This window comes from Acinetobacter sp. WCHA29 (assembly GCF_002165335.1).
Lineage (GTDB): Bacteria > Pseudomonadota > Gammaproteobacteria > Pseudomonadales > Moraxellaceae > Acinetobacter.
In genome coordinates this window covers 1-91970 of sequence record NZ_NHRQ01000012.1, presented here as the reverse complement: position 1 = coordinate 91970, position 91970 = coordinate 1, and the positions used below count along the sequence as shown (strand labels likewise).

The following is a 91970-nucleotide window of genomic DNA, read 5'->3' as shown; positions in this document are numbered from 1 at the left end:
CTCGATCGGTCACTTTACCTAGGCAAAAAGGTTCCATTTTTGCCCATTGGGCATCAGTAAGTATGTATCTATCCATAGTACTATTATAAATTAATCAGTTGCCTTTGTTAATTCTCAACAAACCCTAATATAATCAGTTATTTCAGCGTCATTTGCTGATACTTCTAAACCCATTAAAAGTCGCCACTCGACATCACGTAAAATTCCGAAATACATCATGGCAGAGAAATGAGGGTTAGAGCAGTATATTTCATTGAGGTCGTGTGCCTGACCTAAAGCAAATGCAATCGTATTCTGTATATTTAAAGCACATTGGTCATAAAAATATTGCGCTAATTGTATGTCTTTTTGAGTTTGCTCTGTGAACATGCGCATAAAGGCAATATTTTCAGGTTGAATAATATGTTGATAAAAGCGTTGTAATGTTTGTACAAGGTATGTTCTTAAATTATTTTGTTCTGAAGTGTATGGAAAGCAAACACCTTTAAAAAACACTTCACGACGATAATCACAAATCGCAGTAAAAAGACCTTCTTTGTTGCCAAAATATTTATAAATAGAAGCTTTTGAGCCACCTGCATGATTGACAATATCATCCAAGGAAACCGCATCATAACCTTTTTCAAGAAATAAATCGGTTGCACATAGTAATAAGGCAAGGCGACGTTCTTGACCACGACGAGTTTGAGGTTGTTCGCAACTTGGGTAACAAATATCAGTCATTATATTCAATGAGTGTTGAGGCAATATTTTATTATAGCAAAAACCATATGTTTTGTATGGCTATGACATTAGATCATGTATCTAAACATCTCAATGTAAAAAAGCGAGTAATGTGATCATTACTCGCTTTGATGGACTGTTTATGATTTATGCTGAACGCACTTCATCGTCTTCATCATCGTCTGTTGAATCCATGCCAAGCTCTTTAAGTTTGCGAGTCAGCGTGTTACGGCCCCAACCTAAAAGCTCTGCTGCATGGCGTTTGCGACCACGTGTTTGTTGTAGGGCTGCATTAATCAAAGTGCGCTCAAACATTGGTGTTGCGATATCTAAAATTTTCATTTCACCATTTTTTAACTTTTGAATCGCCCATTGAGCTAGTAGCTCATCCCAATGATGTACAGCAATTCTTTCAACTAAAGCTGGGCTTGTAACTGATGCATCATTCGTCGACTTCTGTATAGCAACTTGTTTTAGCTCGGCAGGTAGATCTTCTGGATAGACTTCACGTCCAGTAATCATGACTGTTAACCAACGACAAGTATTTTCTAATTGACGAACGTTACCTGGCCAAGGGAGTTGCTGCATATAGTCAGTTGTTTCTGTACGTAAGATTTTAGGACTAACACCTAATTCTTTACCTGCACGCGCCAAGAAATGTTGCGCAAGCATAGGAATATCTTCACTACGATGAGCAAGTTTCGGAATATGAATGCGAATCACATTAAGGCGATGGTACAAGTCCTCACGGAAACGACCTTCATTCACTAACTTCTCTAAGTCTTGGTGGGTTGCGGCTACAATTCGGACATCAACTTTAACTGGAATATGTCCACCAACACGGTAGAACTCACCATCTGCAAGCACACGGAGTAAGCGTGTTTGTGTTTCAAAAGGCATATCACCAATTTCATCAAGAAATAATGTACCGCCGTTGGCTTGCTCAAAGCGACCTTGATGCTGAGTATTTGCACCTGTAAATGCACCTTTTTCATGCCCAAATAACTCAGTTTCGATCAAGTCTTTTGGAATGGCAGCCATATTGAGTGCAATAAATGGTTTGGCACGGCGTGGTGAATGCTTATGCAATGCATGCGCGACAAGTTCTTTACCTGTACCTGATTCACCATTTATAAGAACCGTGATATGGGATTGTGATAAACGCCCAATCGCACGAAACACCTCCTGCATTGCAGGTGATTCACCAATAATTTCGGTTGATTGTAAAGGTGTCGTTGCTTTGGTTGCTTCTTGTTGTTGCAATTTATTGATATGTAAAATAGCACGATTCACTAATGCTAAAGCTTCATCGATATCAAATGGTTTTGGTAAATACTCAAATGCACCAGTTTGGTAACTTGAGACGGCAGATTCTAAATCAGAATGTGCTGTCATGATGATGACAGGTAGATCTGGATGCGTGTTTTTAACTTTAGACAGGAAAGTTAAGCCATCAATTCCAGGCATACGAATATCTGTCAAAATGACATCGGGTGCAGCATCATGCAAACGTTCTAGCGCTGTTTGTGCTTCTTCAAAGTTGGTGACGTCAAAACCTTCTTCTTTAAAAGTTTTTTCGAGTACCCAACGCATGGCACGATCGTCATCAATTACCCAAATTTTATTTCGTGACACGGTCTGACTCCCAAGGTAAATATAAGCTAAATATGGTTTTTCCTGGAACGGATTGACACTCGATCATTCCGTTGTGTTGATGCATGATGTTTTGCGCGATACTGAGGCCAAGCCCTGTTCCCTTTGCCCGCCCAGTCACAAGAGGGTAAAATACAGACTCTAATATGCTTTCTGGAACACCTGGTCCATTGTCTTCAATATCAATTCTTATCGATGAGCGATTCAGAACACCGTTAATTGTGACTAAGCGTTGAATGCGCGTTCTTAAAATTAGCTCTGGTTCTGAATCGACAAAAAAATCTTTATTTTCAGTCATTGCTTGCACAGCATTTACGCTGATATTGAGCATGACTTGAATCAGTTGATCACGGTCAGCCATCACATCAGGTAAAGACAGGTCGTAATCACGAGTAATCTTAATTTTTTTCTTCGTTTGGTTCACAATAAGTGAACGAACGCGCTCTAAAGGTTCATGTACATTAACCAGTTCGTAGCTTGGTAATTGACGTGAACCAAGCATGGTATCTGCGAGATTGGTTAGGCGATCGACTTCACTAATAATAATGTCGGTAAACTCACGATAGCTTTCATCATTTAAGCTGCGAGCAAGTAATTGTGTTGCACCACGAATGCCCGCTAGAGGATTCTTAATTTCATGTGCAACGCCGCGAACTAGTTGGCGTGCGACTTGATGTTGTTGTACTAAATTTTCTTCTTTAGAAATTTTCAACATCCGATCAATTGGATTGAGTTCGATTAATAAAAGTGGGTGATAACTTTTACCTGCATTTAGTTGTGAGACCGTATAATCCACATGGATTGGTTTAAAATTCACATTAATTACAGCTTCGCGGCGTGTGTAATGTTGTCCGCTTTTTAATGTATTTAATAAAGCTTCATGTGTATTAAATGAATCGTCATGTGCATGAAGTAGATTGAGCACAGGCTGACCTGATGCGCGAAGTAAACTAACATCGAATAATGCTTCACAAGCCGAATTTAAATAAAAAATATTAAGTTTACTATCGACCAATAATATGGCAGTGGTCAGATTATCTACGAGCAGTCGATAGTCGATAGTGTTATGTTGATCCATTTGTGAATCGTCCTGTTTTAAAATGGCGCAATAAATATCAATATAGATGAATAGCCATTAACTTCTGAGATGTATTTAATGCAAAATGCAAGCCAACTTTGTATTAGCTAATTTTCAATAACTTAATTCATAAATAATGAGTTTATGCTGTATTTTTCACATAGATTGAGTTATTTCAATATTTTATCATGCTTTAAAATGGTGCGTTGTTAGGGTTTGTTTAAAATTTTGGTTGTATTTTGGTGCATTACACAAAGAGATGGCTTTGTAGCTATGCGGCAGCAAAGAAAAGTCATACAATACGCCGATTCAAGTGGAGCGCAGATTCATGAAGACCCCCAAAGTCGGTTTTGTATCTTTAGGTTGTCCTAAGGCATTGGTAGATTCTGAACGAATTTTAACTCAGTTAAAGACTGAAGGTTATCAAGTTGCATCAGATTACGACGGTGCAGATTTGGTTGTTGTTAACACCTGTGGTTTTATTGAATCTGCAGTGCAAGAGTCTTTAGATGCCATTGGCGAAGCCATGAGCGAAAACGGTCGTGTGATCGTTACTGGTTGCTTAGGTAAAGATGAAGATAAAATTCGTCAAATGCACCCAAATGTGCTTAAAGTTACAGGGGCGGCAGCTTATCAAGATGTAATGGAAGCTGTACATGAATATGTACCAGCTCCTCCAAAACATAACCCATTTATTGATCTAGTCCCAGAACAAGGTGTGCGTCTAACACCAAAACATTATGCTTATTTAAAAATATCAGAAGGCTGTAACCATCGTTGTACCTTCTGCATTATCCCAAGTATGCGTGGTGATTTAGTTTCTCGTCCTGTGGGTAGTGTGTTAGATGAAGCAGCAGCATTAAAACGTGCTGGTGTAAAAGAAGTATTGGTTATTTCTCAAGATACTTCTGCTTATGGTGTCGATACCAAATACAAGTTGGACTTTTGGAATGGTCAACCTGTAAAAACTAAGTTCTATGATATGTGTGAAGCACTTGGTCAGCTTGGTATTTGGGTGCGTTTACATTATGTTTATCCGTACCCACATGTCGATGCAGTTATTGACCTAATGGCACAAGGGAAAATCCTGCCATATTTAGATATTCCTTTTCAGCATGCCAGTCCGCGCATTTTAAAATTGATGAAGCGACCAGCCCATAGCGAAAATACATTAGAGCGTCTGAAATTGTGGCGTGAAAAATGCCCTGAATTGGTGATTCGTTCTACCTTCGTGGTTGGTTTCCCTGGTGAAACAGAAGAAGACTTCCAAATATTACTTGATTGGTTAAAAGAAGCTCAGTTGGATCGCGTAGGTTGCTTTACTTATTCACCTGTGGAAGGTGCAACGGCAAATGATCTTCCTGATCACGTACCTGAAGAAATTAAGCAAGAACGTTATGAACGTTTTATGGAAGTCCAACAAGAAATTTCTGCTGCAAAACTACAAAAGCGTATCGGTCAAAAGATGACTGTGCTTGTAGATAGCTTGGAAGATGAATTTCCAGTAGCGGTAGCGCGTTCTTACGCGGATGCACCTGAAATTGACGGTAATGTTTTTGTAGAAGATATTGATAAAAGTGTGATTAAAGCAGGTGATCTGCTTGAAGTCGAAATTACTGATGCGGATGAATATGATTTATTTGCAAAGTTAATTCAGATTAAATCTGCTTAATATTAAATGCGATAAAAGAATTTATGAGATTGGTCGGTTTGGAGTAAAAGTATGTCAGCTTCTAAAAATCCACGTTATGCACGTATTTTGTTAAAGCTTTCTGGTGAAGCTTTAGCGGGTAATAAAGATATGGGTATTGATGCCCAAGTCCTTGATCAAATGTCGCTTTCGATTGCTCACTTGGTTGGTTTGGGAGTACAAGTCGGAATTGTAGTTGGTGGCGGTAACTTATATCGTGGGAGTCAGTTACAAAAAGACGGTTTGGTTGGGCGTGTAACTGGTGACCAAATGGGGATGCTGGCTACAGTTATGAATGGTTTGGCAATGCGTGATGCATTAGTGCGTCGCAACATTAAAACACGTTTAATGTCTGCTCTTCCGATCGGAACAGTTGTTGAATCTTATTCAAGTCGTGATGCGATTCGTCATTTAAGCCAAGGTGAAGTTTGTGTATTTGTAGCAGGAACGGGAAATCCGTTCTTTACAACTGATACAGCAGCTTGTTTGCGTGGTATCGAGATTGAAGCAAACCTTATTTTGAAAGCGACGAAAGTTGATGGTGTCTACAACAAAGATCCAAGCAAATATGACGATGCTGTGAAGTACGATAACTTAACTTTCGATCAAGTACTTGATGAAAAGCTTGGTGTAATGGACTTAACTGCGATTTGCTTGTGTCGTGACCATAACGTTCCATTGCAAGTTTTTGATATGAACAAATCTGGTGCATTGCTTTCTGTAGTAATGGGCGAAAAAGAGGGTACTCACGTTACGAACTAATGTACGTGAGACCGAAAGCTCTTTATACTAATGTTTAATATTTTGTAATACCTAATGAATAAGTAAGGAAGATCATATGATTAACGATCTCAAAAAAGATAGCGAACAGCGCATGCAGAAAACACTTGATTCTTTAGAACAAGGTTTTGCTAAAGTTCGTACTGGACGTGCTCACCCATCAATTTTAAATGGTGTGATGGTTCCTTACTATGGTTCTGACGTTCCTTTGAATCAAGTTGCTAACGTAGGTGTTGAAGATTCTCGTACGCTTATTGTTCAGCCATTTGAACGTACAATGGTTTCTGCAATTGATAAAGCAATTCGTGAAAGTGATTTGGGTTTAAACCCAATTACAGCTGATTCAATTCGTGTACCTTTACCTGCGTTGACTGAAGAAACTCGTCGTGACATGCAAAAAGTTGCTCGTAATGAAGCTGAAAATGCAAAAGTTGCTATTCGAAACATTCGTCGTGATGTTTTAGGTGATATCAAAGCATTATTGAAGGAAAAAGAAATTTCTGAAGATGATGAACGCCGTGCTAGTGAAGATATTCAAAAGATCACAGATAAATATGTTGCAGAAGTAGATAAACGTCTAGCTGCAAAAGAAGCAGAATTAATGAAGGTCTAACTTTATGACCTTGCAAGAAGATCAACTTCTTCCTCAGCATGTTGCCATCATTATGGATGGCAACAATCGCTTTGCCAAAAAGATGCAAATGCAAAAAGGTGATGGGCATCGTGAAGGCAAAAATGTCTTGGATCCGATTGTTGAGCATTGTAAAAGTGTCGGCGTAAAAGCATTAACGGTTTTTGCATTTTCAAGTGAAAACTGGAATCGACCACAGTATGAAGTCGATTTACTCATGAAGTTGTTAGAAGATACGATTCATGAGCAACTTCCTCGTATGGAAAAGTTTAATATTGCTCTACGTTTTATTGGTGACCGATCGCGTCTCTCAGATCATTTAAGTGATTTGATGCAATATGCAGAACAAAAAACAGCCGCCTTTGATTCCATGACCTTAAGTATTGCGATTAGCTATGGTGGTATGTGGGACATGGCGAATGCTGCAAAATGTATTGCTCAAGATGTTCTTGCTGGAAAAGTTCAAACAAATCATATAAATGTTGATTTATTTGATAAATATGTCAGTCTAAATGACCTACCTGCTGTGGATTTATTAATTCGTACAGGGGGGGATTATCGCCTTTCAAATTTCTTATTGTGGCAAGCTGCGTATGCAGAATTGTACTTTACAGAAACTTTATGGCCAGAGTTTAAGGTTGAAGAATTGGATTACGCATTTCGTGTTTTTTCAGGACGTGAACGACGTTTCGGTAAGACGACAGAACAGATTCAACAAGCGAAAATAGAGAATTAATAATGTTAGAGCGGATTATTACCGCATTGGTGTTAGTTGCTGTTGTTTTAAGTTGCATGTTTGCGACGCAATCACATTATCCAATGCTTGTGCTTATGATTTTAGCAGCTGGGGTTGCAGGCTATGAGTGGTTTAAGCTTATGCCTCATAAAGAAGCTATTGTTTCAAAACCTAAGGCTTGGATATATGGTATATGTGTAGCATCGGTTTCAACACTCGCATTATTTTTTGATGATGTTGCATTGTTGCTATGGGCAGCATCTATTCTTACGTGGCTAGGTAGTATTTACTGGGTTAAAAATTTTCCAGAATCAGATAATTGGTACAATGTATCATTATATGTAATTGGTTTTATTCTAATTTCTGCAGCAGTGACTGCGCTTTATGCGGTTTGGCATAGCTCACCTTGGTGGCTGATGTATTTGTTCTTGTTGGTTTGGGGGGCAGATAGTGGTGCATATTTTGTTGGTCGTAAATTGGGTAAAAGAAAACTTGCTCCTACAGTAAGCCCAAATAAATCGGTTGAGGGATTGTATGGTGGTATTGCAACAACAGTTGTGATTATGTTGGTTGTACAACATTTCTATTTAGACTTAACTGTAATACAGCTTATCTTATTCCTGATTCTTTCTATTATTACCGTTTTTGCATCAGTATTAGGTGACTTGTTTGAGTCAATGATCAAACGTCGTGCAGGCATTAAAGACTCAGGGCGTGTACTTCCTGGGCATGGTGGAGTATTAGATCGAATTGATTCACTTCTTGCTGCAGCGCCTATTTTTGCAACTGGTATGTATGTATTGGTAAAACTTATTGGTGTAGATCTATAAATGACACAGGCTGTTTGTATATTGGGTGTTACGGGCTCTATTGGGCAAAGTACCTTAAAAGTATTGGCGCGACACCCAGACCAATACTCTGTTTATGCGGTTTCTGCATATAGTCGTTTAGATGAACTGGTAGAAATATGTAAAAAATACAGCCCTAAAATAGTGGTTGTTCCGAAAATAAAAACTTTAGAACTAGAGCAGCGTTTAAATCAAGAAAACCTAAAAAATATTGAAATTTTAACAGATGAAGCGGGTTTGATAGCCATTGCTGAACATGATGCAGTTGATATTGTTATGGCTGCAATCGTCGGTGCTGCTGGCTTATTACCGACGCTTGCCGCAGTCAAAGCAGGCAAACGTGTGTTACTTGCAAACAAGGAAGCCTTGGTGATGTCAGGTGACATCATGATGCAGGCAGCACGTGATCATAATGCTTTATTGCTTCCTGTCGATTCAGAGCATAATGCGATCTTTCAGTCATTACCACACAATTATTTACAGATTGAGAGAACAGGTGAGCCACAACTTGGTGTGTCTCAGGTTTTATTAACAGCTTCTGGTGGTCCATTTCTTAATCATTCTTTAGAACAATTACATGATGTAACGCCTCAACAGGCTTGTAAGCATCCAAATTGGTCTATGGGACAAAAAATTTCGGTAGATTCAGCGACTTTAATGAATAAAGGTTTGGAATTGATCGAAGCGTGTCATTTGTTTTCAATATCAGAACATTTTGTTACAGTTGTTGTTCATCCACAAAGTATTATTCATTCCATGGTGCAATATGTGGATGGATCAACTTTGGCACAAATGGGTAACCCAGACATGTGTACGCCAATTGCGCACGCTTTGGCATGGCCGCAACGCTTAATGACGGATGTTCCTGCTTTAAATCTGTTTGAAACAGCTCAATTAAATTTTCAGGCTCCTGATATTATTAAGTTCCCAGCTTTAAATCTAGCTCGTCAAGCAATGCGTGCGGGTGGGCTGGCCCCTACAATTTTGAATGCTGCCAATGAAATCGCGGTTGCTGCATTTTTAAAAGGACAAATTCGATTTACTGAAATTACGCAAGTGGTCGAGCATACTTTACAAGCTGTACAAAATGCTAAAGCAGAAAGCATAGACATCATTTTGCAGACTGATATGATCGCAAGAGATATCGCAGAGAAGTACATCGTAGGTATAGGGGGTTAAATCGTATGAGCGCACTATTTATGATTGTTGCAGCGATTTTATTATTAGGCCCTCTGATTGCGATTCATGAGTTTGGTCATTATTGGGTCGCACGTAAATTAGGCGTTAAGGTTTTAGTCTATTCTATTGGCTTTGGACCGACTTTGCTTAAATGGCAATCGAAAAAATCAGGTATACAATACCAGCTTTCAGCATTGCCGTTAGGTGGTTACGTTAAAATGCTTGATGAACGTGAAGGTAATGTTGCAGAGCAAGATTTACCTTATGCGTTTAATCGTCAGTCACCTTGGAAACGTATTGCAATTGTTGCTGCTGGACCGCTGATTAATCTTATTTTTGCTGTTTTATTGTTTTGGATTTTGTTTTTACCAGCTCAAGAACAACTAAATACCCGTATTGGCAAAATCATGCCAAATACACCTGCTGCCCAAGTCGATTTACAGCTTGGCGATAAAGTAGTAATGGTTGATGGTCAAACGACACCAACATGGGAAAAACTAAACTATGCTTTAGTTAATCGTGTTGGAGAGACAGGTCAGGTTTCAATTGTTGTTGATCGTACTGGAACTGAAAAACAGTTTAGTTTACCGATCAAAGATTTTCTAAAAGATCAGAGCCAATCGCCTTTGGATGAGTTAGGGTTTTTACCTTATCGTCCTGTGATTCCAGCGATCGTAAAAGAACTGAGTACTGATGGCGCTGCTATACGTCAAGGTATGAAAGTCGGAGACAAAATTGTTGCGATTAATAACGTTGCAATGAAAGATTGGTTTGATGTCGTTGATGTTGTACAAAATTCACCTGAAAAACTCTTAAATATTGATGTGCTACGTCAAGGCAAACTGGTTCATTTACAAGTGATGCCTCAAGGTCAGCGTGACAATATGGGTAATATGAGTGGTGTTCTTGGAGTAAAAAGTGATGCAGGTAAAATCACAATTCCGAATGAATATAAACAAACCATTCAGTATTCACCTGTAGAAGCTTTCGGGGTTGCTGTTGAAAAAACAATACAATTGTCAGGTATGATTTTTAGTTCGATTACTAAAATGGTACGTGGACTAATTGGATTGGATAACTTATCAGGTCCTATTACGATTGCTAAAGTTGCAGGACAGAGTGCTGAAATGGGGTGGCAAACCTTTATTTCTTTTATGGCATTGATGAGTGTTAGTTTAGGAATTTTAAATTTATTACCAATTCCGATGCTTGATGGCGGTCATTTAGTTTATTACTTTATTGAAGCAATACGTGGTAAACCTGTTTCTGAACAAATACAGATGTTTGGTCTAAAAGTTGGTATGGTACTGCTCGGTAGCATGATGCTTTTGGCTTTATTTAACGACTTCATGCGTTTATAAAAACGCAAACGGAATTTAACTTACTGGAAAATATATGGGCATGCGTCACACACATTTATTAATGCCTTTGGCACTGGTTAGTGCGATGGCAGTGGTACAACAAGCATACGCAGCAGATGAGTTTCTTGCACAAGATATACGAATTGATGGCCTCGTGCGTTTAACACCTGCAAGTATCTATTCTATGTTACCAATAAATAGTGGCGATAGAGTAAGTGATCCAATGATTGCTGAGGCGATCCGTACTTTATATGCTTCAGGTCTATTTGATGACATTAAAGCCTATAAAGAAAAAGACGTATTGGTGTTTAAAGTTGTAGAGCGTCCAATCATTTCAAAATTGGAATTCAAAGGTAATAAACTTATTCCTAAAGAAGCCTTAGAACAAGGCTTAAAAAAGATGGGTATTGCTGAAGGGGAAGTTTTCAAGAAATCTGCATTACAGATTATTGAGACTGAGCTTGAACAACAATATACTCAGCAAGGTCGTTATGATGCAGATGTAACGATTGATACTGTTGCTAGACCAAATAACCGTGTAGAACTAAAGCTTAATTTTAATGAAGGTACTGCTGCAAAAGTATTTGATATTAATATCATTGGTAATACTGTATTTAGTGATAGTGATATTAAGCAAGCTTTTGCAGTTAAAGAAAGCGGTTGGGCTTCGATTGTTACACGTAATGATCGCTATGCACGTGAAAAAATGGCAGCAAGCTTAGAAGCGTTACGAGCTCTATATCTGAATAAAGGTTATATCAACTTTAATATTATCAATTCACAACTCAACATTAGCGAAGATAAAAAGCACATCTTTATTGAGGTTTCAGTTGATGAAGGTAGTCAATTTAAGTTTGGTGAAACCAAATTCTTAGGCGATGCACTCTATAAACCTGAAGAATTAAAAGCACTAAAATTATATAAAGATGGTGAAACTTATTCACAAGAAAAAGTAAATGCCGTTAAGCAGTTGCTACTTCGCAAATATGGTAATGCAGGTTATTACTATGCAGAAGTGAATGTTGTACCTGAAATTAATAATCAAACAGGGATTGTGAATCTAAATTATTATATTAACCCTGGTCAGCAAGTCACTGTTCGTCGTATTAACTTTACTGGAAATAGTAAAACAGCTGATGAAGTATTACGTCGTGAAATGCGCCAAATGGAAGGTGCTTTAGCAAGCAATGAAAAAATTGACTTGTCCAAAGTGCGTCTGGAACGTACAGGTTTCTTTAAAACTGTTGATGTAAAACCTGTTCGTGTACCTAATTCACCAGACCAAGTTGATTTAAATATTAATGTCGAAGAGCAACACTCTGGTACAACGACACTTGCGGTCGGTTATTCTCAAAATGGTGGTATTACTTTCCAAGCAGGTTTAAGCCAAACTAACTTTATGGGTACTGGAAATCGTGTTGCGATTGATTTATCTCGTTCAGAAACACAAGACTATTATAACTTAAGTGTGACGGACCCATATTTTACTATTGATGGCGTGAGTCGTGGTTACAACGTTTATTATCGAAAAACGAAGTTAAGTGAGAACTATAACGTTAATAACTATGTTACTGATAGTGTCGGTGGTAGTTTAAGTTTTGGATACCCAATTGATGAAAATCAGAGTATTAGTGCGTCTTTAGGTATCGATCAAACTAAAGTAAGAACAGGTCCAAGTGTATCTACATACATTCGTGATTATTTGTTGGCAAATGGTGGTAAAGCAACTGCACAGAACACTTATTGTCCTGAAGACCAATTAGATAAAGATTTAGATGGTAACTATACAGGTAAATGTAAACCAGGTGGTGAGATTACTTATAATAGTGCTTTCGAGGGTAGTTTCCTAACTTATACTTTGAATTTAGGTTGGTCTTATAACACCTTGAACAGACCACTTTTTCCGACGTCAGGTATGTCGCACCGTGTTGGTCTAGAAGTAGGCCTTCCAGGTAGTGATGTTGACTATCAAAAAATGACTTATGATGCTCAGGTATTCAAATCATTACCTAAGGGTTTTGTGCTTAGAGGTTATGGTAAATTAGGTTATGGTAATGACCTACCATTCTATAAAAACTTCTATGCGGGTGGTTATGGATCAGTCCGTGGCTATGATAACAGTTCATTAGGTCCTAAATATCCAAGTGTTATTTTCCAGGAAATGGGTAAAGATGACTTATCAAAAGAGGAAGTGGGTGGTAACGCACTGGTTCAATTTGGAACAGAATTGGCGCTTCCTTTACCATTCAAAGGAGATTGGACACGTCAAGTTCGACCTGTACTTTTTGCCGAGGGTGCTCAGGTATTTGATACGCAATGTAATATACCAAAAGGTAATATATTAGTAGGTGCTAGTACGGTTGATATCAAACAATATTGTAATGATAACTACAAGTTCGATTTTGGCAATATGCGTTATAGTGTTGGTGCTGGTTTCACATGGATTACGATGATTGGTCCATTATCATTAAGTTATGCTTATCCGCTTAATGATAAGAGTGGTGATAATACCAAATCTATTCAATTCGAAATTGGTCGTACTTTCTAAGTACGGCCTTTAAGCTCTTAAAATATAAAAGGACGAAATAATGAAAAAATTAACGATGTTGATGTTAGGCTTAGGTTTAACGGTTTCTGCTATGACGAATGCTGCTGGTATAGGTGTTGTTGATCTAGCTCGCGTAGTTGAAAGTAGCACATATCTTAAACAACAAAATGCTGCTCTTGGCCAATCAGTTAAACCAACATCGACACGATTAGAACAATTAGGCAAAGAATTGGAAACTATGCAGCAAAAAGCGCAAACTGATGGTCCTAAGATGAATCAAGCAGATATTCAAAAAATGACTGCGCTGTATCAAGCTAAGTTAAATGAGTTCAATACAACTCAACAGGGTTTACAGACTAAAGTACAGTCTACATTACAGTCAATGAACACTGCATTTGAAGGAAAAGTGAAGCAAGTCGCTGAGCAATTAAGAAAAGAAAATAATTTAGATCTTATTTTGAATAAAAATTCAACAATTGCCTCTGACGCTCAGTATGATTTAACTGATAAAATGATCCAAAAGGTTAACGCACTGAAATAATCAATGAATAGACGTATTTATCGTTTAGAAGAAATAGCTCATCTTGTAAAAGGTGAGCTTTTTGGTGATAAAGATTTTAAAATTTCTAATTTGTCTAGTTTGGAACAGGCACAAAATCATCACATTTGTTTTGTAAATGGTGAAAAATATTTAGCACAAGCTGAGGCAAGCGAAGCAGGTGTTTATATTGTGACAACTGCATTAAAACAACAATTATCATCGAAGCAAAATTTTATCGTTGTAGAAAATCCTTATCTCGCTTTTGCAATTCTTACACATTTATTTGAGAAGAAAGCTTCTCAAAGAGGTATCGAAAGTACTGCTCAAATTCATCCTTCTGCGATCGTGGCTGATAATACTTATATAGGACACTATGCTGTCATTGGTGAGCATTGTGTTATTGGACATAATACAATTATCCAAGCACATGCTTTTATTGATGATGATGTTGAAATTGGTAACGACTGTTTCATTGATGCGCATGTCACAATTACTGGCGGTGCAAAGTTAAAAGATCGGGTTCGTATTCATGCGAATACGGTGATTGGATCAGAAGGTTTTGGTTTTGCACCTTATCAAGGAAAATGGCACCGTATTGCTCAACTCGGTTCGGTAAGAATCGGGAATGATGTCCGTATTGGTTCAAATTGTAGTATTGATCGTGGCGCATTAGATGACACAATTTTAGCAGATGGCGTCATTATTGATAACCTTGTGCAAATTGCCCACAATGTTCAAATTGATCAACATACAGCCATCGCTGCAAACACGGCAATTGCTGGAAGTGTCCGAATTGGCAAAAACTGTATTATCGGTGGTGGCAGTGCAGTTGCAGGGCATTTAAATATTGCGAATAATGTGACGCTTACTGGAATGTCAATGGTCACAAAAAGTATTTCTGAAGCGGGAACCTTTTCTTCGGGAATTGGACTATTTGAAAATAGTCACTGGAAAAGAACTGTTGTACGCCTTAGACAATTAGCAGATGTGCCATTGACCCAAATCACTAAAAGGCTTGATCATATGCAAGCTCAATTAGAGTCCCTTGAATCAACCTTTAAGTTACGTAAATAATTTATTATGACTGAGTCTACATCTCCAGCATTTACAATGCCTGCATTACCCATGGATATTCTTACGATTCGTGAATATTTACCGCATCGTTATCCTTTTTTACTTGTTGATAGAGTTACAGAAATAACTGAGAATAGTATTGTCGGCTATAAAAATGTCTCTATTAATGAAGAGTTCTTGCAAGGGCATTTCCCGACATACCCAATTATGCCGGGTGTGTTGATTATTGAAGCTCTCGCACAGGTCTCAGGAATATTAGGCTTTGTATTGACAAATCAAAAGCCAAAAGAAGGATCATTGTTCTTATTTGCTGGCGCAGAAAAAGTAAGATTTAAGAAACAAGTCGTTGCTGGTGACCAGCTTGTTTTAAAATCAGAACTAGTGATGCAAAAACGTGGCATTTACAAGTACAATTGTAAGGCTAGTGTCGACGGTATTGTCGCTGCAACAGCAGAGATCATTATTTCCCACCAAAAAATTGAGCAGACATGAGTAGTCAAAACCTAATTCACCCAACCGCAATTATTGACCCATCTGCAGAAATTGCATCTGATGTACAAATTGGACCTTATTGTATTGTTGGTCCGAATGTAACGATTGATGCTGGGACTAAATTACGTTCACACGTGGTAATTGGCGGTTTTACGAAAATTGGAAAAAATAATGATATTTTTCAGTTTTCGAGTGTCGGTGAAATTTGCCAAGATTTAAAGTATCAAGGTGAAGAGACATGGCTAGAAATAGGGGATAATAACTTTATTCGTGAACATTGTACTTTGCATAGAGGTACGGTTCAGGATAATGCAATAACAAAAATTGGCAGTCATAACTTATTCATGGTGAATACCCATATTGCGCATGATTGTGTAATTGGTGATCACAATATTTTTGCCAATAACGTGGGCGTTGCAGGTCATGTCCATGTAGGTAATCATGTTATTGTAGGTGGTAATGCGGGTATTCATCAGTTCTGCCGTATTGATTCATACAGCATGATTGGTGGAGCAGCTTTAATTCTTAAGGACGTTCCCGCTTACGTGATGGCATCTGGTAATCCTGCACATGCATATGGTATGAATATTGAAGGCATGCGACGTAAAGGTTGGACTCGAGATACGATTCAAGGTTTAAGAGAAGCATACAAGCTGATTTATAAGGCTGGTTTAACCACTGAGCAAGCGATTGAGCAGATTCGTAGCGACATACTGACGAAGACGCCTGAAGCACAATTGTTTATTGATTCACTCGAAAAGTCTACACGCGGTATTGTCCGTTAAAATTTAGAAAATAAAAAAAGACACCTCGGTGTCTTTTTTTATTTTCTAATTTTCTGCTTCGATGAATTGCTGTCGATATTGCTTGGGTGATACTTCAAAAGTTCGTTTGAATGCTTGGCTAAAGGCTGTTTCTGAAGAATATCCCACTTTATTGGCAATTTGCTGAATGGAATAATTGCTTTTACGCAAGTATTGACTCGCCAGACGCATACGATGTTGCTGCAAATAGGCAAGTGGTGATTCGCCAATCACCTCATGAAATAAGCTGGCAAACTTTGAGCGTGACATACAACATTGTTCAGCAAGGGTTTCAACTGTCCATGCATCTTCAGGATGGTTATGAATTGCAGCAAGGCTATTGCTGAGCTCAGGATGATTTAAAGCGCTTAGCCATCCATGTTGATTTGAGATCTGTTGAATATGATCTCTTATACATTTGATCAATAAAATATTTACAAGATGATCAATAATAATATCTCTGCCAGCCTGAATATTTTGTGTCTCTAATGCTAAAAAGTGCAAACCAATTTGTAACCATTCAGGTGCTGTATTTTCTCCGTGTTGAATATGAATGATTGAAGGTAACGCTTGAATAAAAGGGCGCGCCATGATGGTGTCAATCTGACAACGAACACTTAAAATAAGATTTTTCTCTGACGAATCTGTACCGAATTCAATAGCATCTTCTTTATGTCCATCAAACAATTTTGAAATATCGACTGCATTCACAAGCTTTCTGATGGAGTTATCGGCACCCGTATGTGCTATTCCAGAAGGAATTAGGACAATTTCACCAGCATGAGCAGTTAAACTATTTTGTGAATCAATTTGAATGAAAACTGAACCAACTAAAACAATATAAACAATCAGGGCGGTTTGATCCTGACAGATAAAACTCCATTCTCCCTGAGTTTTCAAGTAGATATATTCGGTGTGATTTAAATGTATATCAGCAAATATTTTACTTAAAGCATCCATATGATTTTAAAACTATGTATTCATTTTAAATTATAGAGAGCTACTGCAATAACTCAATATGTGTTTTTAGGACAAAAACAGGGGTGATGATGCCAAAGACTTTGACATAGGTTTTTTGGACGCTTGCAACTGTCATGAAATTCATAATTCATCAAAATATACATATATACAAAGACATGGATAAGATGATGAATGCACCAGTAAATGTTGAGCAAGAACTTACGCCAGTAAGCATTTCAAAATCGAAAACTGAATTGGATCGTAAACGTTATTTATGGGCAATTAGCCCAGCTTTACCTGCAATTGGAATTGGCATTTTAGCAGGTTATCAATTTGCACCTCGTCCACTGAAAAAAATCTTTGCATTAGGCGGGCCAATTGTTTTGCACATCGTTATTCCAGCAATTGACGCATTGATTGGAAAAGACGCAAATAACCCAACTGATGAAGATATTAAACTACTTGAAAAAGATCCGTATTATTCACGCTTAGTGAAAAGCTTTCTTCCATTACAATATGCAGCTAATTTTTACGCGTGTTATTTATCTAGCCGTAAAGAAACTTCATTTATCGATAAAATCCTATTGGGTATTTCAATGGGTGCGATCAATGGTATCGCAATCAATACTGCACATGAGCTTAGCCATAAACATGATCGTATAGATCATATTCTTTCTCATCTTGCTCTTGTACCAACAGGATATAACCATTTCCGTGTAGAACATCCGTATGGACACCATAAACGCGCTGCGACACCTGAAGATCCAGCATCTTCACAAATGGGTGAAACATTCTATGAGTTTTGGCCACGTACAGTCATTGGTTCTTTCAAATCTGCTATTGAAATTGAAACTAATCGTTTGAAACGTAAAGGTAAAAAATTTTGGTCAACTGAAAATGAATTATTGCAAGGCTGGGGAATGAGTGCTACCTTTCATGGTTCAATGATCGGATTATTCGGTAAAGGTGTCATTCCTTACTTAGCGACTCAAGCTTTTTACGGTATTAGCTTGTTTGAAATCATTAATTATATTGAACATTATGGTTTAAAACGTCAAAAAGATAAGAATGGTAAATATGAACGTACGATGCCAGAGCATAGCTGGAACAATAACAATATTGTGACTAACTTATTCTTATATCAATTACAGCGTCATTCAGATCATCATGCTTATCCAACACGTCCATTCCAAGCACTGCGCCATTTTGATGAAGCACCTGAACTGCCAAGTGGTTATGCAAGTATGCTGTTGCCTGCGTTAATTCCACCACTATGGTCAAAAATGATGGATAAGCGTGTATTTGATCACTACAAAGGTGATTTGAATAAAGCCAATATCTATCCAAAACGTCGTGCAAAACTATTTAAGAAATTTGGTGTCGTGGATCAATCTTTAGTTGAAACTTCAGTTAAAGCTGTAACAACTGAATAACCCAAAAGCTTTCCCAAAGCAGAAGCATTGATCATTCATGGTCAGTGCTTTTTTCTTGTATTAAAAATTTAAAAAACAAAAGTTTTTGCATCATGTTGCTGTATATCTATAAAGAGTACTTAAAAATAATTGTGTAATGACAGCATGAGGCGATGATGACAAAACATTATGATTATATTGCGATTGGTGGTGGTAGTGGTGGAATTGCATCAGTTAACCGTGCTGCGATGTATGGGAAGAAATGCGCCTTGATTGAAAAGGCTGAAATTGGTGGAACCTGCGTCAATCTCGGCTGTGTGCCTAAAAAAGTCATGTGGTATGCAGCACATATTGCTGAATCAATTCAAAAATATGGTCCTGATTATGGCTTTAATAGTAAAGTTGAATCTTTCGATTGGCAGACTTTAATTAACAATAGACAGGCTTATATCAATCGTATTCATCAGTCCTATCAAAATAGCCTAAGCAAAAATAAAGTTGATTTAATCCATGGTGCAGCTCATTTTATTGATAAAAATACTATCGAAGTCAACGGTGAGAAATTCACAGCAGATCATATCCTGATTGCAACGGGGACACAGCCATCATTGCCTGATATCGATGGTGTTGAATATGGCATTGATTCGAATGGTTTCTTTGAACTAACGGCTTTACCTAAAACTACTGCCGTGATTGGTTCGGGTTATATTGCAGTTGAATTGGCTGGGGTACTTAATTCTTTAGGTTCACAAGTTGGATTATTTATCCGTAAAGATCTACCTGTTCGACGTTTTGACTCTTTCTTAAGTGAAACTTTGGTTGAAGTGATGCAAACAGATGGAATTACTATACGTACACAAGCTGTTCCTAAAAAAATCACCAAGAATGCCGATGGCTCTGTCATATTACATTTAGAAAGTGGCGAAAGTCATACTGTCGATTGCTTGATTTGGGCAACAGGCCGTGAGCCAAATACGGCGAGCTTGAATTTAGAAAAGACCCATGTCCAGCTCGATGATCGAGGATATATTCAAGTCGATAAATTCCAGAATACATCCCAAACAGGCATTTATGCGGTGGGAGATATCACAGGGAAAATGGAGCTTACACCTGTCGCAGTTGCAGCAGGTCGTAAATTGTCTGAGCGATTATTCAATCATAAGCCAGATGAGCATTTAGATTACGATAATATTCCAACGGTTGTTTTCAGTCATCCTCCGATTGGAACAGTAGGGATAACTGAGCAAGAAGCGATTGATAAATATGGTCAGCAAGTTGTGAAAGTTTATAATTCATCATTTACTGCGATGTATAGCGCCATTACGCAACATCGTCAGCCGACCAAAATGAAGCTAGTCTGTGTGGGTGAAAATGAAAAAATTGTCGGTATTCACGGTATCGGTTTTGGTATGGATGAGATTCTGCAAGGTTTTGCGGTTGCTTTAAAAATGGGAGCGACTAAAAAAGATTTTGATAATACCGTTGCGATTCATCCAACATCTGCGGAAGAGTTTGTTACGATGCGATAGCGCGCGCTATATGGAAATAAAAAGGACGTAAATAACGTCCTTTTTAAATTTTTTGTTTAAAATGGGTATTTATTTCAATTCACTCGAAGATTTACCCAATTCACGACGAGCAATAATGAGCTGTTGAATCTGTTGCGTACCTTCAAAAATATCAAGGATTTTTGAGTCACGTGCCCATTTTTCTAATAACTCATCTTCACCATAGCCCACGCTTGCAGCTAATTCGACACATTTTAGGGTGATTTCATTACCAACACGTCCAGCTTTGGCTTTGGCAATTGAAGCTTCTTTAGAGTTGGGCTTTTTATTGTCAGCCATCCATGTGGCTTTAATCATAAGTAGGCGAGCAGCTTCCCACTCAGCTTCCATACGGTAGATTTGAGCAGCCAAATTCGAGGTTTGCAAATAAGGCGTTTTGTAGTCAGGATCAAGCTGATCTTTAAAAATTTCTTTAATACGTTCTAATGATGCCTTTGCACAACCGATTGCCATTGCTGCAACAAGTGGACGAGTGTTATCAAAAGTTTCCATAACACCAGCAAAACCTTTAGCAACATCAATTTCTGAATTACCCAATAAATTTGCAGCAGGTACACGACAGTCCGTAAAGCTAATCACCGCCGTATCTGAGGCTTTAATTCCGAGCTTGTGTTCCAGACGTTCAACTTTCATACCTACTGTACCTTTAGGTACAACGAAAGATTTAATCGCAGCACGACCCAGCTTTTTATCTAGAGTTGCCCAAACTACAACTGAGTCAGCACGTTCACCAGAAGTGACAAAGATTTTTTCTCCATTTAAGATGTAATCATCACCATCTTTGGTTGCTGTTGTACGAATAGCCGCTGAGTCTGAACCACAACCAGGTTCAGTAATCGCCATGGCAGCCCAAGTTCCTTTGAAACGTTCAAGTTGTTCATCATTTGCTACTGCCGCTATAGCAGAGTTACCCAAGCCTTGGCGAGGCATACTTAACAATAAACCCGTATCGCCATAGCACATTTCGATAATACCGAGAGCAGTCGACATATTATTGCCGTTTTTGTTACCTGACTCAGTTTCTCCACGTTTGCCAACGGCAGCACCTGCATTTATTCCTTCACCACCTTCATTCATGCCATCAATTAATGATGCCAACATATCCAATTCTTTTGGATAGGTATGTTCGGCTTTGTCATACTTTCTTGAAATTGGGCGCAGTACATTCAAAGCAACTTCATGTGCCTGATCGACCATCATTTTGAATTTTTTAGGATTTTGTAAATTCATTGTAATATCCTCGAATGATCAATTAAGCATGTAAGCCAGAATGTAAGATTGCAGTAGCACGCAAATCACGATACCAACGTTCAACAGGGTGTTCTTTTGTAAAACCATGACCACCAAGGATCTGTACACCATCCGTACCGATTTTCATAGATTTTTCAGCGCACAAAAGTCTTGCAAGGTAAGCTTCACGATGAAATGGTTGACCCGCTTCAGCTAAGCTTGCTGCATTGAGCACCAACATGCGCATTGCATCAATTTCAATAGCCATATCTGCAATCATGAAGGCAACACTTTGGCGATGAGAAATAGGCTCACCGAAAGCTGTACGTTCATTTGCATATTTGATGCAGTATGCTTTGATCGCCTCGCATGTACCTACAGCCATCGCACACCACATCAAGTTACCAAGATCTACAAATGCTGTGTAATCGAAATCAGCATCGCCTAAGCGTAAAGCTGGAGTTCGATTGAACTGTAAGATAGCAGTTTCAGCAGCTTTTAGACCCATCGCTGGATTTGATTTGATGGCAATGCTTTCATCACATTGCACGACAAAAATATCAGGTTGACCGTTATATTCTGCACTGACAAGGAAGACATCAGCAGTATCACCTAAAACGACTAAAGTCTTTTCACCTGTGATATAGAACTGACCATTTTGTTCAGTGGCTTTCGTTTTTAATTGGTATGGATTAAATGCAGGGGTCGCTTCTTGAAATGCAAATGTCGCTGTAATATCTGTGTCTTCAGCAAAGCAAGACAAATACATACTTTGTACTTGTGTTGATCCCCAACGAGTGATGGCATTAATCACGCTAAATGTGCTGAGCAAGCCTGCTGTTAAACTGAAATCACCTTTAGCTAAGCTTTCTGCGATTAGTATATTACTGACAATATTTTGTTCTGCGGCAACACCACCTAAAGCCTCAGGTAATGCATAGTAGTTCAAGCCTAAATCAACCAAATGCTGCCAAAGTTGTTCTGGGAATTGTGCATGGTGATCTGCATCATGTGCTAAATTGTAAAGCACTTCCTGAGCAAATTGTGACATCGCATCTGATGTCATTTGTTGCTCTTCAGTCAATCCTAAATCAAATAGATTTTTATTAACTTGATTTGGTAAACGTTGTTTGTCAATTGATTGCGGTTTAAAAGCTTTCTGAGTTTTTGTTAGAACTTTAAAACCAGTTTTTGAACCTTGGTATAGAGACTTTTCTACAAACTTTCTTAATTTGAGTTGATCGAGCACTTCGCTTCCTGCGATTTTAGTGATCAATGATAGCCCGAGACCTTGAGCCTTATTCATCATATTTGACATGATTTTATCCTAGAGGATGATTGTGAATTTATGCTCGCATGCTAAAGCTAAAAAAACTATGTCTTCTTTGACGTGTCAATATTAGAAGGATAAAGGATTAATTAAGTGAATAAAGATAAATAAGTTTATGTTTTTAAATAATTTAAAAAAATTAAAAAAAATTATAGCAAAAAAAAATTGACCAAACTGACAGAGCAGATTGGTCAATATGACTGAATTAATTTGGTTTATGCAAATTGACGAATCATTTTGCGAACATTTGTCTTAGCTTCAATCACTGTCATGAAGGTATAAGCACCAATGAACTTACGGCTAATAAACATAAATTCTTTAGGAGGTACTGAGAAATAACGAGAAGCCATAGACTGAGCAGCTTGTTGCATTACACGACTATGTAATTGGCTTTTTTTCCAATCATAACGATCTTGTTCATCCATCACACCAGCAGGCATATCAGGATTGTTGCTTGGGTTACTAAAAGCTTCGGTCGCAATTAAAAACACATCCGCCATACCTGGTTTTACACTTTCAGGCATCGAATCAAAAAATTCATAACCTGTCATCGCTTTAACCATAGCAGTTTTGTCATGATCATATCCTGCATGGATAAGATTACGTGCGACAGAAAGTAGATTGTCATCAAATTGGCGAATTGCACCAAAGTCGAGCAATACAATCTTATCCTTTACATCATCACCATTGCCTAAGCGGACAAGGTAATTACCAAAATTAGGATCAGTTTGCATCTCACCCCATTCGAACAGCTCACGTACTGCAATTTCTAGTGAAGCTTCACCAAGTTGATTACGGCGATCTTGAGGTAAAGAAAGCATAACAGGGCTGTTGATAGGTACTCCACGCTCAAATGTCATACACAGAACTTTGTCAGCACAGAACTCATCAACAATTTGTGGAACAATATAACGCGGGTCATCTTTCAAGCGTTCTGCGAAACGTCGAGTTGTCGCTGCCTCAATGTCATAATTCACTTCACGGTGCATCATTCCACGAACTTCATCAAACCACTGATCAAATTCACGAGTTTGTGGCACCATACGTGTGAGTTTAAGCATGTTCTTAAATAGATTCATATCAGAATCAATTGCTTCCGCTACACCAGGGTATTGAATTTTAAGAACCAGTTCTAAACCATCTGATTTACGTGTCGCACGATGAACTTGAGCAAGTGAGGCTGTACCGATTGGTTCGTGATCAATCGTGAGTTCATCTAATTTTGAACCTAACTGTTCTTGCAAATGCGCTTTGATTGCAGGCCAAGCTAGTGCGACAGTTTGATTGTTCAGTGTATTTAATGCTTGTGTAATTTCTTCAGGTAAGAAATGTTCGCCGTATAAAGCCATCATTTGACCAATCTTTACGATTGATCCTTTTAGTTTTCCTATTTCAGAAACTAAATAATGAGCTTGTTCAGCCATGGCTTTTTTACGCTTTTTCTCTTTTTCTTCCTCACTAGAAAACATAGAGGTAGCACTTGCAGTTGCCCAACGAGTTCCAGCAAGTAAAGAAGCTTTTGCAATAGATAAGCGACGATCCACAGACGAGGTTTTTAGATTCTTGAGCTTATCGTTCTGATCTGACATGAAAGAAAAATCCTATGCTGAAATCGGAGGAGGAGGAAAGCCGAGAGTTAAATTGTAGTGGATATTACAGCGTTTGAACGTATTAAAATAGTTCAATCGCTTGAATTATCAGTCTAAATTTGTGATTTAAGTCAACAATATTTAAATAGCCTAAGTAAATTGGAGGTCGCTTAAGTCAGCTATTTATACATATGTACTAAATTTTAAACTGAATTTTAAGGGCTGATTTACGCATTAGAGCTGCTCGGTTTGTATGTATATGCTTAATCAACATACGTTTGACAATACTATGATGAAAACCTAAAGCATGAGCTTTCACGATAAGAATACTGGGTAATGTGAAGAAAAAGTACTTGGTGTCGTCTAAAGTCGCATTCTCGAAAATACCTTCTTCAACCAAAGTATCACGGAGAAATTGCTTTTCAGCTTGAACGGTAGAAGAAGATTCATCATCCCAGTAGCTTTGACGCATCGCCATCAGATTATTATGTTTATAACTCATGAAGTTTTTGCGCCTTTCTCAATTGCATTCAGTCTTTATATAAGGTTTGAAAAATAATTATCAAGAACACTATTCAAAATAGCCTAAGTAAATTGAAAATATTTTTTTTAAAATGCTACACTTATCAAACTTAAGTATCATCGAAATAACCCAAATATCAAATGACACCAGCTTGTAAGTTATTGGAAAAGAATAAAATAGCATTCTCGATTCATGAATATGAACATGATGCTAACGCGAAGAGTTTTGGTTTAGAAGCTGCTGAAAAACTCAATTTACGTGTAGAAGAAGTCTTCAAAACATTAATGGTCACAGATGAAAAAAGTTATTTCATCGCAGTTTTACCAGTGAATTATCAATTAAATTTAAAAAAAGTTGCATCAGCAGTAGGGTGTAAGAAGTTGCAAATGGCCAATCCAAAAGATGCTGAACGTTTAACTGGTTATTTGGTAGGTGGAATTAGTCCTCTAGGGCAGAAAAAACGACTCAAAACTGTAATAGATGAAACAGCGAAATCATTAAATAAGATCTATGTAAGTGGTGGAAAAAGGGGGTTGGACATTGGTCTTAACCCAATTGATCTAGCTAAGTTACTGGAAGCTACATTTTCAGATATTTTAGACTGTTAATATCTTTAAAAGGGCTATAAAACATAAAAGCCCTTTTTTATTTGATTTATAAAAACAATAAAAGAATGAATCATAATTAAAATATTTAATAATTAGAATTATTATCTTTTGTATTTTTCTTGATCTAAATTAATTTTTCAGCATAAAAAACAAAGTATTAAGTTCAAAAGGCTAAGTTATTTTATAATTGCTATTATTAATGATAATTATTATCATTAATAATAGCAATTACGGTGAATAGCATTGTAATAAGGTTTGTTTAGAGCTCAAACATTCGAAAAAAACTAACTCTCTCTTTATAGAGGATACCGACAGATGCAATCACTTGCCAATCGGTTGGCGATACAACATTTCGTCAACGCATATACGCAAGAAACTGGCAAAGGTCACTTGCTTAATAAAACACAGCAAAGTCCGCAACAACAAGCGTTTAGCCAAGGTTTGACGCTGTTATCTATTCCGATTAATTCTATTCATGCTCAATGTGATTTCCCATTATCTTATGTCAGCCGAGTTGGTAGACATCGGTTAGCTAATCTTCCTCAAATCGTAATTTCAGGTCAGCCAAAATCATTTAGTCCAGTTGCAATCGTTGGGTTGTTACTTGAAGAACTAGTTTCTGAATCGTCTTTACCTTTGGATGCTGCTTCTTTACTAGAAAAGTGGATTCAAAGCCGTGATGCACTGCAACAGTTTTTAATACAACGTGAAGCTGATTTTGATGACTTGGTTAAAGCTGGTCAAAGCTTTATTGAAACTGAACAGGCATTGATTTTGGGGCATAGCATGCACCCAGCGCCGAAAAGTAGAACAGGTTTTGTGCATGAGGATTGGCTAAAGTTTTCACCTGAACACAAAGGCAAGACACAACTTCATTATTGGCTAGTGCACCAAGATTTCATTGCGGAAGGTAGTGCGACTGATGAACCTATTTCAGCGCAATTAAAAACGGCATTACAGTGGTATTTATCTGAAAATGATCTCAATCTAGTTAAAACCCATAGCGAATATAAATTACTCCCATTGCATCCTTGGCAAGCTCGTTATTTACAGGGTAAAGCTTGGTTTGAACGATTGAAGCAAACAGGGCAATTGATTGATTTAGGTTTACGTGGCTGGCAATTCTCTCCAACAACATCCATTCGTACATTGGCAAGCTTCAACGCTCCGTGGATGGTGAAGCCATCTCTTTCTGTGATGATTACCAATTCTATTCGAGTGAATTTAGCCAAAGAATGCCATCGTGGTGAACTCACTCATCGTCTATGGCACAGTGAGTTTGGTCAGAATATTCTAAAAAAATTTCCAAGTTTAAAGGCAGTCAATGACCCAGCTTGGATTGCCTTAAAAATTGATGATGAAGTGGTGAATGAAAGTATCTGTATTTTCCGTGATCAGCCATTTCATCCTCAACAGCAAGTCACTTGTATTGCATCCTTGTGTCAGGATCATCCAAGCAAATCTTTAAATCGTTTTAATGCTTTATTTGCAAAAATTGCAAAAGCACATCACGAAACCGATTTCTCAGAAATTGCTTTGGATTGGTTTAATCGTTTCCTTGAAGTCAGTTTGCAACCATTGATGTATGTCTATCATCGCCATGGCATGGCATTTGAATCACATCAGCAGAATGTGCTGTTGGAACTAGAGAATCATTTCCCAAAAACCTTATGGCTACGTGATAACCAAGGTTTTTATTATATCGAAGAGTTTGCAACTGAAATTCTGCAAGCGCTGCCTGAGCTGAAAGAAAATGCGTTTGCCGTCGGGCCTAAAGATTTTGTTGATGAACGTTTTAGTTATTATTTCTTCGGCAATACTTTGTTTGGGATTATTAATGCCATCGGTGCGACAGGCTATATCACTGAAGATGAATTGTTAGCGCATTTAACTGAATTTTTAGAAGAACAATTACAACAATATCCTGATAGCACCTTATTGCAAGGATTACTGTTCAATTCAACTCTGCCTTATAAGGGTAACTTGCTGACACGTTTGCATGAGTTAGACGAATTGATCGCGCCTGTCGAAAATCAGTCTGTTTACGTGCAACTGCCAAATCCACTGCGTATTTCACAGAAGGATGTCAGTTATGCTTGATTTTATTGGAATTGGTCTAGGACCTTTTAATTTAAGTCTTGCTAGTTTGCTACAAAACAAAAGCTCACTCGATTACGTGTTTTTTGAGCAAAAGGCGCAATTCGATTGGCATGCAGGTATGCAACTACCTAATACGGTATTGCAAGTACCGTTTATGGCTGATTTGGTCTCGATGGTTGATCCAACCAGTCCATTTAGCTTTTTGAATTATCTACGTCATCAGCAACGCTTGTATAAGTTTTATTTTCTAGAGCAGCCACATATTCGGCGTTGTGAATACAACCATTATTGCCAATGGGTTGCAGAACAACTTGATTGTATCGAATACCAATCTCGTGTCTTGAGGATTGAACCCCAAACGATAGGTTTTAAAGTAGTCGTTGAATCAAATGGTGTTCAGCAAAGTTATTTATGCCGTCATTTAGTGATTGGAAGTGGTAATGTGCCATATTTGCCTGAATGTTTGGCAAAGATTCAGAAAGTCCGTCCGCAACAATGTCTGCATTCAGCACAGTATATGACGCATGCAGATACAGATTTACATGGCGATGTTGTTGTACTAGGTTCGGGGCAATCCGCAGCTGAAGTGTTTATCGACTTGTTTGACGAACAGCAAGATACCGATAATCACCAGTTTGATTTGCATTGGTTTACTCGTTCTCAAGGTTTCTTCCCAATGGAGTATGCGCCATTAGGTTTGGAACATTTTAGTCCAGATTATGCTCAACATTTTTATGATTTGACTGCGCAGCAGAAGGAACAGCAGTTAAAGCAGCAAGCCTTGTTATACAAGGGGATTAGTGCAAAAACCATTCGGGAAATTTATCAAAGACTTTATCACCGTAGCATTGCAGGTCAAAGCATACAGACACATTTGCATAGTCAATGTGATTTGAAAGATGCGGAAGTATTGGATACACAAAAAATCCGACTGCATTTCGAACATCGTGCTACAGCTCAGTCTTTTCATCTCGACTGTGATTTTCTTGTAGCCGCAACAGGTTATTTCACACCTGATTTTGGTTTTATGCAGTTGCTCAAGCCATACATCGAATTTGATCATAAACAGCGTTGGCAGATTACAGAAGACTATCGCGTTGTACACAGGTTGAATGGCCATATCTTTGTTCAAAATCAAGAAATGCATAGTCATGGTGTCGGCACGCCTGATTTAGGTCTTGGTGCTTATCGTGCAGCAACGATCATTAATCAACTGCTTGCTGAACCTCTTTATGAATTAGGCAATCAAGCGCAGACATTCCAACACTTTAATCTCTCTCAAAATCCAAAAATTTGTATGTCAGACGACAAAGCACAATCAAAAGAGTGCGTTTGTGAAAATTCTGCCAATAAAAACCATTCAATTTTCAAGAAAACAGAACAGAACGTGATGACAACGCACCCTAATCGTCGTGGTGCTAATACACGGACACAAACTGCTTCTGTACATTCAACTTATGAGAAACTGATATGAACTTTGCAACTTTAAAAATTAATCAGCAGCAATGGCGTGCCGCAGGGCAACGTCTTATTGAAATGGCGATTGCAGAGTTTCTATATGAAGAAATTATTGAAGTTAAAGCATTGTCAGCAGGGCATTATCGCTTAGATTTAGGCAATCGTCAGTATGAATTTCAAGGACATCAATATCTACTCGGACATTGGAATATTCAGGAAGCTTCTGTACGTGATGTGACTCATAGTCAGGAAAATGATCAGCCTGCTTGGAACTTACATGAGTTTATTGTCGCAATGTCTGACAGTTCTAATGTAAAGCCATTTACCAAAGCATATTTGATCAAAGAAATGAATAATACTTGGTTGGCAGAAGCACATTTGTTCAATGAAACGCGTTTGCCAAGCACAGCGGTTTTGACTGAGCCTCATTACAAAGTTGAAGGCATGCTACGAGGTCATCCGTGGCTCATCATGAGTAAGGGGCGTATGGGTTTTGGTTATGATGATTATCTTAGCTCAGCGCCAGAACTTTCTCCTGAAGTTAAAGTGTTGTGGTTAGCTGTGCATCGTGATTTAGCAGAGTATCGAAGTACTGAAGATTGGAGTGCATGTGATTTGTATCAACATGAATTTGATGCCAATGAACTACAGCAATTCATCAATATTCTCCAAGAAAAAAATCTAGACCCACAAAATTATTTTTTGATTCCCGTACATGCATGGCAATGGCACCAATGGCTCGTGCCAACTTATGCCAATGAAATTGTTGATCAGAAAATTATTGAACTGAATATCAGTCAAGATAGTTATGTGCCAATGCAGTCCATTCGCACATTATGCAATACATCAAATCTACAACGTCATTACATTAAACTGCCAGTCAGTATTTTTAATACTGCTGTTTATCGTGGATTACCCTCAAAACGTAATCTTGCTGCTCCAGCAGTGACCGCATGGTTAAAACAGATTCATCAACAAGATCAAGACTTACAAAATACAGGTGTGATTTTCTTGGGGGAGGTTGCAACTTTAACCATTCACCAGCCATGTTTTGACCGCATTGACGGCGCACCATATCAATTTAAAGAACTATTTGGTTGTTTGTGGCGTGAAAGTGTTGATCGCTATATTGATTCATCACAACAAGTTCTCTCTCAAGCAGCTCTATTACATCGTGATATTTCTGGTCAATCGATCCTGAGCGTGCTGATCAAAGAATCAGGATTAAGTCCTTTAGCTTGGTTAGCTCAATTTGCTCAAGTGTGCATGTGTCCATTGTTACTTTGCTTGTATCGCTATGGTTTGGCATTTTCACCACACGGCGAAAACACGATGTTGGTACATGAAAATGGTGTGCCGAAAGCAATGGTATTAAAAGACTTCATTGACGACATTAATTTAGTGGATGAGGATTTTCCTGAATTAACCCAGTTACCATCTGAAGCAGACTTATTACTCCGTCACGAAGCGACCGATCTAAGCCATTTTATTTTTACAGGTCTGTTCATGGTGCATTACCGTTATATCTGTAATGTGTTCTTGCAAGACTATCCTGAATATTCTGAGCTTGATTTTTGGCAGACCATTTCCAACACGATTGTTGAGTTTAACCAAAAACATCCAGAACTGGCTGAACGTGCTGATAAATTCGCCATGCTGCGTCCAAGTTACACCAAAATTTGTCTAAACCGTGTACGTCTATTTACCACAAGTTATAACGATGAAGCAGAACGTCCTGTTCCTGTCTTCCTTGATCCTATTGCAAATCCAGTTAGCCCAGAAACATTGAAAACATGGGCAGAACAACCATGCCAAGCGAAAGCGGGCTAATTTTATTCGTCATTTTATAGGTTCGATATGAAAACTATCTCTCAGCAATTACCAGATTATTTTGAATACTTTGAAGATGGTACACAGTACTACTTACGCCAAGTGCAATATCCACAGGATATTCCTTTATTACATCAATGGATGCATGAGCCACATGTAATTCCTCAGTGGCAGTTAAATAAATCAGAACTAGAGTTACAAGTTTACTTCGACAAAATGTTAGCAGATGACCATCACCGTTTATTAATCGTCGGAATTGATGGCAAAGATGTGGGCTATACCGAAATTTATGAGGGTAAACGAGATCGTTTAGGCCGTTATTACGATGGTGATGACAATGATCTCGGTTGGCATCTCCTGTTTGGTGACAAATCCGTGTTTGGCAAAGGCTTCTTGCGCCCAACCATTCGTTTACTCAGCTTTTACATTTTTGAACATTCGAAAGCTAAAAAAATTGTGGGTGAGCCAGATCATACCGTTAAACCTTATGCAGCAGTGGTGGCAGAGCTTTGTTATGAAAGCCAACGTTTAATACCGATGCCTGAAAAAACAGCGATGTTGTACTACTGCTTCCGAGAAACTTTCTATAGCAAGTTTGGGGATTATTACCAAACATCACAACAACAGCTAGCAGATCAGCCAGCCAAACTCCTGAGTGTTACATGAGCTTATATATCAATGAAATGCATATCTTAAACATGCGCTTTGCGGCGAATGTCTCTGTTGCAGAATTTGAACAATGGTTAGCACGGATTCAGCACTATTTCGAACATAAGCAAAATTTCGTGTTGATCATGCAAACCGATGTAAATACTGAATTTCCCGAAGAATATAGAGCAATCCAAGGCAAATGGTATAAACAATATAAACAAGATTTTTACCAATATTGCTTGGGTTTTGCTCGTATTGCTCAAGATGAAGAAGATCGTATTCGATTGGATACACCAGCTCTGCACAAAGCTTGGCATGTTCCATATTTTGTGAGCGTAGATAAAGCTGAAGCCACACAATGGGCTTTGCAGAGGTATTTATGAATCAAAATTCATTAAATATTCAGAAAGTCTCAGCCTTGAGCCTGAGTGTCGTGGTGGTTTTATATCTCGCGCATGCCTTACCACTGTATTTTTATAATGTGGCCTTACCTGCGATTCTGCGTCATCAAGGCGTAGATTTACGTTGGATTGGCATGTTGTCGCTGCTCTATATTCCTTGGGCATTCAAGTTTTTTTGGGCACCACTAATCGATCGTTTTTATTTCAAAAAACTCGGTAAACGTAAAACTTGGCTTTTGTTTACGCAAATAGCTTTGGTGTTGGGGGTCGTTGCTTTGGCACTTACCCAATTCGATTACGGTCTTGGTGTATTTGTTATTGTCGGTTTATGGATTTCAACTTTTGCTGCAACTCAAGATATCGCAATTGATGGCTATACGGTCGAAACCTTTTCAGAATCTGAGTATCGACTAGGCAGTATGGCACAAAGTATAGGTGTTGCGCTTGGCAGTATGGTTGGTGGAGCAGCAACTTTATGGCTGTATCAGCTTTATGGTTGGCAAACTGCACTGATTTCTTTAGCCGCAATGACAGCATTGACGATGTTGGCTATTTTCCAAATTAAAGAAAAATCAAGTACAGAGAAAATCTCAAAACAGCCGCCAAGTTTGATCCGTGCATTTAAACGTCCAGAAATGTTATGGGCATTAGCCTTGATCGTATGTTATCGAATTGTCGAAGCACCAGCTATGGCGATGCTGAATCCGATGCTAATTGATCAGAAATGGTCATTGGCACAGATTGGCGTGCTGATGTCAGTAATAGGTGCAGGGATTGGATTATTAGCCGCTGTTTCAGCAGCATTTTTATTAAAAAAAATAGCCGCAACACAATTGCTGATCTGGGCTGGTTGGGCACGAAGTTTGGTTTACGCCTTGTTGGGTGTAGCCGTTTTGCTCAGTTGGTTGAATCAATGGCATTTACTTCTTGGTGGCTTTGTCATTGTCATTCTTGCCATTCGCTACATCGCGATGACAGCCTTGTATGCACATTTCATGCAGACCAGCTCCAAAGAACAAGCTGGTACTGATTTTACGATTTTAGTTTGCTTCGAACTATTGGTTTATTTCATTGGCGGTGCAATGTCTGGTTTCTTGGTCAAAGCATTTGGTTATGGAAATTTCTATCTCATTCTCGCAGCAGCATCTGTGTTGAGCGTCTTGCTCAGCCAAGTCTTAATCCACAAAGCAAAACAAACGGAACAACTCACCTAGGGGTAATTTATGAAAGTACGTTCACTTTCGACATCATTAACGCTGTTAAGCTTAGCAATCAGTACTCAGCTATATGCCCAAACAGTTGAAACAGATGCATCTGTTCAAACGACTGCTGCTGTAACAAGTCAGAAACCAACCCAACTTGCACCTATTGTGGTGACTGCATCGCGTTCAGCACAAAGTATTGCTGAAATTGCCGGTACGGTGTATCGCATTGAACAAGAAGATATTGCAAAACAAGCCGCTGCGGGTAAAAGTACAGCAGATATTTTAGGTTTACTCGTTCCATCGCTAACACCAAGTTCTGGCACAACCAGTAACTATGGAATGACCATGCGTGGCCGTACAGTCCAGTATATGATTGATGGTGTACCACAAACGGGTTCGCGTGATAGTTCACGTCAATTAAATAGTATTAGCCCAGATATGATTGAGCGTGTTGAAGTGGTCTCTGGTGCAAGTAGTATTTATGGTTCTGGTGCAACAGGCGGGATCATCAATATCATTACTAAAAAAGGGTCGACCGAGGGTGTTCATTTTGAATCAAAACTTGGTGTAACTTCAGGCGATAACTTTAAAAATGATGCCTTGGCTTATGAAGCATATCAATCAGCTGCATTTAAACAAGGGGGGTGGAATGGTTTCCTTGGGGCAAGCTATACCAAACGCGGTGAGATTCAAGACAGTCATGGCGATCGAATTGGGCCTGAAGTTGCTCAGACTGACCGTCAAGATACTGAAACTATCGATGTTAATGGCCGTTTAGGTTGGCAGTTTACTGACAAGCAAAGTATTAGCGTTGGTGCGCAATATTATAATGATGAACAAGACAGTGACTATGGTGCAGATTATGGACCAGGTTTAGCTGTTTTATTGGTTAAAGGTGCAAAACCAAGCCAGAAAGCAGTCAAAGGTTTGGAACTTAATACTCAGCCAAGAACGAAACGTGCAGCTGTAAATGCACAATATGAAAACCAAGATTTCTTTGGTCAGACTTTAAATGCGGAGGCTTACTATCGAACTGAAAAAGGTAGATTCTATCCGAGTGCAAATACTTTGGCACATACATCGATTGCAGGAGGAGGAACATATATTGTTACCCAGTCTGAGACGGATATTGATGTATTTGGTGCAAGGTTAGCGTTACAGAGTAAACTGGACCTTGCAGAGCGAGCTTTACATTTAACATATGGAATGGATTTTGATAAGGAAAAAGGCAAAGCAACAGCCCAGTTATATGATTTGAATACATTTATGAGTAGTAATGGTTTGAAATTCAAACCATTAAATAATTATGGTTTCGGTCCAGATGTGGATACTGAGAAGCTTGGTTTCTTCTTACAGAGCCAATTTGAAGTCAGTGATCGCTTAAACCTACAAGCCGGCGTGCGCCATGAACGAATTGATAGCCAAGTACAAGATTCTGTTCCTTATTCTGAAGCGATGGTTGCAGATTTCGTCTCAGGATATAACCCTAAGACTTTAAAAGGCGGGTCAGTCAAGCATGATGCGACTTTATTTAACTTAGGTGCTGTTTATCATTTAACAGATGCTCAACAAGTCTTTGCCAATTTCTCTCAAGGGGCAAACTTACCTGACGTACAACGTATGCTGAGAGATGTTCCTGCAAACTTTGTTGTAAGCAATCAAACGATTGATCCAATTAAAGTGAATAGCTTTGAGTTAGGTTGGCGTTTACAGGATAATGCTTTAACTACAGGACTTACGGCGTTCTATAACAAATCAGATAAATCTTTGAAATTTGGCCCACCAAACTTTGCGATTGAAGTGATTGATACCGATGAGCGTGTTTATGGCCTAGAAGGTAATGTGAAGTATGCGGTGACTGATGCATGGAATGTCGGTGGTACTTTAGCTTATACACGTGGTCAATTTAAAAATTCCAGTGGTAAATGGCAAGAGCTAGATGCTATCCGTGTTGCACCGTTAAAAGGAACTGTCTATTCAGATTGGCAATTTAACGATGGTTTAGGTTTGCGTGTTCAAACCTTGGCAATTGGCGGTACAGACAAAGCACGTAAAGAAGCCATTGAAAATGGCAGTCGTCCGCCTGCTGAAATTAAAGGTTTTGCAGTGATGGATGTGATTGCCAATGCGAAAGCCGGTCCGGGTACTTTAGGATTTGGAGTTTATAATGTTTGGAATACTGATTATAAGTCTGTATATAGCCAAGCAGTTTCGACCGTGTATGGCGATATTTCTAGTCTAGCTGCACAAGGTCGTACTTATGGTTTGAGTTATACCCTCAAATACTAATCTAATCAAAAAGGCATCTGTTTAGATGCCTTTTCTTTTGATGATTTTCATGATGAACAATAATTTAAAGTTTTTAGCGCTAGCTGCTTTGATCAATGGAACTTGTTTTTCCATGATTCTCCCTTTACTTGCCCCATTGACACGACAATTACATTTATCTGAATTCCAAGGTGGTGTGATTGTTTCAGCAGGGGCAATCTGTATGGCGATTGCCTCGATCTGGATTGCGAAAAAGAAAAATCAGCTATCTCCCAAGCAACTGGTCAATTATGGTTTTTGGGGAATGACCTTTACTTGGGCTATTTTCACCTTGATTCTGTATTTTGGATCACAAGCGATTTTCCCCACGTTATTCATTTTTATCTTACTGGTATTGAGTCGTGCTTCTACAGGTATTTTTATGGCTTTGCCACAAATTGGTCTGCAAAGCTATGTAATGACACATGCGAGTGAAGCCGCTGAACGTAGCAAGCAAATGGCGATGTTTGGTGCGATGAATAGTTTTGGGATGATTATCGGCCCGTTTGCAACCTCAGTTTTATTGTTTGGTGGTTTACTTTTCCCAATGTGGATTGCTGTGGCTTTACTTGGCTTAGTCAGTATTGCACTCTGCATCCTGTTTAGTAAAAGTCCGCAAGTTCAGGCTGAGTCATTCAATCCGCAACAAGATAAAGATAATGCACGAGTGAATGAGCCAATTCTGAAGCAAAGTCTGATCTGGTTAACTCTAGGTTTTGTCACTTATGTTGCAATTGTGACTTTAAATATGACGGCAGGTTTTTATATTCAGGATAAGTTTTATCTCAGTAGCCAACAGAGTGCAGTTTATTTTTCTCAATGCATGTTGGTTGTCGGGGTCTGTTTGGTGCTGACCCAACTTTTAATCGTGAAAGTGTTTAAACTCAAATTAAACAGTTTGGTGATTATTGGTTTAGTCACCATGTGTTTTGGTCTATTACTTTCACTCTACACACCTACAATTTTTGTGTTTCAGGCCAGTTATATTTTTTATGGTATTTCTATGGCGTGCTTATTACCTGCATTTACTACAGGCGCTGCCCAAGCGGTATCTCAGCAATCACAGGTTAAAATGGCAAGTTTTTGTACGGCGATACAGGCATTAGGTTTAATTGTTGGCCCCTTACTCAGTACATTTTTGTACCGTTTTAATACCCATTTCCCATTCTATTTATTACTGTTCTTAACCCTATCGATTGGCCTTTATTTTAGTTGGATGTTGATTCGAAAAGAAGCTGAAACTGCATTGCTACTTGATGAATAAAAGGGATTTTGGTTAAAAACAACTCATCTTTTTTCTCATAATGCAAGTATTCCGACTGTTTCAGTCATATATTGCTGTTATGAGTCGTCTTTATGTTTATTTTTTAATCAGATTTGTTTCATTTGTTTACTATTTGAATTTTAAGCCTATTTTTTAGTTACTCTATAAAAAGTATAACAAAACAGAGGAGTAACAATGCTGATTTTTCATGATTATCCTGTTCAGGGGGCAATTTTTGATATTGATGGAACAATGTTTGATACCGAGCATTTACGCTTCCAGACATTGAAACAGGCATCAAAAGAGCTGATTGGACAGGAATTTTCAGATGAATATTTGATGCAGTGTCTCGGCTTAAGTGCCAAAGCATCGGAGCAGTTAGCACAAAAGTTTTATGGTACAGATGTTCCTTATACTGCCATTCGTAAACGTGCAGATGCGGTTGAATTAGAGTCTGTGCGAAAAAATGGTGTACCGATTAAAAAAGGACTGATTCAAGTTCTGGAACGCTTAAGAAAATCAGGTTTAAAAATGGCAGTTGCGACTTCCAGTCGTCGTGCGATTGCAGAAGAATATCTAATTAATGCCAATGTTTATAAATTTTTTGATTTGTTGGTTTGTGGGGATGAAGTTGAAAAAGGTAAACCGCATCCAGAAATCTTTTTAAAAGCCGCACAGAAACTCAATCTACAACCGCAACAATGTTTAATGTTTGAAGACTCGGAGAATGGTATTTGTTCAGCCTATGATGCAGGCGGAATCACGATTTTATTCAAAGATATTAAAGAACCCAATGATCAGATGCTTTCTAAAGCAAATTTTTACTATCAGGACATGTATGAGTGCCTGAATGCTTTGGATCAATATATCCCTGAAATAGGTATGCCACAATTACAAGAATTATTTCCGCAAAGTGTCAATCAGTTGACTGTTGGGATTCATGGCTTTGGTGCTATTGGTGGGGGATATGTGGCACAGATTTTGTCCTATTGGGATGGTTACACACGCCCAAAACGCATTCTGGCATCAACCCGAAATCGCTTATATTTAGAATCAGTGAACAGTTTTGGTAGCTATAGTATTCGATATGGTCAGTCTTGTTATGATGAGCGTATTGATAATCTGACTGTGATTGATGCTGACAATGAACAGCAGATGTTAGAGATGTATATGCAATCTAGCCTGATTGCACTGTGTTTACCAGAACAAGCGATTGAGTCCGAGGCGAAAACGATTGCGAAGGGACTATTCGCCCGTTTTATGTCAGCAGATGCGGACAATAATGAGCCCATTACCTTTTTGATTATTCTCAATAAAGTGTGTGCAAAGTATTTGGTCTTGAAACACATCCGTGAAGCCTTACTTTCCATGACGAATGAAGATATTGCAGAACATATTTTAAGTGAACATTATTTTTGCGATACCGTGGTCAATCGAATGGTGTCAAAACTGACGGATCAGGCCTTATATCGTCAGCTCAATATTAAGCATAATCTGTTCAAACAATATCAAAATGATCTCAATCCAGAAACGATTGAACTTTCAGAGGAAACTGCTCTGACTGTAAAGCAAGAACAGCAGATTACCCATTGTTTAGAAGACATGCGTGGGCAGTTTCAAACAGGGCAATTCTTACAAAATATGGATCTGATCCTATTCCATAGTGAAATGGATATGCCGATTTATGTGGAAAATCGCAGCCCATTGTTGAGCAAAATGCGTCAAATGATTTTGGTGGATCAGATTTCTGAGATTCAAATCATTAAAAATCGTTTGTGGAATGGCTGTCATGTGATGCTTGCTTGGTATGCCAGTTTAAATGGGTATGAGACGATTGGTATTGCGATGGCTGATTTAGCAGTTCGACAATATGCTGAAAGACTGGTTGATGAGGTTAAATTAGGTTTAGCTAATTTAATCCCAAATCAAAAAAAGCAATTGGATCGAATGGCTGAGAGTTTTTTAAACTCATGTCGATCTGCTTATAAATATCCATGTGAACGTGTAGCTCGTGATCCGCTTAGTAAACTCAATTTGAATGAGCGTGTTTTAGGTAGTTTAGAATCTCATGTACAGCAACAACTTCCTTATCAGAAGTTAATGCAAGGTGCAATTTATGGCTATGCCTATGCACTAAAAATGCTTGGGCTGGACGAGATTAAGATTGTAAAGCATGTCCAGAGCAATATCGAACATATGGACATTACTGAAAATCAGAAGAAAGCCTTGTTAAACCAGCTCTATCAAGGGGTTCAGACAGAGCTCAAGGACGAAGTATTCATGTCACAACAATCTGAGGAATTGAAACCTCTAACCGCTTAGGCATTAGTGATTATAGTGTAAAGCAGCTTAACTTCGATCTAGGTTTATGTTTGAATAACACAACTTTAAACAGAATGCTAAAGTTGTGTTATTAGAAGCAGACACCCAGTTGATTGCGACCGAAATACGTGATTATCCCGAATGGCACAAGGGCCGTTCAGATTATGGGCTTTGGTATATTGAGATTGATCAACCTGAATTGATTCAATATTTAGATGAAATTCAAACACAGTTTTCTGATCTATTACTTGCTATACAGCAACGCCAATATCACATTACACTATTTGTTTGTGGTTTCTTACAACCTTCAGCTCATCAGTACGATGACGATTTTCAGATTCAACAATTACAGCAGCAGATCAAGCTGATTGAAGCATTACAGCTCAAACCTTTTGAGCTTGAAATCATACAGATCGATAGCTTTAGTAGTGCTTTGTTTCTACAGATTAAAGATCATCAGGGCGTACTAGAACTAATTCGTCAACAATTTGCTCAAGTATCTGGGGAAATTGCAGCACTCGAATATTGTCCGCATATTACTTTAGGCTTGTATCGTGAAGCTTGGCTGAGTGATATTGTACTTCAGCGGATGCAACAACTTTCGGTAAAAACTATAAATATTGAGGTTAAAAAACTGACTTTTGGTTATTATAAAGCACAGATTTTACAAGGATTCCTATATCCTTATCGGCAAATTGAACTAGGTTAGACATGTTGCAACTAATTTTAGGTGGGGCGCGCTCAGGTAAAAGTCGTTTGGCAGAACAAACAGCCAAAGAGACAGGTTTATCGGTCATTTATATTGCAACGGCGCAGGCCTTAGATACTGAAATGCAGCAGCGTATTGCGCATCATCAACAACAACGTGCTGATGATTGGCAATTGTGTGAAGAACCTATTTTTCTTGCGGATCAACTGTTGCAATTAGATCAAGATAATCAAGTGATCTTGGTGGATTGTTTGACCTTATGGCTCACCAATTTATTGTTATCCGCTCATGCTGAATTACAACAGCAGCAAACAGACAAATTTTTAAACCTATTACCCCAACTCAAATCACATATTATTTTAGTGAGTAACGAAACTGGACTGGGTGTCGTTCCTATGGGTGAAATTAGCCGTCGATTTGTGGATGAAGCGGGACGTTTACATCAAGCTTTAGGGCAATTAGCAAATAAAGTGGTGTTCTGTGTGGCAGGTTTCCCAATGATTTTAAAAGATGAGAAATAATATGACTGAACAAGCGCAATGGTTTTTAGCCGCAGTACAACAACCTGATCTAGATGTAAAACAACAAGCTGAGCAACGTCAACTTCAATTGACCAAACCAACAGGCGCATTAGGTGATTTAGAGCAAATTGCGATTAATTTATCTGCTTTACAAAGAACAATTTTCCCTAAAATTAACAAACCTTGGATTACTATTTTTGCTGGTGATCATGGTGTTGTAGCAGAAAATGTTTCAGCCTATCCTCAAGCAGTAACTCGTCAAATGTTGCAAAACTTTGCTTCGGGTGGTGCAGCAATTAGTGTAATTGCTAAACATCATCATGCCCATTTACAAGTGATTGATTGTGGGACAGTAGGCGATAGTTACAATTATGTTGGCGTTGAATGCCATACTATTCGTGCTGGCACTGCTAATTTTGTAGAGCAAGCTGCGATGACCAACCGAGAGTGTTTAGCAGCGTTAGAGCTGGGTAAAAATAGCGCCGATCTTGCTAAGGCGAAAGATGCGGATATTTTTATTGCAGGTGAAATGGGAATTGGCAATACCTGTTCAGCTTCAGCACTTGCTTGTTTGTTGCTGAGCGAATCAGCCCAGCAAGTTACAGGTTTAGGAACAGGAATTAATATTGAGCAATTACAACATAAAATAAAAGTGATTGATCAAGCAGTAAAGCTTCATAGAGCAAATGTGGCCAATGATGCATTAAAAATTTTGGCTGCTGTAGGTGGTTTGGAAATCGCTGCAATCACTGGGGCTTATTTACGATGTGCGCAAATTGGTTTACCTATTATCGTCGATGGCTTTATTAGTTCGGTCGCAGCTTTATGTGCAGTACGTATTCAGCCACAAAGCCGTGAGTGGATGCTTTTTGGACATCAATCAGCTGAATATGGTCATCAGCGTGTTTTAAAAGAATTGGATGCCCAACCAATCTTAGCAATAAATTTACGTTTAGGGGAAGGCAGTGGTGCTGGTGCGGCATTATCTATGATCCAACTTGCTTGTGTCTTACATAATCAAATGGCAACTTTTGCGGAAGCGGCAGTAACAGGTGACAAAGTTGCAGATTGATTTACTGCGACATGGTGAAACCACGCTGAGCCATACTTTACGTGGGCATTTAGATGATGAATTGACTGAAAAAGGTTGGTTGCAAATGCAATCAACCATTCAGCAGTACATCACTACTCCAATGGATTGGGATGTGATTATCAGTTCACCTTTGCGGCGTTGTCGTCGCTTTGCAGAGCATTTGGCAGATCAGCTCGAATTGCCAATGCGGGTCAATGATCATATCAAAGAAATGTATTTTGGTGATTGGGAGGGTATTTCAACCCAAGCCATTTATGAAGCCGAACCTAAGCGATTAGCAAATTTTTGGCAATTTCCTACGCAATATCATGCGCCAAATGGTGAGTCTTTGATTCAATTCCAACAGCGAGTCATGTGTGGGTTTGATGAAATTTACGAGCAAATGCAACGACACAACTGGAATAAGGCATTGATTGTGACGCATGGTGGGGTGATTAAATTGTTGACTTGTTTGGCGCGTCAGCAAAATCTAGATGATTTATTAACTATGCCCGCAGAGTTAGGGAAATTATATGCTTTAAACCTAACTCAAGTTGATAATCAAATTCATTTTTCTGAAAAAACAGCAATTTAGTAGTTATAAAATCTTATTTTATTTCCAGTATTTGCTAAGGTCATGTAATCGAACTGTCATTGCTACAGCCTATGATACACGTCATTTCTTGACCTATAAGCAAATCATTATGAATATATTATTGAAAAGCAGTGTGTTATGCGTGAGCATTTTATTGGCGGCATGTAATAACGACGATCGCTCAGAATCAAAAACAATCCCTGAAAATAACACGGTATCAAAATATTATCAGACTAAAACTCCATACCAACCACAACAAGATCTAAAAAAATACGAAGCGATTCCACAAGGTTTTAAACCTGTTTTTACAGAGTTAGTCGCACGTCATGGTTCTCGAGGATTATCGAGCATTAAATATGATTTGGCACTTTATAATTTATGGAAACAAGCCAAGGCTGAAAATGCTTTAACACCTTTAGGTGAAAAACTAGGTGCTGATTTAGAAAATATGATGAAAGCAAATATTTTGCTGGGTTACGGCGTAGATGGGATTCGCCAGTATGGATATGGCAATGAAACGATGCTTGGTATTCAAGAACATCGAGGTATCGCAGACCGTCTTTTACAACGTCTACCTGATCTATTTAAAACAGCAGCGACACAACCTGAATCTATCTTAGTTCAAAGCTCAGGCGTAGATCGTGCGGTTGATAGTGCCAAGTTTTTTACTGCTGAATTGATTCAACAACAACCGCAATTGAAGAATCAAGTTACACCTGTTTCATATACCAGTTTAACCAGTACGAGTATCCCATCTATTGAGGATGGCGGTGTAGATCGTTTTAAACTTTATTTCCATAGCTTGAATAAAGATCAAGATTTAGCTAAGCCATTATCAACTCAGCAACAAGCAATTTATGATGCTAGCCAAGCTTATCAGCAGTTTGAAGAAGAAAATGCCGATTTAACCAATAAACTCAAAGAAATTGAAAAAGATACTCGTGCAGAACAAGTTGCGCTGAGTGTGCTTAACCCAATTTTTAAGCCTGAATTTATCAAAAAATTAGGTACAACAGGCTATACCTTTAGTAATAGCGGCACTTATACCGTGACATCGCCAAAAGGTGAAACCATTACAGAAAAAGGTAAAGGGAAAAATACCATTGCAAGTGCTGTGGATGCCGCTGCTTATCTTTATGAGCTGTATTCAATTTCTGGTGGTATGCAGCTTGAATTAAAAAATGTAAATTTTGATCAATATATGCCTGTAGATGCTGCAAAATTCTATGCTGAATTTAACGATGCAAATGATTTTTATGAGAAAGGGCCAAGCTTTCAAGAATCAAATGCTGTCACCAGTAACATTGCTCAAGGTCTAAAACAAGATTTGTTTAAGCAAGTAGATGCAATTGTTGATAAAAAACAATCCCATCGCGCTGTGTTACGCTTCGCACATGCAGAAATCATTATTCCACTGGCGACCAGTTTAGAGTTACATGAAATGATGCAGCCTCTACCATTACATCAAACCTATAACTACAGCAATAGTTCATGGAGAGGTGAAGTAGTATCGCCAATGGCTGCGAATTTACAGTGGGATATTTATCAAAATGCCCAAGGTATCACTTTGGTAAAAATGCTCTACAATGAAAAAGAGACCTTGTTTAAACCATCATGTAAATATGCACAATATAGTACGAACAGTTTCTATTATGATTATTTGAAGCTTAAACAATGTTATCAAGTTCAATAATCCAAGCATTAGTTTTTTCAAATTGGGAATAGCCTTGCTATTCCCAATTTTATTTCCTCATAATTGCTAAATTATGAATCGAATATGATTGAGCTTACATGACGCCTTTTTGGATTGCCTTGCAATTTTTGACAGTTTTGCCGATTAACTTAAAAACAATGCCAAGTGCAAAGCAAAATGGTCAAGCGATCTTATTTTATCCATTTGTGGGTTTATTGATTGGACTGATTTTGTTTGCTTCATCTCTAGTTTTATTCAAGCTGCCAATTTTATTGATTGCCAGTATCATTTTAGTGTTATGGATTTGGCTTACAGGTGGGCTTCACCTTGATGGTTTAGCCGATACAGCCGATGCTTGGGTCGGTGGTTTTGGTGATCCTGAGCGTACACTCAGAATTATGAAAGACCCAAACTGTGGTCCAATCGGTGTGCTAAGTCTTGTTGTAGTTTGTTTACTCAAGTTTGCTGCGCTGTATGTACTGCTTGAGCAGCATCTCAATACTTTTTTGATTTTAGTTCCAGTACTTGGGCGTAGTGTTCCATTATTTTTATTTCTAACCACAGCTTATGTTCGTGATAAAGGGCTAGGACGTTCAATTACTGATTTTATCCCAAAGAAACTTACATGGACTGTTTTTGTCATTACAATTGCATTACTTTGTGTGTTTAAATGGTTGGGATTGGTGACTTTTATCTGCTTTGTTGCTGTGTTGTTTTTTTTAAGAGCCTTATTTATCAAAAGAATTGGTGGGATTACTGGTGATACTGTTGGCGCTGCAATTGAGCTGGTTGAGACAGGTTTAATGCTAAGTTTTGTGATGGCTTCATTTTATATTTAACAGGTTTAATTCTAAAAAATTGATCCTCCTTAAACTAAGAAGGATCAATAAAGAACTTAGGACGATTTTCGGGCTGCTAATGTACAACCTAAAATCACCAATAAAGCGATGAGTCCAGCGATACTTCCTAACAATATATCTCTGAGCGTTTTATCTACTGGTAGCCATGTCCATTTATGTAGATATGCAAAGCTAAAACCTTCTAAAGCATCTTGTTGAGTGACTTGCGCTGCAATCACACCGCTACTTGGCTCAATATACAACCTGAGTTGATCACTTAAATTGCTTTCAACTTTAACTACGGGTAAACGTTTGTTGATAAAACCATATTCACCACTAAAACTGGTGACCCAAGAACTTTGTGTAAAGCGATCGACTGGTAAATGTAAATAGTCGGCAGCCAACTGTTTACTTTGCTCAAGGGTATTTAATTTTGTCGCTGTATTCGCATTGATCAATTCAATTGTAGGGGCAGCACTTTGAGCATGATGATTATGATCATGTTCTTTGGCTGCGGTCATGCTGCCTTGTAACTGTGGATTACCTGTCAATTGAACCATCCAACCTGCTTGAGCGTGATCTTGAGCAAAGGAGATCTGTACAAGATTAAGGCGTTGTATGGGGTGTTGAACAGCCGTTTTCCATGAGATAGCACTTAAATCCTGTGTATAAAACATCGGCTGAATGTTCGCAATCTCAGATTTTTTATGCCAAACATGATAGAAACCACTGAATACCCATAGCAAGATAAATATACTTAGACTGATGCCCAAATAGCGATGTAAAAAGCGAATTGGCTTGTGAGCTAAACGATGGTTCTGGCGATTACGAATCCTAAAAAACAATCCAATTCCCATACAAGTCAGTACCAAAATGCCAATTAAAGCAATTTGCATCAGTATACTTTGTCCTGTCCACGGTTGATCACCCCAAGTCCATGTATGACCTAAACGAAAGATTTTCGCCATCCACATTTTTTGGTCATTGGAGAGTGTGGCTAATCGAGATTGTGATGGATCGACATAAGCTCTTAAACCATTCTCAAAACTTACACGCCAAACAGGCAATAGACGATTCACACTTGGATAATCATCACTAAACTCAGTGATCAGTTCGGTCGAAACGATCTTTTGTTTGGCTAAACCTGTATACCAAATTGCAAGACGTTTTGCATCTTGTTGCTCTCCATCTGTGATGAGTTGACCCGATCGACTATCAAAATACTCCGCAATGTTTTGATTTGGTTGTAAAACTCGATAAGCCACAAGTTCAGGTTGTAGCTGAATGGTTTGTAATCCTGAAAATTCTTCAATTCTATGCTGCTGTAAAACCCAAGGTGCAGGCAAAGCATTTGTTAAATTTAGTTGCTGAGGTGGAGGCATTCTTTTGACGGGTTGAGGTTGTGTTGCACTCATAATTGGATGCAACACACCTGTTAAAGACCACATCAAAATCAGAATGCCAAGCATCATTCCAAAGCTACGATGAAATTTCAGTAACTTCTTGAGTAGATTGGCATTCATTGTTTATTTTCCAAAATGATAACGTAAACCTAATAAATAGCTTCGTGGTGCTGCAGGCGTATAACTAGCTTGATTACTGCTATATGAAGTGCTGTCAGCATAATGGACATCAGCTACATTCAGAATTTGCCCATAAATCTCATAAGCATTTTTACGATAATTTGCACGTAAATTTAGAATGGTATGCCCATCATATTTTTCAGTATTAGCATCATCGATCCAATATGAACCGACATAAACACCTTCAGCCGAAAGTAATAATGCTGGAATAGGTTTGATTTGATATTCAATTGTGCCAAAACTTTTGGGAGAGTTTGGCATTTTATTGCCGCTATAGTTGAGTATTGATGAGGGCTGAAATTCTTTATATTCGTGTTTAGCGATACTTCCAGATAACTTTAAACGTTGATCATACTGTTCAGAAATATTCCAAGTTCCACCAATTTCGATACCTTGATGTAAGGTTTTGCCTGCATTTCGTGGTTCACGGGTATTATCAGGTTTTGTATAACTTAGAACTTCATCCTTACCTTGTAAACGATATAAGGTAATTTCTCCATCCAATCGGTCATCTAAAACTTTGAAACGTAAACCCGCATCAATATTATTAAATGTAGCTTCTTTTAAGTTTGGTGTGACCAGATTTGCGCCATATAAACTACTAACCTCTGGTGGTACAAAACCTTGTGACCAATTGCTATACAGATCTAATTCAGGTGAGATATTCCATACAAAACCCAGTTGAGGGCTTGTCTTGTGAAAACTACGTTTTTCGTCTGGCGCACCTGTAACTTTAGAGGGAACAAGCTTGTTATCAAAGTCATAACCGATCCAATCATAGCGTGCACCACCAACCAAATTTAGATTCGGCAAAGCTTGCCAATTTGCTTGTGTGTACAATGCTTGGTTATTGACATCAACTTTGAAATCACGTAACAACTGACGTTGTTTGAAACCCGTATAAACTAGCGTGTTTGGATCACGAAAAACTTGAATATCATTGGTTTGAGCTTGGTTCGGTGAATGATCTGCCATCGCCCCAATGATCAATTTAACCTGATCCAAATTAATGGAATGCTGTAAATTTAAGCCATAAGATTGAAAAGCGTTATAGGTAGTTTGCCCGCTATAAGTTCCTGTAGGCTATTTATCTTTTACATCAGTGCGAATATTGTAGCTCGGATTTTGATCGGTTGTATTATCGCGATAATATACAGTCAATTGACTTTGTTGTTGATCATCCCATTGATGGTTAATCTGTGATGAAAGACGGGTTGAGTCTACTTCTCGATATGTAAATGTTTGATAGCTATAACCTGGACGTTTGCTAAAATCATTTGCATTTAGGCTACCCGTCATATCGGTTTTTAAATGGTTGTAGCTGAAAATATTTTTGATTTGAGTGGCATCTGATATACGCCAATCATGTCTTAAGGTCACACTTTGCTTATTACTTTCAGCATGATCTTGCCAGCTATCACTACGATCACTGGCATAGGCAGACAGTCTTAAACCATGTTCACCATACTCAGTATCAAACGTATTGGATGCGCCTAAGTCTAAACGGCGATAACCTTCAGAGCTTGCACTCAAACCTAAATCAGCAGTTGGAGTTAAACTCGGTGCTTTGGTGAGGAAATTAATCGTGCCGCCAATTGCATTGCTTCCATACAAGCTACTTGCTGGGCCACGCAAAATTTCAATGCTATCAATTCCAGCTAAATTTACTTCATATAACGCATTGTGGTTAAACACACCGACTGGACGGATTGAAATGCCATCTTCCAAATATTGATAAACAGCAGAAGTGGTGATGGGTTGACGAATTGACATCATATGTTGTTCGTTGCCCAAGTCATTCATTAACACACCTGGGGTTTGATTAACTAACTGACCAATGAATGTGGCATGTTTATCATCTATATCTTGGCTACTAATTTTGCTAATCGCAGCAGGAGTATTATTTATAGATTCACCTTCACGACTTGCCGTGACTACGATTGTAGCTAGGGTTTTTGTTTCATTTTCAGAAGCTGTTTCAGCCAGAGTGATTGGGCTGTAGGTAATCGATAGACATGCTGTCGTTAATACTGACAAACGAAATTGAGTATTCATATTTAACTCTATAAAAGCAATAAACGAGGCGGTACCACAGTGAGACACTGGATACGGAATGTTAAAAAAGCATTTTTATAGAGCGAGCGGTGGTGCTTGTTTAATTGGAAAGATATAGAAGATACGTGGAATTTGCAGATCTTCTGACCACGTATAACATAGGCATCGTACACGACTAAACCAAGCCAGTACAAAGATTAAAATTAATGCAATTAAAGGAATAATTGCAACAGCATCTAAACCATGTGTACATAAAGGACAATACTTCATGATTTGACTAGCAAGGGCAAAAACCTCTTTGGCATAGTCACTCAGTTGATCATGCGCAGTCGGTTGTAAATGCTGTTGATGATGCATTTCATGCATAGCATGATGGTGACTTGAATGAGATTCAGACAACATCAAACTATTTTTAATATCTGTGACTTGGCAATGTGTAGGCATTGCATAGAGTGCAGGTACGACGCCAGTATGTACCATCGTTGGTAAGAAGATATGCCAGAGCAAACAAAGCAAAGTAATCGCACCGAATGAGGCACGCCACTTTAGCAAGTGTTGACGAAAACTGGACTTCATATCAGCAATACGTCGTAGGGGAAATGTGGCAGCAGTATAATTAAAAAAATGTTACAGTTCAAAACAAATCCAATATTTAAGGACACAAATATATGGCAGATTACCGTATAAATTTTCCAGTTTTTTTCGATGACGAAGAATGGGTATTTGAATCTAAAGGATGGATTATTTTAGTATTAACGTATAGAAATAAGAATTATGAATTAGTTTTCTACGACCCTGTTCGTTTGATGCAAACCATAAATGATGATTTGCATTCCAGTCAATATTTTATAGAACAAAATTTAGTTGTAATCCCAAACGTAAATAGGGTAAATATTGAAAAAGTAGTTTTAGATCTAGTGAGTCATGAAACTTTAATGGAAAATTTAAAAATAAAAACAGGCTCATGAGAGCCTGCTTTACATCTACTTAAAGATTAACGGTTTGGTAAAACATCTTTAAGTGCTTCATGCATTTCTAACAATGCTTTTTCTGTTGTATCCCAATCGATACAACCATCAGTCACAGATTGACCATATACGAGATCACATAGGTTTTCAGGAATATCCTGACGACCGCCTTTAAGGTGACTTTCAACCATGATACCTACGATTGATTTATTACCATCAAGAATTTGCTCTGTGATGTTTTTGAGGACTAATGGTTGTAAGTATGGGTCTTTATTTGAGTTCGCATGACTGGTATCAATCATGATTTTGTTACTTACTTTTGCTTTAGCTAAAGCAGCCTCTGCATCAGCAACTGATGAAGCATCATAGTTTGGTTTACCATTACCACCACGTAAAACAACGTGCGCATAAGGATTACCATTGGTATTGATAATTGCAACCTGACCATTTTCATTTAAGCCGAGGAAGCTATGACCGTGCTTAACCGATTGCATAGCATTGGTCGCAACCGTTAAACCACCATCTGTACCGTTTTTAAACCCAACAGGAGATGATAAGCCTGAAGACATTTCACGGTGTGTTTGGCTTTCTGTAGTACGTGCACCAATCGCAGACCAAGAAATTAAATCTTGATAATATTGCGGTGAGTTTGGATCAAGTGCTTCAGTCGCACATGGCAAACCTTTTTCATTTAATTCAAGCAAAAGACCACGACCAATATGTAAGCCTTTTTCAATATTGAAAGAGTCATTCATATCTGGATCGTTGATTAGACCTTTCCAACCGACTGTCGTACGTGGTTTTTCAAAATATACACGCATCACAAGGTATAAAGTATCTTTTACTTTTTCACTTAATTCTTTTAAGCGATCAGCATATTCATTTGCAGCTTTAACATCATGGATTGAACAAGGTCCAATCACCACAAACAAACGTTTGTCATTGCCGTCTAAAATATTACGTACAGTTGCACGTCCTTGTAACACAGTTTGAGATGCAGCTTCAGATAAAGGAAGATCAGCTTTCAGTTCCGCAGGGGTAATTAAGGTTTGAATGCTTTTAATATTAACGTCGTCGATATCTGGCTGAGAAACTGGATTTGACTGTAGAGTATTCATTGCTGTCACAAATTCAATCGAAAGAAGAGGTTATTTTGTCTACGAATATAGCATGAAAAGCCGATTGATTAACTATCCATTCGCAAAAATTGCGGAAAACAATCGGCTTTTTCAGAATTAAACCATACTAGATGAATGGCTTGTTTGTTGAACAACAGCAACTTTATGGGTTTCAACTGGTTTAGGTTTTGCCTTAACTGGATTAACCATAAAGTTAACACCAAGGGCAAATAATGTAATACCTAAGATTCTGCGAATAAGTCTTTCTGGCATACGCGAACTAATTAAAGTTCCGACAATGATTGCAGGAATAGAACCAACAAGTAACCACATTAATAAATGAAAGTCGACATTACCTGAAGACATATGACTTAAACCAGCAACAGCGGTTAATAAGACAGCATGTACGACATCTGAACCAATAATACGGATCATCGGTAAGTTAGGAAACATAATTACGAGTGCCATAATCCCGAAAGCACCAGCGCCTACAGAAGACAGGGTAACGAAAATACCTAAAACCATGCCCATGATAAAGATATATAAGCGTTTATGCTGGAGTGCATGTTGCTCACTTTCCATATTTGCTTGTTCACGATTACGGAAACGATCAAAGAACTTTTCAATTTGGCTACGAAATACAATCGAGATACCTGTCAAAGTCAACATAAAGCCTAAGACCATAGTCAGCACAGCTTTATAGTGCGTTGATTGGCTTAAATAGTGTTCTAAAACCCAAGATGTGGCAAAAGATGCAGGAATACTTCCAAGTGCAAGCCAAAGTACAATTGGCCATACAATATTTAGTTTTTTAGCATGTACCATTGAACCGCAAAATTTAGAAATAGAGGCATATAGCAGGTCTGTACCGATTGCAATATGAGGTTCAATTTTGAATAAACTAATCAAAATGGGGGTCATTAATGAGCCACCACCAACACCAGTGATTCCTACACAGAAACCAACCAAAACCCCAGCTAGAATAAATTCAACAGGACCAAACATAATCAATATGCCTAAATATGCAAAAACCAGCATATCTTATGCTTTTTTTAGATAACTCGTTGTGATGAATAGTGATTTGCTTATGCAAAAAAAAGCTAAAGAATGTCGATGACGGTATAAAAACTGACTGAATTACACAGCCATGTTTCATTAATTTGCACTTATGAGTTCGTCGAGTAAATCTTAGTTTGATCAAAGTGACGTAAAATAATTAATTGAAAAGTAGAGTGATTTAAACATTCTCTATTTTGCTAAAATTTTATTTTTGTTAGGTTTTAATTCATTAACCCATAACACAAGTAGAAATGTAATCGGTGTCGCAAATAGCCACCAACTTACAAATCCTATAGCGTTTCCATATTCAAGACAAAGCAAATCGTAGTAGTGGTTGCGCAAATGTAGCCATATGTAGACCATAAACGCCTGCATTTAAGGTTGCTACAGGACTATTATTTCTTGTGTTGCCTAAAATTTTTCCAGCACCATTTAAGGTAATTTGTGTTTGATTTAAGGTAATGGAATGATATTCTAATAGGAGAATAAATATCAAATGAAAATGATTATTGTTAATATTAATAAATTGAAAATAAACTCGCAATCATTTAACTATCGTTAATCAAGATAGTTTTTAAATTAATTGGATAGCTTATTATGATTCGATGTAAAATCATTTTGTTAGAATCATTCAAATATTTCAGTGGGGCATTGGTCTTGTTAAAGCAAAAACTAAAAATTGGTATCGTGGTGGGAGAAGTTTCTGGAGATACTCTAGGAGTGAAACTCATGCGCAGTTTTCGCGAACAAGGAATTGATGCTGAATTTGAAGGTATTGGTGGTCCACAAATGATTGCTGAGGGTTTCCATAGTTATTATCCAATGGAAATTTTATCAGTAATGGGCATTGTTGAGGTTTTGAAAGATATAAAGAAGTTATTTGCTGTACGTGATGGTCTAGTTGAACGTTGGACTGAACATCCAGTGGATATTTTTATTGGAATTGATGCACCTGATTTCAATTTACGTCTTTCTAAAACAATAAAAGAAAAGAATTTACCAATTAAAACAGTTCAATACGTAAGTCCATCTGTTTGGGCATGGCGTCAAGGGCGGGTACATGGTATTAAACGTAGTATAGATTTAGTGTTGTGTTTATTCCCATTTGAAAAAACATTTTATGAAAATTACGATGTTCCAGCAGCTTTTGTTGGGCATCCACTAGCCAAACAATTACCTTTAAAAAATCCAATTGTAGAAGCAAAACATCAGCTTGGCTTATCTGCACATGAAATGCACGTTGCTTTATTACCAGGAAGTCGAAGAGGTGAAATTGACAGACTATTGCCTTTGTTAATTGGGGCTGCGGAAATACTACATAAGAAATATCCTGAACTAGAGTTTCTGATTCCAGCAATCAATGATGCTCGAAGACAACAAATTGAACATGGTATTCAAAATTTAGATGTAACTTTAAAATCAAAAATTTATATTTTAGAAAATACCGATGCTGAATCTAAAATAGGTCGTATGGTCATGAATGCGAGTGATATTGTCGCACTAGCATCGGGAACTGCGACACTTGAAGCAATGTTATTGCATCGCCCAATGGTGACTTTTTATAAGTTGCATTGGTTAACTTATATGATTGCTAAGTTTCTCGTTAAGATTCCATACTACTCTTTACCTAATATCATTGCAGGTAAAAAAGTCATCCAAGAATTAATTCAAGCTGATGCAACACCAGAACACCTTGCTTCTGAAATTGAAAAATTAATGGATAATGAAACAGCACATATTCAGATGATGCAACATCTAAGTATGCACAAACAATTAATCTCAGGAGATACTGAAAATCCTGTTGATGCAATTCTGAATTGTTTAAAAACAAATTAAGTTAAAAAAGGTCGCATCTCAAATGCCACCTTATCATTTACGCTCTTAGAATCATTTCATAGCCTGTGTATTTACGAATATTGATGACACCAATATCGAGTAATAAATATTGCCCCTTAATGCCATGTAAAACACCACGAATTTTGGGTGTTTTATCCAAATTTAAGGACTTAATTTTTTCTGGATATTGTTCAACTGGGTAAATAAATTCTTTAGGCAATTCATGTTCTAAAAATTCAAGTTCTTCATTGAATTCTAAGTTTTGGCTAAACTCATCTCGCATCGTTTGAATTTTTGGTGCAAATTCTTCCAAAATCTGGTCACGTTGCTCAATTAAATTTAATGGTTCAGCTTCACCTTTAAGGAGCTTACGCCAATCCGTCTTATCGGCAATTTGTGTACCAAATAAAGTTTCTAAATGACCAGATAAGCGGCGTGAACCAACTTTTAAAATGGGTAAAGCTTGGGTTGCACCTTGATCTAACCATCGAGTTGGCATATTAACGATACGAGTAATTCCAATTTTTAATGCGCTTGAATTAGCTAAATATACAATATGAGGTTGGAAACAAACCTTATGTGCAAATTCATCTTCACGACAAGTTCCAAGATGATAATGGCAAGTCTCAGGTTTCATAATACAAAGATCACATTCAGCTTTGGTCTTGAAGCACTTGAAACAGTGACCTTGTGAATATGATTTTGGAGTCTTTGCACCACACGAAGTACAAAAAATATTTCCAGTCCATTCAATTTCTAATTCTTGACCTAGTACGAAGGGTAGATCAGTTTCTGAACGATCTAATATAAATTTATATTCAACATTTGCCTTGCTGGTTGGTTGATCAGTTACACTATGCGTTTTGAGCGCTGCGTGCATTTTGTGACAAATGCCTTGTAGTTCCATCAATAAACTCTCATCTTTCTCAATCAAGGGTTGCAGTTATGGCTGAACAAAATGTCATCACTTCTATGCTAGACGATTTATCTAAAGAACAGCCCATTCATACTGCACTTTGTATCGGTCAGCAAATTGATCAAAATGCTGAAATTCAATGGCATCATTTTAACGTAACTGACTTTTTAAATCTGCCATTTACACAACGTTATGATTTAGGTTTTGTATTATTTGATACAGAGCAAATGCAAAACATCACTGAAACACATAAAGCGCAGCTTTTAGTGAAGTTACGCGACTTAATGGCAAAAAGGATTGTTGTTGTTAGTAAACGAAACGATGAAAAGCTATTGCGTTCACTAGGTTTTACTCAACTTATTGATAAAACTACTCATGATAGTGATTTTGCTCTATGGCAATTCAATATTTTAACTTACAAACATGTTCCTGATTGGTTTAACTCTAAATTTTGGGCAAATCCAGAAAATTGGAATAAATTTCGTTGGTGATTTCTTAGAGTTTACTGCGGCTCTGAATAAGCCGCAGTTATAAAATAATAATAAACTGATGAAATGTTCTTGCAAATTTTAACACTTTAACTTTGTTTTCATGTTGAAAAGCAGCGTATGCTTTTCGAATAAATAATTCTAACTGGAATATAAAAACCATGACAGATTTGACAAATATCGTAGAGATTTTAGCGAAACAGGCCTTAGGCGGTCAGCAACAATCTTCACAAAATAGTGGTTTGGGTGGAATTCTTGGCTCTGTTTTAGGGCAACTTAGTGGTCAACAACAAAACAATCAAAATCAGCCGCAAAGTGGTTTAGGTGGAATCCTAGGTTCTGTACTGGGTCAATTAGGTGGTGGTAATACTTCAACACACAGTAATGCAGCAGGTGGTAACACAACACAAACATTGTTAATCACCGTTTTGCCTTTAATTCTTGCATGGATTCAAAAACAGGGCGGTTTGCAAGGTGCATTGGATAAACTGAAAAATGCAGGTTTGGCAAATCAGGTACAAAGCTGGGTCGATCCTCAACAAGTAAATGCTCAAGATGTTCCAACCCAAAATATTCAAAGCTTGTTTGATGATCAAGATCTCGAACAGGTTGCTCAACAAGCACAAGCGCCAAAGCAAGAAATTTACAGTGCGATTGCGTCTGTATTACCTCAAGTGATTGATTCTTTGACTCCGCAAGGAAGTAATACCAATCCCCAAGAAGCAAATCAAGATATTCAACAAGTATTGAATTTGGTGAGTGGTTTTTTAAAAAGATAAGCATATAAAAATAAAAGGGCGTTTCGCCCTTTTATTTAACACTTCAAATAAACTTCTGATTAGAAGTTATATTCCATACCTAAACCAATAACAGTTTTCTTGTTATTGTCTTTCTGCCAGTCAATTTTTTGTTGAGCAACAACACCGTAGAAACGAGCTTGTTTATTGATATTGTAATCAGCACCTACACCGTATAAATCATTTTTACGATCTTCAAGACCATCAACTTCTGTTTTCGCAGAGATATATTCTGCTTTTAACTTCACTGGTGTAGAAGGAATGATATATGCAGCAGTTACACCGAAAGCGTTTTCTTTTAAGCCTTTGTATCCTACAAGTGTATCATCTGTAGGTTTCGCAGTTTGCCATAAACCACCGAATACTAAACCTTCAGCACCTACTTGAGATAAATCAAGTGAGCCAGTTACACGTACTGCATCTGTATATACACCAGATAAGCCATAAGCATTATACTTTGATGCAACTGCAAAGTTACCTGCAACAGCTGCATTTAAACCAATATCTTTATTTTCGTAAGTTAGAGACGTTGAAACACCATCACCAAATCCATTACGACTACCTTTTTGACCACTTGCAGAGTTATCTAGAGGTATTGTTTGACCGTTTTTATCCTTAGTAGTTTCATTCTGTTCACCTTGTTGGAACATAATGTTAAATGCTAAACCAGCCAATAATTTTTTATCAGTTTCAAAACCAATAACATTGTTAAGACGATCTTCACCTGCTAATACAGCTGTCATATCAAGATCATTGTGGTCATTGAAAATATCTTGGTTATTACCTGCAGCTGTTTTAAAGTAAGAATCAAATTTACCAATTTTTAATGTTGCAATACCATCAGATTTAAGGCCAACAAAACGATTACGTTGTGTTAATTCCTTACCATCTTTATCTTCACTGTCAGCATTTAATTGCCATTCTGCTAAGTAAACAGCTGAAAGGGTATTCGTTAACTTTTCTTCGCCTTTCACACCAAGACGAGAAGCATTGGAGTTAATTTTTGTTACGCTTTCATCTTTAAAGCCATTCTTGTCGATTTGATCTAAAGTCACATTGAGCTTACCATACAATGTAGGTGCTGCTTGCGCTGCATTCATGGCTAAAGTTGCTACAGTAGCAGCAAGAAGCAATTTTTTCATTGAGATTTCTCCAAACACTTTTTGTAAATGGCTGATGCCTTAGTTACTGTTATAAGCTTGCTTGTGTACATAAAGTTACACAGCTCACTGACTTGTATGCAGTATCGGTAAACTTTGTGACAGATAAGTGAAAGAAAAATGACAGTTTGATGACGATTCATATTTAGTAATAATTATATTTGTTATTGATTTTTATATATTTAATAAATAAAAATGGGGCGAAAAGCCCCATCGTATGGATAATTTTTTACTTACAGCACTGCTTTAATCTTTTCAGCAAAGGCTTTAATCTTTTCTTGATCACCCATTTGTGCTGCATGACGACCAAGTTCATGAACTGAGCTAGGAATCAAATGGAAGTGCACATGTGGAACTGTTTGCCCAGCAGCAACTCCTGAAAGTTGCATTAGTACGATCCCTTTAGCATCTAAAGCGGTTTCAATTGCTTTAGCTATCTTTTGAACAATTTGAATCGTATAGGCTGCTGCATCAGCAGGTAAATCCATCAAAGTAACAGCAGGTGTTTTAGGAATAACTAAAGCATGACCATCTGCTTGAGGCATAATATCCATAAAAGCGAGGACCTGATCATCTTCATAGATTTTGATTGCAGGTAGTTCGCCTCTTAAGATTCTTGCAAAAATATTTTGGTCATCGTACGCCATGATTAGTCCTTTAATATAATGAGATGAGAAGTTTTACTTTTCAGACAAAAGTAGAAAATAAACTGCTAAGACTTAAAAATAAGGCTTTTATTTGCAATTTAATTCTTTTTGACGCTCTTTAATTTCATCTAAGCGTTGTTGCTCTCTGTCAGAAAATTTAGGCTTTGTTGTATGGCAGTTTTCATTACCATATTTAGCCTTGGCATCTGCATCTTTAAAACAAAATCCTTTAGATGCATAGATGAGATTATAGTCATCTTGCAACTTTTTACATTCTTGTTCTGGTGTAGCTGCTTGAAGGTTAAAACCTGTAAGGCTTACCAATCCAGCAAAAACTGCAACCGCAAACTTATTCATGAGGTATTCCTCTAGTTAAAAGGCATGAACTCAAAGAAATTAAGAAAATATGTCTATTTTCACGATTTGACTTAAGTTCAACTACTAATATACGGTTTATCAATGAAATTTCAATGAAACTGTATTATTGGAGTGTAATTTTTATCCATAATTCATTCACACAACACATAAATACCTTATATATCAATAGCCTCTATTAAAAGTCATTAAAACAACTAATTATAGAGATTTTAATCTTACTTTTTCATAAGTCAGAGAAAATACCTATAGTACAAAGAATCAGTGTTTTAAAATAGAATCTAATAACGGCAAAAAATCATCCAAAGAATTTCTAAAATGTCATATAAATTTAAATAGACTATTGTGTGCTTATTGCAATTGTCGAGAATGATTCTTCTTTTTGGGGTGGTGGCTGTGAGATTGAATGAAAAAGTTGCTGCAATTGCTTTTTATGCAATTCTTTTCGTATCCATCATAATATTCGGTTTTGGGATTACATTTAAAGACAATATGATTATTGTAATTGGTATATCATTGTTTATGTGTGCATTTCTAGTAAAATCAGAATTTAAATTAGAAGTGTTATTTTGGAAAAATCGCTAACTAAAGTTAGATTCAGATAGGAGAATAGGGCTACTATAATATAACAACCTCTTCTCCCATTCCAATTCACCTAAACCTTGAGTTTTTTACTTTAGTATAATTTTTGTCCACCCTTCATACATTTTGACAGCAGAAGAAAAGTCGCTATTGGGTTCTGCAGTAAGGTTTGCTGCTTGAATCAAACTTTGGGTTAAGGCAAGTATAGGCGCTGGAAGCTTTGCATCATGTACTAAGTCTAAGGCAATCCCTGTATCTTTTGCCAATAAGGGCATGGCAAAGGTGCATGGAAATTCACGACTCAACACACGTTGAGGGAAGATATTTTCCGTCACGAGACTTTTGCCACTGGAAGCATTAATACAATTGAGTGCTGCATCTAGGTTTACACCATGTGCTTTGAGTGTACTAAATCCCTCGGCAACTGACCATAAATTGACAGCAAGCAACATATTGTTGATGGCTTTTACTGCAAAGCCTGCACCTGAATTGCCGACATGCTGAATCAATTTTCCAACGGCTGCCATTGCAGGATAGGCACGTTCAAAAGCATTAATGTCGCCACCTACCATAACCGTAAGTGTTGCATTTTCTGCACCAATGGTTTGTCCGCTAACAGGTGCATCGAGAAAATCGATATTTTGTATTTTTAATCGCTCTGCTAGACGGCGCGCTGCCTCAGGAACACCACTGGTGCAGTCAATCCAGATTGCTCCCGATTTAATCTCAGCACCATCAATCAAGGCTTCAACATCTGCACTGGTTGGCAGACATGAAAATATAACATCTGCCTGTACTGCCTGAGCTAGTTCAACCGCCGTGGTTCCATATTCTGTTGCATGTTGTTCAGCCTTACTAAAGTTTCGATTCCAAACGTAAACTTTTTCGAAATGCTTGGGTAGATGGGCTGCCATACGATAGCCCATAGCACCTAAACCGATGAATGCAACAGATTGAGTCATAGTTTACCTTTATATTGGAGTTGAGCGTTCTGATAACCAAGTTGTCAGTGTTGGCCAGAACTCAATTGAACTATTTTGACTAGACATTAAACCTAAGTGCCCGCCAGGTATCAAAGTAAACGTGACATCTTGACTATTTGTCAACTGTGTTAAAGGAAAAGCAGCCTCAGAAGTAACAAGTTGATCGCTTTTACCTGCACCTACCAATAAAGAACAATTGATGTTCTTCAGTTCAATCGTCTCATTCTTGAGTTTGATTGCGCCATGCTTCAATGGATTTTGTAGCCATACATTAAACAGCATGTCCTGATTGATACCACCTGGATAGTCAATCATGTTATTCAGGAAATGGCTGAGTGTGGCATCTTCCTGAACCAGCTTGAGATTATCAAGATTTTTGAGCAATTGAATATTGCCATCAATCCAACCCTTAGGATCTAACAATTTAAAACCTAATGAGTTTAAAAAACCAGGTGAATGAATCATCAACTTAGGTAAACGGTTATAGATATAATCTTTGATGGTTGGGTTACGCGTCGTAATATATGCCAGTGTTTTATATAATTTTCCGATATAACCCGATGCATAACTATCAATCGGGCTACCTAAAACAATTAAATTTTTAACCGCATTTGGCTTGTGTCGAGCAGTGTAAAGTGTGACAAAAATTCCAGCCATACTCCAACCATGCAAAGAGATTTTTTCAGATTTAGAATGCTTTTGAATCGCCTCAATACAACGTGGAATAAATTTATCTATAAATGATAAAAAATTCACTTGGTAGTTTTTGTAAGTCAACTTACCCCAGTCAATTAGATAAACATCAAAACCACTTTCTTGAAAATGTTTAATCAAAGAGCGGTATGGATATAGATCATAAATATCCATGTTGATGGCAAGAGGAGCTGTAAATACCAATGGCTCTTTGTAACGTTTGTTCTCAGAAGCATAAAAACGAACACGAGTTTGTTTAAATTCAGCAATCACTTGATAAGCTGTCGATTGTGATAATACAAGCTTATCTGCATCGAAGACACGCATAGCTAGATGTTTAAAATTTATTTTTTGCTGTTCTACAAGTGATTTCATCTTTGAAAGTCTCATCATGAGTCAAGATTGCACGAAGTCTAAGCGATAATTTCATCTTATGCCTTGACCTTAAATACGTTAGGCGCTCAAAATGTTGGCATATTTAAACACCTGATCATAAGGCATACAAAACGATGAATCCAAGCGATGATTTAGAATACCAACTTGAAACACTGGCTATTCGCACAGGGCATGATCGTACCTTTGAAGGGGAACATAGTGAACCTATCTTTTTAACATCTTCTTTTGTTTGCGAAAGTGCCGCAGATGCTGCTGCAAAATTTTCTGGGCAAATCGCAGGAAATACATACTCACGTTATACCAATCCAACAGTGCAAGCCTTTGAAAAACGTTTAGCAATATTAGATGGCGCAGAGCGTGCAGTTGCGACCAGTTCTGGTATGGCTGCTGTACATGCGATGTGTATGGCATATTTAAAAGCTGGCGATCATGTGATTTGTTCTCGCGCAGTATTTGGTTCAATCATTGCTTTATTTGAAAAATATGTTGCTAAATTTGCTGTAGAAGTGACTTTTGTCGATTTGGATGATCTTGAAGGCTGGAAACAAGCGATTCGTCCAAATACACGTATTCTCTTTATTGAAACACCCTCGAATCCTTTGGCAAAGGTTGGTGATATGCAAGCAATTGCAGATATTGCCCATGCCAATGGCGCATTATTTGCCGTAGATAACTGTTTTTGTACACCAGTATTGCAACAACCTATCAAGTTTGGTGCTGATTTAGTACTTTATTCAGCAACAAAATATATTGATGGTCAGGGGCGTGCATTAGGTGGTGCTGTAGTCGGTAAGAACGATTTGGTTGAAGAAATTAATGGCGTTGTGCGTACCCTTGGTAATTCAATGAGTCCATTCAATGCATGGATTTTCCTCAAGGGCTTGGAAACGCTCAGTATCCGTATGAAAGCGCACTGTGAAAATGCACAAATACTTGCGGAGTGGTTACACCAACATGAAAAGGTTGAAAAAGTGTATTACGCAGGTTTGCCTGACCATCCTGGGCATGAATTAGCCAAAAAACAGCAAAAAGGTTTTGGCGGTGTTGTATCTTTTGTCGTAAGAGGCGAACGTGAAGGTGCGTGGACGGTTATTGATAATACGCGCTTCTTATCGATTACCAGTAATTTAGGCGATGTTAAGTCAACAATTACCCATCCAGCAACCACCTCACATGGTAGAATGTCGCCTGAAGCCAAACAGGCTGCAGGAATTGAAGAAGGCTTAATTCGTGTTTCTGTTGGTTTAGAAGATATTAATGATATTATTCGCGACTTATCACGCGGTTTAGATTTAATTTAACGAGAGAAACTTATGAACATTAATATGCTCATGCAGCAAGCTCAGCGCATGCAAAAGGATATGGAATCCAATATTAAAAAAGCCAAAGAAGAGCTTGCAAAAACAGAAGTTCACGCTGAGGCGGGCGGTGGTTTGGTTAAAGTAACTATGACTTGCCGTAATGTCGTTAAGCGTATCGAAATTAGCCCAGACTTATTACAAGATGAAGCTGATATGATTGAAGATCTGATTGCTGCTGCGATGAATGATGCAGCACGTCAAGCCGAAGCTATTTCTGAAGAAAAACTTCAAAGTGCGAACTCAGGTATGGGCTTACCACCAGGTTTATCTGGTTTATTCTAAGCCAAAAGTCTCTAAGTCTTTTGGTGAGGCTTAGAGAACCTTTTTTATAAATAATAGAGTTGATCTGTGTTTAGTGAACGATTTGAACAGCTAGTTCAAGCATTGCGTATTTTACCAAGCGTTGGCCCAAAATCTGCACAACGGATGGCATTACATTTGTTGATGAAAAATCGTGAAGGTGCTTTTTCATTATCTTATGCATTACATGAGGCTTCGAGCCATATTCACGAATGCCATATTTGTCATTCATTAACTGAAAATGAAATTTGTGATATTTGTGCGTCTGTAGAAAGAGATGAGCAATTGCTTTGTGTGGTTGAATCTCCAGCTGATGTCATGGCAATCGAACAAAGTGGAAGCTTTAGAGGAAAATATCATGTACTTGGTGGTCATTTGTCTCCATTGGATGGAATAGGTCCTGAAGAAATTGGTATTCCATATTTGATTCAACGATTAAGCCAAGGACAGATTGAAGAAGTAATTTTAGCAACTAATGCCACCGTGGAAGGTCAAGCGACAGCACATTACTTAGTTGAAGCAACGAAACATTTGCCAATTCACATCACCAGAATCGCACAAGGCGTGCCACAAGGTGGCGAATTAGAATATGTCGATAGTCATACGTTAAGTCAAGCGGTACATAATCGTATGAAGATGAAATAATTTTATATTTATTGTAAATTCATGCTATTAATTTAAACAAATAATTCACTTTTACATTTTGTCTAACATTATTTTAGGTATATTTGCTTTAATTTATGGCAGTATAAGCAAACGAAAAGGATTTTCGTTTTTGATGAATAGAATAGGAGTAATTTCATGTTTTTCATGTGGAATAGTGATTAAATTTTTCTTTGTAGGTTTAATTTAGTTTCGTTTCAGCAAAAACTGTATTTTTACAGTCGTATTGCTATTGTTTTTTATTATTTTACTTGAGCAAATATGTTTCAGTTCATTCAACAGCAAAAAGACCTTGCTGTTCTCCTCAGTCAAATGGAACAATGTTCTACCTACGCACTTGATACTGAGTTTATTAAGGTTGATACCTTATATCCAAAACTTGGGGTATGCCAGATTAATTGTAATGGTCAAATTGCTTTACTAGATGGAGTAGCACTTGATTTAGAGCAGTTTTGGCAGAAGGTTTTTACTGCACAGCAGAATATCTTTCATGCTTGTGGCGAAGATATTGATTTAATTTATCATTATGCAGATCAAAAACCATTAAAAAATGTATTTGATACGCAGATCGCAATGGCATTTCTTGGTCATGGGCTTCAGGTAAGCTATCAAAATGCATTAAAAACCTGCCTAAATATTGATATTGATAAGGATCAAACTCGCTCAGATTGGTTGGCACGTCCTTTAAGCCAAGAGCAAATTAATTATGCCGCAAATGATGTCTTATATTTGACAAAGCTCGCTGATACATTAAAACATGATTTACAGCGTAAAGGGCTTTATCAATATGTTTTGGAAGATTGTCAGAATTTAACGAAAGAAATTGCGATAGAAACTCCATTGACAGAGCTATATACCGATATTGGTAATTATCGCCATTCACGTCGTGAGTTAATGCAATTACAGCAGCTCAGTATTTGGCGTGAGCAAATTACCAAAGCCATGAATCAACCACGTAGTTTTGTTCTCAAAAATACAACAATGCTAGATTTAGTGGAAAAAAATCCACGTAATAATTTCCAACTTGCCCAAGTTAAAGATATTCGCCCAAACATTGTACGTGAACATGGCAAAACCATATTAGATTTATTAAAGTTTTTACCACCTGAAGATGAATGGCCATTAAGAATGGCAAGACCAGTGAAGAATAATTCTAAAGAAGTTGCGCCTCAAATTGATGCTTTAATCGATGGAGTCGTGTTTGAAACTGGCATTCCTAAAGAAGTTTTACTACGTAAGAAATGGCTGAATGCAATTTATGAATATGTTGTATTCCATTTAGAAGAGCAAGAATTGCCGAGTTATTTGTTAGGCTGGCGCTACGATATCTTAACCAAGCCATTGGTGGCATTACTGCGACAAGATATTGAATATTTGGCGGCGCAAATGAAGTTAGCTAGGTAAAATAGTTCAGCTGTGAAAGACGACTGTTGCGTTAACATTCGTTAATGTACCTAGTTTTTTTTTCATGTATGCTGTTTAAAGTCTGTTGGAATAAAAATGACCAATAGTCTCTAAGATTGATACGAGTTGTGAGTAAACATGCACTGCGATATTTATAGATCAAGCAAAAAAGACGAAATGTATATGTATATTGCTCGTCCAAATTATTCTGCAGATCAGGAATCAGAAAATCCATTTGAGTCTGTTCCTGAGAGTGTCTTACAAGCTTTTGGAAAAGCTACTTTTGTAATGCATTTGGAACTTCATAGTGAGCGCAAACTTGCACGTGTAAATGTATTGCATGTCTTAGACTCATTACAGACCAAAGGCTTTTTTATTCAAATGCCGCCAGAAGGACTTATTAATCCAAATGCGGTAGAACCAGAGGGTTTGCGTGGTGCTTGAAACGATAACTGCAATATGGTCTCACATTCTATCTGTATTGGATCAATTCCCTGAAGAGAATGTTGCGATTATTGTGTATGTTACAGGTGCAATGATTGCATTATGGTGTTGGTATCGTTTGATGTCACGTATGCCTAATCCAATAGGCGGAATTCTTTGGATTATTGTTTTTGCAATCCTTGCTACACCAACAATCTCTGAAGGTCCCAATTCAGAATTAGCACCTGCTATTTTTGGTTTGATTTTTGGTGTGCTCACAAAAGAGCATGTTTTAATCTGGTCAAATTTATCTTTGATTCTCTTTGTCATTGGTACAGGATTATTGATCGGCTTCTGCTGGTCAAAATACAGTGCAAATAAACTTGCACGTTCGGTTTAGATATTCACATAAAGTTAAAGAAAAATAAGGTTTTCAAATGTCTGCTGATACACAACACTTCACTGGTACAGATCAATATATTGCAACTGACAGCCTGAAACTTGCGGTAAAAGCCGCGCGTGCTTTACAAAAACCATTATTGGTGAAAGGTGAGCCAGGTACAGGTAAAACATTACTTGCAGAACAAGTTGCAGAAAGTTTAGGTCTAAAACTAATTACTTGGCATATCAAATCAACAACCAAAGCTCAGCAAGGTTTGTATGAATATGACGCAGTTTCTCGCTTGCGTGATAGCCAGTTAGGTGATGACCGAGTCTATGACATTAAAAACTATATTAAACCGGGTAAATTGTGGGAAGCATTTACGAGTGAAGAACGTTGTGTATTGTTAATTGATGAAATTGACAAAGCAGATATCGAGTTCCCGAATGACTTATTGCATGAACTCGACAAAATGTCGTTTTATGTTTACGAGACTGGTGAAACCATTACCGCAACACAACGCCCAATTGTGATTATTACTTCGAATAATGAAAAAGAATTACCAGATGCATTCTTGCGTCGCTGCTTCTTTCATTATATTGAATTTCCTGATGAAGCAACGATGCGTGAAATTATTGCAGTGCATTTTCCAAATATTTCGAATACTTTGGTCAGTGAAGCATTGCAAATATTCTTTAAATTACGTGAAGTCACGAATTTAAAAAAACCACCATCAACGTCAGAGTTAATTGACTGGTTAAGCTTGCTTATGGCAGATGATATGCCTGAAGACGTATTGCGCAATCATGATAAATCTAAAGCAATCCCACCATTGTACGGCGCGTTAATCAAGAATGAACAAGATGTTCAATTACTTGAACGTTTAGCTTTTATGTCACGCCGCTAAGAGTGTTTACCAATGTTTGTACGATTGTTTTACACCTTACGTAAATATGGTGTACCTGTAACAACTCGTGAGCTGATTGATCTCAACCAAGCGGTTGCTTCAGGCCTGGTATTTGCAGATCAGGAAGAATTCTATCAGTTGGCTAAAACAGTTTTAGTCAAAGATGAACGTTTCTTTGATAAATTCGATCGTGCCATGAAAGATTATTTTGATGGCATTGAAACTTTTGATTTAGATGAGTTACTTAAACAAGTTCACAAGTTACCTAAAGACTGGTTTGACCTAGAACTGTTAGAAAAACATCTGACACCAGAGCAACGTGCTGAGCTACAAAAAGCAGGTTCTTTAGAAGAACTGATGAAAATGTTGGAAGAACGTTTACGTGAACAGCATAAAAAACATCAGGGTGGCAATCGTATGATTGGCACAGGCGGAACTTCACCTTTTGGTGCTTTTGGTGATCATCCTGAAGGTGTCCGAATAGGTGGGCCAGGGCGTAAACGTTCAGCGGTAAAAGTATGGGAGCAGCGTAAATACCAAAATCTTGATGATGATCAAGTTTTGGGAACACGTCAGATGCAAATTGCATTACGCCGATTACGTAAGTTTGCGCGTCAAGGCGCGGCTGAAGAGCTTGATGTTGATGGGACTATTCGTGAAACTGCTAAGCAGGGTATTCTGGATGTACAGCTCGTGCCTGAGCGCCGTAACCGTATCAAGGTACTGATGCTGTTTGATGTCGGTGGTTCAATGGATGCCTATATCACTGAGTGTGAAAAATTATTTAGTGCGGCGAAGTCTGAGTTCAAAACCTTAGAATATTTCTATTTCCATAATTGTCTCTATGATTATGTTTGGAAAGACAACCATCGCCGTAGTTCAACTCGTATGAATACATGGGATTTGTTCCATACTTACGGTCGCGACTATCGTGTAATTGTTGTCGGTGATGCCAGTATGGCACCATACGAACTCAAGTCGGCAGGTGGTTCAGTTGAATACATGAATGATGAGTCGGGCGAAGTATGGCTTAGACGTTTACGTCAGCATTTTGACAAAACCGCTTGGTTAAACCCTGAAATGGAAGGTTACTGGCATTACACCCAGACCATTAACTGGATCAAAGAAATTTTTGAAAATCATATGTACCCAATGACACTAAAAGGCATTGAAGATATGACGCGTTATTTGTCACGTTAAAAATTCATATGAATACTTTATAATGACCGCTTCTGTATAGAGGCGGTTTTTTTTCTGTTAAATAGATGCTAATCCCGTTAGAATAAAGCGTTTTTGCAATTAGCACTTTTGGAGACGCCTAAGTGGAGCGACCTACAATCAGCCCTGAACATTTACAAGAAGCGGCTGAAAATTTAGTAACCATTCGAGATTTTATTCGTTTTGGTGTAACCGCACTTCGTCAACATGATGCACACTTAGGTCAAGGTACTGAAGATTATTTTGCGGAAAGCTCTGCACTTGTTTTGCAAACACTGTCCCTAGAATGGAAAGCTGATGCAGAAATATTAGATGCAAAATTACTACCAACTGAAAAAGCAGAATTTTTAAGTCTATTAGAACGTCGCATCAATGATCGTATTCCAACCTCATATTTATTAAATTTGGCATATTTCTGTAATAAACCTTATTATGTAGATGAACGTGTACTGATTCCGCGTTCGCCAATTGCTGAATTGATTGAACAACGATTTGCACCATATTGTTTGAATGAAAATGGTCAAATGCTCGAAGCATTGAATAATTTACCAGAAAACACGAATCCGAAAACGCCACAACGTATTTTAGACATGTGTACGGGTTCTGGCTGTATTGCAATCGCTTTAGCTTATGCATTCCCAGATTCTGAAGTCGATGCAACTGATATTTCCAAAGAAGCTTTAGAAGTTGCATCAATTAATGCTGAACACCATGATAAGCAATATCAAGTTGCATTACTTGAGTCTGATTTGTTTGCAAAAATTCCTGCTGAAAATCAATATGATTTAATCGTAAGTAATCCTCCATATGTAGACGCAGAGGATATGGCAGATTTACCAGAAGAATTCTTACACGAGCCTGAGCTTGCACTTGCTGCTGGTCAAGATGGTTTGGATTTAGTTCGTAAAATGTTAGCGCAAGCTGCTGACTATTTGACAGAAGATGGTTTAATCATCATTGAAGTCGGTAATTCAGAATGGGCGATGCGTCAAAACTTTAATACTGTTGATTTCCATTGGCTTACATTCCAAAAAGGTGGTTCTGGTATTTTTGCATTAACTGCGGAACAATGCCGCCGTTATAAAGATATATTCCAGCAATCTATTCAAAATTAAGGGGCTGAAAATGGCAGGCAATAGTATTGGTCAACTTTTTCGGGTAACCACCTGTGGTGAATCACATGGTGCTGGCTTGATGGCAATTGTAGATGGCGTACCACCGGGACTAGAACTTTGCGAAGCAGACTTGCAAAAAGATTTGGATCGCCGTAAGCCGGGTACTTCTAAGTTTGCAACGCAACGTAAAGAGCCTGATCAAGTTGAAATTATTTCTGGTGTTTTTGAAGGCAAAACTACGGGTACATCAATTGGTTTATTGATTCGTAATACAGATCAAAAATCAAAAGACTACGGTAATATTGCCCAAACATTCCGTCCTGGTCATGCTGATTATACCTATACTCAAAAATATGGTTTCCGTGATTATCGTGGTGGTGGTCGCTCAAGTGCACGTGAGACAGCAATGCGTGTTGCGGCAGGTGCGATTGCTAAAAAGTATTTGGCAGAAAAATTTGGTATTGATATCCGCGGGCATGTAACACAGATCGGGAATGAAATTGCAGAAAAGTTAGATTGGGCTGAAGTGCCAAATAATCCATTTTTCTGTGGTGATGTTGATGCAGTTCCTCGCTTCGAGCAATTAGTCACAGCATTACGTGAGCAAGGCACTAGTTGTGGTGCAAAACTCGAAATTATTGCTGAAAAAGTACCCGTCGGTTGGGGTGAACCTGTATTTGATCGTCTCGATGCAGATATTGCTCACGCTATGATGAGTATCAATGCGGTTAAAGGCGTTGAGATAGGGGATGGTTTTGCAGTTGCTGGACAGTTTGGTCACGAAACTCGTGATGAATTAACCACAGATGGTTTCCTTGCAAATCATGCTGGTGGAATTTTAGGTGGTATTTCAAGTGGTCAAACGATTCGTGTCGCGATTGCTTTAAAACCAACCGCAAGTATTACCACTCCTGGTAAAACCATTACAATTGATCGAGAAAACACAGATGTGTTAACCAAGGGTCGTCATGATCCTTGTGTGGGCGTTCGAGCGACTCCAATTGCTGAAGCAATGTTAGCAATTGTTCTAATGGATCATTTTTTAAGACATCGTGCTCAAAATGCTGATGTTGTAGTTCCATTCCAACCAATCGAGCCATAATTTTAATTTTTCACATACTTGCGACACTTTGCGCGCAAGTATGTTTTTTAATAATAAAAAATTCATCTTATAAAGTCTCAGAAATTACATTTTCACTCGTTGCAACATGATATTGATTTCTACCATTATTTTTTGCTACATACAAAGCATGATCTGCTTGAGAGATAAACTCTGATAGGCTGTCATTAAGATGAGGAGTTGTTGTTGCAACACCCACACTGATCGTTACATATTTAGAGACATTACTTCTAGGATGTGCAATCCCTATATTTTGCATTAATCCCATTAAACGTTGAACTTGTATCAGTGCTTGATCTTTATCCGTCATGGAAAATAAAAGTAAGAACTCTTCACCGCCATAACGTGCCGCAAGATCTCCACTTCGCGATGAGATTGAACCCAGCAAAATGGCAATTCGTCTAAGACATTGATCCCCCTGAATATGGCCTAATGTATCATTGTATAGTTTAAAAAAATCGATATCGATCATCATGATTGTGATAGGAACTTCATGACGGATTGAGCGTTTCCACTCATTTTCAAGCACTTCATCGAGGTATCTACGGTTCGCTAAACCAGTTAAAGCATCTTGTTGAGATAAAATTGAAAGTTGTTGCGCCTGACGCATAAGCTCTAATCGATTTAGTTCGATCATACAGTCTTGTAGATAATTCTCTCTATGTTGCCGATCTATTGCATAAGCTAAAGCCATTCCTAGAAAGCTACTAAAAGTATAAGTTCGATTTAAGTAAGTCCAATCAATTGATCCATTAAGCCAAACACTAATGGCAATACCAATTAAACCACCAGACCAACCAGCAAACATCGCTGTATAAAATCGCATACCAACGAAGCCATATATAATGACCACGGCATACATCATGGCAGCATGAAAAAGAACGTTATTCTGGCCATGTTCAAATACATTAATTAACGTGAAAGTAAGAGCGACGGCACCTATAGAGCCTAAGCAAACATAGTAATCAAACCATCTATTCATTGATGGAATGAAAGCAAGTAACCATGCAAAAACAATTATCATGCCGACCCAACCGTAGTACGCGACCCATGCAGTGCGTAGCTCTGTAGGTAGAACTTGATAAGTACCAAAACTTAAATATAAATAGAAGAATAGAATGATTGGTGCACGGTAACGGAATTCATGTGCAGCTTCATTTTTATACTGATCTTTATAAATGACTTCTAATTCTTTAGGAAACCAAACTAAATTTAGTCCGCGAGAGATTAACAAGTCAATCTGTTCTTGCCCGAGTAAGTTGGATGCTTTTAACTTCATCTTAATTCTCATCGCCCCCAATGTTCTTATAAATGTAAATAGGGATTGTTAACTACGTTACACTGTATTAAATAAAATGTGTATTGGATTATATAAAATTAATCATTTTTTATGATAATCAGATTTTATTGCCTGTATTCTATATTTTTCGGGTGTAATATGAATGTATTAGCAACTAATATAATGATTAAACTTAATAAAATGCTGAACAGATAAAAAATATTACAAATTAAATAACAATCATTGTATATTAATTGTATTACGATTAAATCTAGCTATAAAAATAAGCAGCAATCGTGGAAAATAATTGAAATAAGTCATACGAAATAGGATGGATCGAAATGACTGTTATGAAGCAATATGCAACAAAACTAGAAATAACACCTCACTCAGAATGGGCACAACAATTTTGGGATGAACTTGTTCCTGCAAAAGAACGAGTAAGCAAACACCCTTTATTTTTAAATATGGCAAGCGGTAGCCTAAATTTAGAATGCTTTCGGTCAGCATTATTAAATTTTTATCCTTTGGTTGCTCATTTTCCATCATATATGGCAGGTGCTTTAGCTAAAGCGACGGCTTTTTCTTTAGATGGTGTAACTGAGACTAGAGATTGGTTAATTCAAAATATCAAAGTTGAAGAAAGACATTTACATTGGTATCAAGATTGGGCGAAGGGTTTTGGCATAACGACTGAAATGTTGAATGAAGTTAGACCACCAGTAGCAATGAATGCAGTCAATCATTTTTTATGGGATGTAAATTTTAGGGGAAGTTTAGCGGAGAGTATTGCTGCAACAAATTTAGCAATAGAGTGGGCGACAGGGGATTGGACCATTCATGTTTATAAAGGAATACAAGCTTATACAGAAACACCAGAAGTAAATATTAATAAAAGATCATTGGCATGGTTAAGAGCTCATGCACACTATGATGATCTACATCCTTATGAAGCGATGGAGCTGATTAAGAGATTATGCGACAAAGATCCAGTTTCTCAGAGAAAAGCTTTTTTAGCAGCGAAAGAAGGCTTGGCTTATTATGAGCTGGCTTTAGATGAGTGTTACAAGTTACAAAATAATAATTAAAAATACCGAATAAACTGCTATTTAGTTGGGGTACTAAGTAGCAGTTTTTATTTAATTTTTTTAAACTGAATTCATTTTATCGTAGAAATTCTTTAATTTAGGGAACTCCAGTGGCGCGTTAACTTGTCTAGATTAACTATGTATTTTTCAAAACGAATAAGAATTTTTTCTCGTTCTTCATCTGTGATATATAGGACATGGTAGGCAATAAAAGTTTGGTGCTGATCAATATCATTTAATATTTAATAAAGAACTTCTAAAGCAGAATTACAGCAATTTTTGTCGTTGAACCAAATCGCTAAGTATCTTAGTTTAACTGATAGAACTTTACAACGCCAACTTGCAAATGAAAAAACAACATTTCAAATCTTACTTAGTGAAAGCCGTCAGGCAAAAGCAAAAGCTCTTTTAAAAGAAAATAAATTATCCATTCAAGAGATTTCAAATCTTTTAGGCTATGCAGACATTTCTTATTTTTCACATGCTTTTAAAAAGTGGACAAATATGACGCCAAGTAACTATAGAATGCCAAAATAAAGAAAATAGACTATCCAACTAATGTTATAATAATTGCGCATAATGTATATTATGTTAAATGTAATATCTAAGACTGTGGCCTACACAACACTGTTTGTTGTCATAGCTTAGTAATGTGATGATCTAAGATTATACATCACGTTACTGAGCCATTGATCTCATTCTGATGGTTTAATAATCTTTCTCACAATGTGCTCATGAGTTGGTATGAGTCCTGCTTTCAATCCAAGTGGTTTAAAGACCTTATCTAAAACAGATTGAGTAAGTTTTCCTTTGTCTTGCTCAATATCAGTTAATGTCCTGCGACTTATGCCAACTAAATTTGCATATTGTTCCTGAGACATACTCAGAATGTTTTTTCGTAAATACGCCAATAATTGTCCTAATGTTATTTCATTCAATAAGTACTGCATATATAGATCAATAAGAACTTGCTGACGATCTTGAGTCTGATTTTTTATATTCATAATAGTTCCCATCTTTCTAATTTAGCTTCAACATAGTCGAATGAAAGCGCTGGCATCTCCACAATTTGTTTTGGTACACCTTTATCTATTAATCTTTGTTTTAGCCCAACAAGATTACTTGCCAAAGATTTTAATGTCGTTAGAGACAAATTCGGATCGCATAAATGTGCTAGCTTTTGAGTAATTTGCTCCCATCGATATTCTCCTCCTTCCTCATAAGGACTTCCCCAAGTTGTTGACCGTGTAACAACCTCTGGGTCAGCTTTCATTGGAGCGAAATCATAAATTGGAGCAAGCGAAATTTTGCCAGATTTTTTTAGAAATGAAGTATTTCGTCCATGATTATCAGAATTACCAAAAATAATATTCAATAAGTCTCTTTGTAACCATTCACAAATGAATTGTGTCGAATCAAATTCGGAATCAATAGATATAAGTAACTTACATAGATTTTCAATAACTTCAAAGTGATTGAGATGACTACCTGAAGCTTTATTTAATACAGAATAAATAGATTCAAGCCCATGACGATGCCATTGTTGATTGTGCCATTCGACATCAAATCTTGGCAGCCACAATGATGGATATTTTTCACCTTCGATCAGTTTCATTTCTGTTGTTTCAATGGTATTGAAACCCAACTCTTTAAGCTCTTGATAGTAATAGTATTCTGCTCTGAGAATATTACAGTCTATCTCAGCACGATTATTCCGAGGAAATTTAACTAGATAGTGTTGATCAGGTTGATCAAAGTTTTGTTGATAAGTATCAATCCAAATATTTTGATCTTTTGTAGCACGAATTAGTAATTTTGGAGCTTCACCACCCGCTCCTGTTGCACCACCACTAATTGCACCCATTTGCTGTGCATATTCAAGAAAATCTACATTTCGGTCAGCAACATCACTTTGACTAAAATAACGTAAATGCAGAGTTGATTCAGGATTGATTGGTGGAAGAGCTTCTTTTATTCTCAAATTGCCTACGGGTGCGATGCCACCTTTTTCTAATAAAATACTATCTTGCTCAGCATGCGTTAGTCTTTGTAGACCTAGAAAATTCACCCAATAACGGCGTGCAGCACCTGATGGAACAATATCATCTAAAAAACCAAACCATGAACTAGATTCATGTTTTATTAGTATTTGTATAGGTAGCGACAAACTACAGGCATGCTCATCTCGCTTGTCCAAATTGTGGATTGCGTATTCTAAATCGTAAGCTAATTCACTGGCACTTGCTGAGCCTAGTTTAGGTTCTAATAATGTTAGTTCAGCAATATCAAACCAACTTTGATCAAGTAACGCCTGTATTGTTAATTTTTTCATTGATGTAAATGAGCAATTATTTTCTCAAAAATACTCTCTTTTTTTATATTTGTGAATATATTTGCGCATAATTATTTTTTATGTAAGTTTTTGAGCATAAATTTGCTCATAACGATCTGTGGAAAATAACTTATTCAGTGTCTATTTAAAACCCTTTATTTCATTGTTATAAGGTATGAAAAATTAAATGTTTGAAAAATACTATTCCATCTATCGTTGTTAACGTGATCGAACTGTGTATCATTAAACATATTTTCTTTTTGATAAACTTCTTTGTATGAAGAATGCATTTTCTAACCACAAACAAATTAGCGTGGTTTCTAGTTTCTCCGAACTTGTCGGTTCTAATTTTCAAGGAGATAGAAATGCGATTTGTTGGTATAGAAACCTGAATGGAGATTTTCAAGAAATCGTAAAACAGCTTGAACTAAAGGAAAATATCACTGAGGTTTCTGTTGATGATTTATTGGCTTTGCAACTTTCCGAACAAGGTCATTTAGCAAGAGAAATCATCTTAAAAGATATGCAGCTATTAAGTGATTTCGGAGCTTCACCTACCCTTAACTTAATTCAAAATTACGAACGTGATGATGAGTTAAATTTTATTTCAACTGATGTGTATTCATTTCATGTTGATCGTTCCCCTATCCCAACTGATACTTTTTTATGTACTTATTACGGCGCAGCAAGTGAAATTTTGCCAAGCGATCAAGTTAAGCAAAAAGTTTTGATTCCCGAAATCAGAGAGAAACTGAAAGAATTACATCATGGCTCAGAAGCTGAATTTGAAAGTTTTCTACAAGATTATTTCTTCGATTTACATTACCAGCCGCTTCCTGATGCAAGACCTTTAAACTTAGGTTTAGGACATCTTTGGCGTCTAGCAGTTGATCACCCAATGCAGCACGTTTTACCTTGTGTTCATAGGGCACCTATTGAAAATGAAGGCGAATATAGACTACTCTTAATTTGTTAATTATTTATATTTCAAATGGTTAAAAAATAAATCTATTAAACTCTAGTACATAAAAGCCCATAAATGATGGGCTTTTAATAGCCAGAAAGAGATTCACTTAATTCTAAAATATCCCTTTAAACAGGAAAAAACATCCGACAAACAACAGTAGTACAGCAAAGCATTTTTTTAACATTTGAGGTGATAAAGCATGTGCCACTTTGGCACCTAGCTTTGCAGTGAAAAAGCTCATCGCACTGATACCCAGAAATGCATAAATATGAACAAAACCAATGCTATTCGGAACATTTATTTGTTCTTTCATACCAAATAACATAAACCCTAGCGCACCTGCGATTGCGATAGGTAAGCCACATGCAGCAGATGTTCCAACTGCTTTTTGCATGACTACACCGTGATGATTTAAATAAGGTACGGTTAGACTACCTCCACCAATACCAAAAATTGCTGATGCTATGCCTATTCCTGTACCTGCGAACACCTGTTTAGTCGTTGATGGAAGGACTTTATTCTGATCTATTACTTTTTTGGCTCCAATAAACATTTGGTATGCAACCCAAATCACAAAAACACCAATAATTAGTTGCAAGTGTTCCCTTGATAATAGTCCTGCAATACCCGCACCAAAAAATGACCCAATGACTAAACCAGGAGTCAGATTTTTAAATACAGGCCAAATTACTGCATCATTTTTATTATGCGCCATTAATGAGCTGATAGACGTCACAATAATCGTGGCTAATGAAGTACCCAAAGCAAGATGCATCACAACTTCAGGATCATAGCCCATTTGTGTAAAGACAACATATAAAAGCGGTACAATGATCAGCCCACCACCTACACCAAAAAGTCCAGCAGCGAATCCCGCTAATGCACCTATAGCTAAAAAAATGATTAATTCCACGACATACTTACTTGATTGAAGGTTAATATTAGATGAATAGCGAATGTTGGTTTAAGCAACTTCAGTCTCACCTACTTGGTGATAAGCACGATTAAAATACACCAGACTATGTTCATGCTGACTTTTTTGAATAGCAACTGTACGGCAAATAAAAATAGTATGTGTTCCTACTTCCTGAATTTGTTCAATCTGACAATCAAAACTGACAAGAGCATCCTCTAAAACAGGCGCACCTGTTTTTAATTTAGTCCAAGTTCCATGTTTAAACCGCTCTTCAGACGTCAACTTAGAAGAAAACACATTAGAAATATGCTGATGTTGCGCGCCTAGAACATTCACAGTTAAAGTTTCATTTTCAATAAAATGTGCATGTGACCTAGATGCTGTATTCATACACACCAATAATGTCGGAGGTGTATCCGTAACGCTACATACAGCAGATGCGGTAAATCCATGACGACCAGATGCTCCCGCTGTAGTCACCACATTCACTGCACTTGTCAGTAAAGACATCGCATTTCTAAAGTCATTTGCTTCAATCATCATCTGATTCCTAAATTGAACTGTAGCTTTTCTTTAGATTAAGACCTAACACACACTTGCGTCACATTTGCACATCTAAATCATTTCAAACCGAATGGGCTGCTAACTAAATTAATAAGTAGCCCATTCGATATTTCCTAATTGCTAAATACTAAACGGCGAGCTCTTTTCGGATAATTTCTGCACCTGCACTTAAGGCATTCAGCTTGCCGCGTGCTACTTCACGAGATAAAGGCGCCATTCCACAGTTAGTAGATGGATAAAGTTTATCGGCATCGACAAACTGAAGCGCTTTGCGTAGCGTATCTGCAACCTCATCCGCTGTTTCAATATTATTGGTTGCAACATCAATCGCACCAACCATGACTTTTTTACCACGGATCAGTTCGATAAGATCCATTGGCACACGAGAGTTTTGGCATTCTAATGAGATGATATCGAGCTTAGATTTTTGTAGCTTAGGAAAAGCTTCTTCGTATTGACGCCACTCTGAACCCAAAGTCTTTTTCCAATCTGTATTGGCTTTGATGCCATAGCCATAGCAGATATGAACCGCAGTCTCACATTTAAGACCTTCAAGCGCTCTTTCTAAGGTTGCAACACCCCAATCATTCACTTCATCAAAGAACACATTAAATGCAGGTTCATCAAATTGGATAATGTCGACACCTGCAGCTTCTAATTCAAGTGCTTCTTGGTTCAAAATTTTGGCAAATTCCCAAGCCAGTTTTTCACGGCTTTTATAGTGACCATCATACAATGTATCAATCATAGTCATTGGGCCAGGCAACGCCCACTTGATTGGTTGTGTTGTTTGGCTACGTAAAAACTTGGCATCTTCCACGAAAACTGGCTTTTGGCGAGAGACTGCACCGACTACAGATGGAACACTTGCATCATAACGATTACGGATACGAACTGTTTCACGCTTCTCAAAATCTACACCATCAAGATGCTCGATAAATGTGGTGACAAAATGTTGGCGAGTTTGCTCACCATCGCTCACAATATCAATTCCCGCATGGATCTGTTCTTGTAGAGATAAACGCAGAGCATCTTGCTTCGCTTCGATTAATGCCTCACCCTCTAATTTCCAAGGTGACCAAAGTTTTTCAGGTTCTGCAAGCCATGAAGGTTTTGGTAAGCTGCCAGCCGTTGATGTTGGTAATAAAATTGCCATTTTAAATCTTCTATCTCTATTTCAGGTAAATTAAGCAGCGTTACTTTGTACGGTGTAGTTAGCAGCCCATTGTTCAAGGATGTTTTGATAAGGTTTGATAAAGTTTTCTTCCGTCCATTTACCTTGTTTTACTGCCAATTGACCACGCTCTACACGGTCGTAAACGATTCGTGTTAATGAGTAATCTGGGTACTCTAAACTTGCTTGATACACTTGTGCTGCTGAAGAATTTGCATTGTAAATTTCAGGACGGTAGATCTTTTGGAAAGTTTCCATCGTACTAATTGCGCTAATCAGTTCAAAATCGGTGTAATCACGTAATAAATCACCTGCAAAATAGAATGCTAAAGGCGCAACACTTCCTTTCGGCATGAAGAAGCGAACCTGTAAGCCCATTTTATGGAAATATTCATCTGTACGTGAATATTGATCTTGCTTATATTCAACACCTAAAACTGAATGCTCATTAACAGTACGCTGATAAGTCCTCGCTGTTGAAACGCTTAAACAAATGACAGGTTGTTGATTAAATTCAGCCTTAAACGTATCTGAATTTACTAAATATTGATAAAGCTTACCGTGTAAATCACCGAAACCTTCGGGTGCATACGAAGTTGAGTTCTCTTTATTATGTTCTTTCAGTACCACACTAAAATCATAATCACGTACATAAGACGAGAAACTATTGCCAATCATACCTTCAATACGTTGATTGGTATGGTGATCGGTAATGGTGCTTTTCAGCATTTCAATGATTGGAAAAGTTTTACCATTACCTTCAATATCTAAATCTGCAGAAATAATATCGATTTCAAGTGAATAACGGTCACCATTCGGATTATCAGTTTGTGCTAAAGCATTGAAACGATTATTAATCATTCGAAGTGTATTACGAAGATTCTGCTCTCGACTTTCACCGCGTGCTAAGTTGGCAAAATTAGTCGTTAGACGTGTGCTATCCGCTGGTTGATAGTTTTCATCAAAACGAATGCGTTTAATTGAACATGCAAACTCTTTACTCATGATGATTGGTATCCTAATTTTTGCGATAAACCGTAAACTTCTTTATATTGTAATTTATACTCGGATCATCACATGAATAAAAATGATTTAATCTAACAAAAAGATGAATAAAATTCATTGTTGTGTGTTTTTATGGGTTTCAGTGCTCTAACCTGAACGAGCTTCATCATGAGCTGAAAAACGATCAGGATATTGATTGAATTATTGCTATAAGGACGTGTTTGTAATTTGGAATTATTCTTTAGATGATGACATACAATGTTTTGTTTCTATTTTTTGTTTACAACGATATAAAAACTTGAATTTTATTAATCCAATAGCAGAATCTCGTAAAAAAGACGATCTAATTTTAAGTCAGATCGTCTTTATTCATATCAGTGAATTGGATTTAAAAATTCACCGTCCAAGAAAATTGTGCAGTGCGTGGAGCGCCTAGAAACAAATAATCATCCCCAAAGAAGCTTCCCGCATCTCTCCAATATTTTTTATTAAATAGATTATCAACATTGAATCTTAACGTGTTTTCATAGCCATTAGCTTTAAAGTTATAAGCTGCACCAGTATTAAAAACTGTGTAGCTTGGAACTTTTACGCTGCCTATTTTATTGGCATATTTACTGCTACTGTATTGTATGCCAGCGAGTAAACGTAATCCTTCAACTTGGGGAACTTGGTATGAGATATAACTCGCCAAACGTACAGTTGGTACATTTTGAGTTTGATGACCATCATATTCAGATGATTGTATGTCTTTTAAGCGTGAACGGGTCAGTGCCAAAATCGATGTCATATCTAGGTTTTGACCAATACGCCCTTGTAGACCAAGTTCTAAGCCGAGGTTATGTTGTTCACCATCTTTTACGAAATCATTTGAAGTATTGGTATGTTGATTATCTTGTTTTAAATCAAATAATGCAGCTGAAAAAAGTAAATCTTGCCACTGCTGCTTAAATCCCAATTCATATTGCGCTGAATGTTTAGGTGCTAATGTCACAGAAGGATTGTTTGCAAACCACGGTGCTTGTCCGCCGTCACTTAATCCTTTGGCATAAGAAGCATAGATATGAGTCTTTTCCCAAGGCTGATACATCACAGCAAATTGAGGTAAAAAGCGATTAAAGTTAGTGTCACGAATATTATTACCAGATGCATTATAAGCATCTTCATTTAAATGCAGTAGTTTTCCGCCTGCTAGAATTGACCATGCTGTATTAAATTCAACTTGATCAAGTAAATTTAATGCTGTTTGCTGACTGTTTAAAGATTTGTAGTGATTGCCCAAAACCGCGCCTGATGGAGCAAAGTCCACAGTATCAGTGTAAATATTCCCTGTACCGACAGCTTGGTTAATCGCATCGTATTGCGCATGTCGTTTATAAGTTTGTGATAATTCTAAACTCAACTTATGTTGCCATGATCCTGTACTAAATTGACCATTTAAGCCTGCTTTAAATTGATTGGTCAGGTAACTGTCATCAGGACTGCGGAAGTCATAAATATCATAGTTACCATTTTGACCAAAGGTATAGGCAAACGCTGAATAATCATCCACTACAACACGACTTTGAGAAGCACTTAGATTTGCTGACCAATCTTTATTGATTTGGTAATTATATTTTAAGCCTGTGTTTAAACTTTGGTTAATGACAGGTTGGCTCCAACTTTGATAGCCAAGTAAACGATCCCACTCTACGCCAGTAGGTACGGTTTTACCATCAAGTAACTGATAACCAGGTACTGAACGCTGACGTTGACGCTGTGATTCGATATCAAGTTCTAATTTTGAACGATCTGATATATTCCAGTCTAATGCTAAAGAACCAAATAAGCGTTTACCATTGGCATGTTCTACATACGGATGGATTTCCTCATGCGCCAAATTTATTCGATAACCCAATTGCTGCTCATCTAAAAATCCACCAAAGTCCGCTGCGATACGATTACCGCCATGACTATCTGCATCAACGGTTATTGAACGGATTTCTTTAGGACGTTTGCTTACATAATTAACCACACCCGCAGGTGTTGACATTCCACTTTGAATGGCACTGATACCCTTTAAAATCTCGACTTGTTCTTTGTTTTCAAGTGCGACATTTTGTTCACCGCGAAGTAAGTTACCATTGAGCAAGTAGCTTGAACCAAGGTTCAGTGCGAAACCACGCATCATAAAGTTTGAGTAATAGCCAATTGGGGCGTAACCATCACCTACCGCAGCATCATTTTTCACAACATCCGTTAATGTTTTCGCATGTTGATCAGCAATTCGCTCAGCCGTAACTGCATGAATAGATGCAGGAATCTCAGCAATATTTTGTTGAGTAAAACCAGATAAATTCACCTTTGGTTGAAAATATACGCTTTCTGCTGCTTGGGCGTTTACTGTGATTGTTTCTAATTGGGATACCTTATTTTCATCTTCAGCATGTACCAATACTGAGCTTAGCCCTATGCATGAAAATGAACCAACTGCCAGTAACGCTTTGTGTAAACGAGAAAATGTAAATGGATATGTTTTCACAGTAATTGCCTAACCCCGAAAGATAATCTTATAGTCTAAATTTTCGGGCATGAGTATTCACAATTTTCTATGATTGAACAAGTACGTTTTCCACCATCTATCTAATATTTTTAAATGTTCTGTATACCGTAGGTAGAGACAGAGCATATGATCAAAATGTTTTTAAGTTGCATAAATGTTTGATCATTTTTTCTTTTCAAAACGGATTGATCAGCAACGAAAAGTCCTAATGATAAAGTCCTAATGATTTTGGCTCAATCGGAGACTTTCCTCCCAGTGGACTAACGATATAAAAGTGCATGATCAACATGCACTTTTTAAAGGTTCAACGTTTAGCTTGTATTTATACAGCTACTCCAACAGCCTTTGCACGCGCTTGATGCAATTTCTTATAGCTATCAATCAAACGTAAATGGCGATCAAGCCCTTCAAGTTTCATACTTGTTGGTGTGAGACCATAGAAACGAACATTCCCTTCAACAGATCCGATGACTGCATCCATACGTTCGTTACCAAACATACGACGGAAATTCGTTTCATAGTCTTCTAATTCCATCTCATCATCGAGCAATACTTCAAGTACTACGTTCATGCATTGATAGAATAGTCCACGTTCAACGGTATTGGTATTGTATTGTAAGAAGGTTTCAACCAGTTCTTTGGCTTCTTCAAACTGTTCTAATGCAATATAGATCAATAGTTTGAGCTCAAGAATAGTCAACTGCCCCCATACGGTATTGTCATCAAACTCAATGCCAATCAAGGTCGCGATTTCAGTATAGTCATCTAATTCACATTCTTTTAAACGTTCGACCAAAGCTTCAAGTTGAGTCTGATCCAAACGATGCAGATTTAAAATGTCTTCACGGAATGCCAACGCTTTATTGGTGTTATCCCAAATTAAATCTTCGACCAAATAAATTTCAGAATAATCTGGAACTAAGATACGACATGCTGTTGCACCTAAATGCTCATAGACAGCCATATATACTTCTTTGCCCATTTTTTCCAAAATGCCAAACAATTCAGCAGCTTCTTCTTCATTTGAGTTTTCACCATGATTGGTGAAATCCCACTCGACAAAGTCATAGTCTGATTTTGCACTAAAGAAACGCCATGAAACTAAGCCACTTGAGTCAATAAAGTGTTCAACAAAATTATTTGGTTCGGTGACTGCTTCACTTTGGAAGGTTGGTTGAGGAAGATCATTTAAACCTTCAAAACTACGTCCTTGTAAGAGTTCGGTTAGGCTACGTTCCAACGCAATTTCAAAGCTTGGATGTGCGCCAAATGAGGCAAATACACCTCCTGTGCGTGGGTTCATCAGTGTCACACACATCACTGGGAAATCACCGCCCAAAGAAGCATCTTTCACTAAAACAGGAAAACCTTGTTCTTCTAAACCTTGGATGCCCGCCACAATACTTGGGTATTTTGCTAATACTTCTTGAGGTACATCGGGTAAAGCAATTTCACCTTCTAAAATTTCACGTTTAACAGCACGTTCAAAAATCTCAGATAAACATTGAACTTGTGCTTCAGCCAAAGTATTACCTGCACTCATTCCATTACTTAGGTACAAGTTTTCAATCAGATTCGATGGGAAATACACAACCTCCTGATCTGACTGACGCACAAATGGTAACGAACAGATACCACGCTCTGTATTGCCTGAGTTGGTATCATATAAATGCGTACCGAGTAATTCATTATCTGGGTTGTAAATTTCAAGGCAATATTCATCCAAAATTTCTTTTGGTAATTTACCTTTCGGACCCGGTTTGAACCACTTTTCGTCTGGATAATGTACAAATTCTGCATTGGCAAGTTCTTCACCCCAGAACTGATCATTATAGAAAAAGTTACAGTTCAAACGTTCAATGAACTCACCTAAAGCTGATGCTAAAGCACTTTCTTTGGTAGAGCCTTTACCATTAGTAAAGCACATTGGTGATTGTGCATCACGGATATGTAAAGACCAGACATTTGGAACAATATTACGCCAAGATGCAATTTCGATCTTCATCCCTAGATTCGCCAAAATACTAGACATGTTGGCAATGGTTTCTTCTAGTGGTAAATCTTTCCCTGCGATATAAGTGCTGCTTTCTGAAGTCAGACTTGGCATCAACAGAGCTTGCGCATCCGCATCAATACTTTCGACTTCTTCAATGATAAATTCAGGACCCGTTTGAATTACTTTTTTAACGGTACAACGATCAATTGAACGTAAGATGCCTTGACGGTCTTTTTCAGAAATATCAGCGGGTAATTCAACTTGAATTTTGAAAATTTGTTTATAACGGTTTTCTGGATCAACAATATTGTTTTGTGACAAACGAATATTATCGGTCGGAATATCACGAGCTGCACAATATACTTTAACGAAGTAAGCTGCACATAATGCTGATGATGCTAAAAAGTAGTCAAATGGACCCGGTGCAGAACCATCACCTTTGTAACGAATGGGTTGGTCAGCGATAACTGTAAAATCATCGAACTTGGCTTCTTGTCGAAGATTGTCGAGATAATTAACCTTGATTTCCATGCTGGCACCTAAATATTCTTATGTGTCAGCACTGACACATAAAATTTCAAATATTGATCAATAACCCGAATCGCGGATAAGAAATTGATTTAAAAAGAGTAGCTAGAGTCATTCATTCATCTGAACAAAGAACGGACTGTAGTCATAATGGGCGCTATTATAGAAGTATTTTATGTAATTGATAACTTTTGTCTGTTTTTCTAGCCTATTTATGAACAATTAAATCCGCCTTACTTCCAAGTGAATAGCCACCAAAATTCTAGACACACATAACCATCTTTTGATGGGCCTTTTCATAATCTAATGAAGAACGCTGACCATTGGAACCATGTCTGCGTTTTGAGTTATAGAACATCTCGCAGCTGACCTGTTAAATGTTTAATTCATCAAATCGCCGACAACAGTCCCTACCAAAGTATTCAAAAATATATTTATAAAAATCTAACGACTCTTATGGAAGGTTATTATTTAAAACCTAATAAAACTGACTCGAATCCAACATCTGTAAAGTAATTTTTTTCACTTCATCACGACTTTGCATAATATGTGCTTCAATCGCCTGAATGGCTTCATCTACTTTACGATTAAAAATGTAACCCAATATTTTCTGATGCTCCTGATAAGTCGCTTCAACACGATAATCTTTAGAAAAGTCTAAACGCCGGATAATACGGATTCGCTCGCTCAAGTCACGATGAATCCTTGCCATTTCATTATTGCCAGAGGCGCGAACCAAAGCGCAATGGAAATCTTCATCTTGTTGTGAAAGTTGTTTAATTTCTTTTAGATATTGATGAGGTTCAACCAGCCATAAATCTTTTAAAACAGATAATTCAACTGAGTTTTGATGATCAATCTGGCAAAGTTTACGAATGGAATCTTTTTCTAATACGATCCTCACATCATAAAGTTCTTCATAATAACGAAAATTGAGCGGTCGGATTTGCCAACCGCTACGAAAACTCACATCAACATAACCCTCTTGTTGCAAACGATATAGCGCTTGTCGGATTGGGGTGCGACTTACATCATAAGCTTTTGCAACTTCAGATTCAGTGAAACGTTCACCCGGCATCAGTTTGAAATCAAAGATATCATTCTTAATGCGTTGGTAAACCAGCTCAGACAAATTGTCTGAGCTTTTTGTTGTTTTTATTTTGGTTTCTTTCATGCAACCTTGCCTTATTCCATATAAACCAGTGGTTCACCACTATGTACGGTTTGCCCTGCTCTACAAATAATGGCTTTTACAATGCCATCTTCTTCTGCATAAACAGGAAGTTCCATTTTCATTGCTTCAATAATAGCAACAGTTTCACCTTTTTTAACCTCTTGACCATGTTCAACAAAAATTTTCCAGATATTACCAGTCATCGATGCATTTAATGATGCTAAATGACTGTAATCAACATGGTTATTTTCTTGAATCTGTTCTTCAGGTTGAGCTGCAAACTCCTCTTTCCAGCGATCCACTTCAGTTGTGAATGCTTGTTGTTGCTTAGCTTTAAACTCGGCAATACTTTCAGCTTCATCATCTAAGAAGTGTACATAATCTGCATAATCGAACTCTGTTTCTTCAATCTTGATCTCAGCACGACCATTTTCAAAGTCAGCACGCCATTGATTCAATTCTTCTTCAGTCACTTCAAAATATTTGATTTGATCAAAGAATTGTAAGAACCATTGTTTATCACCAAATTGTTTGTTTTTCTTAAACTTATTCCAGATTGGTAGTGTACGCCCAATTAATTGATAGCCGCCCGGTGAATCCATGCCGTAGATACACATGTACATACCACCAATACCAACTGTTCCCTCTGCGGTAAAGGTACGCGCTGGATTATATTTAGAACTGAGTAAACGATGGCGTGGGTCAACTGGCACAGCACAAGGTGCAGTTAAATACACATCACCCAAGCCAAGAATTAAATAGTTCGCATCAAAAATAATATCTTTAACTTCATTTCGATCTGCCAAGCCATTAATGCGTTGGATAAAATCAACGTTATTTGGCAACCACGGTGCTTTAGAGCAAACACTTTCTTGATAGCGTTCTACAGCTCCTAAAGTCGCACTGTCTTCAAATGCCATTGGCAAATGTACGATACGAGATGGGATTTTTAATTGGCTCAAATCACCCATCTCTTTTTCGAGTTGAAGTAATTGAGCAATCAATTGTGATTGTGGAATTACTAAGCCATCGTATTTAATCTGTAGTGAACGAACACCCGGTGACAGTTCCAATACGCCTGCAATTTTTGCATCACGGATCATTTGAATCAGTTGATGCACTCGTAAACGTAAAGCCAAATCTAAAACATTTTCGCCATATTCTAAGAGAATATAACTATCACCTGCTTGGCGATACACTGTTTTTGGCGACAATTCAGTTGGTTCACGTTGTGCCAAAATCGTACTGACAACCTCTTGAATTGGCTCAATCGTTTCTACAACCTTGCTTGCTTCCGCAAAGTTTTGGATATTTTCAATTTGCTGACGTTCAAGTTCATTGGCTTGTTCAACACTAATCGGATAGAAACGAATTTTATCATCGGCTTTAAGTTGTCCCACTTTCCAAAGTTCTGCTTTGGCAATCGTCACAGGACAAACGAAACCACCTAAACTTGGACCATCTTTCGCCAGAATCACAGGGAAATCGCCTGTAAAGTTAATTGCTCCGATCGCATATTCACAGTCATGGACATTTGATGGATGTAAACCTGCTTCACCACCATTTTCTCGTGCCCAGCTTGGCGTTGGTCCTGATAAACGAACGCCTAAACGATTTGAGTTAAAGTGAACTGTCCACTCTGCTGCAAAAAACTTTTCTACATATTCAGGTTTAAAGAAATCTGGTGCGCCGTGCGGGCCATATAACACCGCAATTTCCCATTCATTACTATATTCAGGAATCAATTCAGCCGATAACGCTTGAGGTTCATCATGTGCAAGTGGCAATTCTGCACTAGGAAATGCTGGATCAACCATTTTAATCATGTCACCGACACGTAAGGTACGACCTGCATGACCACCAAAATTACCAAGCGCAAAGGTAGAGCGACTACCTAAATATACAGGGACATCCAAACCATTTCGAACCGCCAAATATGTACGGCAACCTGATTCTACTTGACCGATTTTTAGAATTTGTCCTGCTTTAACTTCTACAGGCTTCCAAAAATCAATTTCCTGATCATCTAACAACGCAGTACAGCTTGCTCCCGCCAAAGCAATAATCGTATTTGTGTGAAACTTTAATGTTGGTCCAACTAAGGTAAACTCGAAACCTGCGGCTTTAGCATCATTCCCAACAATACGATTGGCAAGCTGAAATGCATAATCATCCATTGGACCAGATGGCGGTACACCAATATCCCAGTAGCCTGTACGACCTGGATAATCTTGAATTGAACTCAAAGTCCCTGCTTGAACCACTTCAATCACGTTTGGCGTGTAATTGAAATCATCCAACATTCTTGTCCAAATTTGCATAGATTCAAAACGCTGATCTGAAACGATGGCACGTGCGTAATCTAAGTTTGTGCTGATGCCATTCAATCGAGTTTCAGCCAATACATGCTTTAATTTTTCAATAGCACTAGCACGATCGTCAGCATGTACAATAATTTTGGCAATCATCGGGTCGAAGTATTGAGAAATCTCTGTGCCTGTTTTGACCCAAGTATCAACACGTGTATCCTCAGGAAAGGCAACTTCTGTCAGTACACCAGGACTAGGCTGAAAATTTTTCACAGGGTCTTCGGCATAAACACGAACCTCAATCGCTGCACCTTTAGGCTGAATATTGTTGAGATATGTCCAATCAAGTTCATCGCCTGCAGCAACTTTGAGCATGCATTCAATCAAGTCTAGACCCGTAACCATCTCAGTGACTGGATGCTCAACCTGTAAGCGTGTATTCACTTCTAGAAAATAAAACTCATCTCGATTGGCATCGTAAATAAACTCTACTGTTCCTGCACTACGATAATTAACGGATTTACCCAGTTCTACCGCTGCTTGATGCAGTTTTTTACGTGTCGCCTCAGGTAAGTTTGCCGCTGGAGTTTCCTCGACCACTTTTTGATTACGACGTTGCAAAGAGCAATCACGCTCACCAAATGCAACGACTTGCCCTTTTCCATCCCCAAAGATTTGTACTTCAACATGACGAGCTTTATCAATAAAGCATTCAATAAATACGCCTGCATCCTTAAAAAACTGCTCGCCCAAACGTTTTACACTTTCATAAGCATCGGTTAACGCTTGTGGCGTATCACAACGAGTCAAACCAATACCACCACCGCCAGCAGTACTTTTCAACATAATTGGATAGCCAATACGATCTGCGGCAGTCAGTGCTTCATCTAAACTATCCAACAATCCAGTTCCTGGTGTCATTGGTACATTGGCAGCAGCAGCCAATTCACGAGCACGATGCTTTAGACCAAATTCTAGAATTTGCTCAGCCGTTGGTCCCATGAAAGCAATATTATTTTCTTCGCAAGCACGAGCAAAATCTGCACTTTCAGAAAGAAAGCCATAACCTGGAAAGATTGCCTCAGCGCCAGTTTTTTTAGCAGCCTGAATTAATTTTTCGATACTCAAATAAGTATCAGCTGGTTTTAAACCTTCTAATGCAATTGCAATATCAGCATCTTCAACATGTTGTGCATAACGATCACTATCCGAATACACAGCAACACTGGTTACACCTAATTTTTTAAGTGTGCGAATCGCTCGAACAGCAATTTCACCACGGTTTGCAATAAGTACAGTTTTAAACATGATGATTTCCCCCAATTAATTCGCTGTGTTTGCTGCTTGGCTGTTACGATGCTGGATATAGGCTCTCCATCCACCAAAATGACTAATATTCTCTGCATCATCTATGCCATAAGGCTCACAGATAAAACCTTTCACCCAGCGCCCATCTTCTAATTCGACATTGCCCATGCCTAAAGGTGTTGGAATCTCTGCCACAAATTCACCAAATCGAGCAGTAGGAACATCCCAAAGTTCTACAATAATGCTTTGTCCATCTTGCTGACGTGCTAAACCGGGTTTCGGCGGGACGGTACCGTTCAATGCATAAAGCGCATAATTTTTAGAGGTTTTGGTGGTTTCGATATGCACAGCATCACGTGTGGTAAGCTGAAAATTCAACGGCATACCTGTTAGATGAGCCCCGACAACTGCAACACGAATATGATGTTGCGAAATAGCTGTAGCAGAACTTAAAGGCAGACTTTTATCCAATGCGCCCAATTTGAGAGCAAGATAGTTTTGCCATGCCTTACCAAAATGCACCAATGCCGCATCATGCCAAGCTGGCGCAATTAGAGTGATTCCAAATGGTAAATGGTCAGCCCTAAATCCTGCTGGTAAAGCTAAAGCACTCAAATCTGCCAAGTTGGTAAAGTTAGTGTAGGTTCCTAAATGAGCGTTATATTCAATCGGATTTTGTTGAAGCTGCTCAATGGTATAAATTGTAGGTGCAGTTGGAACAATCAAGGCATCAAAGTCAGCCAATCTTTGTTGGATTTTTCGAGCTAGGTCTTGTTTTAAATATTCTGCATTGTAGGCATCCACCGCTGAATATTTTTCACCGTTTTTAATAATTTCTAATACCGTTGGATCAAATGCATCAGGATTATTTTTCAGTAAATCCTTAACTGCTGCGGTACGCTCTGCCACCCATGAACCTTGGTAAAGTTGCGCTGCCAATTGCTCAAAATCTGAAAAATCAATTTTAGTGATCTCAGCATTTAATGACTCAAGTAACTGGATTGTTTGCTGAAACGCTTTTTCAGCCTGTTCATCTCCAAAGAAATTTAGTATTTCTGGAATGGAAAATTTTAATTTGCTAGAGAAATGCGCTGGCACATTCTTTGGATGCTTACGTGAATAGCTGTCCAATGGATCATATGCTTCCAAAACATTTGCAACCAAATCTGCGTCTACAACGGTTAAGGCAAAGACCGAAATACAATCTAGACTTTTACATGCAGGCAATAAACCACGATTTGAAAACCGCCCTTTAGTTGGTTTGAGCCCAACAATATTGTTAAACGCTGCAGGTACACGTCCAGAACCTGCAGTATCTGTGGCTAATGCAAAAGGGACAAATCCACGGGCAACCACACTTGCTGAACCAGAACTTGAGCCACCACTGACATATTTAGAGTTAAATGTATTTGCAACAGCACCATATGGAGAGCGAGTTCCCACTAAACCCGTTGCAAACTGATCAAGATTAGTTTTACCAATGACAATCGCTCCCGCTTGTTTTAACAAACGTACTGTTTCAGCATCTTCTGCTGCAACAGTAGTTAAAGCTTTACAAGCTGCGGTAGTTACAAACCCTGCAACATCAATATTATCTTTCACTGCAAACGGAACGCCGTAGAGTGGAAATTGTTTTGCTAAACTTTCAGCTTCTTTGCTTAATTCATTGAGAACTTGAATTTGCTGTTCAATCTGTTCTAACGTCGCAATTGAAATCCATGCATTATCTTGAGGATCAATTAATGCAACTAAATCTTTTAAAGTATTGAGTTGGATCTCATTTTTCGAATAAGCTGTTTGCCACTCTGAAATTGTCCAACCTAAAGTTTTTATTTCATGCATTTTATGAATCCCATCTTGTATACAAGTTTGAATTTTAAAATGCAGAATCCATGCCAATTTATTTTAAACATATAAATCATATGTTTATATTATTTTATAGATATACTATTTTTTCTAATTTTCATCTTGGTGCTTAAAAGGCTTTGTTTTAATGCAAATGCTCCATGATTTAGCAAATAGCATTTTTGTTTATCAAAAGTTGCTCAAATTCATATTTAATAGGACTTACGCACTATCATTTATAGATTCTCTGTGGTAGCAGATGGTTTTTATCGAGAATAAAGTCATCAATGAAGTCTTTGATGATTGGTCTAAATAATTTCTTCTGCCAACGATATACATTTTCAAAGATCTGATCAAACTGGTTCTTTTGTATCTCGACGTAGGCCATCAAGGCTGAAAAAATATGATTCAAAATCAGTTTAGATCGTCTTACTTGAAACTTTTCAATATGACAAACCTGTTTAATCACTCAGTGATAAGTTGACAAAACAACTAATCATGCGAAAAAGTTTTTTTAGTTAACAGATGTTCACACATGCCTCGAATTGTTTCTGTACCACTTAGTTTAGAACAGCGAGAACGACTCATTTTTTTGGCCAAACATGCAAAACATTGGCGTGAAAGACAACGTGCCCAAACTATTCTCTGGCTTTCCGAAGGTAAAAGTGTTGCGGAAGTTGCCACTCTACAAGAACGTATCTCAGAAACCATAAGGCTACAACGCCGACGTTGGAAATTGTATAAGTTTGGATCGATTAAAGAAAGTCATCGCTCAGGTCGGCCCGATACATTGATCTCAGACTATCAGGCGAAAATCCTAGATTGGCGACATCGTTCATTCATTTCCCCTGCTTTTATAATTAAACCAAACCTATTTGTTGAAAGAACTGTTTGTAAACATCGGCTTTTTTTTCGAGCGCCAATGGATAGGCCCGTGATGATGAAGGCAAGCGATATAAGCTTAGCTCACGATTGTCATAATTCACCTGTACCGATTGACCGATCATGGGCTTGATAGGTTGATCTGGAAAATGCTGCATCAGCGTATCTGTGGCCTTGTCTCCCGTTGTCATAATGGTATGGCACATTGGTATTTGCTCAAGCAATGCTGACAAATCGGTTGGAGTCACAATTTCCAGAAACTTGTCTGAGGCATTGCCCTGCAAGCGTTTAATTTGATAGGCCGTATCAAATATCCCAATTCCAGCTTGAGACAAAAACTCACGGATTTGGCTTTCCTTAAAATTTTTATTAGGTAAATCTAAAAAGTGGTTTTTATCACTGAAAAAAATCAGACCAAATATTCTCCACATATCATTTTGATAGTTTGGATAGTAAAAGTTCATCTTCCACCGATTCTGAGGTGGTGGAAAACTCCCCAGCATCAGCAGTTTTGCATTGCCAGGCAAAAATGGAGTGAGTGGATGGGTTTCTATTTCTATCATCGTGCCGCTAAAAATACCTGTTCACTAATAATTTAAGCAGCTCAGGATGCAAATTACCACGATAAACATCACCTTTCTATTCTTAGTGTTGATTATCATATCTGTATCAAATTCGCCCCACTTCAAAATAAGAAATTAAATTCTTGTCAAATTGCTTGAGTTGTCACGATTTCCCCACGAACCACTTACCCACACTTTACCATTGTCTAAAAATTAAATCCTGTTTTTAAGTTATTGTTTAAGTAGGGATATTTTTATTAGAGAAAATTATGATAACTTTTTCTGGGATGAATTGTTACAGTAGAACGCTTTCTAAAAATTTTGACAAAAACATATCAAAGGAATAAACGGTTATGGATTCTGGATTGATCACACTGTTCTTGCCAATTGCTTTAGCAATTGTTATGGCTGGAATAAAGAAGTTTTGACTAGTTAATTTTCAAATTCAATTTGAAAAACAGCACATCTATTAATGCGCTCTTTTTATTTCTTTATTGCTAGGGTTTGTTGAGAATTAACAAAGGCAACTGATTAATTTATAATAGTACTATGGATAGATACATACTTACTGATGCCCAATGGGCAAAAATGGAACCTTTTTGCCTAGGTAAAGTGACCGATCGAG

The 91970-nt window shown here is 37.8% G+C and carries 77 protein-coding genes and 6 pseudogenes; 48 read left to right on the top strand and 35 right to left on the bottom strand.

From position 1 onward, the window contains the following. Positions 1-114: 114 nt before the first annotated feature. The 3 genes from CDG59_RS09755 to glnL all read right to left on the bottom strand — a co-directional run bounded on the left by CDG59_RS09755 (position 115) and on the right by glnL (position 3454). Complete coding sequence (locus CDG59_RS09755) at positions 115-723, bottom strand: TetR/AcrR family transcriptional regulator (protein WP_087545075.1); 609 nt, start codon at positions 721-723, stop codon at positions 115-117. Between the two features lie 147 nt (positions 724-870). Then, positions 871-2358, bottom strand: a complete 1488-nt coding sequence (gene glnG, locus CDG59_RS09750) for a nitrogen regulation protein NR(I) (protein ID WP_087545073.1) — start codon at positions 2356-2358, stop codon at positions 871-873. Further along, a complete protein-coding gene (gene glnL, locus CDG59_RS09745; RefSeq protein ID WP_005160313.1) occupies positions 2345-3454 on the bottom strand; it encodes a nitrogen regulation protein NR(II) in 1110 nt (369 codons plus the stop codon). Before glnL ends, glnG begins: the two co-directional genes overlap by 14 nt. Before the next feature lie 328 nt (positions 3455-3782). Here glnL and rimO point away from each other — a divergent pair, with 328 nt between their 5' ends. From rimO to lpxA, 12 genes are all read left to right on the top strand, one after another. After that, the gene (gene rimO, locus CDG59_RS09740) at positions 3783-5126 is read left to right on the top strand and encodes a 30S ribosomal protein S12 methylthiotransferase RimO (RefSeq protein WP_004915625.1); all 1344 of its coding nucleotides are present in this window, start codon (positions 3783-3785) and stop codon (positions 5124-5126) included. A 51-nt stretch (positions 5127-5177) separates the two neighbouring features. Beyond that, positions 5178-5906, top strand: coding sequence for a UMP kinase (pyrH, locus tag CDG59_RS09735; protein ID WP_004662027.1), 729 nt, complete (start codon positions 5178-5180; stop codon positions 5904-5906). A 76-nt stretch (positions 5907-5982) separates the two neighbouring features. Next, positions 5983-6537, top strand: coding sequence for a ribosome recycling factor (frr, locus tag CDG59_RS09730; protein ID WP_087545071.1), 555 nt, complete (start codon positions 5983-5985; stop codon positions 6535-6537). A gap of 4 nt (positions 6538-6541) precedes the next feature. Continuing rightward, complete coding sequence (uppS, locus tag CDG59_RS09725; protein WP_087545069.1) at positions 6542-7291, top strand: polyprenyl diphosphate synthase; 750 nt, start codon at positions 6542-6544, stop codon at positions 7289-7291. A gap of 2 nt (positions 7292-7293) precedes the next feature. Further along, complete coding sequence (locus CDG59_RS09720) at positions 7294-8121, top strand: phosphatidate cytidylyltransferase (protein ID WP_087545067.1); 828 nt, start codon at positions 7294-7296, stop codon at positions 8119-8121. Next, a complete protein-coding gene (ispC, locus tag CDG59_RS09715) occupies positions 8122-9318 on the top strand; it encodes a 1-deoxy-D-xylulose-5-phosphate reductoisomerase (protein WP_087545065.1) in 1197 nt (398 codons plus the stop codon). A 5-nt stretch (positions 9319-9323) separates the two neighbouring features. Then, positions 9324-10679: an RIP metalloprotease RseP gene (gene rseP / locus CDG59_RS09710; RefSeq protein WP_087545063.1), complete on the top strand. Its 1356-nt coding sequence runs from the start codon at positions 9324-9326 to the stop codon at positions 10677-10679. Between the two features lie 34 nt (positions 10680-10713). Continuing rightward, positions 10714-13227 carry an outer membrane protein assembly factor BamA gene (bamA, locus tag CDG59_RS09705; RefSeq protein ID WP_087545061.1) on the top strand — a complete coding sequence of 838 codons (2514 nt, stop codon included), beginning with the start codon at positions 10714-10716 and terminating at the stop codon, positions 13225-13227. 40 nt (positions 13228-13267) lie between these two features. Further along, on the top strand, positions 13268-13768 hold the full coding sequence (locus tag CDG59_RS09700) for an OmpH family outer membrane protein (RefSeq protein WP_005160299.1): 501 nt from the start codon (positions 13268-13270) through the stop codon (positions 13766-13768). A gap of 3 nt (positions 13769-13771) precedes the next feature. Then, the gene (gene lpxD / locus CDG59_RS09695; protein ID WP_087545059.1) at positions 13772-14842 is read left to right on the top strand and encodes a UDP-3-O-(3-hydroxymyristoyl)glucosamine N-acyltransferase; all 1071 of its coding nucleotides are present in this window, start codon (positions 13772-13774) and stop codon (positions 14840-14842) included. Between the two features lie 6 nt (positions 14843-14848). Next, positions 14849-15334, top strand: coding sequence for a 3-hydroxyacyl-ACP dehydratase FabZ (gene fabZ / locus CDG59_RS09690; protein WP_004662038.1), 486 nt, complete (start codon positions 14849-14851; stop codon positions 15332-15334). Continuing rightward, complete coding sequence (lpxA, locus tag CDG59_RS09685; protein ID WP_046739600.1) at positions 15331-16119, top strand: acyl-ACP--UDP-N-acetylglucosamine O-acyltransferase; 789 nt, start codon at positions 15331-15333, stop codon at positions 16117-16119. The genes fabZ and lpxA overlap by 4 nt, the downstream gene beginning before the upstream one ends. Before the next feature lie 45 nt (positions 16120-16164). On the opposite strand, the gene CDG59_RS09680 is transcribed toward lpxA, so the two are convergent. Then, positions 16165-17097: an AraC family transcriptional regulator gene (locus tag CDG59_RS09680; RefSeq protein ID WP_087545058.1), complete on the bottom strand. Its 933-nt coding sequence runs from the start codon at positions 17095-17097 to the stop codon at positions 16165-16167. Positions 17098-17285: 188 nt separating this feature from the next. On the opposite strand from CDG59_RS09680, the gene CDG59_RS09675 reads away from it, so the two are divergent. Both CDG59_RS09675 and gorA read left to right on the top strand, forming a co-directional pair. Then, entirely contained in the window at positions 17286-18530 is a 1245-nt protein-coding gene (locus CDG59_RS09675) for an alkane 1-monooxygenase (protein WP_087545056.1), read from the top strand. A 155-nt stretch (positions 18531-18685) separates the two neighbouring features. After that, positions 18686-20038 carry a glutathione-disulfide reductase gene (gene gorA, locus CDG59_RS09670; protein ID WP_087545054.1) on the top strand — a complete coding sequence of 451 codons (1353 nt, stop codon included), beginning with the start codon at positions 18686-18688 and terminating at the stop codon, positions 20036-20038. Positions 20039-20107: 69 nt separating this feature from the next. Here gorA and CDG59_RS09665 read toward each other — a convergent pair whose 3' ends face one another. From CDG59_RS09665 to CDG59_RS09650, 4 genes are all read right to left on the bottom strand, one after another. Then, positions 20108-21307, bottom strand: a complete 1200-nt coding sequence (locus CDG59_RS09665) for an acyl-CoA dehydrogenase family protein (RefSeq protein ID WP_087545053.1) — start codon at positions 21305-21307, stop codon at positions 20108-20110. Between the two features lie 22 nt (positions 21308-21329). Next, complete coding sequence (locus tag CDG59_RS09660) at positions 21330-22616, bottom strand: acyl-CoA dehydrogenase family protein (RefSeq protein ID WP_171295025.1); 1287 nt, start codon at positions 22614-22616, stop codon at positions 21330-21332. 236 nt (positions 22617-22852) lie between these two features. Then, complete coding sequence (locus tag CDG59_RS09655; protein WP_087545049.1) at positions 22853-24226, bottom strand: ABC1 kinase family protein; 1374 nt, start codon at positions 24224-24226, stop codon at positions 22853-22855. Between the two features lie 196 nt (positions 24227-24422). Then, a complete protein-coding gene (locus CDG59_RS09650; RefSeq protein ID WP_087545047.1) occupies positions 24423-24728 on the bottom strand; it encodes a hypothetical protein in 306 nt (101 codons plus the stop codon). Between the two features lie 161 nt (positions 24729-24889). Here CDG59_RS09650 and ybaK point away from each other — a divergent pair, with 161 nt between their 5' ends. The 16 genes from ybaK to CDG59_RS09570 all read left to right on the top strand — a co-directional run bounded on the left by ybaK (position 24890) and on the right by CDG59_RS09570 (position 44324). Further along, complete coding sequence (gene ybaK / locus CDG59_RS09645; protein ID WP_087545046.1) at positions 24890-25357, top strand: Cys-tRNA(Pro) deacylase; 468 nt, start codon at positions 24890-24892, stop codon at positions 25355-25357. Between the two features lie 315 nt (positions 25358-25672). After that, positions 25673-27457 (top strand): IucA/IucC family protein, encoded by a 1785-nt coding sequence (locus CDG59_RS09640; protein WP_087545044.1) that lies wholly within the window; start codon positions 25673-25675, stop codon positions 27455-27457. Then, positions 27450-28931, top strand: a complete 1482-nt coding sequence (acbB, locus tag CDG59_RS09635) for an acinetoferrin biosynthesis monooxygenase AcbB (RefSeq protein WP_087545042.1) — start codon at positions 27450-27452, stop codon at positions 28929-28931. Before CDG59_RS09640 ends, acbB begins: the two co-directional genes overlap by 8 nt. Beyond that, a complete protein-coding gene (acbC, locus tag CDG59_RS09630) occupies positions 28928-30745 on the top strand; it encodes an acinetoferrin biosynthesis protein AcbC (RefSeq protein ID WP_087545041.1) in 1818 nt (605 codons plus the stop codon). Before acbB ends, acbC begins: the two co-directional genes overlap by 4 nt. Before the next feature lie 27 nt (positions 30746-30772). Then, positions 30773-31411, top strand: a complete 639-nt coding sequence (acbD, locus tag CDG59_RS09625) for an acinetoferrin biosynthesis acetyltransferase AcbD (RefSeq protein WP_087545039.1) — start codon at positions 30773-30775, stop codon at positions 31409-31411. Beyond that, positions 31408-31779, top strand: coding sequence for a hypothetical protein (locus tag CDG59_RS09620; protein ID WP_087545036.1), 372 nt, complete (start codon positions 31408-31410; stop codon positions 31777-31779). The genes acbD and CDG59_RS09620 overlap by 4 nt, the downstream gene beginning before the upstream one ends. Further along, a complete protein-coding gene (gene actC / locus CDG59_RS09615; protein WP_087545034.1) occupies positions 31776-33011 on the top strand; it encodes a putative ferric acinetoferrin MFS transporter permease subunit ActC in 1236 nt (411 codons plus the stop codon). Before CDG59_RS09620 ends, actC begins: the two co-directional genes overlap by 4 nt. 9 nt (positions 33012-33020) lie before the next feature. Beyond that, on the top strand, positions 33021-35291 hold the full coding sequence (locus CDG59_RS09610) for a TonB-dependent receptor (RefSeq protein WP_087545032.1): 2271 nt from the start codon (positions 33021-33023) through the stop codon (positions 35289-35291). Positions 35292-35316: 25 nt separating this feature from the next. Next, positions 35317-36573, top strand: coding sequence for an MFS transporter (locus CDG59_RS09605; RefSeq protein WP_087545030.1), 1257 nt, complete (start codon positions 35317-35319; stop codon positions 36571-36573). Between the two features lie 195 nt (positions 36574-36768). Beyond that, entirely contained in the window at positions 36769-38895 is a 2127-nt protein-coding gene (gene mtlD, locus CDG59_RS09600) for a bifunctional mannitol-1-phosphate dehydrogenase/phosphatase (protein WP_087545029.1), read from the top strand. Positions 38896-38980: 85 nt separating this feature from the next. Beyond that, on the top strand, positions 38981-39604 hold the full coding sequence (locus CDG59_RS09595; RefSeq protein ID WP_087545027.1) for a 2'-5' RNA ligase family protein: 624 nt from the start codon (positions 38981-38983) through the stop codon (positions 39602-39604). 2 nt (positions 39605-39606) lie between these two features. After that, a complete protein-coding gene (cobU, locus tag CDG59_RS09590) occupies positions 39607-40125 on the top strand; it encodes a bifunctional adenosylcobinamide kinase/adenosylcobinamide-phosphate guanylyltransferase (protein ID WP_087545026.1) in 519 nt (172 codons plus the stop codon). 1 nt (position 40126) lies between these two features. Continuing rightward, positions 40127-41197 carry a nicotinate-nucleotide--dimethylbenzimidazole phosphoribosyltransferase gene (gene cobT / locus CDG59_RS09585; RefSeq protein ID WP_087545024.1) on the top strand — a complete coding sequence of 357 codons (1071 nt, stop codon included), beginning with the start codon at positions 40127-40129 and terminating at the stop codon, positions 41195-41197. Further along, on the top strand, positions 41187-41792 hold the full coding sequence (locus CDG59_RS09580; RefSeq protein WP_087545022.1) for a histidine phosphatase family protein: 606 nt from the start codon (positions 41187-41189) through the stop codon (positions 41790-41792). The genes cobT and CDG59_RS09580 overlap by 11 nt, the downstream gene beginning before the upstream one ends. Before the next feature lie 109 nt (positions 41793-41901). Continuing rightward, on the top strand, positions 41902-43485 hold the full coding sequence (locus CDG59_RS09575) for a histidine-type phosphatase (RefSeq protein ID WP_087545020.1): 1584 nt from the start codon (positions 41902-41904) through the stop codon (positions 43483-43485). A 98-nt stretch (positions 43486-43583) separates the two neighbouring features. After that, positions 43584-44324, top strand: coding sequence for an adenosylcobinamide-GDP ribazoletransferase (locus CDG59_RS09570; protein WP_087545018.1), 741 nt, complete (start codon positions 43584-43586; stop codon positions 44322-44324). A 56-nt stretch (positions 44325-44380) separates the two neighbouring features. Here the strand turns inward: CDG59_RS09570 and CDG59_RS09565 are convergent, their stop codons facing one another. The 3 genes and pseudogenes from CDG59_RS09565 to CDG59_RS09555 all read right to left on the bottom strand — a co-directional run bounded on the left by CDG59_RS09565 (position 44381) and on the right by CDG59_RS09555 (position 48538). Further along, on the bottom strand, positions 44381-45847 hold the full coding sequence (locus CDG59_RS09565; RefSeq protein WP_087545016.1) for a PepSY domain-containing protein: 1467 nt from the start codon (positions 45845-45847) through the stop codon (positions 44381-44383). Positions 45848-45850: 3 nt separating this feature from the next. Then, positions 45851-47962 (bottom strand): annotated as a pseudogene (locus tag CDG59_RS09560) (TonB-dependent receptor). A gap of 75 nt (positions 47963-48037) precedes the next feature. Next, complete coding sequence (locus tag CDG59_RS09555; RefSeq protein WP_087545014.1) at positions 48038-48538, bottom strand: hypothetical protein; 501 nt, start codon at positions 48536-48538, stop codon at positions 48038-48040. Between the two features lie 92 nt (positions 48539-48630). Here CDG59_RS09555 and CDG59_RS15310 point away from each other — a divergent pair, with 92 nt between their 5' ends. Further along, on the top strand, positions 48631-48930 hold the full coding sequence (locus tag CDG59_RS15310; protein WP_171295022.1) for a hypothetical protein: 300 nt from the start codon (positions 48631-48633) through the stop codon (positions 48928-48930). Positions 48931-48956: 26 nt separating this feature from the next. On the opposite strand, the gene CDG59_RS09550 is transcribed toward CDG59_RS15310, so the two are convergent. The 4 genes and pseudogenes from CDG59_RS09550 to CDG59_RS09535 form a co-directional block, all read right to left on the bottom strand. After that, on the bottom strand, positions 48957-50048 hold the full coding sequence (locus tag CDG59_RS09550) for a 3-deoxy-7-phosphoheptulonate synthase (protein WP_004662080.1): 1092 nt from the start codon (positions 50046-50048) through the stop codon (positions 48957-48959). 117 nt (positions 50049-50165) lie between these two features. Then, complete coding sequence (locus tag CDG59_RS09545) at positions 50166-51053, bottom strand: sulfite exporter TauE/SafE family protein (RefSeq protein WP_087545079.1); 888 nt, start codon at positions 51051-51053, stop codon at positions 50166-50168. A gap of 243 nt (positions 51054-51296) precedes the next feature. Next, a pseudogene (locus CDG59_RS15490) lies at positions 51297-51428 on the bottom strand (DUF1634 domain-containing protein); the annotation flags it as partial. Beyond that, positions 51424-51585 (bottom strand): annotated as a pseudogene (locus tag CDG59_RS09535) (PepSY domain-containing protein); the annotation flags it as partial. The pseudogenes CDG59_RS09535 and CDG59_RS15490, both read right to left, overlap by 5 nt. A 179-nt stretch (positions 51586-51764) precedes the next feature. Between CDG59_RS09535 and lpxB the strand changes: the two are divergent. Beyond that, on the top strand, positions 51765-52943 hold the full coding sequence (gene lpxB / locus CDG59_RS09530; protein WP_171295023.1) for a lipid-A-disaccharide synthase: 1179 nt from the start codon (positions 51765-51767) through the stop codon (positions 52941-52943). Between the two features lie 37 nt (positions 52944-52980). Here the strand turns inward: lpxB and CDG59_RS09525 are convergent, their stop codons facing one another. After that, positions 52981-53850 (bottom strand): DUF2797 domain-containing protein, encoded by an 870-nt coding sequence (locus CDG59_RS09525; protein ID WP_087545009.1) that lies wholly within the window; start codon positions 53848-53850, stop codon positions 52981-52983. 38 nt (positions 53851-53888) lie between these two features. On the opposite strand from CDG59_RS09525, the gene CDG59_RS09520 reads away from it, so the two are divergent. Both CDG59_RS09520 and CDG59_RS09515 read left to right on the top strand, forming a co-directional pair. Then, positions 53889-54350 (top strand): DUF6231 family protein, encoded by a 462-nt coding sequence (locus tag CDG59_RS09520; protein ID WP_004662088.1) that lies wholly within the window; start codon positions 53889-53891, stop codon positions 54348-54350. Between the two features lie 158 nt (positions 54351-54508). After that, positions 54509-55126: a YidB family protein gene (locus tag CDG59_RS09515; protein ID WP_087545007.1), complete on the top strand. Its 618-nt coding sequence runs from the start codon at positions 54509-54511 to the stop codon at positions 55124-55126. A 59-nt stretch (positions 55127-55185) separates the two neighbouring features. Here the strand turns inward: CDG59_RS09515 and CDG59_RS09510 are convergent, their stop codons facing one another. From CDG59_RS09510 to CDG59_RS09485, 5 genes are all read right to left on the bottom strand, one after another. Next, the gene (locus CDG59_RS09510; RefSeq protein ID WP_087545005.1) at positions 55186-56286 is read right to left on the bottom strand and encodes a porin; all 1101 of its coding nucleotides are present in this window, start codon (positions 56284-56286) and stop codon (positions 55186-55188) included. Positions 56287-56537: 251 nt separating this feature from the next. Further along, a complete protein-coding gene (locus tag CDG59_RS09505) occupies positions 56538-56951 on the bottom strand; it encodes an HIT family protein (RefSeq protein WP_087537097.1) in 414 nt (137 codons plus the stop codon). 87 nt (positions 56952-57038) lie between these two features. Further along, positions 57039-57308, bottom strand: a complete 270-nt coding sequence (locus CDG59_RS09500) for a YARHG domain-containing protein (protein ID WP_004662096.1) — start codon at positions 57306-57308, stop codon at positions 57039-57041. A gap of 689 nt (positions 57309-57997) precedes the next feature. After that, on the bottom strand, positions 57998-58870 hold the full coding sequence (locus CDG59_RS09490) for an NAD(P)-dependent oxidoreductase (protein WP_087545004.1): 873 nt from the start codon (positions 58868-58870) through the stop codon (positions 57998-58000). Between the two features lie 9 nt (positions 58871-58879). Further along, positions 58880-59959: an alpha/beta fold hydrolase gene (locus CDG59_RS09485; RefSeq protein ID WP_087545002.1), complete on the bottom strand. Its 1080-nt coding sequence runs from the start codon at positions 59957-59959 to the stop codon at positions 58880-58882. 134 nt (positions 59960-60093) lie between these two features. Here CDG59_RS09485 and CDG59_RS09480 point away from each other — a divergent pair, with 134 nt between their 5' ends. From CDG59_RS09480 to aroC, 10 genes are all read left to right on the top strand, one after another. Beyond that, positions 60094-61281 carry an O-succinylhomoserine sulfhydrylase gene (locus CDG59_RS09480; protein WP_087545001.1) on the top strand — a complete coding sequence of 396 codons (1188 nt, stop codon included), beginning with the start codon at positions 60094-60096 and terminating at the stop codon, positions 61279-61281. A 12-nt stretch (positions 61282-61293) separates the two neighbouring features. Next, entirely contained in the window at positions 61294-61623 is a 330-nt protein-coding gene (locus CDG59_RS09475; protein ID WP_087544999.1) for a YbaB/EbfC family nucleoid-associated protein, read from the top strand. 66 nt (positions 61624-61689) lie between these two features. Next, positions 61690-62286, top strand: a complete 597-nt coding sequence (gene recR / locus CDG59_RS09470) for a recombination mediator RecR (protein ID WP_087544998.1) — start codon at positions 61690-61692, stop codon at positions 62284-62286. Between the two features lie 279 nt (positions 62287-62565). Then, positions 62566-63708 carry a ribonuclease D gene (locus CDG59_RS09465; RefSeq protein ID WP_087537103.1) on the top strand — a complete coding sequence of 381 codons (1143 nt, stop codon included), beginning with the start codon at positions 62566-62568 and terminating at the stop codon, positions 63706-63708. Positions 63709-63846: 138 nt separating this feature from the next. Next, a complete protein-coding gene (locus CDG59_RS09460) occupies positions 63847-64152 on the top strand; it encodes a YcgL domain-containing protein (RefSeq protein WP_046738558.1) in 306 nt (101 codons plus the stop codon). Further along, positions 64145-64531, top strand: coding sequence for a hypothetical protein (locus tag CDG59_RS09455; RefSeq protein ID WP_087544996.1), 387 nt, complete (start codon positions 64145-64147; stop codon positions 64529-64531). The genes CDG59_RS09460 and CDG59_RS09455 overlap by 8 nt, the downstream gene beginning before the upstream one ends. Before the next feature lie 37 nt (positions 64532-64568). Beyond that, positions 64569-65420, top strand: a complete 852-nt coding sequence (locus CDG59_RS09450) for an AAA family ATPase (protein WP_004662110.1) — start codon at positions 64569-64571, stop codon at positions 65418-65420. A gap of 12 nt (positions 65421-65432) precedes the next feature. Further along, positions 65433-66620: a vWA domain-containing protein gene (locus tag CDG59_RS09445; protein ID WP_087544995.1), complete on the top strand. Its 1188-nt coding sequence runs from the start codon at positions 65433-65435 to the stop codon at positions 66618-66620. A gap of 122 nt (positions 66621-66742) precedes the next feature. After that, positions 66743-67753, top strand: a complete 1011-nt coding sequence (prmB, locus tag CDG59_RS09440; RefSeq protein ID WP_087544993.1) for a 50S ribosomal protein L3 N(5)-glutamine methyltransferase — start codon at positions 66743-66745, stop codon at positions 67751-67753. A gap of 10 nt (positions 67754-67763) precedes the next feature. Further along, a complete protein-coding gene (aroC, locus tag CDG59_RS09435; protein WP_005160180.1) occupies positions 67764-68855 on the top strand; it encodes a chorismate synthase in 1092 nt (363 codons plus the stop codon). Positions 68856-68922: 67 nt separating this feature from the next. On the opposite strand, the gene CDG59_RS09430 is transcribed toward aroC, so the two are convergent. Further along, positions 68923-70152 (bottom strand): GGDEF domain-containing protein, encoded by a 1230-nt coding sequence (locus CDG59_RS09430; protein WP_005160176.1) that lies wholly within the window; start codon positions 70150-70152, stop codon positions 68923-68925. Between the two features lie 341 nt (positions 70153-70493). On the opposite strand from CDG59_RS09430, the gene CDG59_RS09425 reads away from it, so the two are divergent. Further along, complete coding sequence (locus tag CDG59_RS09425; protein WP_087544991.1) at positions 70494-71240, top strand: TenA family transcriptional regulator; 747 nt, start codon at positions 70494-70496, stop codon at positions 71238-71240. Between the two features lie 270 nt (positions 71241-71510). Continuing rightward, positions 71511-71777 (top strand): annotated as a pseudogene (locus CDG59_RS09415) (helix-turn-helix transcriptional regulator); the annotation flags it as partial. Positions 71778-71935: 158 nt separating this feature from the next. On the opposite strand, the gene CDG59_RS09410 reads toward CDG59_RS09415, so the two are convergent. Both CDG59_RS09410 and CDG59_RS09405 read right to left on the bottom strand, forming a co-directional pair. After that, the gene (locus CDG59_RS09410; RefSeq protein ID WP_087544990.1) at positions 71936-72244 is read right to left on the bottom strand and encodes a helix-turn-helix domain-containing protein; all 309 of its coding nucleotides are present in this window, start codon (positions 72242-72244) and stop codon (positions 71936-71938) included. Beyond that, positions 72241-73572: a type II toxin-antitoxin system HipA family toxin gene (locus CDG59_RS09405; protein WP_087544988.1), complete on the bottom strand. Its 1332-nt coding sequence runs from the start codon at positions 73570-73572 to the stop codon at positions 72241-72243. The genes CDG59_RS09410 and CDG59_RS09405 overlap by 4 nt, the downstream gene beginning before the upstream one ends. A gap of 277 nt (positions 73573-73849) precedes the next feature. Here CDG59_RS09405 and CDG59_RS09400 point away from each other — a divergent pair, with 277 nt between their 5' ends. Next, a complete protein-coding gene (locus tag CDG59_RS09400) occupies positions 73850-74548 on the top strand; it encodes a DUF1826 domain-containing protein (protein ID WP_087544987.1) in 699 nt (232 codons plus the stop codon). A 103-nt stretch (positions 74549-74651) separates the two neighbouring features. Here CDG59_RS09400 and CDG59_RS09395 read toward each other — a convergent pair whose 3' ends face one another. The 10 genes and pseudogenes from CDG59_RS09395 to CDG59_RS09350 form a co-directional block, all read right to left on the bottom strand. Beyond that, positions 74652-75452, bottom strand: a complete 801-nt coding sequence (locus CDG59_RS09395; protein ID WP_087544985.1) for a sulfite exporter TauE/SafE family protein — start codon at positions 75450-75452, stop codon at positions 74652-74654. 51 nt (positions 75453-75503) lie between these two features. After that, on the bottom strand, positions 75504-75995 hold the full coding sequence (locus tag CDG59_RS09390; RefSeq protein ID WP_005160147.1) for a flavin reductase: 492 nt from the start codon (positions 75993-75995) through the stop codon (positions 75504-75506). 151 nt (positions 75996-76146) lie between these two features. Further along, positions 76147-77175, bottom strand: coding sequence for a methionine synthase (locus CDG59_RS09385; protein WP_087544984.1), 1029 nt, complete (start codon positions 77173-77175; stop codon positions 76147-76149). Between the two features lie 30 nt (positions 77176-77205). Continuing rightward, a complete protein-coding gene (locus tag CDG59_RS09380) occupies positions 77206-78198 on the bottom strand; it encodes a DUF1852 domain-containing protein (protein WP_087544982.1) in 993 nt (330 codons plus the stop codon). 388 nt (positions 78199-78586) lie between these two features. Continuing rightward, entirely contained in the window at positions 78587-80719 is a 2133-nt protein-coding gene (locus CDG59_RS09375) for a TonB-dependent siderophore receptor (RefSeq protein WP_087544981.1), read from the bottom strand. Positions 80720-81062: 343 nt separating this feature from the next. Further along, positions 81063-83267, bottom strand: a complete 2205-nt coding sequence (locus CDG59_RS09370; RefSeq protein WP_087544979.1) for an OsmC domain/YcaO domain-containing protein — start codon at positions 83265-83267, stop codon at positions 81063-81065. A gap of 475 nt (positions 83268-83742) precedes the next feature. Next, the gene (locus CDG59_RS09365) at positions 83743-84438 is read right to left on the bottom strand and encodes a GntR family transcriptional regulator (protein WP_087544978.1); all 696 of its coding nucleotides are present in this window, start codon (positions 84436-84438) and stop codon (positions 83743-83745) included. Between the two features lie 11 nt (positions 84439-84449). After that, complete coding sequence (gene uca / locus CDG59_RS09360) at positions 84450-88055, bottom strand: urea carboxylase (RefSeq protein WP_087544976.1); 3606 nt, start codon at positions 88053-88055, stop codon at positions 84450-84452. Between the two features lie 15 nt (positions 88056-88070). Continuing rightward, positions 88071-89897 (bottom strand): allophanate hydrolase, encoded by a 1827-nt coding sequence (gene atzF, locus CDG59_RS09355; RefSeq protein ID WP_087544975.1) that lies wholly within the window; start codon positions 89895-89897, stop codon positions 88071-88073. A 235-nt stretch (positions 89898-90132) separates the two neighbouring features. Continuing rightward, a pseudogene (locus CDG59_RS09350) lies at positions 90133-90369 on the bottom strand (IS701 family transposase); the annotation flags it as partial. 66 nt (positions 90370-90435) lie between these two features. On the opposite strand from CDG59_RS09350, the pseudogene CDG59_RS09345 reads away from it, so the two are divergent. After that, positions 90436-90738: pseudogene (locus CDG59_RS09345) on the top strand (helix-turn-helix domain-containing protein); the annotation flags it as partial. Positions 90739-90760: 22 nt separating this feature from the next. Here CDG59_RS09345 and CDG59_RS09340 read toward each other — a convergent pair. Beyond that, positions 90761-91345, bottom strand: coding sequence for a uracil-DNA glycosylase family protein (locus tag CDG59_RS09340; RefSeq protein ID WP_087544973.1), 585 nt, complete (start codon positions 91343-91345; stop codon positions 90761-90763). Between the last annotated feature and the right edge of the window lie 625 nt (positions 91346-91970).

What these genes read in the sequence shown, in the direction of transcription:
- ybaK (WP_087545046.1), top strand. Translation starts at nt 24,890, where the DNA reads ATGACACCAGCTTGTAAGTTATTGGAAAAGAATAAAATAGCATTCTCG.
- CDG59_RS09660 (WP_171295025.1), bottom strand. Translation starts at nt 22,616, where the DNA reads ATGATGAATAAGGCTCAAGGTCTCGGGCTATCATTGATCACTAAAATC.
- CDG59_RS09340 (WP_087544973.1), bottom strand. Translation starts at nt 91,345, where the DNA reads ATGATAGAAATAGAAACCCATCCACTCACTCCATTTTTGCCTGGCAAT.
- CDG59_RS09665 (WP_087545053.1), bottom strand. Translation starts at nt 21,307, where the DNA reads ATGAATTTACAAAATCCTAAAAAATTCAAAATGATGGTCGATCAGGCA.
- CDG59_RS09430 (WP_005160176.1), bottom strand. Translation starts at nt 70,152, where the DNA reads ATGAAGTTAAAAGCATCCAACTTACTCGGGCAAGAACAGATTGACTTG.
- CDG59_RS09565 (WP_087545016.1), bottom strand. Translation starts at nt 45,847, where the DNA reads ATGAATGCCAATCTACTCAAGAAGTTACTGAAATTTCATCGTAGCTTT.
- bamA (WP_087545061.1), top strand. Translation starts at nt 10,714, where the DNA reads ATGGGCATGCGTCACACACATTTATTAATGCCTTTGGCACTGGTTAGT.
- pyrH (WP_004662027.1), top strand. Translation starts at nt 5,178, where the DNA reads ATGTCAGCTTCTAAAAATCCACGTTATGCACGTATTTTGTTAAAGCTT.
- CDG59_RS09505 (WP_087537097.1), bottom strand. Translation starts at nt 56,951, where the DNA reads ATGGCGTACGATGACCAAAATATTTTTGCAAGAATCTTAAGAGGCGAA.
- CDG59_RS09515 (WP_087545007.1), top strand. Translation starts at nt 54,509, where the DNA reads ATGACAGATTTGACAAATATCGTAGAGATTTTAGCGAAACAGGCCTTA.
- CDG59_RS09520 (WP_004662088.1), top strand. Translation starts at nt 53,889, where the DNA reads ATGGCTGAACAAAATGTCATCACTTCTATGCTAGACGATTTATCTAAA.
- rimO (WP_004915625.1), top strand. Translation starts at nt 3,783, where the DNA reads ATGAAGACCCCCAAAGTCGGTTTTGTATCTTTAGGTTGTCCTAAGGCA.
- CDG59_RS09450 (WP_004662110.1), top strand. Translation starts at nt 64,569, where the DNA reads ATGTCTGCTGATACACAACACTTCACTGGTACAGATCAATATATTGCA.
- CDG59_RS09490 (WP_087545004.1), bottom strand. Translation starts at nt 58,870, where the DNA reads ATGACTCAATCTGTTGCATTCATCGGTTTAGGTGCTATGGGCTATCGT.
- CDG59_RS09525 (WP_087545009.1), bottom strand. Translation starts at nt 53,850, where the DNA reads ATGGAACTACAAGGCATTTGTCACAAAATGCACGCAGCGCTCAAAACG.
- CDG59_RS15310 (WP_171295022.1), top strand. Translation starts at nt 48,631, where the DNA reads ATGGCAGATTACCGTATAAATTTTCCAGTTTTTTTCGATGACGAAGAA.
- CDG59_RS09460 (WP_046738558.1), top strand. Translation starts at nt 63,847, where the DNA reads ATGCACTGCGATATTTATAGATCAAGCAAAAAAGACGAAATGTATATG.
- CDG59_RS09640 (WP_087545044.1), top strand. Translation starts at nt 25,673, where the DNA reads ATGCAATCACTTGCCAATCGGTTGGCGATACAACATTTCGTCAACGCA.
- CDG59_RS09545 (WP_087545079.1), bottom strand. Translation starts at nt 51,053, where the DNA reads ATGTTTGGTCCTGTTGAATTTATTCTAGCTGGGGTTTTGGTTGGTTTC.
- CDG59_RS09575 (WP_087545020.1), top strand. Translation starts at nt 41,902, where the DNA reads ATGAATATATTATTGAAAAGCAGTGTGTTATGCGTGAGCATTTTATTG.
- frr (WP_087545071.1), top strand. Translation starts at nt 5,983, where the DNA reads ATGATTAACGATCTCAAAAAAGATAGCGAACAGCGCATGCAGAAAACA.
- CDG59_RS09480 (WP_087545001.1), top strand. Translation starts at nt 60,094, where the DNA reads ATGAATCCAAGCGATGATTTAGAATACCAACTTGAAACACTGGCTATT.
- CDG59_RS09400 (WP_087544987.1), top strand. Translation starts at nt 73,850, where the DNA reads ATGAAGAATGCATTTTCTAACCACAAACAAATTAGCGTGGTTTCTAGT.
- CDG59_RS09390 (WP_005160147.1), bottom strand. Translation starts at nt 75,995, where the DNA reads ATGATTGAAGCAAATGACTTTAGAAATGCGATGTCTTTACTGACAAGT.
- ispC (WP_087545065.1), top strand. Translation starts at nt 8,122, where the DNA reads ATGACACAGGCTGTTTGTATATTGGGTGTTACGGGCTCTATTGGGCAA.
- CDG59_RS09475 (WP_087544999.1), top strand. Translation starts at nt 61,294, where the DNA reads ATGAACATTAATATGCTCATGCAGCAAGCTCAGCGCATGCAAAAGGAT.
- lpxA (WP_046739600.1), top strand. Translation starts at nt 15,331, where the DNA reads ATGAGTAGTCAAAACCTAATTCACCCAACCGCAATTATTGACCCATCT.
- CDG59_RS09380 (WP_087544982.1), bottom strand. Translation starts at nt 78,198, where the DNA reads ATGAGTAAAGAGTTTGCATGTTCAATTAAACGCATTCGTTTTGATGAA.
- CDG59_RS09680 (WP_087545058.1), bottom strand. Translation starts at nt 17,097, where the DNA reads ATGGATGCTTTAAGTAAAATATTTGCTGATATACATTTAAATCACACC.
- CDG59_RS09550 (WP_004662080.1), bottom strand. Translation starts at nt 50,048, where the DNA reads ATGAATACTCTACAGTCAAATCCAGTTTCTCAGCCAGATATCGACGAC.
- gorA (WP_087545054.1), top strand. Translation starts at nt 18,686, where the DNA reads ATGACAAAACATTATGATTATATTGCGATTGGTGGTGGTAGTGGTGGA.
- CDG59_RS09555 (WP_087545014.1), bottom strand. Translation starts at nt 48,538, where the DNA reads ATGAAGTCCAGTTTTCGTCAACACTTGCTAAAGTGGCGTGCCTCATTC.
- CDG59_RS09425 (WP_087544991.1), top strand. Translation starts at nt 70,494, where the DNA reads ATGACTGTTATGAAGCAATATGCAACAAAACTAGAAATAACACCTCAC.
- actC (WP_087545034.1), top strand. Translation starts at nt 31,776, where the DNA reads ATGAATCAAAATTCATTAAATATTCAGAAAGTCTCAGCCTTGAGCCTG.
- CDG59_RS09610 (WP_087545032.1), top strand. Translation starts at nt 33,021, where the DNA reads ATGAAAGTACGTTCACTTTCGACATCATTAACGCTGTTAAGCTTAGCA.
- atzF (WP_087544975.1), bottom strand. Translation starts at nt 89,897, where the DNA reads ATGCATGAAATAAAAACTTTAGGTTGGACAATTTCAGAGTGGCAAACA.
- CDG59_RS09500 (WP_004662096.1), bottom strand. Translation starts at nt 57,308, where the DNA reads ATGAATAAGTTTGCGGTTGCAGTTTTTGCTGGATTGGTAAGCCTTACA.
- CDG59_RS09405 (WP_087544988.1), bottom strand. Translation starts at nt 73,572, where the DNA reads ATGAAAAAATTAACAATACAGGCGTTACTTGATCAAAGTTGGTTTGAT.
- CDG59_RS09370 (WP_087544979.1), bottom strand. Translation starts at nt 83,267, where the DNA reads ATGGAAATCAAGGTTAATTATCTCGACAATCTTCGACAAGAAGCCAAG.
- cobT (WP_087545024.1), top strand. Translation starts at nt 40,127, where the DNA reads ATGACTGAACAAGCGCAATGGTTTTTAGCCGCAGTACAACAACCTGAT.
- CDG59_RS09720 (WP_087545067.1), top strand. Translation starts at nt 7,294, where the DNA reads ATGTTAGAGCGGATTATTACCGCATTGGTGTTAGTTGCTGTTGTTTTA.
- cobU (WP_087545026.1), top strand. Translation starts at nt 39,607, where the DNA reads ATGTTGCAACTAATTTTAGGTGGGGCGCGCTCAGGTAAAAGTCGTTTG.
- CDG59_RS09650 (WP_087545047.1), bottom strand. Translation starts at nt 24,728, where the DNA reads ATGAGTTATAAACATAATAATCTGATGGCGATGCGTCAAAGCTACTGG.
- CDG59_RS09620 (WP_087545036.1), top strand. Translation starts at nt 31,408, where the DNA reads ATGAGCTTATATATCAATGAAATGCATATCTTAAACATGCGCTTTGCG.
- CDG59_RS09605 (WP_087545030.1), top strand. Translation starts at nt 35,317, where the DNA reads ATGCCTTTTCTTTTGATGATTTTCATGATGAACAATAATTTAAAGTTT.
- rseP (WP_087545063.1), top strand. Translation starts at nt 9,324, where the DNA reads ATGAGCGCACTATTTATGATTGTTGCAGCGATTTTATTATTAGGCCCT.
- CDG59_RS09510 (WP_087545005.1), bottom strand. Translation starts at nt 56,286, where the DNA reads ATGAAAAAATTGCTTCTTGCTGCTACTGTAGCAACTTTAGCCATGAAT.
- fabZ (WP_004662038.1), top strand. Translation starts at nt 14,849, where the DNA reads ATGACTGAGTCTACATCTCCAGCATTTACAATGCCTGCATTACCCATG.
- lpxD (WP_087545059.1), top strand. Translation starts at nt 13,772, where the DNA reads ATGAATAGACGTATTTATCGTTTAGAAGAAATAGCTCATCTTGTAAAA.
- CDG59_RS09485 (WP_087545002.1), bottom strand. Translation starts at nt 59,959, where the DNA reads ATGAAATCACTTGTAGAACAGCAAAAAATAAATTTTAAACATCTAGCT.
- CDG59_RS09755 (WP_087545075.1), bottom strand. Translation starts at nt 723, where the DNA reads ATGACTGATATTTGTTACCCAAGTTGCGAACAACCTCAAACTCGTCGT.
- CDG59_RS09655 (WP_087545049.1), bottom strand. Translation starts at nt 24,226, where the DNA reads ATGTCAGATCAGAACGATAAGCTCAAGAATCTAAAAACCTCGTCTGTG.
- CDG59_RS09385 (WP_087544984.1), bottom strand. Translation starts at nt 77,175, where the DNA reads ATGGCAATTTTATTACCAACATCAACGGCTGGCAGCTTACCAAAACCT.
- acbD (WP_087545039.1), top strand. Translation starts at nt 30,773, where the DNA reads ATGAAAACTATCTCTCAGCAATTACCAGATTATTTTGAATACTTTGAA.
- CDG59_RS09365 (WP_087544978.1), bottom strand. Translation starts at nt 84,438, where the DNA reads ATGAAAGAAACCAAAATAAAAACAACAAAAAGCTCAGACAATTTGTCT.
- CDG59_RS09410 (WP_087544990.1), bottom strand. Translation starts at nt 72,244, where the DNA reads ATGAATATAAAAAATCAGACTCAAGATCGTCAGCAAGTTCTTATTGAT.
- uppS (WP_087545069.1), top strand. Translation starts at nt 6,542, where the DNA reads ATGACCTTGCAAGAAGATCAACTTCTTCCTCAGCATGTTGCCATCATT.
- CDG59_RS09675 (WP_087545056.1), top strand. Translation starts at nt 17,286, where the DNA reads ATGAATGCACCAGTAAATGTTGAGCAAGAACTTACGCCAGTAAGCATT.
- mtlD (WP_087545029.1), top strand. Translation starts at nt 36,769, where the DNA reads ATGCTGATTTTTCATGATTATCCTGTTCAGGGGGCAATTTTTGATATT.
- acbC (WP_087545041.1), top strand. Translation starts at nt 28,928, where the DNA reads ATGAACTTTGCAACTTTAAAAATTAATCAGCAGCAATGGCGTGCCGCA.
- acbB (WP_087545042.1), top strand. Translation starts at nt 27,450, where the DNA reads ATGCTTGATTTTATTGGAATTGGTCTAGGACCTTTTAATTTAAGTCTT.
- CDG59_RS09465 (WP_087537103.1), top strand. Translation starts at nt 62,566, where the DNA reads ATGTTTCAGTTCATTCAACAGCAAAAAGACCTTGCTGTTCTCCTCAGT.
- CDG59_RS09445 (WP_087544995.1), top strand. Translation starts at nt 65,433, where the DNA reads ATGTTTGTACGATTGTTTTACACCTTACGTAAATATGGTGTACCTGTA.
- uca (WP_087544976.1), bottom strand. Translation starts at nt 88,055, where the DNA reads ATGTTTAAAACTGTACTTATTGCAAACCGTGGTGAAATTGCTGTTCGA.
- glnL (WP_005160313.1), bottom strand. Translation starts at nt 3,454, where the DNA reads ATGGATCAACATAACACTATCGACTATCGACTGCTCGTAGATAATCTG.
- aroC (WP_005160180.1), top strand. Translation starts at nt 67,764, where the DNA reads ATGGCAGGCAATAGTATTGGTCAACTTTTTCGGGTAACCACCTGTGGT.
- CDG59_RS09700 (WP_005160299.1), top strand. Translation starts at nt 13,268, where the DNA reads ATGAAAAAATTAACGATGTTGATGTTAGGCTTAGGTTTAACGGTTTCT.
- CDG59_RS09570 (WP_087545018.1), top strand. Translation starts at nt 43,584, where the DNA reads ATGACGCCTTTTTGGATTGCCTTGCAATTTTTGACAGTTTTGCCGATT.